The sequence below is a fragment of the Methanolapillus africanus genome, assembly GCF_032714475.1.
Lineage (GTDB): Archaea > Halobacteriota > Methanosarcinia > Methanosarcinales > Methanosarcinaceae > Methanolapillus > Methanolapillus africanus.
The window spans coordinates 1-85,944 of record NZ_JAWDKD010000009.1 but is presented as its reverse complement, the minus strand read 5'-3'; the positions used below and the strand labels follow the sequence as shown (position 1 = coordinate 85,944).

Annotated in this window: 70 protein-coding genes, 1 tRNA gene, 2 rRNA genes and 4 pseudogenes; 46 read left to right on the top strand and 31 right to left on the bottom strand. The window is 44.8% G+C overall.

All coding sequences use genetic code 11. The features are described from left to right. Window positions 1-135: ribosomal RNA gene (locus MsAg5_RS02835) — 23S ribosomal RNA — on the top strand; the annotation flags it as partial. Window positions 136-259: 124 nt separating this feature from the next. Further along, a 5S ribosomal RNA gene (rrf, locus tag MsAg5_RS02830) occupies window positions 260-381 on the top strand. Between the two features lie 403 nt (window positions 382-784). On the opposite strand, the gene MsAg5_RS02825 is transcribed toward rrf, so the two are convergent. Continuing rightward, window positions 785-1,717 (bottom strand): pantoate kinase, encoded by a 933-nt coding sequence (locus tag MsAg5_RS02825; protein WP_338099105.1) that lies wholly within the window; start codon window positions 1,715-1,717, stop codon window positions 785-787. A gap of 22 nt (window positions 1,718-1,739) precedes the next feature. Beyond that, window positions 1,740-3,332: a bifunctional phosphopantothenoylcysteine decarboxylase/phosphopantothenate--cysteine ligase CoaBC gene (coaBC, locus tag MsAg5_RS02820; RefSeq protein WP_338099104.1), complete on the bottom strand. Its 1,593-nt coding sequence runs from the start codon at window positions 3,330-3,332 to the stop codon at window positions 1,740-1,742. Between the two features lie 257 nt (window positions 3,333-3,589). Between coaBC and MsAg5_RS02815 the strand changes: the two are divergent. Beyond that, window positions 3,590-4,360, top strand: a pseudogene (locus MsAg5_RS02815) (23S rRNA (uridine(2552)-2'-O)-methyltransferase); the annotation flags it as partial. An 813-nt stretch (window positions 4,361-5,173) separates the two neighbouring features. Here the strand turns inward: MsAg5_RS02815 and MsAg5_RS02810 are convergent. From MsAg5_RS02810 to MsAg5_RS02785, 6 genes are all read right to left on the bottom strand, one after another. After that, window positions 5,174-6,856: an AMP-binding protein gene (locus MsAg5_RS02810; protein ID WP_338099102.1), complete on the bottom strand. Its 1,683-nt coding sequence runs from the start codon at window positions 6,854-6,856 to the stop codon at window positions 5,174-5,176. 50 nt (window positions 6,857-6,906) lie between these two features. Next, window positions 6,907-7,485, bottom strand: coding sequence for a helix-turn-helix domain-containing protein (locus MsAg5_RS02805; RefSeq protein WP_338099101.1), 579 nt, complete (start codon window positions 7,483-7,485; stop codon window positions 6,907-6,909). 76 nt (window positions 7,486-7,561) lie between these two features. Further along, complete coding sequence (locus MsAg5_RS02800; RefSeq protein WP_338099100.1) at window positions 7,562-8,818, bottom strand: adenosylhomocysteinase; 1,257 nt, start codon at window positions 8,816-8,818, stop codon at window positions 7,562-7,564. A 182-nt stretch (window positions 8,819-9,000) separates the two neighbouring features. Further along, on the bottom strand, window positions 9,001-9,774 hold the full coding sequence (locus tag MsAg5_RS02795) for a phospholipase D-like domain-containing protein (protein WP_338099099.1): 774 nt from the start codon (window positions 9,772-9,774) through the stop codon (window positions 9,001-9,003). 146 nt (window positions 9,775-9,920) lie between these two features. Beyond that, window positions 9,921-10,694, bottom strand: a complete 774-nt coding sequence (locus tag MsAg5_RS02790; RefSeq protein ID WP_338099098.1) for an SDR family NAD(P)-dependent oxidoreductase — start codon at window positions 10,692-10,694, stop codon at window positions 9,921-9,923. Window positions 10,695-11,078: 384 nt separating this feature from the next. After that, complete coding sequence (locus MsAg5_RS02785) at window positions 11,079-11,327, bottom strand: hypothetical protein (RefSeq protein ID WP_338099097.1); 249 nt, start codon at window positions 11,325-11,327, stop codon at window positions 11,079-11,081. A 325-nt stretch (window positions 11,328-11,652) separates the two neighbouring features. Here MsAg5_RS02785 and MsAg5_RS02780 point away from each other — a divergent pair, with 325 nt between their 5' ends. Next, window positions 11,653-12,123 (top strand): Panacea domain-containing protein, encoded by a 471-nt coding sequence (locus tag MsAg5_RS02780; RefSeq protein ID WP_338099096.1) that lies wholly within the window; start codon window positions 11,653-11,655, stop codon window positions 12,121-12,123. Window positions 12,124-12,379: 256 nt separating this feature from the next. Continuing rightward, a pseudogene (locus MsAg5_RS09385) lies at window positions 12,380-12,499 on the top strand (MAG6450 family protein); the annotation flags it as partial. A 91-nt stretch (window positions 12,500-12,590) separates the two neighbouring features. Here MsAg5_RS09385 and MsAg5_RS02775 read toward each other — a convergent pair. Further along, a tRNA-Met gene (locus tag MsAg5_RS02775) sits at window positions 12,591-12,711 on the bottom strand. Window positions 12,712-12,943: 232 nt separating this feature from the next. Between MsAg5_RS02775 and MsAg5_RS02770 the strand changes: the two genes are divergently transcribed. The 3 genes from MsAg5_RS02770 to MsAg5_RS02760 all read left to right on the top strand — a co-directional run bounded on the left by MsAg5_RS02770 (window position 12,944) and on the right by MsAg5_RS02760 (window position 14,739). Next, complete coding sequence (locus MsAg5_RS02770) at window positions 12,944-13,519, top strand: flavodoxin family protein (protein WP_338099095.1); 576 nt, start codon at window positions 12,944-12,946, stop codon at window positions 13,517-13,519. Between the two features lie 96 nt (window positions 13,520-13,615). After that, a complete protein-coding gene (locus MsAg5_RS02765) occupies window positions 13,616-14,203 on the top strand; it encodes a malonic semialdehyde reductase (protein WP_338099094.1) in 588 nt (195 codons plus the stop codon). Between the two features lie 293 nt (window positions 14,204-14,496). Then, entirely contained in the window at window positions 14,497-14,739 is a 243-nt protein-coding gene (locus tag MsAg5_RS02760) for a hypothetical protein (protein ID WP_338099093.1), read from the top strand. On the opposite strand, the gene pyrF is transcribed toward MsAg5_RS02760, so the two are convergent. From pyrF to MsAg5_RS02745, 3 genes are all read right to left on the bottom strand, one after another. Then, the gene (gene pyrF / locus MsAg5_RS02755; RefSeq protein WP_420846994.1) at window positions 14,736-15,392 is read right to left on the bottom strand and encodes an orotidine-5'-phosphate decarboxylase; all 657 of its coding nucleotides are present in this window, start codon (window positions 15,390-15,392) and stop codon (window positions 14,736-14,738) included. The two genes, MsAg5_RS02760 and pyrF, sit on opposite strands and share 4 nt — an antisense overlap. Before the next feature lie 16 nt (window positions 15,393-15,408). Further along, complete coding sequence (locus tag MsAg5_RS02750) at window positions 15,409-16,398, bottom strand: deoxyhypusine synthase (protein ID WP_338099091.1); 990 nt, start codon at window positions 16,396-16,398, stop codon at window positions 15,409-15,411. A gap of 118 nt (window positions 16,399-16,516) precedes the next feature. Beyond that, on the bottom strand, window positions 16,517-17,788 hold the full coding sequence (locus tag MsAg5_RS02745; RefSeq protein ID WP_338099090.1) for a GLUG motif-containing protein: 1,272 nt from the start codon (window positions 17,786-17,788) through the stop codon (window positions 16,517-16,519). A gap of 231 nt (window positions 17,789-18,019) precedes the next feature. Here MsAg5_RS02745 and MsAg5_RS02740 point away from each other — a divergent pair, with 231 nt between their 5' ends. Then, window positions 18,020-18,304, top strand: coding sequence for a DUF1016 N-terminal domain-containing protein (locus MsAg5_RS02740; protein WP_338099089.1), 285 nt, complete (start codon window positions 18,020-18,022; stop codon window positions 18,302-18,304). A gap of 78 nt (window positions 18,305-18,382) precedes the next feature. After that, window positions 18,383-19,207, top strand: a complete 825-nt coding sequence (locus MsAg5_RS02735; RefSeq protein WP_338099088.1) for a PDDEXK nuclease domain-containing protein — start codon at window positions 18,383-18,385, stop codon at window positions 19,205-19,207. A gap of 35 nt (window positions 19,208-19,242) precedes the next feature. On the opposite strand, the gene MsAg5_RS02730 is transcribed toward MsAg5_RS02735, so the two are convergent. Together MsAg5_RS02730 and MsAg5_RS02725 are read right to left on the bottom strand one after the other, a co-directional pair. After that, window positions 19,243-19,458 carry a hypothetical protein gene (locus MsAg5_RS02730; protein WP_338099087.1) on the bottom strand — a complete coding sequence of 72 codons (216 nt, stop codon included), beginning with the start codon at window positions 19,456-19,458 and terminating at the stop codon, window positions 19,243-19,245. 304 nt (window positions 19,459-19,762) lie between these two features. Next, window positions 19,763-20,098: a thioredoxin family protein gene (locus MsAg5_RS02725; protein WP_338099086.1), complete on the bottom strand. Its 336-nt coding sequence runs from the start codon at window positions 20,096-20,098 to the stop codon at window positions 19,763-19,765. A gap of 581 nt (window positions 20,099-20,679) precedes the next feature. Between MsAg5_RS02725 and acs the strand changes: the two genes are divergently transcribed. Continuing rightward, complete coding sequence (acs, locus tag MsAg5_RS02720) at window positions 20,680-22,758, top strand: acetate--CoA ligase alpha subunit (RefSeq protein WP_338099085.1); 2,079 nt, start codon at window positions 20,680-20,682, stop codon at window positions 22,756-22,758. A gap of 249 nt (window positions 22,759-23,007) precedes the next feature. On the opposite strand, the gene MsAg5_RS02715 is transcribed toward acs, so the two are convergent. The 4 genes from MsAg5_RS02715 to MsAg5_RS02700 form a co-directional block, all read right to left on the bottom strand. Beyond that, window positions 23,008-25,500, bottom strand: a complete 2,493-nt coding sequence (locus tag MsAg5_RS02715) for a GLUG motif-containing protein (RefSeq protein WP_338099084.1) — start codon at window positions 25,498-25,500, stop codon at window positions 23,008-23,010. 280 nt (window positions 25,501-25,780) lie between these two features. Further along, the gene (locus tag MsAg5_RS02710) at window positions 25,781-28,477 is read right to left on the bottom strand and encodes a beta strand repeat-containing protein (RefSeq protein WP_338099083.1); all 2,697 of its coding nucleotides are present in this window, start codon (window positions 28,475-28,477) and stop codon (window positions 25,781-25,783) included. 77 nt (window positions 28,478-28,554) lie between these two features. Then, on the bottom strand, window positions 28,555-31,335 hold the full coding sequence (locus MsAg5_RS02705) for a GLUG motif-containing protein (RefSeq protein WP_338099082.1): 2,781 nt from the start codon (window positions 31,333-31,335) through the stop codon (window positions 28,555-28,557). An 877-nt stretch (window positions 31,336-32,212) separates the two neighbouring features. Further along, window positions 32,213-32,344, bottom strand: coding sequence for a hypothetical protein (locus MsAg5_RS02700; RefSeq protein WP_338099081.1), 132 nt, complete (start codon window positions 32,342-32,344; stop codon window positions 32,213-32,215). A gap of 291 nt (window positions 32,345-32,635) precedes the next feature. Between MsAg5_RS02700 and oadA the strand changes: the two genes are divergently transcribed. The 5 genes from oadA (at window position 32,636) to MsAg5_RS02675 (ending at window position 38,061) form a co-directional block, all read left to right on the top strand. After that, window positions 32,636-34,396 (top strand): sodium-extruding oxaloacetate decarboxylase subunit alpha, encoded by a 1,761-nt coding sequence (gene oadA, locus MsAg5_RS02695; protein WP_338099080.1) that lies wholly within the window; start codon window positions 32,636-32,638, stop codon window positions 34,394-34,396. Window positions 34,397-34,408: 12 nt separating this feature from the next. Continuing rightward, entirely contained in the window at window positions 34,409-35,917 is a 1,509-nt protein-coding gene (locus tag MsAg5_RS02690; RefSeq protein WP_338099079.1) for an acetyl-CoA carboxylase biotin carboxylase subunit, read from the top strand. Between the two features lie 240 nt (window positions 35,918-36,157). Beyond that, a complete protein-coding gene (locus MsAg5_RS02685) occupies window positions 36,158-37,132 on the top strand; it encodes a biotin--[acetyl-CoA-carboxylase] ligase (protein WP_338099078.1) in 975 nt (324 codons plus the stop codon). A gap of 10 nt (window positions 37,133-37,142) precedes the next feature. Then, window positions 37,143-37,847 (top strand): hypothetical protein, encoded by a 705-nt coding sequence (locus tag MsAg5_RS02680; RefSeq protein ID WP_338099077.1) that lies wholly within the window; start codon window positions 37,143-37,145, stop codon window positions 37,845-37,847. Continuing rightward, window positions 37,837-38,061: a hypothetical protein gene (locus MsAg5_RS02675; RefSeq protein WP_338099076.1), complete on the top strand. Its 225-nt coding sequence runs from the start codon at window positions 37,837-37,839 to the stop codon at window positions 38,059-38,061. Before MsAg5_RS02680 ends, MsAg5_RS02675 begins: the two co-directional genes overlap by 11 nt. 512 nt (window positions 38,062-38,573) lie before the next feature. Here MsAg5_RS02675 and MsAg5_RS02670 read toward each other — a convergent pair. Continuing rightward, window positions 38,574-39,272 carry a helix-turn-helix domain-containing protein gene (locus MsAg5_RS02670; RefSeq protein ID WP_338099075.1) on the bottom strand — a complete coding sequence of 233 codons (699 nt, stop codon included), beginning with the start codon at window positions 39,270-39,272 and terminating at the stop codon, window positions 38,574-38,576. Between the two features lie 188 nt (window positions 39,273-39,460). Between MsAg5_RS02670 and MsAg5_RS02665 the strand changes: the two genes are divergently transcribed. Continuing rightward, window positions 39,461-41,323 carry a DUF2207 domain-containing protein gene (locus MsAg5_RS02665; RefSeq protein WP_338099074.1) on the top strand — a complete coding sequence of 621 codons (1,863 nt, stop codon included), beginning with the start codon at window positions 39,461-39,463 and terminating at the stop codon, window positions 41,321-41,323. A 166-nt stretch (window positions 41,324-41,489) separates the two neighbouring features. Next, on the top strand, window positions 41,490-42,056 hold the full coding sequence (locus MsAg5_RS02660) for a LemA family protein (RefSeq protein ID WP_338099073.1): 567 nt from the start codon (window positions 41,490-41,492) through the stop codon (window positions 42,054-42,056). A 110-nt stretch (window positions 42,057-42,166) separates the two neighbouring features. On the opposite strand, the gene MsAg5_RS02655 is transcribed toward MsAg5_RS02660, so the two are convergent. The 4 genes from MsAg5_RS02655 to rqcH form a co-directional block, all read right to left on the bottom strand. Next, the gene (locus tag MsAg5_RS02655) at window positions 42,167-42,493 is read right to left on the bottom strand and encodes a hypothetical protein (protein WP_338099072.1); all 327 of its coding nucleotides are present in this window, start codon (window positions 42,491-42,493) and stop codon (window positions 42,167-42,169) included. A gap of 158 nt (window positions 42,494-42,651) precedes the next feature. Beyond that, window positions 42,652-43,086 carry a hypothetical protein gene (locus MsAg5_RS02650; RefSeq protein ID WP_338099071.1) on the bottom strand — a complete coding sequence of 145 codons (435 nt, stop codon included), beginning with the start codon at window positions 43,084-43,086 and terminating at the stop codon, window positions 42,652-42,654. A gap of 420 nt (window positions 43,087-43,506) precedes the next feature. Next, the gene (locus MsAg5_RS02645; RefSeq protein ID WP_420846993.1) at window positions 43,507-44,565 is read right to left on the bottom strand and encodes an mRNA surveillance protein pelota; all 1,059 of its coding nucleotides are present in this window, start codon (window positions 44,563-44,565) and stop codon (window positions 43,507-43,509) included. A gap of 68 nt (window positions 44,566-44,633) precedes the next feature. Further along, a complete protein-coding gene (gene rqcH / locus MsAg5_RS02640) occupies window positions 44,634-46,823 on the bottom strand; it encodes a ribosome rescue protein RqcH (RefSeq protein ID WP_338099069.1) in 2,190 nt (729 codons plus the stop codon). A 160-nt stretch (window positions 46,824-46,983) separates the two neighbouring features. Between rqcH and MsAg5_RS02635 the strand changes: the two genes are divergently transcribed. The 5 genes and pseudogenes from MsAg5_RS02635 to MsAg5_RS02615 form a co-directional block, all read left to right on the top strand. Then, complete coding sequence (locus MsAg5_RS02635; protein WP_338099068.1) at window positions 46,984-48,210, top strand: DNA primase small subunit domain-containing protein; 1,227 nt, start codon at window positions 46,984-46,986, stop codon at window positions 48,208-48,210. Further along, a complete protein-coding gene (locus tag MsAg5_RS02630) occupies window positions 48,200-49,054 on the top strand; it encodes a DNA replication complex subunit Gins51 (RefSeq protein WP_338099067.1) in 855 nt (284 codons plus the stop codon). The genes MsAg5_RS02635 and MsAg5_RS02630 overlap by 11 nt, the downstream gene beginning before the upstream one ends. A gap of 231 nt (window positions 49,055-49,285) precedes the next feature. Continuing rightward, complete coding sequence (locus MsAg5_RS02625; RefSeq protein WP_338099066.1) at window positions 49,286-49,564, top strand: 50S ribosomal protein L44e; 279 nt, start codon at window positions 49,286-49,288, stop codon at window positions 49,562-49,564. A gap of 12 nt (window positions 49,565-49,576) precedes the next feature. Further along, window positions 49,577-49,762, top strand: a complete 186-nt coding sequence (locus MsAg5_RS02620; RefSeq protein ID WP_338098301.1) for a 30S ribosomal protein S27e — start codon at window positions 49,577-49,579, stop codon at window positions 49,760-49,762. 192 nt (window positions 49,763-49,954) lie between these two features. Next, window positions 49,955-50,077: pseudogene (locus MsAg5_RS02615) on the top strand (eS27 family ribosomal protein); the annotation flags it as partial. Window positions 50,078-50,553: 476 nt separating this feature from the next. Here the strand turns inward: MsAg5_RS02615 and MsAg5_RS02610 are convergent. The 3 genes from MsAg5_RS02610 to MsAg5_RS02600 form a co-directional block, all read right to left on the bottom strand. Beyond that, window positions 50,554-51,117 carry a phosphatase PAP2 family protein gene (locus MsAg5_RS02610; protein ID WP_338099065.1) on the bottom strand — a complete coding sequence of 188 codons (564 nt, stop codon included), beginning with the start codon at window positions 51,115-51,117 and terminating at the stop codon, window positions 50,554-50,556. 187 nt (window positions 51,118-51,304) lie between these two features. Continuing rightward, on the bottom strand, window positions 51,305-52,168 hold the full coding sequence (locus tag MsAg5_RS02605) for a pirin family protein (protein ID WP_338099064.1): 864 nt from the start codon (window positions 52,166-52,168) through the stop codon (window positions 51,305-51,307). Window positions 52,169-52,419: 251 nt separating this feature from the next. Continuing rightward, window positions 52,420-53,442, bottom strand: a complete 1,023-nt coding sequence (locus MsAg5_RS02600; RefSeq protein WP_338099063.1) for an RIO1 family regulatory kinase/ATPase domain-containing protein — start codon at window positions 53,440-53,442, stop codon at window positions 52,420-52,422. Window positions 53,443-53,648: 206 nt separating this feature from the next. On the opposite strand from MsAg5_RS02600, the gene MsAg5_RS02595 reads away from it, so the two are divergent. From MsAg5_RS02595 to MsAg5_RS02575, 5 genes are all read left to right on the top strand, one after another. Then, on the top strand, window positions 53,649-54,146 hold the full coding sequence (locus MsAg5_RS02595) for a Panacea domain-containing protein (protein ID WP_338099062.1): 498 nt from the start codon (window positions 53,649-53,651) through the stop codon (window positions 54,144-54,146). Further along, entirely contained in the window at window positions 54,109-54,534 is a 426-nt protein-coding gene (locus MsAg5_RS02590; protein ID WP_338099061.1) for a hypothetical protein, read from the top strand. Before MsAg5_RS02595 ends, MsAg5_RS02590 begins: the two co-directional genes overlap by 38 nt. 139 nt (window positions 54,535-54,673) lie before the next feature. Next, window positions 54,674-55,222 (top strand): ferredoxin domain-containing protein, encoded by a 549-nt coding sequence (locus MsAg5_RS02585; RefSeq protein ID WP_338099060.1) that lies wholly within the window; start codon window positions 54,674-54,676, stop codon window positions 55,220-55,222. Between the two features lie 822 nt (window positions 55,223-56,044). Further along, on the top strand, window positions 56,045-58,933 hold the full coding sequence (locus MsAg5_RS02580) for a DUF3458 domain-containing protein (RefSeq protein ID WP_338099059.1): 2,889 nt from the start codon (window positions 56,045-56,047) through the stop codon (window positions 58,931-58,933). Between the two features lie 252 nt (window positions 58,934-59,185). Then, complete coding sequence (locus MsAg5_RS02575; protein WP_338099058.1) at window positions 59,186-59,989, top strand: adenylate kinase family protein; 804 nt, start codon at window positions 59,186-59,188, stop codon at window positions 59,987-59,989. 216 nt (window positions 59,990-60,205) lie between these two features. On the opposite strand, the gene rbr is transcribed toward MsAg5_RS02575, so the two are convergent. After that, window positions 60,206-60,724 (bottom strand): rubrerythrin, encoded by a 519-nt coding sequence (gene rbr / locus MsAg5_RS02570; RefSeq protein WP_338099057.1) that lies wholly within the window; start codon window positions 60,722-60,724, stop codon window positions 60,206-60,208. A gap of 253 nt (window positions 60,725-60,977) precedes the next feature. Then, a complete protein-coding gene (locus MsAg5_RS02565) occupies window positions 60,978-61,409 on the bottom strand; it encodes a Fur family transcriptional regulator (protein ID WP_338099056.1) in 432 nt (143 codons plus the stop codon). A 672-nt stretch (window positions 61,410-62,081) separates the two neighbouring features. Between MsAg5_RS02565 and dph5 the strand changes: the two genes are divergently transcribed. The 6 genes from dph5 to MsAg5_RS02535 all read left to right on the top strand — a co-directional run bounded on the left by dph5 (window position 62,082) and on the right by MsAg5_RS02535 (window position 67,281). Beyond that, a complete protein-coding gene (gene dph5 / locus MsAg5_RS02560; RefSeq protein WP_338099055.1) occupies window positions 62,082-62,879 on the top strand; it encodes a diphthine synthase in 798 nt (265 codons plus the stop codon). 200 nt (window positions 62,880-63,079) lie between these two features. Beyond that, the gene (locus tag MsAg5_RS02555) at window positions 63,080-63,361 is read left to right on the top strand and encodes a DUF357 domain-containing protein (RefSeq protein ID WP_338099054.1); all 282 of its coding nucleotides are present in this window, start codon (window positions 63,080-63,082) and stop codon (window positions 63,359-63,361) included. A gap of 124 nt (window positions 63,362-63,485) precedes the next feature. Beyond that, window positions 63,486-63,824, top strand: coding sequence for a DUF555 domain-containing protein (locus tag MsAg5_RS02550; protein WP_338099053.1), 339 nt, complete (start codon window positions 63,486-63,488; stop codon window positions 63,822-63,824). Between the two features lie 143 nt (window positions 63,825-63,967). Next, complete coding sequence (locus tag MsAg5_RS02545; protein WP_338099052.1) at window positions 63,968-64,918, top strand: carbohydrate kinase family protein; 951 nt, start codon at window positions 63,968-63,970, stop codon at window positions 64,916-64,918. Between the two features lie 84 nt (window positions 64,919-65,002). Continuing rightward, entirely contained in the window at window positions 65,003-65,689 is a 687-nt protein-coding gene (locus MsAg5_RS02540) for a diphthine--ammonia ligase (protein WP_338099051.1), read from the top strand. Between the two features lie 377 nt (window positions 65,690-66,066). Further along, window positions 66,067-67,281 carry a radical SAM protein gene (locus tag MsAg5_RS02535; RefSeq protein ID WP_338099050.1) on the top strand — a complete coding sequence of 405 codons (1,215 nt, stop codon included), beginning with the start codon at window positions 66,067-66,069 and terminating at the stop codon, window positions 67,279-67,281. A 585-nt stretch (window positions 67,282-67,866) separates the two neighbouring features. Here the strand turns inward: MsAg5_RS02535 and MsAg5_RS02530 are convergent. Continuing rightward, window positions 67,867-68,286, bottom strand: a complete 420-nt coding sequence (locus MsAg5_RS02530) for a pyridoxamine 5'-phosphate oxidase family protein (protein WP_338099049.1) — start codon at window positions 68,284-68,286, stop codon at window positions 67,867-67,869. A gap of 231 nt (window positions 68,287-68,517) precedes the next feature. Here MsAg5_RS02530 and MsAg5_RS02525 point away from each other — a divergent pair, with 231 nt between their 5' ends. The 5 genes from MsAg5_RS02525 (at window position 68,518) to MsAg5_RS02505 (ending at window position 75,425) form a co-directional block, all read left to right on the top strand. Continuing rightward, window positions 68,518-69,477: an SAM-dependent methyltransferase gene (locus MsAg5_RS02525; protein WP_338099048.1), complete on the top strand. Its 960-nt coding sequence runs from the start codon at window positions 68,518-68,520 to the stop codon at window positions 69,475-69,477. Window positions 69,478-69,633: 156 nt separating this feature from the next. After that, window positions 69,634-72,333, top strand: coding sequence for a DEAD/DEAH box helicase (locus tag MsAg5_RS02520; RefSeq protein WP_338099047.1), 2,700 nt, complete (start codon window positions 69,634-69,636; stop codon window positions 72,331-72,333). Between the two features lie 177 nt (window positions 72,334-72,510). Then, window positions 72,511-73,794, top strand: a complete 1,284-nt coding sequence (gene hxlA, locus MsAg5_RS02515) for a 3-hexulose-6-phosphate synthase (RefSeq protein WP_338099046.1) — start codon at window positions 72,511-72,513, stop codon at window positions 73,792-73,794. Between the two features lie 82 nt (window positions 73,795-73,876). Then, window positions 73,877-75,031 (top strand): pyridoxal-phosphate-dependent aminotransferase family protein, encoded by a 1,155-nt coding sequence (locus MsAg5_RS02510; protein WP_338099045.1) that lies wholly within the window; start codon window positions 73,877-73,879, stop codon window positions 75,029-75,031. A 199-nt stretch (window positions 75,032-75,230) separates the two neighbouring features. After that, a complete protein-coding gene (locus MsAg5_RS02505) occupies window positions 75,231-75,425 on the top strand; it encodes a hypothetical protein (RefSeq protein WP_338099044.1) in 195 nt (64 codons plus the stop codon). Window positions 75,426-75,632: 207 nt separating this feature from the next. On the opposite strand, the gene MsAg5_RS02500 is transcribed toward MsAg5_RS02505, so the two are convergent. After that, entirely contained in the window at window positions 75,633-76,178 is a 546-nt protein-coding gene (locus MsAg5_RS02500) for a flavodoxin family protein (protein ID WP_338099043.1), read from the bottom strand. Window positions 76,179-76,314: 136 nt separating this feature from the next. Then, window positions 76,315-76,806 (bottom strand): Rrf2 family transcriptional regulator, encoded by a 492-nt coding sequence (locus tag MsAg5_RS02495; RefSeq protein ID WP_338099042.1) that lies wholly within the window; start codon window positions 76,804-76,806, stop codon window positions 76,315-76,317. 269 nt (window positions 76,807-77,075) lie between these two features. Here MsAg5_RS02495 and purD point away from each other — a divergent pair, with 269 nt between their 5' ends. The 7 genes and pseudogenes from purD to MsAg5_RS02460 all read left to right on the top strand — a co-directional run. After that, window positions 77,076-78,398, top strand: a complete 1,323-nt coding sequence (purD, locus tag MsAg5_RS02490) for a phosphoribosylamine--glycine ligase (RefSeq protein WP_338099041.1) — start codon at window positions 77,076-77,078, stop codon at window positions 78,396-78,398. A gap of 96 nt (window positions 78,399-78,494) precedes the next feature. Then, window positions 78,495-79,409 (top strand): ornithine carbamoyltransferase, encoded by a 915-nt coding sequence (argF, locus tag MsAg5_RS02485; RefSeq protein WP_338099106.1) that lies wholly within the window; start codon window positions 78,495-78,497, stop codon window positions 79,407-79,409. Window positions 79,410-80,098: 689 nt separating this feature from the next. Continuing rightward, a complete protein-coding gene (locus tag MsAg5_RS02480; protein WP_338099040.1) occupies window positions 80,099-80,551 on the top strand; it encodes a hypothetical protein in 453 nt (150 codons plus the stop codon). A gap of 462 nt (window positions 80,552-81,013) precedes the next feature. After that, a complete protein-coding gene (grpE, locus tag MsAg5_RS02475; protein ID WP_338099039.1) occupies window positions 81,014-81,670 on the top strand; it encodes a nucleotide exchange factor GrpE in 657 nt (218 codons plus the stop codon). A 535-nt stretch (window positions 81,671-82,205) separates the two neighbouring features. After that, window positions 82,206-84,044 (top strand): molecular chaperone DnaK, encoded by a 1,839-nt coding sequence (gene dnaK / locus MsAg5_RS02470; RefSeq protein WP_338099038.1) that lies wholly within the window; start codon window positions 82,206-82,208, stop codon window positions 84,042-84,044. A gap of 598 nt (window positions 84,045-84,642) precedes the next feature. Beyond that, the gene (gene dnaJ, locus MsAg5_RS02465) at window positions 84,643-85,797 is read left to right on the top strand and encodes a molecular chaperone DnaJ (protein ID WP_338099036.1); all 1,155 of its coding nucleotides are present in this window, start codon (window positions 84,643-84,645) and stop codon (window positions 85,795-85,797) included. A 68-nt stretch (window positions 85,798-85,865) separates the two neighbouring features. After that, window positions 85,866-85,944, top strand: a pseudogene (locus MsAg5_RS02460) (IS1595 family transposase); the annotation flags it as partial.

The window sequence follows — 85,944 nt, the reverse complement described above, 5'->3', positions numbered from 1 at the left end:
AAGCTCGAAATCAAACTCAAAAAGAGACATCAATAAGGACACTCATAAAAGATGAGGTCAATAGAAACGGGATGTAAGCATCAAGGCAACGAGGTGTTAAGTCCGCGTTCACTAATTGTCCGTTCCATCACAAACTTGTTTCTTCGGGCGATATCTGAAAATAACCAAAACAAACAAAAAAAAATCTCAATCCATACATGGCAAAACATTTAAATCACAAAATCCGTATTCATTCATTCTCCAACTTAAAGCAAAGGTCTTTGGCGGCCATAGCGGCGGGGAAACTCCTGTACCCATACCGAACACAGAAGATAAGCCCGCCGGCGTTCCTTACTGTACTGAAGTGTGCGAGCCTTCGGGAAATCTGGATCGCTGCCAAAGGCCTTTCTTTATATTATTTTAAACTTCCTCAAATTATTTATTAAATTACTTTAGCTACCTTTTTTGAACTAATTGTCATGCGATACCCGTGGGTCGGTTTTTAATTGCGTTTCCCATGCGAACCCATTCGGCAAACATCTCTTTTTGGGGGCGGCGGCGAGCGCGACGAAAGATAAGATGCCGATTTGATGCGTTTTTTTGAAATGGACAGTTGGTTTTGTTAAAACTATGGCTGTTCACACCGAAACGCAAATCAGACGCCTTTGGCGTCTGATTTTGCGGATATCGCAAACAGTAGTAGATTAGATTGACAGCTGATCAGATTAACAGATATTCAGAAAATAGAATCAGATGAAAGCAAAAGAAAAAACAGAGTCATAAAAAATAGTTTTGTAAACGGAGGTCAGATCAAAGTGGGTCCATGATTTCCGATTTTACATTCATACACGGTCCCATATTTCTGAAACGTTTTCAGAATATGTTCTTCTGCTTCTTTTTCCAATGTTTTGTCTTTGAAATCCTTTGTCATGGCAAAAACCGTATTTCCAAGCATGGCTTGAGCTGCCATTCCCATATTTTCATCAACCGCATCAATGGCTTTTCTGGCATGACTGCTCAGAAGACCGATTTGGTTTGTAAAATTAAACGATTCTTTCATGAATGATTCAATCGTTTTTGTTTTCCGGAAGTTTTCCATCGCCTTTTTTCCGGCGTCATTGATCGCTTTGATATGTTCCGGATTTGAAATCACGTCTTTCGTTGACAATTCGCCCATGACCAAACAAAAGACTTTCTTTTCCGGCGCCGGTATTTTGTAAAACTTTCCGAATTGAGCCCCGCCCGGCTTTTCCCGAAGAACAAGACCGCCCAGAGATTCGCCGGCAACGTCGCCAAGACCGCTTCCGGCTTTAACCTCAGCAACGTGTGCCATTTCCACCAAATCGTCTCTTGAAAGTCCTAAATTTAAGGATTCATTGATGGCGAAGGCTGCTCCAAGGGCGCCGGCAGCCGAGATTCCGAATCCGCTTCCCGGCGGGAAATCACTGACGCCGGATATTGAAAATTCAAAAGAACGGTTGTATTTCATTTCCGCTCTTTTTTTCATTTCGGAAACAACGGCTAAAGTTGTTTCTCCCGGCTCTTTTTTCCCGTTCAAAATGACTTCCGTTTTGTTCGCGGAAACATTGACTGTTGTCAAAAGACCTTTGTCAAGTGCAATGCCGCAGCCAATGGATCCTTTTTGGTGCGGGTCGTCATGGTTGCAAATTTGAAAAAAACCGGTGATGTGTCCGGGACAAAAGACCGTTTTTGGACTGAACTCTTTTCCTTTATTCATAATATTCATCATCAGTATCGTTTTATTTTTTAAAAACACGTCCTTTCATCTGAACCGGTTTCTTATAACGGCCGGATTTTTGGTTTTGGTTTTGATTTTGGTTTGGATTTTGACTTTGATTTGGATTCCCGGTTTGCTTCTCATCATCCGGTTTGTCTTCTTCATCCGTTTCGTTCTTTTTCTCATTCAACTTTTCGTCCAGCGTTGTCGAATTGACCAAATTTGCAATTGTTTTTGTTTTCTTGTCAACAAGTTGATTGATGCCGGTCGATTCATTTTGATTCTTTTGTCCTTCTCGGGCGGCGATAAAATTTAAGATTTCATCGGCAATCATTTCTTTTGAGCCCGAAATCGGAATCCATTTGACAATCAAATCTTTAAAGACCAAATAAACATCGTTGTCATCGGTCCCCATTCCTTTTTCCTTGACATTGTTCGCGACGACGACATCGGCGATACCATCGTTTATTTTTTGAGCGGCCGAGTCGATGAGTTCCTCAAAAGACATTGCCGTTTCCGCTTTAAAAGCAACGACCAAAAGATCCGGGTCTGCTTTTTTGGCTTCTTCAATCAGTTTTTTGGTCGGGTGAAGGGAAAGAGTCAGCTCGTCTTTTCCGGATTTTATTTTTTCATCCGTTTGGTTAATTGTATAATCTGCAATGGCTGCAGCACTGATCAGAATATTCTTTTGTCCGATTGTTCTTTTTTCTTTGATCTTTTCAACAATGGCTCTTGTCATTTCTTCGGCGCTTTCGGCATAAATCTCATTCAAGTGCGGCAGATCCAATCCGAGTTTGTTCCGGTGAATCAAAAAGACTTCCGCTCCCTTTTCGTAAGCCGACAGAGCCAGTGCGTTCCCGGTTTTTCCGGAGGCGCGGTTTGTTAAAATACGAATCGGGTCAATGCTTTCAGCCGTTGAGCCGGATGTAATAAACACATTTTTGCCGGCAAAGAACGCCGATGAATCGGATTCGCCGTTTTCTCCGAGCGCACGCTTGACGCGCCAAACGATTTCATCGTTGTTGGCGATTTTCGCAATGCCTTCTTCCATTCTCGGGCCAACGACTTCGATGCCCCAAGACTCTAAAGTTTTCAAGTTTTCCAACACTTTCGGGTGCCGGTACATGGATTCATGCATTGCGGGGACAATCATCACATTTTTGCCTTCACCGATGGCGGTTGTTGCAAAAGTGGTGACCGGCGTATCGTCGATGCCGGCGGCAATTTTAGAAACGGTGTTGGCGGTTGCGGGGGCGATTAACAAAAGATCGGCTCGGCCTTTCGCGCCGAAAAACTCGACGTGTTCCACTTTTCCGGTCAATTCCGTCATCACCGGATTTCCGGTGGCGTAATGAAGCGCATTCGGGTGAATGATTTGGCAGGCAGCGTCCGTTGTGACGGCAAAGACGTCGGCGCCGTACCGAATCAATTCCCGGGCCAGCGTCACGACCGAAACGGCGGCAATGCTCCCGGTGACGCCGATCACGATGGTTTTTCCGGAAAGCAATTTCCCTTTCGATTCCGAAATCCAGCGGGTCGGATGCACATTCGGATTCTGATCTGAATCCGGCAATTGATTTTGATTATCTTTGAAATTATTATGGGGATTGTTCATTTCCGTCACATTTTTTGTTCAATATTTGAATGATTTTTTGATAATGTTTTGATAATGTTTTGACAATGTTTGATAATATTTTGAAATTATTTGATTTTTTTCAATAAATAACATTAATCATAAATACATTTAACCCATTCAAACCGAAAATCAATCAGAATCATTGATCTAAATCAAAAATTATTGTCTAAAAGACTAAAACGTCAAATTATCTCAAATATATTCATCAAATTATTCAATCATCAAAGGAAATTTTTATGGCACGAGATCAAAGGGATTATTATTATCATCAAGCTCAAAAAGACGGTTACCGCTCTCGAGCTTCTTACAAGTTGAAACAAATCAACGAACGGATGAATGTCATCAAAAGAGGCGACACCATTGTCGATTTAGGCGCCGCCCCCGGCGGCTGGCTTCAAGTCGCGCGCGAATTGTCGGGCGGGCGCATTCTCGGTGTCGACCTCCAGCCGATCCGAGAAATCGAAGGCGTCACCACGATCAAAGGAGACATCACCGCCCAAGAAACAATTGACAGGATTTTGGAATTTTCCAAAGGCGGCGTTGACGTTGTTTTGTGTGACGCGGCGCCCAACCTTTCCGGAAACTGGGTTTTGGACCACGCCCGCGGGATTGAGCTCAACGACGCCGCGTTTGAGTGCGCTAAGAAAATTCTGAAGCCCAAAGGCACTTTCGTTGTTAAAGTCTTCCAAGGCGATTTGTTCAAAGACTTTTACGACCGCGTCAGCGCCGAATTCGTTTTCGTGAAATCTTACTCGCCGCAAGCGTCCCGTTCGACCAGTGCTGAAATTTACGTGATCGCCAAACGTTTCATCACCGCGCCGATTCGCAAAAACCATTTGTGCGCAGTTGAAATTACCGGCATGGGCGAGTCCGGCGACGGCGTTGCCTATTTGGACGACTTCGTTATTTTTGTCAGCGGTTCCCAAGTCGGCGACAAAGTTAAAATCAAAATCGAAGATGTCAAACCAAATTTTGCGTTTGCGACCATCATTGAAAAATTAGACGAATTGCCGGAAGACCCGTATTTGACGCCGAAATACGTTCCGAACATGACGCACAGCTTTGCCAAACCGGATCCGAACGCTCCCCAAAGGCAGAAAATCTTGCGTGTTCGCGACCGGAGTTTGGATATTGACAATTACGTTCCGCCGGAAGATGAAGAGGACAATGAGTTCAGCTGAACGTTTTTAAATTAAAAGTTTGGTTTTGTTTGTTATAAATGTCAAGCAAACCTTCCCGCAAAATCAGACGCTTTGCGTCTGTATTTTGCGGAATTCCATATGCAAGATACATTAATTTACAGCAGATTGTATTTATTGCTAGCGTATTTGCAGTTTGCACCTGCAGTTCACTGTTTTTAGATTTCAGATTGTACCTACTGTTTCTAACAATACAGGTCTTTCCTAATCTGTTTTTCACCTTCTGTTTCTGACAATACAGGTCTTTCCTAGTCCGTTTTTCACCTTCTGTTCCTAACAATACAGGTCTTTCCTAATCCGATTTTCACCTTCTGTTCCTAACAATACAGGTCTTTCCTAGTCCGTTTTTCACCTTCTGTTCCTAACAATACACATGTTTCCTAATCCGATTTGCTGCAACTGTTTCCAACTAAATTGCATCTGATGGCGGTATCCGTAAAATACAAACGCTGTCGCGTTTGATTTTACGGGGTGGTTTGCTTGATTTTTCAAAAACCGCCCCATCGTTTTCAAAAATGCAAAACAAAAAAGTGTCGCCGTAACGCGCGCGCATGCCGTTCGCCAAAAAAAGAAACAAAAATCGAAAAACAAGAAAAAATAAAGAAAAAAAGATTGAAGCGATTAAATCACTTCAATACCCTGTTTTTTACAAAGCTCAAGACTCAGTTCCCTCAATTTGTATTTCTGAATCTTGCCGCTTCCCGTCATCGGGAACGCTTCCAAGAAGAAAACGTACTTGGGAATCTTGTAACGCGCAATCTGGCCGCGGCAGAAGTCTCGGACGTCTTCCGTCGTCATTTTGGCGCCGTCTTGCAAAATAATGAATGCGCCGACTTCTTCGCCGTATTTTTCGGACGGGACGCCGGCCACCTGAACATCTTTGAGGCCGGGCATCTTGTACAGGAATTCTTCAATTTCGCGCGGATAAATGTTTTCGCCGCCGCGGATAATCATATCCTTAATGCGGCCGGTAATCTGGAAGTTGCCGTTTTCATCCATAATGCCGAGGTCGCCCGAGTGCAGGAAACCGTTTTCATCGATCGCCTCTTTGGTCGCTTCTTCATTCTTGTAATAACCTTTCATCACAAGGTAGCCGCGGCAGCACATTTCACCCTGAACGCCCGGCGGGCATTCGGTGTTGGTCTGCGGATCGAGAACTTTGACTTCCGTAAACTCAAACGGCCGGCCGACCGTTGTATAACGCACTTCCGCCGGATCGTCGATTCTGGTGTGGGTCATTCCCGGGGACGATTCGGTGAGGCCGTACACGCTCGTAATTTGCAAATACATTTTCTCACTCACCTGGCGCATCAGCTCGATCGGACAAAGGGAGCCGGCCATGATGCCGGTTCGGAGGCTCGTCAAATCGAACATGCTGAACATCGGGTGGTTGAGTTCGGCAATAAACATTGTCGGAACACCGTAAACGCCGGTGCAGCGCTCTTTGTGAATGGACGCGAGCGTGAGCAGCGGATCGAATTTTTCAATCATCACTTGCGTGCAGCCGTGCGTCAGACAATTCATGGTCGCCAGCACAACGCCGAAACAGTGGAAAAGCGGGACGCAGACGCACAACTTGTCGTCTTGCGTGAATTTCATGTGTTCGCCCGTCAGGTAGCCGTTGTTGGCGATGTTGTGGTGTGACAGCATAACGCCCTTGGGAAAACCGGTGGTTCCGGAGGTGTACTGCATGTTCACAACGTCGTGACAGTTGACTTCCGATTTGGCTTTTTCCAAAACCTCATCTTTAATGTTGCTGCCCAGCAAAAGAACTTCGGCCGTGTTGTACATGCCGCGGTGTTTTTCCTGGCCGATGTAAATCACATTTTTCATGTGCGGGAAACGCTCGCTCTTCAGGTGTCCGCGCTGGCAGGTTTTGAGTTCCGGCAGCATGTTGTACGTCATCTGAACGTAGTCGCCGTCAAACGTTCCGTCGATAATGCACAGCGTATGCATGTCGGAATTTTCGACAAGATACTCCAATTCGTGCTGTTTGTAGCTGGTATTCACCGTGACGCAAACCGCGCCGATTTTGGCGCAGGCGTACAAAAACGTGAGCCAGTCCGGCACGTTGGTCGCCCAAAGTCCCACATGATATCCTTTTTTGACGCCGATCGCCAAAAGGCCTTTGGACATGTTGTCGACGCGTTTGTTAAAATCCTTCCACGTAAATCTCAAATCCCGGTCGGAATACACAATGTATTCCTTGTCCGGCGTCGTTTCCGCCCAATATTCGAGCCATCCGCCGAGCGTCCGGTCGGAAAGCTGAAGATGTTGGCTGCTTTGTTCCGTTTGTTCTGTCAAATTCATTCCCCCGATGTGTCTGTTTGATGCTGACTTTGTTTCTTCCTTTATTACATCGGCGCATACACGACGGCCAAAATCTTCGCCCCGTTTTCGTCAGCGGCGCACACCAAGTGGTCGACAATGGAATCATAGTAAATGCTGTCGCCTTCTTCCATGATGTAGGTGGTTTGACCGTAGATGATTTTGAGAATTCCTTCCAACACATAAATGAATTCCTCGCCCTCGTGCGCGGAAACCATCAGCGTGGACTCGTCGGCCGGATTAATTTCCACAATGAACGGCTCCATCGTCCGTCCGGCTTTTTGCGGGGCGAGCGCAAAGAAATTGTTGTGGGATTTGGCATGCTTTTCCGTGCTGACGTCTGAGGTGTGAATCGTTTCGTTCGCTTTGTTTTTCCGAGTCAACGCCGGTCCCAAATCGTCCGAGTCGTCCAAAAAAGTGCCCAAGCGGACGCCGAGAACGCGCGCAATTTTAATGAGCGGCGCCAATGACGGAATGTTTGTGTTTTCTTCAATCGCTGCAATTTGCGTCAAATCCAAATTGCTCCGGTCGGCCAACTCTTCCCGCGTCATATTTTTAGATTCGCGAATCGATTTAATTTTCGTTCCGATATTTTTGTTCGTCATAATAACCCATTTACCCTTTTTATTTTGATAATAATTACGTGATAATTTATAATTTCATTATTTGTTTAACCATTTTTCAGGTTCCCGCTTCCCAGTCGTCGGTGTAACACCGCTGTTTATCGGTTAACCGGTCGATTTCAATATCCATCGACTTTAATTTTAATGAAGCAACCCATTCGTCGATTTCAGCCGGAACCTTGTGAACGCCGTGTTCAAGTTTATTCTGTGCAATATATTTGACGCCGAGCGCCTGGTTTGCAAAACTCATGTCCATGACTTCCGCCGGGTGGCCGTCGCCGGCCGCCAAATTGACCAAGCGTCCGTCCGCAAGCACATTGATTTTAATTTTTTGTCCGCCGGCCGCGCCGATTGTGTATTCTTTAATATTCTTCCGGACAATCTTTTCGCCCATGGACATTTTCTTTAATCCGTCCAAATCAATTTCCACATTGAAGTGGCCCGCGTTTGCTAAAATCGCACCCGACTTCATCTTGGGGAAATGTTCCGTTGAAATCACATCGCAGTTGCCCGTCGTCGTCACAAAAATGTCGCCGATTGCCGCTGCATTCGCCATCGGCATCACGCGGTAGCCGTCCATCCGGGCTTCGAGTGCCCGCACTGGATTGATTTCAGTCACCACGACTTCGGCGCCGAGTCCGGCCGCCCGCATGGCAATTCCGCGTCCGCACCAGCCGTAGCCGCCGACGACAACAGTTTTTCCGGCCACCAAGAGATTGGTTGTCCGCATGATGCCGTCCCAGGCGGATTGTCCGGTTCCGTACCGGTTGTCAAACATGAATTTGGTTTGTGCGTCGTTGACCGCCAAAACCGCCATTTCAAGCGCGCCTTCTTTTTGCATCGCCATCAAACGGTGGATTCCGGTTGTGGTTTCTTCGCAGCCGCCGATAATTTTCGGAAGCAGGTCGCGCCGTTCTTTGTGAAGTTTAAAAATAAGGTCGGCGCCGTCGTCAATGGTGATGTCCGGCTCAATATCGAGAACTTTGTCGATCGCTTCGTAATATTCCGCATTGGAGCAGTCGTATTTGGCGCAGCAGGAAATATTATCCTTACAATCCAGTGCAAGCGCCACGTCGTCTTGCGTACTGAGTGGGTTGCAGCCTGAAATCGCCACTTGCGCGCCGCCGATTGCCAACGTTTCAACCAAAACGGCCGTTTTGGCCTCGACGTGAAGCGCCATCGCAATCCGCCGTCCCTTGAGCGGCTTTTCCGCTGCAAATTCTTTGCGGATTTGTTCCAAAACCGGCATGTGGTTTTTGGCCCATTCGATTTTCAAGTTTCCGGATTCGATTTGTTCCTGTTTTGATGCGTCCATCTTTTTTCCTCAAACAATAAATTAAAATTTTCTGAAAAAGTTGATAAATTTATTTAAATGAATGGGTTTGAGATAGTATCCATAAAATATAAAATAGTCGGATGGATTTGAAAATCCGGTTGAGTTGGTATTAAAAAAGAGATAATTCATATTTTATATGATTTATCGCATTGAATCTAATTTCAAAAATTGTATCCATATCTTTGAGTTTTAAAACACTCATCACACAGCGGCCTGTTATACGTGGTATTTGCTTTTTCCCCGCAGATTAAACAATATTTTTCTGTGTAATTTGAATTTTTATATCTGCTCCATTCACGATAACAATTGCCGCAAAGAGAGTGACCATCCGTTTCACTAATTTTTTGACGGCAGCGAATGCAATAATATCTTGTATCCGGACTCAAAATTTTTGTAATAAAACTGAAAAATCCGCCTTCTGACTTTTCCGGAGGTGCAGCCTTCGCAGGCGCTTTCTTTTCGATTGTTACTTTTTTAGGGGTTGAATATTCATCCGGTTGGCTTAATGAATATATTTTTTGAATTTCCTGTCGAATTTGGTTGTACAACTCTTCATCTTCGCCTTTTTTGACTAAGATGCCAAGTTCGTAATTGTTTTCTTGAGAAAATTGGTAAAGATTCATTGAAGTCAGAATCGCTGCCGACTCGTTCATGTAACATTTTGCATGTAAATTTTTTGTTTTTCTTAACTTGACATTTGAATTTTTTAATAATTTCTTTTCTTCATTTAATCGTTCCAATTCTTTTTCTGCCGGATTATCATCTCTATAAATGATCGTCATTGATATGTTTTTAGAGCCGGCAAAAACAAAATGTCCTTGAAATGAAGGCGATATTTTAAGATAAGGGGTCACAAAAATAATTTCTTTTTCCGCACCATTCAACAGATTGCTGATTTCTGCCGAACAATTTTGAGTATCTAAAATTCTTGCCATGAATTCACCTAATTATGATATTCATATCAAGTTATTAAATATTTTACGATATGAATTATAATTTATGTTTGAAAATTATTAGAAAAAAGAAGCCGGAAAACAGATTTCTCTGTTTTCCTTTTTTGAAACATTTCAATTTTAAATCTTTAAATACAGGTTTGGCCGCCGTCCACCAAAGTGATGGTGCCGGTCGTGTACGTCGCTTCATTAGACGCCAAGTAAATCAAAGCTGGGTTAAGTTCTCCTTCGCGGCCGGGGCGTCCCATGGGGACCATTAATTTCAAGTATTCTTGGAATTCTTTGGTTTCAAAAGCGCTTTGCGTCAGTTCCGACGGGAAGAATCCGGGTCCGATCGCGTTGACGGTGATGCCGTGCTTCGCCCATTCGGAGGCAAGCGCGCGTGTGAAGTTCACGACGCCGCCCTTGGCAGCGTGGTAGGAAACGGTCGGCATGAAGTTGTTGCCGATCACGCCGTACATGGAGGCGATGTTGATGATTCGACCGTACTTCTTTTTGATCATTTCTTTGCCGAATTCGCGGGCAACGGTGAAAACGCCGGTTAAGTCGACGGCGATGTCTTTGTTCCACATGTCGTCCGTCATTTCTTCGGCCGGCGCGACGGCGCCGAGACCGGCGTTGTTGACCAAGATGTCGACTTTGCCGTATTCTTTGATGACGGCGGCGACTGCGTTTTGAACGTCGGCGGTGACGGTGACGTCGCAGACAACCGGGAAGCATTTGCGTCCGGTCTTCCGGATTTCTTCGGCAACGGCGTCTAATTTGTCTTTTCTCCGGGCCAAAATCGCAATATCGGCGCCTTGTTCGGCAAGCGCTTTCGCGAATTGAACGCCCAGTCCTGAAGACGCGCCGGTCACAACGGCCACGCGGTTGGTTAAATCAAACATGTCTTTATCCTCCATTGAATATTTATTGAATTTATTTCCTCAAAGATTATATGATAGTCGGCTGAATGCCGTCTGCAATTACTGTATTTTTAATTGCTCAACAAAAATTATTTTGGGGTTATTTAAACCTGATGGGATATAAAATAGAAAATAATGACAAATTCCTTCAAAAATCGAAGATTTGTAATGACAAATAAAGTGAATTGAATCAAAAAAGAGAATCATAAAAACATAAACGTGAAAAAACAAAAACATGAAAACACAAAATGAAAACACAAAAATATGAAAATATAAAAACGCAAAAATACAAAAACATAAAATATCGGTTCGAGTTATCAAAACGAAGGGAAAGGTCGTTCCCTTCGTTTTTGTTGTATAGATTTTATTTTGCAGTTTCAGTTATTTGATTTCAAAAGTCAGAACATATGTCCGTTCGTCTTTCATTTCTGTTTTTCCCGGCTCCTCTTTCATATTTTTTATGGCCAATTCGACTTTTTGTTCCATACAATGGATGAGTTTTTCGGTAAATTTGTCGCATTTCTTACCTTTGATGTAAAACCCGTCGGATCGTTCTTCAACGCCTTCGCCGAGCTCTTCGTTTTCGCTGTAATACATTTGATTGTTGGTGTATGTGACTTTGAATTTCATGGCTTTTCCCCTGCAGAAATATCTGCAATAAAAATTATATATTAAATTTTATATTAATTTTTCGGAGAATTTTAAATTGAAATCACAAACAAGCGAAATAATTTCTTAAAAATATTCAATATTTTAGTGATTTTTTATTTTTATTTTCAAATGATGTCGACGTAAACAGTTTGCAGATACTTGTTTGATTCATTTCAAAATATAAAATATGATTAAAATCAATGGATATCTATTCATTTCAAAGAAATATAAAAACTTATAAATAGATCGCTCATAATTCGGTAATTCAGTTGCTAAACACTGTTATTCATCAAAGGAGGTCAAAATGACAAATCACAATCCAATTCCGAATTATGACATTAAAGACGTTGCCAATTGGTTTTTGAACAAAGAGCCGATGACTCAAAAGAAGCTTCAGAAGCTCTGTTATTATGCCGTTGCCTGGAGCTATACGTTGAGAAAATGTCCGCTCTGTACCGACTGTGAATTTGAAGCATGGATTCACGGTCCGGTCAATCGTGTTCTTTACCGAGAATATCGTTCTTTCGGCTGGACGCCGATTCCGCAAGTTTCAATCAAACCTGATTTTGGTGATGCTGAGGATTTGCTTGAGACGGTTTGGAACACATACGGCGACCTTTCCGGGATTCAACTTGAAATTATGTCGCACAAGGAAAAACCTTGGTTAAACGCCAGAAAAGGATATGGGACTTATGACCGCTCTGTAAAAGCGATTTCTTCAGAAGATATGATTGATTTCTATTGGAAAATGTATGAAGAAGGACAAAATGACTAAGAAGATATTTCCAAAGACAAAAATTGAAACGGGAGACAAAACTGAAAAGTTATCTCCTTTAATTTCAACAGCCGACTTGATCCGGCTTGATTTTACGGATATTGGAAAATGTATTCCGTCCAAACATCATACATGTTTGTGTAAACTTGGTGTCAGTGACTTGCAGCTTATCGGAAATTTTATATCAAAAACGTGCTGTCCGGCCGAATCTTTCTTTTCCCATTAGAAACCGGTTGTCAGTGAAACGAAATATTCCGGACATAAAAATGAAACCCTGAAACATATTCGGCTCAATAAAAAATTCAGAATTCATGGATATCGAAACGAAAATGTATTTTATATTGTTGCTTTTGACAAAAATCATCTGGGATGCTGACTTGAAATCTCAATTAATTGAAAAAGTTAACGGTAAAATTATAAAAATGGATTTAACGAATCCTTAAATTTTCAAAAAAAAAAGAAAAACATGCCCGGAGCGTGACTCGAACACGCGACCTCCAGATGTCTCAGGAACCTATTTAGGTCCGATAAGACGCCATTTTATTTTCCCTATGAGTCTGGCGCCCCAACCGACTAGGCTATCCGGGCAATGAGAGGTTATAGAAAGTCAATTGTCCTATTAAAACGTATTGATTGAAAAAAGGGTTCATGAACTCTTGTGAGCATCTCATCTGATTCGTTCGATTCGTTTTTCCTTTTTTGAATATTATATAAAAATGTATAAATAATGTCATAACATGAGGGTAGATGTTATTTTTTATTTTCTTTTATTTTTAATTGAACCGCTTTGGCGGTTTTTATTTTTGAGGTGGAAAAAGACATGAAAATGATCGGATTTTGCGGCAGCCCGCGCCGGAAAGGGAATACGGAAATTTTAATGCAAACCATTTTGGACGAAGCGGAATCGAATGGATTCGACACCGAAATGGTTTATTTGGCGGACGCCGACATCGGATTTTGTAAAGCGTGCGACGCCTGCCATTTGCCGAGCGGCAAATGCATTATCGACGACGATATGGAATCTTTGGTTCAAAAGATGAAAGAATCGGACGTCTGGGTTCTCGGAACACCGGTTTACTGGTGGGGACCGACCGCGCAAATGAAAGTTTTCATCGACCGCTGGTACGGATTCTATTCGGAAGAATTGTTCAAGAACAAAAAAGCGATTCTCGTCGTTCCGATGGAAGATTCCGAAGAAAAAACAGCGTCGCATGTCGTCGGCATGTTTCAAGATTCCTGCGATTACGTCGGACTTGAACTGGCGGATATTATTGTCGCCAAAGGCGTTCGAAACAAAGGCGACGTCAAGGAAAAACCGGAATTGATGAAGCAGGCGAAAGATTCTGTTTCAAAAATCACGGCACAAGCGAAGACGACAATGAAAACTAAAAACTAAAAATTAATAGTTTAAATCAGAAGTCAAAAGTTTAAGTCAAAATCTAAAGTTTAAAGTTAAAATCAAAACCAATCAACAGTATGGAAGGTGAACCCAATGTCGGAAATTAATAAAGATTGTATGGACGTTATTTTCAACGAAGCCCGCACGCACAAATATTTCGAAAACAAACCGATTTCAGACGAACTCTTTGTTCAACTGTACGACATTTTAAAGCTGGCGCCGACGTTCGCCAACTGCCAAGCCGGACGATTTGTTTTTGTGAAAAGTCCGGAAGCCAAAGCCCGGTTGATTCCGTATTTGGATCCAAGCAATGTTTCAAAAGTTGAAGCGGCGTCCGCAACCGTTATTGTTGCCGGCGACGCCGAGTTTTACAAAAACATGCCCCGGCTTTTTCCGCACGGCGACTACATGTCATTTTTCGCAAGCAACGCTGCGTTTGCGGACCGAACAATGTATCAAAATTCAAGCTTCCAAGGCGCCTATCTCATTATTGCAGCCCGGGCGCTTGGTCTCGACTGCGGTCCCATGGGCGGTTTTGACAACGCCGGCGTCGACAAAGAATTTTTCCCGGACGGCAAATGGAAATCCAATTTCCTCTGCAATTTGGGAACCGGAATCCCGAGCAAATTGCATCCGAGAGACCCGCGGCTGAATTTTAACGAAGCCTGTAAAATTATCTGATTGGTTGCGAGTGCGGCGTTCGCGCGCGTTACAGCGACACATTTTCTTTCGGTTTTTTCAAAACTGAAGGACAATTTTTGAAGATACCAACCAAACCATCCCGAAAAATCAAACGCTTTGCGTTTGATTTTCTCGGAATCCGATGAGATGTATTTGATGCAACAGCTTGATACAAACTAAAAATTGGCAACTGCAGATGCAAACTGAATCTTAAAAACAGTCACCTGCAGATGCAATCCAATATCTGAAAATATGGAGTGCACCTGTTGCTAACTTCATTTCATTTTATTTTTATGGGAATCCGCCAAGTTCCGCCTCTTCACGCCTTCGGCGTTCAGAGTCAGAACTTGCGGGATAAATTTGGAACAGACGCAGTTGTTTCTGCACGGCCTTGTGCGCCGCCGCCCACGCGCGCGTTATCGTCATCACTTTTGACGAATCGAGAAAAAAACGCCCCTCGGTTCAATAAAAATAGAATTAAAAATAGAAATAAAAAAGAAAGAAATGAAATAGAAAAAAATGAAAATACAAATTAAATGTATTTTTCAATTTCCCGTTTCACTTTTTCAGCTTCTTCTCTCGGATTTTTGGAGCCGTAAATGCTGCGTCCGACAATGACCCAGTCGGCGCCGGCTTTAATTGTATCCGCCGCGCTGCCGCCTTGGGCGCCGACGCCCGGCGAAATGATTTTAAGTCCGCTTCCAATCACGCCGCGCAATTCTTTCACGCGCTCGGGACGCGTGGCCGGCGCGACAATTCCGAAGGCGCCTGATTTTTTCGCCATCGCCGCGATTTCTTTGGACACGCTGTCCGTAAAGAAATGATCGCCGCCGGGGTGGCTCATTTCCGCGACAACGAAAACCTTCTTTTGATATTCGTTGGCGGTTTTCACACATTCGGTCAGGCTGTCCGGTCCCGTAAATCCTTGAACGATGACGGCGTCGCAGCCGGCATCGAAAACATGTTCGCAAATGAGGCGGTCGGTGTTCGGAATGTCAGCCACTTTAAAATCGGCGATCACCGGCGCGATTCTTGACAGTTTTTCAGCGATGGAAAGGCCGGTTCCGAGAACCAACGGATACCCGATCTTGATCGCGTCAACGGCTTCCGCAACTTCTCTTGAAACCGTCAGCGCCGTTTTCTCGTCTGTGACGTCAAGCGCCAGAATGACGCCGTTTTTCCGGGCCAGAGATTTTGACATATTCTCACTCCACCGGGATTTGTTTTTTGGGCTGTTTCTGTTTTTCCAGGCGCGCGCGCGTGGCGGCCACCATCAGCGGCAGCGTGATCGTCGCATCCGAATAAACGGTCACCAAACGGGATTTGTCGCCGACTTTTCCCCAGGAAATCGCTTCTTCGAGCGTGGCGCCGGAAAGGCCGCCCGTTTGCGGTGTGTCCATCGTCAATTGAATCGCGTAGTCAAAATCGCGCGGCGTCACAAGCATGGATTGGAAAATGAAGTTTTTGGGAACTCCGCCGCCGATGAACACGGCGCCGGCTTTTTCGGCTTCCCAGCAAATGTCCATGAATGCGTGCATGTCCGCAATCGCGTCGATCACAAGCGGATTCGTTTCTTTGTAGAGCCAGGCTTGGAGGCCGATGACGGAATCTGGGAACGCCGGACAATAAATCGGTACGTTCATGTCGTAAGCGGCCCGAAGAATCGAATCCGGATTCTCGATATTTTTTCCGATATTTTTCATAAATTCGGCAATTGAAACCGGTTTGTCGGCCGGCAAATCGGCGATAACCTCTTGCAAAAAGCCTTCGAGTTCCTCAAAGTGCTGGTCCGGCAAAAACACGTCGTAGATGCGGTCGATGCGTTCTTCGTGGAGCTTCACGTCGTTGGAACCTTCGTCGCCTTTGTAATGCGGCATATAAAGGCCTTCCAGCGCGTCATGAACCATGTTGGCGCCGGTGGTGACGAGCACGTTGATGTGGCCGTCGCGAATCAAATCGGCGACAATTTTGCGCATGCCGGCCGGCACCATGGCGCCCGCAAGGCCGAAAAACTTGACTGTGCTTTTGTCGGACAGCATTTCCGTGTAAATGTCCACCGCTTCCGCAATCCGCCGGGCGCCGAAAGCGCAGCCGGACAGCGCCGTTACGAATTCATCCATATCCATGCCGGCTTTAATGTCGGCCGGAACCACCGGTTTTGTTAATTTGGGGCAGCCTTCCGTGACGTGTACCATATTATTATCCTCTGAATTTGATTTTTAAAAAAAGTGAAATCATAATTAAAATTGAAATAAATATTTTAAATTAAGGGACAGAAAAATAGACGACCTTTCTATTTACATTTATTGTCATTTAATTCGTTTGATTATAATATTTCGGGTCGCTTGGGTCAATAACGATGCCGATAAACTCCGAATCTATAATCTGAACATTTTCATTTTTACCGCTGCCGACAAGACCGCCGACACCTCCCGGCGTTGTATAGTTGGCTTGAATCCCTTCGCTTATCACCGTTCCGGTTGAAAAGCAAGACGAAATCGTTGTGATGCCGTCATATGCGTAAACAAATCCGACAATGCCGCCGATATTTGAATTTTCGCCGACGACGTCTCCATTTGACGAACAATTTGAAATCAAAGCCATTGAATCGTTGGTCGCTTCGATGCTTCCGGCAATGCCGCCAACCATTTTTTCACCGCGGGAAACGCCGACCGCCTGACAAGAAATAACGGATGAATTTCCGCAGTTGGTTGCGGAAAAACCGCCGACGATTCCGCCGATATCGTCCCGAAGGCCGGCGACGGGTTTTGTTGCCGTACAAGAAATAATCGCCATGGTCGCGTTATCGGATGAAAACTCGCCGATAATGCCGCCGACGTGGTTGTTTCCGTTCATCGTTCCTGTAAAAATACAATTTTGAATCGTTGTGTTTCCGCCGTCTTCCGCACCGGCCGCGCCGACGATACCGCCATTTGAGTCTTCGGAACAATTCACAAATCCGGAAACGTTACAGGAAATGACACTCATTGTGGAATTATCCTCCGAAAAGATGACGCCGGCAACGCTGCCGACATACCGGTGGCCATCTGCGGTCATATTCACCAACGTCACATTTGAAATGGAATTGTTTTTGCCGTCAACGGAGACCGCAAAACCGAACAAACCGACATATTGGTTATCCGGCAAATCAAGATGCATATTGGAAATGGTATGTCCGTTGCCGTCAAAGTTTCCGCGAAACGCCGCACTGACCTCAAAATTATTTGAAGCGCGTCGGTCACGATTGTATTCGTGTTTTCCGATCGGCTCGAAATTGCCGTTGACCGGGTCGCCGTCATTGTCAAATCCTTCGGCGTCAAGATCGATGTCCGCCATCAATTTGAAGCTCTTGTCAAGTCCGTATCGGATATTATGGAGTTGAGTTGCGTTGTAAATGAGATATGGGTCGTTTGGCGTTCCGTTGCCGCCGCCCCAAAGGGCGCGGGCGGTTTCATCATCAATGTTGACGGTCGTGTTGTTTTTCTCATCATCCAAATACGAAAATCCGTAAAGAATAACGCCGGCCGCAAAAACGACAACGATAAAAGCCGCAATGGTTTGAAATGTGGTCCACTCTCTTTTCATAAAAACGCCTCCGACTTTATTATTGACTTTAACGTTTTTATTATTTTCTTTTAAAATCCAATTGTCTTTTCCGTTCCATTTTGATTTGGTTCATTTCAATTTAATTAAAATCTATAATTATAAAATAATTTAAAAAGTTATAAGTACTTTCACCCGTTTGCATATTTTGATTGAATTTTTTTGATTTCATCTCTTTTATTTTCAATTTTAATCAACGTGGTGTGTTTCAAAATGAATCCGGAAGAAAACTTATATTCTCAAATTGCAGACCTGCTTTCAAGGGCAAGATTGGCGACGACGCATGCTGTTAATCAAACAATGGTTTACACGTATTATGAAATCGGTCGGACGATCTTGGAAGATGAATTGAATGGCGATCAAAGAGCAGAGTATGGAAAGCAAGTTTTGAAAAATTTATCCGCCCGGCTGGTAAAAGAATTCGGAAAAGGATTTTCGGTCGATAATTTGGAACGAATGAAAAAATTTTATTCATTATATTCCCCAAATTCATTATAGTCCTCTTTGAATTCATCCTCACAGATTTCCGCGACACTGTCGCGGAAATCTTCTTCTCGCAATCAGTCGACTTCTTCAGTGGACAAAATTGATTTGAAAATCCAACCTTCTGAAATTCATTCAGCCATTTCAAATAATTCAAACGATTCGCTGACTTCAAATCAGAGGGATGGGTCTGATTCGGATTGTCAGCTTTTGCCGGATTTTCGATTAAGTTGGTCTCATTATGTTAAATTGATGCGAATTAACAATCCCGAAGAACGCCGGTTTTATGAAATCGAGTGTCTCAACAACAATTGGTCGCTTCGGGAATTTGAGCGCCAATTCAACAGTTCCCTTTACGAACGGTTGGTTTTGAGCCGCGACAAGGCCAAGGTTTGGGAATTGTCTGAGAAAGGGCAGATTCTTGAAAATCCGAAAGACGTCATCAAGGATCCGATTGTTTTGGAATTTTTGGGTTTGCCGGAATTGGCAAGTTTTTCGGAAACAGAACTTGAACAGCAAATTATTAACAAACTGGAAAATTTCATGCTGGAACTCGGCAAGGGTTTTACCTTCGTTGGGCGGCAAGTCCGCATCACGTTTGATGAAAAACATTTTCACATTGATTTGGTTCTTTACAACCGCTTGCTCCGGTGTTTTGTTTTAATTGAGTTAAAGTTGGGGGAACTTTCTCCTCAGGATCTTGGACAGCTTCAGATGTATGTCAATTATTATGACCGATTTGTTAAATTGGACGATGAATGCAAAACCATCGGCATAATTTTGTGTAAACTCAAAAATGATACATTGGTTGAAATCACGTTGCCTGAAGAAAACACGCAAATTTTTGCAGAACAATATCAAATGGTGCTTCCCGGCAAGGAGGAATTAAGAAAACTGATTGAAGAGAAGGATATTTGAAATCATTCAAATATTTTCCAACAATACAGTCTTTTCTAAAAATTCCGTCGCTTCGCTAGGAATTTTTCAACGGCGGTGTGAGTCTTAATCTGCTGAGTTCGCTTTCGCGAACGGCTCCCTTCGGTCGCAGAAATACAGTCTTTTCCTGTTCCGTTTTGCATCAACTGTTTTCCGACAATACAGTCTTTTTCTGTTCCGTTTTGCATCAACTGTTTTCCGACAATACAGTCTTTTCCTGTTCCGTTTTGCATCAACTGTTTTCCGACAATACAGTCTTTTCTTGTTCCGTTTTGCAGCAACTATTCCCAACAAATTATTCTCGCTAGCGGTATCCGCTTAAACAGACGCCAAAGGCGTCTGTTTAAGCGGGATGGTTTGCTTGAATCAAAAATAGAAATTGAAGTCGAATTCACTTGAATCAAAAATAGAAATTGGACTCGAGTTCAATCGACTCGAAAATAAAACCGGAACCAACGGTTTCGGTTGGCTCAAAACAAAAAAGTATCGCTATAACGCGCGCGCCGGCGCCGCTCAAAAAAAGAAAACCGGAAAATTTTACAATTTTCCGTTCGCCAAATCGTCCACGACTTGTTTCAATTCGTCGGCGGACAAAGCTTGGTCGGCTTCGTTGAGCAATTTACCGTCCTTGAAGTATTTAAACGTCGGGGCGGCTTTGATGCCGTATTTTTTGGTGACGTCAATGTTTTCCATCGCCTCGATCCGGACAAAAACGACTTTGTCTTTGTATTTGTCCGCAAGCTCCTCAAAAACCGGCTTCATTCTTTGGCAGTGCGTGCAGCTCGTCATGTAAAACATGCTGATGACGGGCAGATCGGATGTGATGGATACGTCCCACGACTTTGTCGTCGCTTCAATAACATTGCTGGTCATTTTTTTCACCTTCTGAAATATATTCGGATAATTGGTTAAATTGAAGAATATTTTAAAGCATTTAAAGCAAACGTCATAATCCGTCCAACTATATTAATATATGTGAATTAATATAATTTTAAAAATAGGTTAACGGAAAAGCAGACGTTTGAAAATCCGTGTTTTCCTTTTTCAATTTCGGCGTGAGCCTCCTTTCCTTTTTGCGCCGGTTCGAATCGGTTAACAATTCATTTCTACAAACACGTTTATATAGAAAGGATCAATTCACATATACGATCATGACATTTTATTGAATTTTTCAACATCAATGTCAATGAATAAATCATTTAACCAAAAACGAATACGAAAAACGAAAATCAAAAAACGACCGGCAGCGATGCCATCTTCTTCAAATTAAAGTTTTTATTTTTAATCCAAATTTTTGAGCAAAAACCGGAATCAGAGATATTATTTAACCCGTATCGGGGCCCGCGGACGTATCCGCGTCTATGGCAGTGAAACGTCTGCAAATCCATGCATGACGCCGTACAAATGTACGGTTTTGCCTGCCGGATAGATCCAATAATAGGAGACTCATATCAATGCTCAATATGTTTAAACCGAAAACCGTTGCCGTTATCGGGGCATCGGACGCCGAAGGAAAAATCGGTCACGACGTTTTAAAAAACTTAGTCGGTCTTTTCCCCGGAAAAATTGTTCCAATCAACACGAACGCAGCCGAAGTGATGGGCCTGAAAGCCTATCCGACCGTGTCGGCCTGTCCCGACAAAGTGGATTTAGCGATTTTTTGTATCCCTGCGAAATTTGTTCTTGAAGCGATTGAAGACTGCGGCAAATCCGGCGTCAAAAGCGTCGTCGTCATTTCCGCCGGCTTCAAAGAAGTGAACCATGCCGGCGCTGAAATGGAAAAAGAAATCGCCGCCGCCTGCCGCAAATATAACATGGAGCTCGTCGGACCGAACTGTCTCGGCATCATCGACACCCACGCCGACTTAAACGGCTCGTTCGCCAAAATGATGGCCATCACCGGCGACATCGCCTTTATGTCCCAATCCGGCGCCATCATGACCGCCATGCTCGACTGGGCCGACGCCCGAAACGTCGGATTCTCCCGCGTCGTCAGTCTCGGCAACAAAGCCGGCGTCAACGAAAAAGACTGTTTGGAAGACTTCGCCGAAGACCCGAACACCAAAGTCATCGCCGCTTATCTTGAAGAAATCGTCGACGGCCCCGCCTTCATGGAAGCCGCCAAGATCGCCTGCAAGAAAAAACCCATCGTTCTCATCAAATCCGGAACCACGGACGCCGGTTCCGCCGCCGTTTCCTCCCACACGGGATCCATCGCCGGCGCCGACCAGGCCTACACCTCCGCGTTCAAACAATCCGGTATCATCCGCGCCGCTGCTCTTGACGAAATGATGAACTACAGCCTCGCGCTGTCCGCCTGTCCGCTTCCGAAAGGACGCAACATCGCGATCATCACCAATGCCGGCGGACCCGGAATTATGGCAACGGACGCCGTCATCAACAACAACATGAAGATGACCAAATTAACCGACGCCAACTACCAAAAATTGAAAGACGCTTTGCCGGAAGCCGCCAGCGCCAAAAACCCGATCGATGTCCTCGGCGACGCCAAACCGAACCGCTATGCGCTTGCGCTTGACACCGCTCTTGAAGACGACAACGTCGACGGCATTATTTTCCTCGTGACGCCGCAGTCCGTGACGGAAGTCGCCAACACCGCGCAGCTCGTCATCGACCGGTTCAAAGCCGCCAAAAAGCCGATTCTTTGTGTTTTCTTCGGCGGAACCCTCATGGAGCCCGGCGAGAAAATGCTTCAAGCGGCCGGCATTCCGAACTACACCTATCCGGAAGCTGCAATCGAAACCATGCGCGCGCTGTGCGACTACGCCGACATCCTGGCCACCGACTTCAAGAAGCCGGAATCCTTCAAAGTCGACAAAGAAAAAGTCAAGGCGCTCATGAAGAAGCAAACAGACAACGGCGACTTCGTTTTGGGTCTTGAATCCATCGACATCTTGGAAGCCTACGGCCTGCCGCTCGTCGGCAACGAAGAAGCCGCCACCGTCGACGACGCGATTAAAGCCGCCGAAAAGATGGGCTACCCCGTTGTGATGAAAATCGTTTCCCCGGACATCACCCACAAATCCGATGCCGGCGGAATCCGCCTGAACCTCAAGAACAAAGACGAAATCAAAGACGCGTACGCCAAAATGATGGTCGATGTGAAAAAGCACGTCCCCCACGCCAAAATCGAAGGCGTCCAGATTCAGCAGATGCTCATCGGCGGCAACGAAATCATCATCGGTATGATTCGCGATCCGACGTTCGGCCCCTTGGTCATGTTCGGTCTCGGCGGCATTTACGTCGAAATCTTAAAAGACGTGTCCTTCGGCGTGGCGCCGCTCAACCGCGACGAAGCCGAAAAATTGATCCGCTCGATCAAAACGTTCAAGATTTTCGAAGGCGCCCGCGGCGCACAGCCGGTCGACATCAACATTTTGATTGACGCGGTTCTCCGTGTTTCTCAGCTTGTGACCGACTTCCCGGAAATCAAAGAATTCGAAATCAACCCGATGAAAGTCATGGACGACGGCAAGACCGCTTACGCGATTGACATGAGAATGATGCTTTAAGCAGAAATCGATTGAATTTAAAAAGAGAAGGAAAGACTTTGTCTTTCCTTTGTTTTTCTTTTTTTTTGATTTATTTTTGCGTTTTGTTTTTGATTCATTTTTGCGTTTTTATTAGGGGTTGTTTTTTGCCGTTTTTTTTGATTTTTTGGTTTTTCTAAAAGAGGGTGGATTTTGACGCGCGCGGCGGCCGCCTTTAATTTTTTGAGGCGACTTTCGGCGTTTCGTCAAAACTCCGGGGTTGTTTTTGTTTTACGCTGTTGCCCAAGCCGGCGGATGGATGGGCTGTTGGTTTGCGGCCGGCCACGTTAAGACCGGCAGCGGATATCCGCCGTCTCCGATTTTCCAAATGATTTTGGAAGAATCAGCGTCATTGAATTTCCAGCCAAGTGTGTTTTCATAGAATGCGGCGTCTTTGGCTTGTGTTTTGGTCATATTGAAACCGCCGGTTCCGGTTCCGTCGTCTGCAGTTGCTGTATTTGAGATGGTGTTGACGGTCAAAGTCATATTTTCGTAGGCGTAGTTGCCGGAAATATGATTCTCTCCATAATTGCCTCCGGTATCATGCGATTCAAGACCGTAAATCCGTCCGAGGTTTTGGTGGACATTGTTGTTCAGGAGTTTTATGTCGCCGTTTAACGCCGTACAATTCTTGAGCGTCACATTGTCGTGAACCAGTCCGGCTAAACCGCCGGTTCCGACCGTACTGCCGGCCGATGAACCACCGTTTGGAGCCGTCAACCCTGTTACGTTTCCGCTCGCATAACAATTTTCAACCGTCGCGTTCGTTATGCTGCCGGCAAATCCGCCGAACCTGGCCCGGTGTTCGACGACTTTTCCGCCGGTCACGTCTCCGGTGGCGTAACAATTTGTGATTTCGGAACGTGCGGATCCATCTCCTCCCAAATTTCCGACAAAGCCGCCCAGCCATTCCGTTCCGGTTACATTTCCGGCTGTATATGAATTGCTGACGGAGGTGTTATGTATTGATCCGGCGAGGCCGCCCAGCTGATCGCCGCCGCTGACATTGACGTTTGCAAATGAGTTCTCAACGATCGCATTGCTGATTGTCCCGCCAACGCCGCCGATATGGCTTGCTCCCCGGCTGCCGGTTCCTGTAATGTTGCCAATTGCTTTCGAATTTATTATCTTTTGAGGATAGTGATATCCGGAAGTGGCACCGACAATGCCGCCCATATATGATACATTTATTCCGGTGATGTTTCCGGTATATGTGCAATTGTCAATCGTAAATCCATCTCCCGGTCCGTTGTTTGGTCCGATATGGCCGGCGATGCCGCCGACATAGACGCCGTAATTCGTTGTCGGCACATAGTCTGTGATAATATCTCCTGTCACTGTTGAATCTTTAATGAAGCATCCGGAATAGCTGGCCAAATTCAGTCCGACCAGTCCGCCCGTGAAATTCCCGCCGCCGAACACATTTGCGGTGGACGTTGAATTTGAAATGTTGCATCCTTTTCCGTTCAGCGTATCGCCGTCCATTCTGCCGGTCAGGCCGCCGACTTGATTGCCGGTTCCAGTCACGGTTCCTTTAAATGATGAATTTGCCAGGCTGGAATTATTGAGTCCGCCGGTCATGCCGCCGACGCCGCCGACGCCGCGAACGGTTCCGTTGACGTGAAGATTTTCCATTCGAGCGTTTTGAGCGTTTCCGGCAAAAAGACCGGCGTAGGAAGACGTGGCGTTCACGGTCATATTTTCAATGACGATGTTTTTAATTTCCGGTTTGCTGTTCGGGTTCGGTCCGCCGATAATGCCGAATAAACCGGAATAACTGCCGGCGGTTTCCACTTTAAAGTGGCTCAGCGTTTTATTGCTGCCGTCCAAATATCCGCAAAAGGCATTGTCGTTTCCGCCGATCGGAATCCATTGTTTTCCGTTTGTCTGCGCCCGGTTGTATTCGGAATTGTTGTTCCAGTCGGCCGGCAGCGCGATGTCTTGCGTAACGGCGAAGATTTTTCCATTGGCGCCGTCGCCTTGGGCTTGCGTATAATATCGCAGGGCATCCAGCTGAACAATATTTTGAATTTCAAAAGGCGTTGTCGCCGTTATGTTATTATTACTGTCTCTGTCGATTTGACCGGTTCCGGATTGGAACGGGTAGCACGAACCGGTTGAGACGCCGGTGCCGTCGTTGATGGCAAAAGAGTATTCGTAGGTGTTCAAATCGCCGACGCGGCTGAGCGGATTGCCGGCCGCGGGAATAGAAATCAGATACGTTCCGGTTGTTCCGTATGTGGCGTCCACATGGGCGGAAGAAAGAGAAATGGTTCCGGAATCGGAAGCGTCGTTGACGTTTTTGTAAGACGCGGACAAATTTGTGATTTGAAGGCCCGGGTCGTTTGCGGTCAGAATGAGTCGAAGTGTTTTGGCGTTGTCTTGATTGTAGTCGAAGAGTTCCGTGGTTGCGATAATCGGTACGTCCGATATTGGTGCAGGTGCCGGGGGCGGATTGTCTTTGCTGTTGTCGTTCCCGCCGCCGTCGGTTGGCGTCACCGGAATCACAGGAAGATTGTTTTTCGGGACAACCGTTGGCTGTTGCTCAAATCCAAATTCCGCCGCGGCCGGGTCTTCTTCGCAATCGCAAATCGCCGTTTTTCCGGCGTTCGAATCTTGAATATAAACCAGGGACGAGGAGATGAACAACAAAAGCAGCAAAGCAACCGTTATTGAAACGTGTTTCTTTTTTGGATGATATGTCGTCTTTTCTTTCGAATCCATAGGATTCACCTTTTTTAAAAACAACCGCAATCGGTTGAATTATTTATATAAAAATAATAATTTGCGTTTTATTTTATACGTATTGTATACAACAAGGCGCAAACAATGAAAAAAAGACATATTATAAAAATCTAATGCAATTGATACCTATTATTCTAATAATCATGAGGTATCGGCGAAGATATTTGTTTTTTAAATAATAAGAAAAAAGGAAAGATTTTCAAAAATGAAAATCTTTCGTGTTTAAGAGACCGCTTAAGGAATGTTTTTATGAATGTTTTTATGCTATTGCCCAAGCTGGCGGGTTTGCCGGCACGGTAGTTTGCCAAGTTAAAACCGGAAGCGGATATCCGCTTCTGATCTCCCAGACAGTCGTTCCGTCGTTCCAATCAAGTGTTCCTTCGTAGAACGTCAGGGTTTTTGCATCGGAAGCGGATGGTAAATCGGCTCCGTCTTTTCTATCTAATGTTTTGTAGTTAAAACCGCTACTGGCCGTCGTCGTCATAGCGCCGTAGGCATAATTGTTTATTAAAGTAATATCATTATTCGGCTGGTACAAAGTTTTTGAACAATAGATTCTTCCGGCGTCGATACCGTTCACTTCTCCGTTCAACGCCACACTGTTTTGAATGACCGATGCAGACGTTTCGCCGACAAGGCCGCCGACAGTATGTGTTCCGGTGATGTTTCCGGTTGCATAACTGTTATTCAAATAGGATGGAATATATCCGGTAATGAGGTTCAAATCTATCGGGTCGTCCTTTATGATGCTGGGGGCAAGGTTTCCGACAAGACCGCCGACTTGAGTGCCGCCGGCCACATTTCCAGTGGCATAGCAATTGTCAATTTGGATCATGGACGTCACGCCGGCAAGTCCGCCGACTCGAGCTTTGTTTCCGACAATATTTCCGGTGGCGTATGAATTGACAATTCCGCCGGCTGCGGATGTTCCGACAAGTCCGCCATAGTCTGAAACATCCCCGACCGTTTTTCCATTGATATTGATAGATGAAGAGGAATTGACAATCCATGTGTTGTTTCTCATCGTTCCGACCAAACCGCCGGCACTGACCAAGTCTGAAATATCTGTCCCGATATCTTCCGAAGTGATGTTTCCACAGGACGTCGAGTTAATCACGTTCCAATCTTCAAAGACGGTATGTCCGATAATTCCGCCGATTCCGCTTCCTTTTAATACGTTGATTTCGACGTTCGCACTCGAATTGATGATTGTTCCATTTTTATTTACACTATATCCGACAATTCCGCCGATGCCTTGATAGACGTTTGTTTTATTACTCGTGCCGTTAATCGTGCCGACATAATGACAATCCTCAATCAAAGTGTTGTTTTTATTTATCTTCCCGACAATTCCGCCGGATCCATCTTGGCCGGATGCGGCGCCGACGGAAATATTTCCGGTTGCATTCGATGACTTAATTTTGAATGTTTCGCCGGTTGTGGCGAGTCCGACGATGCCGCCGATGACTTGCCGGGCATTTATATCCCCTGTATGTTCTGAATTTTCAATAAAAATATTAGCACCTTGCCAATATCCGACAATTCCACCGACATAGTCGTATCCGGTAATATTTCCGGTGTGAACCGAGTTGTTGATATTAACCATATTTGTTAAACCAATAATACCGCCGGCGGTACTGTCGCTGCTTCCGGCTTTTCCGGCATTAATTTCTGAAACGGATACAGAATTGTTTATTAACGAATTGGTCCCCGCACCAATCAATCCGCCGGTATTATCTTGTGTTGAGCGGACGGGTCCGTTGACGCTTGAATTGTTAACGGTGACATTATTGATTTGTCCGATTAACCCGCCGACACGTGTTCCTCCCTCAATTGTCGAATATGAAGAAGAGACGTTCAAAACCGTTGTGTTGTTGGCGTATCCGGCCAACGAGCCGGTAACGGATGGTTTTGTCGCAGCGGACGTTTGAACCGTCATTTTTTCGATTTTGATGTTCTTTATTTCGGATTTTTGAGCGACGCCTGTTCCGCCGATTGATCCGAACAAACCGGCACTATATGCGGAGGACCGGATGGTGAAGTTAGAGAATGTTTTGTTGTTTCCGTTCAAATTTCCTTGGAACCGATCAACGTCTCCGCCGGCTGTGATCGGTGACGCCGTTTTATTTCCGCCGATCGACACCCAGCCGTTTCCGTCTGTTTTGGCGCGACCATATGTTGCATAATCCGCATGAGAGGCATTGTTCCAATCTTCCGGGAAGTTGATGTCTTTTGTGACTTCAAAGTATTTCCCTGAGCCATTTGTCTCTGTATAATATCGAAGTGCGTCAAATTGAACGATGTTTTGAATTTCAAAAGCATTCGCTGCGTCAGCACCGGTTCCTGATTGGAATGGATAATTGACGCTTTTTGAAATACCGGCGTCGGTGTTGACTGTAAAATAATATTCATAAGTTTCCGGATTGCCGACCGCACTCAATGGATTTCCGGCCCCTGCTGCCGGAATTGAAACCAAATACGTTCCCGGGACGCTGTAATTACTATCCATATTGGTGATTATGTCAATGGCAATCGTTCCGTTATCCGTTTCATCATTCACATTTTCATAGTTGACGGACAAATCTGAAATTGATAAGCTTGGACTGTTCATTTTCAAAACGACGCGAAGCGTGTTGGCGCCATCTTGGTTGTAGTCAAAGAGTTCGACGCCTGCAATCGTCGTCACTGCCGGTATATTTCCGCCGCCGCCACTGCCGTTTCCGCCCGGCGTCACATGAATGGCGTCCGGGGGAGACGATTTGACAGGTTCGGTTGGTTCATAACCGGTGGCGATGGGCGACGGATTGGCGCACTTACAGTCAAGCATGGCATTGACGTCCGCATTGTTTTGAATGTAATAAAACGTGAAAACGGCCAACAATAGTAATAAAATGATAATTGCGACCGGAATGTATTTTTTTTGCCGATATTTTGAATTTTTGTCGTTTGAATCCATAAAGTCATCTCTCCCAAGGAAAAAATAAGAAAAAAGAAAAGATTTTCAAAATGAAAATCTTTCATTAAGGAATGCTCTCAAGCCGTCGCCCAAGCCGGCGGGTTTGCCGGGACGGTAGTTTGCCAGGTTAAAACCGGAAGCGGATATCCGCTTCTGATCTCCCAGACAGTCGTTCCGTCGTTCCAGTTTAATGTTGCCGGATCTGTGTAGAAAGTTAGAGATTTGGCTTGAGCGGCTGTTACATTCAAACCGTTTGTTCCGGTATTTTCAGAAACAGTGCCCGATGTGCTGAATCTGGATACAGCGACGGTCATGTTTTCATAAGCATAATTATTGCTGATGGAATTGTTTTCAGCACCGGTCGCAATTGAGCCGTAAACACGCCCGATTCGATCATATCCTGAAATATTTGTATTCAAAGCAATGCAATTTTCAATCGTCACATTGGATCCGATTCTTCCGAAAAGACCGCCGTTGTCCGTATCGGTTGTTATTACGTCTCCGGTTGCGTAACTGTTGCTGATGTATGCCGGGTGAATTTTCTCGATGATTAAAGGATTTAATTGATTTCGATCTTCATTTCTTGTCACGTTTCCGATCAGCCCACCAACTTCTCCTCTTCCCTTTACAGTTCCTGTGGAATATGAATCTTCAATAACAATGCCCAAAGTACTTCCAACAAGGCCACCAACACGCATTCCATTACTTGTTACATTTCCGGCAGCATACGAATTTATAATTTTGCTGTCATTGGTTGAAGATCCGACCAGACCGCCATAACTTCTTCCGCTCAGGCTTGTATCGTTTGCCCCGTTAATGTTCATCATTGAAGACGAATTAATAATTGTTGAATTGTTTCTAAAATCTCCAACAAGTCCGCCGGCATTTATCATATTTGCCGTGTTGGGACCAATGTTCACAGCAGTGATATTCCCAATTGCGGTTGTATTCTCAATCGTCCACGTGGTATGCGTTTCTCCGGCAATTCCGCCGACATTTTCCGCGTAATTCACAGTAATATTGGTCTCTGCTTTTGAATCGATTACTGTGACGTTTGATGAAAAACCAAATCCAACAAGACCGCCTATGTCTTTCTGTTTCGTTGTCGTACCGACACAACTTATATTCCCGACATAAGACGAATTTTTGATTGTTGAGTTGTAGGTATTAAACAGGCCGACAAGTCCGCCAACACCTTCATCTTGTGACCGCAAAAAGGATATTGTAATATCTCCGGTTACCGTTGAATCCTCAATGAGAAGGTTTTCCCCGCCATTGGCAATCCCGACAAGCCCGCCTGTCATGTTCCGGCCGGAAATATCTCCTGTATGTGATGAATTTATGATCTTTGACCCTGTGCTGCTGAAAGGATATCCGTAATAGATTATTCCCACTAAACCGCCTGTATGGCCGTATCCGGAAATTGTTCCTGTTGAAGTTGAGTCTTTAATATTTGTACCCGCCATGTTTGAAATAAGTCCGGCCGTTTGATTTGTGTTTGTCCCTCCACTCTTCCCTCCGGTGACATCCGTTACGGAATGAGAATTATTAATTGAACAATCATAGGCTGATCCAATAAGTCCACCTGCACTGATTTCATACGTTGCCACCGTTCCCGTAACTCTTGAATCATCGACCGTTGAGTTAACGATATATCCGGCAAGTCCTCCCGCAACGGATTTACCTTCAACTTCCATCGTGACGTTGATATTTTTAATTGTCGAATTGTTCGCATATCCGGTCAATGAACCAACAGAGACCGGTTTTGTTGTACCTGCGTTCTTTATGGTCATTGACGTTATTTTCAAATCTTTAATTTCGGCTTTCCTGTAAAATTCCCAAACGTCAGTGGTATTATTTCTCTTGTAAATTCCACCAATTGAGCCAAATAAACCGGCTGCCGGTTTTTCAGTTTGGATTATAAAATTCGAAAATGTTTTATTTTTGAAATCGACATTTCCTCTAAAGGCGTCTGTGTCATAAAATGGAGTGTATGGGGATGGTGCTGCCGTTTTATTTCCTCCGATCGGAACCCATCCGGTTCCATCGGATAACGCACGATCGCCCGCTGAATTGTTATTCCATTCCGACGGAAAATCAATATCTTTTGTCACAGCGTAGTATCTTCCACCGGAGTCGTTTCCTGTATGGTATCTCAACGCATCAAATTGAACGATATTTTGAATTTCAAACGGAGATGATACTACTCCTGTACCTGATTGGAATGGGTAGTAAGAACTTTTTGAAATGCCTGCATCGGTATTAATTTCAAAGTGATATTCATAGGTTTTTAAGTAACCAACTTTATCGCTTGTGTCGTTATAATGAACAGTTCCAACTTCATCTAACGGGTTGCCGGAAACGGCCGGTATTGAAACCAAATATTTTCCGGTATTGACACCCATTGCTGTAAATTGAGAAGGAGACGTCGTGTCAATCGCAATGCTTCCGTTATCTGCCGGATCGTTCGCATTTTCATATTCCACTGATAAATCCGTAATTTGCATGCTCGGATTATCCATTTTTAAGACAACACGGAGCGATTTTGCGTTGTCTTGGTTATAATCATAAAGCTCAACGCTTGCGATTGTGGGGATTCCCGGTGTCGGCGGATTTGTTCCGTTTCCGCCCGGCGTCACATGAATGGCGTCCGGGGAAGACGATTTGACAGGTTCGGTTGGTTCATAACCGGTGGCGATGGGCGACGGATTGGCGCACTTACAGTCAAGCATGGCGTTGACTTCCGCATTGTTTTGGACGTAATAATATGTGAAAACGGCCAGCAATAATAATAAAATGATAATTGCGACCGGGATGTATTTCTTTTGTTTGTATTTTGTTTCTTCTTTTGAATCCATATCATCAACTCATTCCAAAAATAATGTTTTTGAAATCGGATACTTCTTTTTAAAAATATTTTTTTTGCAATATGTTATATTTATGCTATATTTTCATCGCATTATTATATCAGAATGGATTTTGTGTATAAATATGTTATGTGTAATATATCTCATATTTTTAAAATATAATATATAGTCGTCGTTTTTAAAATAAGCATATTTTACACATATTTCATATTTTTCGAATTAATATCTATTAGCTTGAATTTGCTGTGCTCAATCATCAAAAATAATACAAGATCTCATGAGTCATGATCAAAAAATCCGAAATTCGAAAAAATAAAAAAGGAAAGTGAATGAAAAAATAGAGAATAAAATAGAGAATAAAATAGAGAATAAAATAGAAGAAAACATAGAAGAAAAATAGAAAACAAAATAAAAAACAAAGTAAATAAATAAAAAACAGAAGAAATGAAAAAACAGAAAAAGGAAACGGAAAAAGAAGAAAATAAAAAATAAAAAATAAGAAAAGCAAAAAAATGAAATTTAAGTCAAAAAACAATAAAACAGCATGAACGTTTATCTTTTAACGCACATGCATGTCAAATCTTGCTGTCCGAACATATAATAGTAATAAATAGTGAAGAAAATCAAGATCAAAATTAAAATAACCAATATCCATAACACATATTTTTTAGAATTGTTTTGCACCGGTACATTTCCTTTATCATCCGTCATTGTTACTCGTCCTTTGATTGTTTCCGTCATTTTTTAAAAATAATCAATATATTTCTATTAAAACATTATCATATATTTTCATTAAAATATAGTTTTCTAATACCGTTTTTCTGATAAATCTTATTATCCTCTCAATTTATGGTCTGTGAATTCATTTTCAAAAATCTTCCGCCGGTTTCTTTCCTCCTTCTATTGTTAACCCAACTGAAAATCTATTTATAGTTGACATTCTTTTGTTTGTTTCAATTTTCATGGTGTCTTTTCCTTTTTTTTGAGATTTATCCTTCAAGAGTATCCCCTACAAAAATACGGAAATTGTCGGAATACGGGTGAAGTGACGGCAGATAAATCGGCATCAAAAATTCGGATCAAAGATTGGAGGAACTTTCAAAATTTCAAAATATCAGGGAAAAACTGATAAACCATATCCAATTTATTATTTTAATTCGTTTAAAACGCGGTATTTCAGCCCGTCGTTATTTTGGCGGCATTCGCGCCGCTCTCTTTCATTTATTATCTTTCGTGATTCTGATCGCAACTATTATACTCATCACACTTTATCAAATACAGGAGGCAAATTATGGCCGTAAAAATTACAGAAACAGTTCTTCGGGACGCTCACCAATCGCTGATCGCAACCCGGATGAGAACACGCGACATGTTAGACGTCGTTGAAATGCTTGACAAGGTCGGTTATTATTCCCTTGAAATGTGGGGCGGCGCGACTTTTGATACGTGCATTCGTTATCTGAATGAAGACCCGTGGGAACGCCTTCGGGAAATCAAATCCCGCATGGAAAAAACACCGGCGCAAATGCTCCTGCGCGGACAAAACCTCGTCGGTTACCGCCACTATGCGGACGACGTCGTCGAACGCTTCGTCGGCAAAGCCTACGAAAACGGGATCGATATCTTCCGTATTTTTGACGCCGTGAACGATTTCAGAAACATCCAGTCTTCCGTCAAAGCCGCCAAAAAGGCCGGCGGACACGTTCAGGGAACGGTTTGTTACACCATCAGCCCGGTCCACACCACGGAAACCTTCATCAAGATGGCGAAAACGCTTGAGGAAATGGGTTCTGATTCCATTTGCATCAAAGACATGGCGGGACTGTTGTCACCGGCCGCAGCGTCCGCGATTGTTTCCGGCATGAAGCAAGAAGTGTCCATTCCGATTTGTTTACACTCCCACTGCACCTCCGGCATGGCGCCGATTACCTATTATGCGGCGATTGAGGCGGGCGTCGACATCATTGACACCGCGATTTCCCCGTTCGGATGGGGAAGCTCCCAGCCGCCGACGGAAGCGATGGTCGCGTCGCTTCAGGGCACAAAATACGACACCGGAATCCCGCTCGAATCTTTCAAAGAAATTACCCGCTTCTTCAAAAACGTCAAGGACAAATACAGCACCATCTGCGACCCGATTTCGGAAACCATCGACACCAACGTTCTTCTTTACCAAATTCCGGGCGGCATGCTCTCCAACTTGGTTTCCCAACTCAAGGAACAAAACGCGCTGGACAAATACGACGCCGTGCTTGCGGAAATGCCGCGCGTCCGGGCCGAACTCGGTTACCCGCCGCTCGTGACCCCGACCAGCCAAATCGTCGGTACGCAAGCCGTTTTAAACGTCATCATGGGCGAGCGCTACAAAGTGATTCCCAAAGAAGTCAAAGATTATGTGCGCGGCTTCTACGGCAAAACTCCGGCGCCGATTTCCGAAGAAATGATTTCCCGCGTGATTGAAGGCGAACGCCCGATTACGGTCCGGCCGGCCGATTTGCTCAAGCCGGAATATGAGAAGATGAAAAAGGAAGCCGAAGCGCAAGGCATTGCCAAGTCCGAAGAAGACATTTTGACTTATATCTTGTATCCGGCCATCGCCCCGAAATTCCTCAAAGGCGAGGCCATCGAAGAAGAATTGGCCTGCCCCTGTTCCAAAGAAGCTGTCGTCGCTGATTATTCCGGTATTCCGAATGAATTCCGCGTCGAAGTGGACGGCACCGTTTATGAAATTAAAGTCGAGCCGATCGGATTCGAAAAATCCGGCGCCGCTTCGTCAAACGGTAATGGAAACGGCAACGGTTCAAAACCGGCCGCCGACAAGAGTTCCAAAGCCGGCCATCCGGGTGCTGTTTGCAGTTCCATGCAGGGCATGATTTTATCCATCAAAACAAAAGTGGGTGAAAAAGTGTCAGAGGGCGACCCGATTTGTGTGATCGAAGCCATGAAAATGGAAAACGCCGTCAGCTCGCCCAAAGGCGGAACGGTGAAGGAAATCATCATTGCGGAAGGCGACACGGTGGCGAACGGCGATGTGTTGATGATTATCGAATAACGGGTGAAATCAATGTTTCAAAAAATATTGGTGGCTAACCGCGGCGAAATCGCCATTCGTGTGATGCGCGCGTGCCGAGAGCTTGATATTAAGTCGGGCGCCATTTATTCGGAAGCCGACAACAAGGCGCTTTTTGCGCTGTATGCCGACGAAGCCAGCCCGGTCGGACCGGCGCCGGCGAGTCAGAGTTATTTGAACGCTGAAAAAATCCTTCAAATCGCCAAACAAACCGGCTGCGACGCGATTCACCCCGGTTACGGTTTCTTGTCCGAAAACGCTAAATTCGCCAAGCGCTGCGAGGAAGAAGGCATCGTTTTCATCGGTCCGTCTTCCAAAGTGATTGAAAAACTCGGCAGCAAAATCGAATCCAGAAAGATTGCCAAGAAAGCCGGCATTCCGACCGTTCCCGGGACGGAAGACGCGGTGACCGACGTTGCCGAAGCGATTGCAATCGCCAAAGAAATCGGTTATCCGGTGCTTATCAAAGCCTCCGCCGGCGGCGGCGGTATCGGTATGCGCGTCGTCAACAACGAAGGCGAATTCAAAGACGCGCTTGAAACCACGATGAAATTGGCCGGATCGGCTTTCGGCGACTCGTCCGTTTTTATTGAAAAATACATTTTAAATCCGCGCCATATTGAAATTCAAATTTTGGCCGACAAATACGGCCACATCGTTTACTTGGGCGACCGCGAGTGTTCCATTCAGCGCCGCCACCAAAAACTCATTGAGGAAGCGCCGTCGCCGATCATGACGCCGGAACTCCGCAAACGCATGGGTGAGGCCGCCGTCGCCGCCGCCAAAGCGGCCGGTTATGAAAATGCCGGTACGGTGGAATTCATTTACTCCAACGGCAGCTTCTATTTCCTGGAAGTCAACACCCGTCTTCAAGTGGAACACGGCATCACGGAACTCGTGACCGGCGTCGACTTGGTGAAGCAGCAAATTCTCATTGCGCAAGGCAAGCCTTTGGATTTCACTCAGGAAGACGTTCAAATTCGCGGTCATGCGATTGAATGCCGTCTCAATGCCGAAGATCCGCTCAATGATTTTGCGCCGTCTCCCGGAAAAATCAGGCGCTACCGGTCTTCCGGCGGTCCCGGCATCCGTGTGGATAGTGGTGTTCACGTCGGATATACGATTTCTCCCTATTACGATTCCATGATTTCGAAGTTGTGCGCTTACGGACAAACCCGCGAGGAAGCGATTGCCCGGATGAAACGCGCGCTTTATGAATACGTGGTGACAGGCGTCACGACCAACATTCCGTTCCACAAAGCGGTCATGGAAAACCCGGAATTCGTCAAAGGCAACCTGTCGACCAAATTCATCGACAACAACAATATCATTGAAGCCATTCGCGATATTATGATTCGCGACTCGGCCAAAGGCGCGACGCTGGCGTCGGCGCTGGACAACGATGAAGTGGTCATCGCGGCGATTTCGGCGGCGGTCAGCACTTACATTTCCAACATTGCCGAATTGGATTCCGGCATGAAAAAATCCAAGAAAAGAAAATAAAGAAGATCGGAATAAATGAAAAAATAATAAAATGAAAAATTTCATAGAAAGATAAATCTGTGAAATTTAATTTATTTCATTTATTCCATTTTCATTTTTATTATTTTTTAAATTTATTTGATAAACAATTATATAAATGTATAAACCGATTTATTTTTAATATTCAATTTTATTTTAAAGTTATTCGTTTATATTTTTAATTTGATTTTATTCGTCAATCATTATCAGCAAGGGATTTGGATGAAAAGCAAAAGGACGGAAATCATTAACGCGTTTAAAGCGGCTGATGGAAAGACCATTTCCGGTGAGGAACTCGGCGATCAGCTCGGTATTTCAAGAACGATGGTGTGCAAATACATCAAAGGGCTTCGGGAAGACGGTTATGAGATTCAGTCGTCTCCCAAAAAAGGATACACGCTCAAATCAGTCCCTAAGTTGCTTTACCCGGAAGAAATTTTATCGGGTCTGAACACCACGCTTTTCGGGAAAAATATTCATTATTTTGATGAAGCCGGCTCGTCCAACGATATCGCCAAAAAATTGGCGCCGACCGCTGAAGAAGGAACGATCGTCGTCGTTGAGCAACAGACCGGCGGCCGCGGCCGGCTCGGCCGGAAATGGGCGTCTCCGAAGGGCGGCATTTGGTTTTCCATCATCTTAAAACCGAAAGTCGCGCTCAGCGCCGCTTCCCGTCTGACGCTGACGGTCGGTCTCAGCGTCACGAATACGCTGATCAGTTACGGCATCGACGCCAAAATCAAATGGCCCAACGATGTTCTCATCAACGGCAAGAAAGTTTCCGGCATTTTAACGGAAGTGGAAGCCGAAATTGACACGATTGAGTTCGTCGTCATCGGCGTCGGCATCAACGCCAACATGAGCCTTAAAGACATTCCGGAAGACCTTCGGGAAAATTCGACCACCATTCGGGACGAAACCGGAAAGAGTATCGACCGCGTGGATTTCCTGCAAAGGCTGCTGCATGAAATGGAGCAGCAATACATCCGGTTCAACACGCAGCCGTTTAGCGAAATCTTAAACGACATCATTGTGTTGTCGGACACCATTGGCAAAGACGTTAAAGTCACGATGCCCAACCGCATTGTCGAGGGGCGCGTGGTCGGGATTTCCAAATCCGGCGCGCTTTTGCTGAAGAAAGAAGACGGCGACGTTGAGGAAATCATTGCCGGACGGTGTATTTATACGAAAAAATAATTTGAGCTTTATGTCTTCTCACGCCAAAATTGATCAAAACAGAAACAGCCGAGGATTATCTCTTTTTTCCATCTCGGCTGTTCTTCTTTTTCTGTCCTTTTTGCTGCTTTTAACGCCGGTTTCAGCCGACGCCGTGGGCGAAGAAAACGTGAGCATTCGCGATAATGTCGGCGAATATACGCATCGTGATTTGATCAAGTCTGAAAATTATTTCTTGCTGCGTGAAGGCGAAATTGAAAAGTTCGACGAGGGATATGAACTCCATTTGGCCGGTTCCGGGTCGGGCGACAAGATTCTGGTTGAATTGCACAACACCGCCGATTCCGATCCGAAATACATCACCAGTGTTGTGATGAATGACGGTGATTACCTCTACTGTTCCCGGCTTTTGAACGGGGAATACTATTTGGTTTTGTCGTTTCAGCTGGACAAATCTTATGTCAACAGTTCCGGCATTGTTTCCGGTTTTTCGTCCTTCAATCAATATGAGGATCCGTATGTCGGTAATAGTTCCAAAAACGATTGGTACGTCAAAGTGACCGATTCGCCGGAACCTGTTTTACCGGACGGCCCGAAACCGGGCGGCAATCAAACCGTCAATAGCAGTGGTTTTCGTGTTTCCGAGATTTCCAGCATGATGCTTCTCATTTTGGCCAGCGCGGCGACGGCTGTTATTATTGCGGCTCTGTTGATTAAAAAAGTGTATGATAAATGATTTTTCTTTTTTTGCGGCGGGCAGCGCCGCGCGCAAAAATTCCGTCGCTTCGCTAGGAATTTTTCAAGGGCAGTGGGAGTCTGAATCCATTGAGTTCGCTTCGCGAACGCTCCCTTCGGTGCATTTTTCCGGCAGGCAGCTGCGCGCGCGTTATGGCGTTGGTTTTTGGCGGTGCGATGCGAAAAAATATGGGTTCATTTTTGATTTTTATTGAAATCAGCTCTCATTTTTTATTTTCAGTTTATTTGAATCTGTTTCTGTTTTTTTCATGCAAACCATCCCGCTTAAACAGACGCCTTTGGCGTCTGTTTAAGCGGATATCGCAGGATCGGGAGGTGCAATCAGCAGCAACATGTACAAAACTGAGGGAAGTTTCATGTGTATTGTTGGAACCTGTTGCTGAAAACCGGACCAAGAAACAAGTGTATTGTTTGAAACAGTCGATGCAATCTGAATCCTTAAAACAGTCAACTGTAGGTGCAAACTGAAATTTAAAAACAGAAACTGTAGGTGCAAGCTGAAATTTAAAAATAGAAACTGTAGGTGCAAACTGAAATCTAAAAACAGAAACTGTAGATGTAATCTGAAATTTAAAAATAGAAACTGTAGGTGCAAACTGAAATCTAAAAACAGAGACCGTTGGTGCAAATTAATTTAAAAAATATGTCAGCAGCAAGTCAAATTCATAACTGCTGACCAATCTGCTTTTTGTTTTTATTTTTGTTTTTATTTTTTCACGGAAACGACCAGCTTCTTTTTCGTGACCGGTTCCAATCTTTTCCATGAAACGACGGCGTCTTCTTCCAACACGAATTCTTCCGCCCGTTTGTCAATCAGTTTGCCGTTCACTTCATACAAGAAATAGCCTTCTTCGCCGTCGGCCGCAACGATAAAATTTCGTCCGCCGATATTTTTCACTTCGACGATGGCGACGCTTTTAAACGCTTCCATCAACGTTGTTCCTTTTTCCACTTCCAGTTTTTTGACCGGCGCGAACGCGTCAAACGCTGTATTGAAACTGTTTTTCTTCAAGCTGAGGACGTGTGTTTTTCCGAAAATTTTGCGTTCGATGAGCCCGGCGTCTTCCAAAATCTTGATGTGTTTCGCCGCGACGGGAACGGAAATGTTGAGTTCGCGGGCGATGGATGAAATGTGGCGGCTGTCTTCCGAAATCAATTGAATCATACGCTGGCGCATGTCGCTGGAAATCGCGGAAAAGATTTGCGTGCTTTCCGAAATCCGGTCTTCGTCAAAGTGGTCCAAAAATTCGTCGTCGAATTCCGCCGGAATTTCTTTTTGAGCGACCGGCTCCTTTTTTTCGATGGGTTTTCGGCCGCCTTTATTGACTTCTTTTGTTTCTTTCGGCGCTGCCGATTTATTTTTTGTTTTTTCTGATTTTTCAGTTGGTTTTGCGGTTTTTGTCATATTTTGATATATTGTTCCTTTTGTTCATAAGAATTGTTATTGGATTGACTAACAAATGAATTATTTTATTCAATTTTGTTTCACTCATTTCTCATTTCATTCATTTTTTAAATCAAATAAAAAAAGATTTATTAAGCATTACACGTCATTTTATTCATCTTTCGAATTCATCATTTGATTGTGATATTATGAATCTTCAAAAGCACAACAATTCCACATCTTCTTTATCTTCGGCGCCGCTGCGTCTCGTCGCGGTTGCTTTGCTGATCGGGCTTTGCCTGATGCTGTTGATGTCGGGGGCGGCGGCGAAGTCGTACACGGTCGACCATGCCGATGTCAACATCGTCGTCAACGAATCGGGCGTCGTTCATGTCAACGAACGCATTTATTACACCTTTGATAGTTGGGACGAGGATTACAATGAAGTCTACCGGTTGGTGTATACCAACTCCGATATCCGGATTAAAAACGCGACCGGCTACATTGAAGGCTATCCCAATTCTTCTTTCCGGGTCGATCAAGTGTCCGGCGGACAAGAATTGATTGTCAGGCTCCCAAAACCGAATCCTTCCAACGTCGTTTTTGTGATTTCTTATGATTACTACGGCGGCATCAACGTTTACAATGACGTCACCGAATTCAATTACATGCTTTGGGGCGACAATTGGGAAAAACAATTGCCGAGCTTAAACGCGACCGTGACGTTTAAAAACACGACCATGTCCCCGATTCCCGGTTACAGCGGACAGACAAATTGGACGCATCCGTCATTCTATACGGATACGGTGAGCGGGAATCAAGTTTCCGGTTCCGATTACCGATATACGATTTCAGCAACGAACATTCCGTCCTATACTTGGTATGATTTCCGCGTCATTTATCCGAGGATGGAAAACCCGAGCGGAGATTTTGTGACGATTCAAAGGTATGACGGATTGGACGATATCCTCAAAGAAGAAAGCCAATATGAGCGGAAGAGCACTTATGCTTATTTCCTCATTTTTATCCAGTTCTTGGTCATTTTGGGCGGCATTGCCGTTCCTGTTCTGATCTATTTGAAATACGGACGGGAGTTGCAAACAGATTATCATGCGCTTTATGAGCGGGAATTGCCGACCAATACGAAACCGGCTGTGGTGAACGCAATTGTTTCCGGCCACGGAAAACCGACGATGGACGCATTTGTTTCCACGATCATGTATTTGATTGACAACGATTATTTCTCCATTCATGAAACCATGCGCAAGGACTGGAAGAAGTCGGACGTCAAGGAAATCATGCTGAAAGTGGAAAAGAACGCGGACGGTAATTTGAATGACTTTGAGCGGGACGTTTATACCTTCTTGAGCGACCGCATGGAAGGCGGTGAAATCGAATGGACAAAACTTCAAAAGAAGCTCGGGGCAAATGATTCGTTCTATAATTTCTTGAACCGCTGGAACGCCAAAATCACAAAGATGGCTCAATTTGATTCCTATTTCGACGCCACCGGCAACAAAATGATCGGTATGGCCGGCGTCGCTTTGCTGTTTTGTTCCATCGCAATGTATTTCATCAGCCAAATCATCGCGCCGTCAAACCTTTATCCGCAAACCGGCATCACAACGACGTTGTGTTTCGTGAGTGGTCTGATCGGCCTTTTCTTGATCATTTATCCGGCTATTTGGAAGCGGTCCATGGGCCGCTGGACCAAAGACGGGCGCGTCTTCTATTTGAAATGGAAGAATTTCGAGAAATATCTGACCGATTACTCGCTGATTCAACAATATCCGCCGGCGTCGGTCATCATTTGGGACCATTACATGGTTTATGCGATGGCGCTCGGCGTTGCTGATCAAGCTTTGAAGAACATGCATTTGTCGGTTCCGACAGCAGCCATGTCCAACAGCCGGGTCGGTATGATTTATTATTATCCGATCTTCTACACCGGCATGGGTCGGGCTTATTCGTCGTCGACGCCGAATCAAGGCGGCAGCGGCGGCGGTGGGGGCGGCTTTGGCGGCGGCGGAATCGGCGGCGGCTTTGGTGGTGGCGGCGGTGGCGCCCGCTGATCCGCCTCTCCCTCCAATCTTTTATTTTTTAAAAGAAAGCGAAGTCTTATCAATTCAAAATCATATTTTAAAGACAAAACACATCCAATGTGTCAAAAAATAATAATTACAAAATTTAAAATTACAAATTTAAATTTATAAAAAAATTCAATCGGAGTGATACAATATGTCGACCGGACTCATTATCGGAATCATCATTTTGCTGCTCATCATCGTTGTTGTTGCGGCGTTTGTGATGATGTACAACAACCTTGTCAAGGCGCGCAACTTTGTGGAAAACGCCTGGGCGCAAATTGATGTTCAACTCAAAAGACGCTCGGATTTGATTCCGAACCTCGTTGAAACCGTGAAAGGCTATGCCGGACACGAGAAACAGCTTCTTGAAAACGTGACGGCTGCCCGTTCCGCTGTGATGAAGGCCACAACACCCCACGAAAAGGCGGAAGCGTCCAACATGCTCTCAAGTACATTAAAAAGCCTGTTCGCCGTTGCTGAAAATTATCCGCAGCTCAAAGCGAATGAAAACTTCCGCGACCTTCAAAACCAATTGACGGAAACCGAAAACAAGATTGCTTACACCCGACAGTTCTACAACGACACGGTGACCAAGTACAACAACACCATTCAAACGATTCCGACCAACATCGTCGCCAAACTCGGCGGCTTTACCAAGAAAGAACTCTTTGAAGCGGCGGAAGAAGAAAAAGTTGTGCCAAAAGTTTCTTTTTCATAAGAATTTGGCACAATGCGAATTCAATTTTAATATTTATTTAAAAATAATCTTAAAAAACGTCACGCTTCAACAGACGCTTTGCGTCTGTTGAAGCGGATTTCTTTTCTATTTTATACTTTTTTGAATTTGATTCCGTAAGGAATACGTGCGCATTCGGTTGTTTTTGTCGGGTTTGTTTTCTTTTTTGAGATCATTTTTTCTTCTTCCAGTTGGTGGATGTAATCAACGATGTCTTCCGTGTCTAATTCAAAGAAAATGCCTTTGACCGGCAAATCTTCATCTTTGATTTCATTCCGGAAAAGCTGTGTTGAAATGTCATTTTCCGGCTCATCCCCTTCTTTTATTTTATATCCGATTTGAGCGCCTCTAAATGCTTCATACATCGTGATCTCATTTTTGAGCATTTTTAACAACATGTCAATTGTTGTCGGAACCATCAAATGTTCAAACGGTTGTTGAAATGAGTACGTACAAACGCACAAATACAATTGATTTTCCTCGTCTTTGCAGACAAACAAGAGTGGCGGAATATCTATTTGGAGCAGCACTCTCTCCAAGCAAAACTTTTTTTCTTGGACGATGAAATAAACCTTTTTCACAATATCACCTCAAAATCCGGTGACGGATCGCATCCGTCAAACAACCACCAATCGACATGGGCTGTTTTTTTGTTGACGGTGCATGGTCCATTTGAATCTTTGACATATCCTTTGATAATTTTAAGGGGAGAATTTGGCACACCCTGATTGGTTTTCATTTTTTTCTTTAATTCTTCAATATCTGTAAATAAAGAACATCCGTAATATGAAATATCATTTTCGTCAATGTGTCTCCCTTTACATCCGAGTTCGGCATAAGAATAAAAATCTTGGCGTTGAATCGGTTTTTCTTCATTTTCTCTTTTTATGGCTCTGAAAGCTGCAAATTTTTCATACTTCTCGTTAACGTTTCTGAATTTAACTTTCTTTTCCAAAAGCGCTTTCTTTAATTGAGGTGGAAATTTCAAATAAAATGCTTCATTTATCATCATACAACATCTCCTGCATTTGTTGTATTCTGAAATTTCCTTCATCTTTATAACAATTTTTAATATTCCCGAATCTGATATTATTTTCTTTTATATTTTCAATTCCATGGAATTGTAAATTGTTCTCTCTACTTTGTTTTTGTATTTTATTAGATTGTATCGACTGTTTCCAACAATACAGTTGTTTTCCTAATCCGTTTTGTACCAACCGTTTTCAACAATACACATGTTTCCTGATCCGTTTTCCACCCACAGTTCCTAAAAATACAGATGATTACATCTCTCCAATCAGATTTCCAAAAAGAGCGATCCGCCAAGTTCAGACATCCGCACGCCTCCGGCGTGCGAATGTCTGAACTTGCGGTCACGGACCGGGATTTCCAACAGCAGCCGATTTTCAGTCCGGTTCCGCTGTTGCTGCTATTACTGTCCCAACTTGTATCTCAAAATCGCAGCAACGCCCCCGAAAGAGGCCAGTTTTCTTCCCGGTTCAAACTCAGTACTGAGAATGATCACTTTTCCTTGTGAGCGTTCCACTTCCTGCATCATATTTTCAATCGGTGAAACACTTTTTCCGTCAGCGGTTTCCCGCTCTTCCCTCAATTTTTCATCGGCGACGAGAAGCGTTTCAACGGCACCGTAATCGATCGCGTTTTGAACGTCTGCCGGTCCGTAAGTTGCTTTTCCGTCGATGGACACTTCTTTTAAGAACGCGTCCATGTAATTGGTTTCCCGGGCCAGTCTTGACTCGTGCATGATTTTGTCGATGGATCCCTTCTTGAGAACTTCCAGGAATCCGGAAACGCCGATCATGGTACTGTCTTCCGTCACGGCTTTGGACGCCAATTCCGGATAGGTTTTTTTGAAGTAAATCAAAAAATCGTCTTTGGTAAAACCGGGGCCGCACAAAACGATGGCAGCACCGTCTTTGTAGACGAAATTCAGTTGGTCGGCAATTTCCTTGAAAAAAACATCTCTCAGGCCGCTTTCTCGTTTTCCCGACGACTGGCGGATGTGCGAATACGGCTCAACGCCGTAATGGCGAACAAGACCGATGTCGGCGTCGCCTTCCTCAATTCCCGCAATGATGACGGACGGCCGTTTGCCGGCTTCCTCGGCTTCTTCAATCCGCTGCAGTTGGTCGTTTTTCCATTGCTCTTTGATAATCGACAGGCTCGTCCCTTCTTCAATGTTGAGCGTGTGGTGCATGCCCATGTCCATTCCGGATACGATCACGCCGTGAATGCGCAGGCGGTTGGCGAATTTATGGAATTCCGTGCTTTCGACGCGAACGCCCAAGCGGACCGTGACTTTTTCCAGCTTTTCCGGCCGGATCTTGTCGTCGGCGCCTTCCGGCTTTCTTTTGGTGAGCGCGAAAACCACGTCGTTCGGATCGATGATGTATTTGAGGTGCCACAAATCTTCCAGCGTGTCCGCCATCAGCGCAATTTCGCCGCTGCGGCCTTTCAACTCCTTTTTCATCACTTTCGTCGGCATCCCTCCTTTTCATCATTATTTCAAATTTTATGATTTATTTTCATTCCCTTCGATTACTCTTCTTCACCGGCGTCATCCGCCGATTTCTTCCCATCCGGTCCGCTGCGAATATCAGACTCTCCGGGCGGCATCATCATCGCAATCTGGTCGGGAGATGCGATTTGTTTTAAGAATTTTTGGTCTTTGATTTCATTCATGTAAAGCCGGTAAATCTTTTTGGACAAATCGTTTTGATTAAATTTGCCGGGAGCGATTTCAATCACATGCTTTCCCCGCGCCTTGACGGCCGAAATCGGACCGCCGATCACACGCGTTTCGTCGGCAAGTTCAATGCCGACCGCCAGTTCCAAAACAACGTTGTTGAAATATTGGCGCTCGCCGCGGATCACGAACGATCCTTTGGTGATGTATTCGCCGCTTTCCGGTGTTTTGGTGACTTGTTCGCCTTTGACCATATAACAGTCGCCGGAAGAGCCGCCCGCTTTCCAAATACTGGAATGGGAAACGGCAAAAGTGGCCGCTTCTTCAATGGTGCTTCTCGGCACTTCTTTGCCTTCCGTTTTAATCACAGTCAGCGGCGCGCCCGGATATTGAGTGTGGAAAACCCAATCCCGCTTTTCCATGTATTTTTTGAAAATTTCCTCGTTCGTGTCCGAATCGCGGCCGCCGACAACCAAAAATCCGTCGGACGAATAGAACCATTTGAAACGGTCGAACCAATGCTTTTTTCGTTTGAGAACGTATTGTGACGCAGATTTTTTGTCTTTGTCCTTTTCTTTCTTCTCAATCGCAGATTTCGTATCCAAAATGGCTTTTTCGGCGCCCTCTTTCTTTTTCATGAATTTCTTTGCGGCGTCGTAATAGACATTCGCATTCTGTGGAATTGTCTTTTTGATATCGATGGTCGCTTTGCAATCTTTCAAATCCACCGTCACGGACGAATCGGCCGGCTGAATGGAAATGATCGAGTCGATGAACTCGTTTTTCTGTTCCTTTTTCGCGGCGTTGATAATTTTGATAATTTCATCCCATGAATATCCTTTTTCCCGCGACGATGCGAAAACGGCAATCAGGGATTCGACGAATTGATAATTAGCGTAAATGGATTCCGCGATTTTCGTATTTTTCTCGATCTCGCGATTGAATTTTTCAATCGTGTCGGTTTGCTGCTTTAACCGGCGTTCGAAAATGCCCAATTTCTTTTCGTGTTTGACTTCTTCTTTTTTGACGACAATCGCTTCCAGAGCTGTTTTGCCGAATGCTTCGTCCAATGCTTCCGAAAATGACGGAAACTCGATCTTCTTTTGATCTTTGTATTGGACCAAATCAAAAGCGACGACGTCGGCAATTTCAAAGCCGTCCGGCAATTTAAATTCCGGTTTTTTCTCTTTATTTTCAGCATCTTTTTCGGCATCTGTTTTTGTATCCGCCGATTGAGCCGGTTCCGTTGGATTTTGCTGCGGCGCCGGCGCAGCGACCGAAGTTCCGGCACCGGTTTTATTCTTCGATTCTTTCAAAATCAAAGCCGGTTTGAAGTTTCCGGTTTTGACCGGTTTCAACATTTCGGAAATCGCCGCATAAATCTGTTCGATTTCAGCGTCCGTTAAATCTTTAGCCGGTTTGGATTTGTCCACAGGGCAGCGTTTAAACACCTCTTCCGAGTAGAGTCCGCCCAAGTTGAAATTATTGGCCAGCGTCCGAATCGCATCTTTGTCGGAATTTTGGCAGACCGACTTGATTTCATCGACGCTTGTTTTGAGCGGATTGAATTGTTCGGCCGGCAACTCGTATGTTTCTCCGGAACGGATTCTGCGGTCTTTGAAGGTGACGGGTTTAAACGGTAAGATAATTTTTTCATTCTTGTCGAGCAGGATAATATTGCCGCGTGAAAACAATTCGGCCACAAGGATGGTTTCTTCGCCGCCGCGAACGACGCCGATTTTAATAATCCGGTCAAATTGGTGCTGTTCGATAAATGTGATTCTTCCGCCCATGATATGCTTTCGAAGAAGCATCGGGAATCCTTGAGGAATTTTCGGCGATTCTTTCAGATATTTGCTGAGATGCAGACGCACGCCGCTTTCTATGATTAAATCTTCCCGCCCTTTCCTTTTGTGGACGTAAAGATTGATCCGGATCTCGTTTTCTCCGGTCTGGTAAATTTTATCAATTTTGGCGTCGATGAGGGTTTTTTCGCCCGCGGAAAGCTCGGCGACAATCGCGGAAACATCGGCACTGGTCATTTCTTGTTTCATTGCAGGTAATAATAACAAAATATCTATAAATATTAGAGACATTAGAGTGTCATCAAAAATTATTCTTTTGAATTTATTTCATTTTTAAGCTTTTAATTTTTATCAAATATTTATCTTCAATCGAATCGATGAAAACGGAGGTGCGGATTTGGACGAATTAACGAAACGGTATCTGAAAGTCAAATTTCAGTCTCATTACAAATCGCTTGATTTGAAGCTCCCGCCATCGTTTACAAACCGCGAATGGGGTTTTATTTCATTCGACCCGATGCCGGAAGTTGTGATGAAGCGCCACAAAGCGTTTTGCTCTTTTAACGAAGTGTCGGAATATTTGATCGGCATGGCGCCGGCGCACGTTTACTATTCTGTCGCATATTATGAGACGCCGGGAGCGGCCCGAATGGATTTAAAAGGCTGGAAAGGCGCCGATTTGATTTTCGATTTGGACGCCGACCACCTGCCGGGCGCCAAACGGACATATTCCGATATGCTCGACCACGTCAAGAACGAATCCATCAAGTTATCCGAATTTTTGGTCGGCGACTTCGGCTTTTCGGAAGACAACATCGAGCTGGTTTTTTCGGGCGGCCGCGGTTACCACTTCCACGTTTACGACGACAAAATCGCCAAGCTCGACAGCGCCGAACGCCGCGAAATCGTCAATTACATCAGCGGCCGGGACTTGGATTTCAAATATTTCTTTAAAGAAGTGGCGATGGCCGGCGACGCCGGGGCCGGATCGGGTGCCACGGATTTTAAGGGAAAACCGAAAAAACTGCCGACCAAATGGATGCTGGAAGGCTATGAAACCGGTTGGGGCAAACGGATTGCCGAACACGTGACGGATTATTTGAAAACGGAAGTCCGAAAAGACAAAAAGGAAATGTTTAAAGACTTAAAGGAGAATAAAATTGCCGGCGATGCGACGCTGAAGAATTTGGCGGCCGTGGCGTCCAACGATGAGCTTTTGGACGAAATCACGCAAAAAGGCCGTTTGGATTTTCCGGTGAAAGATTTTAAAACGATTATCGAATATATTATTCAGCAAACGATTGCCGAGTTCGGTGTGGACGCCGGCGCGAGCGTCGACGAACCTGTGACGGGCGACATTAAACGTTTGATCCGTTTCCCGGGATCGCTGCACGGCAGTTCCGGGTTTGAGGTGCAGACGATTCCGCTGTCGCGCCTGCCGGATTACGATCCGCTGTCGGATTCGATCGCTTTTGGCGACAAACCGACGAAAGTGCGGATTTTGCGTCCGTTTTCGTTTGAGCTCAAAGGAAATGAGTTTTCGGTCGACGTTGGTCCGGCCGAGCTGCCGGAATACGCCGCAATCTACTTGATGTGCCGCGGAGTTGCAAATTATGGATCTTGATAAGACGATTGAGGAAATTAAACAGACCGCCCGGCGTGAAAAAGGGCGGGATTTAAAACCGATACCGGCGGATTTCTATGAAACCGCGGCCGCCGCCGTCAAGGAATTGGAATCGGAGATGATGAAAAACGGCCGTCCCCGGTCCGTTGAATACAAAATGCTGGAAGATGAACTGTCCAGTATGGTTTTTGATATTGAAACCGTTTTTATGAAACGCGTCGGCAAAATTGTCGAACGGGCGACGTCAACCGCTTTTACAAACTCCAAGTCCGGTCTTTTGAAAAAGGATTATGACAAATTGCTGGCGGAAGAACGTGTTCTTTACGAAGAAGTTCTGTCGGCCATCGGCAAGTCTCGAGATAAGCAGATTGCAGCGATTGTGGACGACCACGACGGCAGCGGTGCGGTTTCTCATGCGGGCGGCGCCGGCAGCAGCGCAACACCGGCGGACAAGCCGAAAGATGTTGACAAAAAAGCACAAGTTCCGTCTGAAAAGCAAAAGGAGCCTGAAAAGGCGGCATCCGGTTCGGGCAGCATCGCCAATATGATGAATTCGCCGTCTTCTTCGTCCTCTTCGCCATCATCGGCATCGTCTTCCCCTTCATCGCCAACATCCTCATCACCGTCGGCGAAATCCGAATCTTCCGCAAACGTTATAAACGAGAAATACGTTTCTGTGCGAATATTGAAGGATTTACCAGAATTCATGGGCGAGGACAAACGCACTTATCAATTGCATGCGAATGATGTGGTTTCATTACCGCATTCGAATGCTCAATTGTTGATCAAGCGCGGCGTCGCTCTCAGTATTCCCGGCAGTTCCGAAGGCAGTCCGGAGTCTTAATCATTTGATTTTGATCCATCTTGAATCGATTCATCATTGATTCTTTTGATTGCGGATGTGCGTCTCAGAGGTATGTTTTCCAATCGGCTTTGTGTTCGGTTGGACATCATGAAAATCATCCTTGGAATTCACCATTTCATTGATTGTATCTCTTCCGGCAACGGATCCTTTAAATATTGCGTCTTTGGGACTTACCCCGAAGATTGTTTGGAATCTCAGGTGTGAAAAAACATGAAAATGCCGAAGAAAATTAAGACTTACTGCCCGTTTTGCAAAAAGCACTCGGAGCACTCCCTTGAACGTGTCAAGAAAGGAAAAGCTTCTTCCTTGACCATGATCGTCCGCCAGAAAAAGAGACAGACCGGTATCGGTAACGCGGGTAAATTCTCGAAAGTCCCCGGAGGCGACAAGCCGACCAAGAAGGTTGCATTGAAATACAGATGCACTGTCTGTAAGAAAGCGCACCAGAGACCGGGCTTCAGAGCCAAGAAATTCGAATTTGTGGAGTAAGGAGTGACAAATATGGATTATACAAACCGCCCGAAAAGCAGATTCTTGCGCGTGAAATGCAACGACTGCGAAAATGAACAGATCATCTTCGGAAGCGCCAGCAGAAAGGTTGTCTGCAATGTTTGCGGCCGCACCCTTTCGGAATGCACCGGCGGAAAATCTGTTATCACAACACACATCCTTGAAGTGTTGGAATAATTTTTTCGCAACAAAATTAATATTTTAAAATTGAGTTCAAGCAATTTTTTGCTTGAACTTTTTTTTTGGATTTTTTCGTTTTGTACTGTTCTCACAAATAGATTAGCGACGCAGTCGCAATTCGCGAAGCGAATTTTGGCACCAGATGTTACACCGCCTTTAAAAATTCCGAAGCGAAGCGTAGGAATTTTTGAACAGATCATCTTCGGAAGCGCCAGCAGAAAGGTTGTCTGCAATGTTTGCGGCCGCACCCTTTCGGAATGCACCGGCGGAAAATCTGTTATTACAACACACATTCTTGAAGTGTTGGAATAATTTTTTCGCAACAAAATTAATATTTTAAAATCAAGTTCAGGCAATTTTTTGCTTGAACTTTTTTTTTGGATTTTCTGTTTTTTTCAGTCTTTTGTTTCAGTTTTTTCTTTCAGTTTCAGAGTTCTGTTTTCTTTTTTGGCGAGCGGCATGCGCGCGCGTTATGGCATTCGTTTTTAGTGAAGCGATTTTAATAACGAAGGGTCATTTTTTTAATATCGTGCAAACCATCCCGCAAAATCAAACGCGATAGCGTTTGTATTTTGCGGATTTCACTAACTGTAAGATACAAGTTAGAAATAGAATCAGTAGATGTAATCTGATCTAAAAATAGAAACAATAGGTGCAATTAGAACAGTCAACTGTAGGTACAAACTGCAACTATCAGCTATAACTGTAAATTTACTGTATCTTCCTGCTGTATTCCGAGAAAATCAAACGCATGCGTTTGATTTTTCGGGTGGGTTTGCTTGACATCTTCAAAAATCGGTCTCTTTTTCTTTTTGCTTTTCTTTCCAAAAATGCTCAAAAATCAAAATAAACACAATCGAAAAGACAATTCCAATGACGGCTCCCGCAAAAATATCCGACGGATAATGAACCAACAAATAAACGCGGGCTGTGGCCACAACGATGGCTGCTGCGATTCCCGGAATAAGCAGTTTTCTAAAATACCAAGCCAGCACCATCATGGTTGAAAAAGCTGAAACGGAATGCCCGGATGGGAAAGACGTGTACGGCGATGAATTGACCAGCATTTCTACTTCGGGAATGCCGAGCCAAATGTACGGACGCGGACGGTCAACCATGTGTTTTAATATGAAAACAATCGCGTTGGTGAAAATCAAGGCGCCGATGATGACGTATGAGATTTTCCGGGTTTCCGGACGTATAAAAAAGTAAACGGAAAGAATGATTGCCGCCAGCCGGATCGTTCCGGTGTACGACAACAAAACTGTGACAATATCCAAAATTTGGGTGCCGCCCCAACTGTAAATCCAAAAAATAATGGATTGATCGATGAATTGAATAATGTCAAACATTTTATGGCCTTCGTTTTTATTTCTTTTTTAATCGAAGGAACTGATTTTATTTATTATTTGTTTTGTTGTTTTTATTTTGTTTATTTAATCCATTTTGTTTTTATTTTTGTTTTTATCTTTGTTTATTTTATTGATTCTGTTTTTATTTTTGTCGTTTTGGTTTTATTGTTTTTTTGGCGGTGGTATTTTATTTATGTTTGACAAAAGTGCCCCGGTCAAGCTCATAAAATGCAAATTCCAGCTCTTCTCTGGTGTTCATGACAATCGGTCCGCCCCACGCAATCGATTCTTTGAGCGGCTTTCCTTCAAACAGCAAAAATCGAACGCCGTCGGTTCTGGCGGTCGTCTCAAATGTTTCGCCGCCGTCAAACAAAACAGCCGACTTTTCAAAGATGGAAACCGGGTTTTGATATTGGTCTTTGAAATTGGCGCTGCCGCTGAGGATGTAAATGAAAAGCGTGTTTTCCGGATTTGTTTCCAGAGTCCAAGCCGTGTTTGGTTTTATGGTGACGTCCAAATAATTGATTTTGACGTAATCGGCTTGCATCGCCCCGGCCGTTCCTTTGTATTCTCCGGCTAAAACGCGAATCTCTGTTCCGCTTCCGTTTCCATCTTCTTTTATGACGGGGACCATTTCTTTGGTGATGTCGCGGTATTTCGGGTCCGTCATTTTGTCTTTGGCCGGCAAATTCACCCAAAGCTGGCAGCCAAGCATCCTTTCAGCGGGTTTGGGCATTTCCTGGTGGATGATGCCGCTTCCGGCGGTCATCCATTGGCAATCGCCGCCGTTGATAACGCCTTTATTTTTGAGGCTGTCTTCGTGCTCGATTTTGCCGGAAATCAAATAGGTGACCGTCTCAATGCCGCGGTGCGGATGATGCGGAAATCCTTTGATGTAATCTTTCGGGTCGGACGAATCGAAAGCGTCCAACATGAGAAACGGATCAAAATCTTTGACGTCGTTGTGCCCGACAACGCGAACCAGTTTGACGCCGGCGCCGTCAACGGCATTCATTCCCTGTATGATCTTTTTGACTTTTCGAACGGACATATTTTCACCAAAAATATAGATTCATCGAATATTATATAAACTGATTTATTAATTTGATAATTGGGTGAAAATAAAAATGCGACTCTCCTCTTTGAGCGGTTTTTCAAAAATGAGCGCCGTAACGCGCGCGTATGCCGCGTCAAAAAAGTAAGAAATAAAAAAGTAAAAACAGAAAAATAAAATACAAAAAAACAAAAAAGTAAAAACAGAAAATAAAGAAAAATGGGAAAAAAATGAATTTAATTTTCTTCTTAATTCTCGTCCCCAAAGCCGGTTTCGCAGTCTTCCAATTCATCGACGGCAAATTCTCTTTCCCGTTCCATTTCCTCATTCAATCGTGCTTCTTCGTCCGGGAATTCTTTTCTCAATTGATCCATATCAACGTTGGCTCCCGTTTTAATTTCCGCGATGACGTCATCGATGTCGCGGTGAATCTTGTATTTTTTGGAAAAATGATTGAGAACATTTTCGACGTCGCGGCGGAGCAATTCTTCCGCGTGCGGATGCGCAAGCGTGACGTATTGCGGCCAGTCGATGATTTGAATCCCGTCTTCGGAGACGAAAATATTGTATTCGCTCAGGTCGTTGTGAATGATTCCTTTGCCGTAAGTCAATTTGACTTGCCGGAGAATTTCATCCAAATACCAATCCGGGTCGAGGAGCTTTGTTTTGAAAAGATCGCTGCCTTGTGCGACTTCCATCACGATGGTGTGCCGGTTTTGGTCGACCGGTCTCGGAATGGAAACGTCGGGCCACAGTTTTTGCATGATATCAAATTCACGGGCGGCAGCCAGTCTTGCGGCATAAATCCAGGAAAAATGTTCTTTACCGGCCAAATGCTCGCGCGTCCGCTTTACTTGCTTAAAACTGGTCCGGCCTTCACGGTGCAGTTTTAAAATAAAAATTTCAGGATCAGCAATCGCCATTTCCGGCTCTTTTTGAACTTCCATCACAACCGATTCTTTCCCGACGCCGATTTCAACGCCGATGGCGGAAAATGTTTTTCGGGCGACATAGGTGTGCAGCGCCAGCGCGTCGTAGGCTTCAAAATAAAGTTTGTAGCCTTCATACGGATCAAGTGTTCCGATCACCATTTTTTTCCGGCGGAGCCATTCCAGCCGGTAATTGAGTTTGTCCAGTGGCATGCAGGCGAACCGTTGGATTTCGGAAACCGGAACCCATTCGTAATCGCGCATTCCCAACTCGATGCCGGCGAAAATTCGGAAGTCCTTTTTGTTGAGTTCTTTGAAAATTTTAAGGGTATCGTCAATCATTGGAATGAGAAATGGACGGGAGATATATAGTTGTTTTTGCACCTGAAATTGCGGAATACATATTAAATAAAATTCTTTCAAAAATAAAATGGAAAGTTTTATAAACTCTCAGAATATTTTTGTTTTGCCTCCCCGAATCAGTTCAATCGATATGTAATAAATTAAAATAAAACTCAAAAAAATAAAACTAAAAATGAGGTCAATTCATGAAATCGGCGATTGATATCGGAAAATGGTTTGTGTCTCAAAAGCTGGACACCCCGCAAAATACGTTAGATGGGAACATCAAACTCCAAAAACTGCTGTTCTTTGCCCAATTGATTCATTTAAAAAGAAACAACACATTGTTGTTTGAGGAATGTTTCTTGGCATTTACAAATGGGCCTGTTGTTGAAAGTGTTCGCTTGTCTTATAAAGAAAATTATGACTTATTCGGAACCGAATGTGTTTATGATGACACGGAGTTGGAATCGCTCATTTTAACGAATGAAATTTTCGGAGATTCCGAGGCAATCGAATTAGTTGAAATTTCTCATCATTCTCCGGCCTGGCGGAAATATTATGAAAAATCAATTCAAGGAAATTATCATGACAAATGTTTGTCTCTGATCCCGTATTCCGATTTCCAAAAAGAAATGGAAATGATTGACAACGTTTTGTTTGCTCATGAATACCAAAAAGAAGGTGTCAAAAGTGATTTCTGAGCGGCAGGGATTATTGTTTGTACCGCCGAAATATATCGACGGCAGAACCGGTACGAAAAAGCGTCCGATGTTGGTTGTTAAAGTCAATTCGGCGGAAAATGAAATTTCTTTGGTCAACATTACATCCGCAGAGGGGAAAGCAAAATGCTTCTTCCGGGAAGATCATATCCGTATTCGTCAATATGAGCCGCCTTTTATCAAACCGTCTTACGCGAAAACGAGTAGTTTATACGTTCTTGAATATTTTCAAAAATTAGATTCATTGATTCTTTACAACGGCGCTCCTCTCAACGATATGGATTTTAAGAACATCCTTGAACAAATCAAAGATACAAACGTGGTCAAATTTACAGAATCGGAATTGAGAGCATTTAATGAATTCAATTGATTTTTGTTGTCTGTTTTCTTTCCACTTTTTATTTTTTTATTTTTTGTGCTTTTTAATTAACATTCTCTTTCTGTGACTTTTAATTTCTTTTTCTCAATATATCTAATAAATTAAATATAAAAACCACCTTCTTTCTTTTATGATGGTGGACAGCGAAAAGGATGCGCTTCTTCAGATGGCTCAAGAAATTTTGGTCGCCGCAAGAACCGCTCCGAAAGGAAAAGGCATTGATAACCTTGTCACATACATTTTGGACAACGATGAAAAAGAAACGTTAGCAACCGAAATGGAAAAACTTTCTGAAAAGCTCGGCATGTTTTTCATTCGCGACGCCGGCAACATTCGGAATTCGGACGTCGTGGTCATGATCGGTTTGAAAGACTCAAAAACGCCGGGTTTGAATTGCGGCGCCTGCGGCTTTGGATCATGCGCCGGGCTCACGAAAGCGCCGAAAAACACGGAGCCGGTTCCACCGTTTCCGGGACCGGTTTGCGCGATCAAATCCGTCGATCTCGGCGTTGCGATCGGGTCCGCTGTTTCCAAAGCCAAAGACATGTGCATCGACAACCGGATTATGTATTCGGCGGGAGCTGCCGCTTGTTCCACAAAAATGATTGATGCCGACTTTGCTTTTGCGATTCCGCTCAGCGTTTCCGGAAAAAGCATTTATTTTGACCGGAAACAATAACGTCAGCGTTTTTAAATTTAAAGTATGGTTTCGTTTGTTCCAACTTCCCAAAAAAACAAACCCGCAAAATCAGACGCTTTGCGTCTGTATTTTGCGGAATTCGATCTATAAGATGCAGTGATTTACAGTTTATATTGCCGCAAAGGTTTGTATATTTACAGATTGCACTTACTGTTCATTGTTTTCAGATTTCAGTTTGCATCTGCAGTAACTGTTTTTAAATTTCAGATTGCACCTACGGGTGACTGTTTTTAGATTTCAGTTTGCACCTACAGGTGACTGTTTTAAAGTTGCATTTTGCATCTTCTGTTTCTAACAATACAGGTCTTTCTTAATCCGATCTGTACCGACTGTTTCTAACAATACAGGTCTTTCCTAATCCGATTTGTATCTACTGTTTCTAACAATACAGATGTTTCTTGATCCAATTTGCATCTTATTGTTCACAGCTAAATTTGTATCTGTTCGCGGTATCCGTAAAATACAGATGCTTCGCATCTGATTTTACGGGCTGGTTTGCTTGAGAGTTGGAACAATAAAAATCAAACTTTTAGCGACCAAAGGAGCCGTTCGCGAAGCGAACTCAATAGATTCAGACTCCCGCCGCCCTTGAAAAATTCCTAGCGAAGCGACGGAATTTTTGCGTCAGAATTTACGGGCTGGTTTGCTTGACATCTTCAAAAAATACCCTTCGGTTTTTGAAAAAACGTCTGGAATAAAGCCAACGACATAACGCGCGCGCATGCCGCCCGCCAAAAAAAGAAATCTTTGTGTTCGATTTTCTAAAAAACATTAATTACCTTGAATTCATTTTCATAGTCTATGAAAGAAAGACTTTACCGTTATTATCCCGAAGATTTCGGAAAATTAGATGTCCGCGTCATTCACATGGACCTCGACTTTGACGTTTATGACGACCGCACCGTCGTTTCCTCAAAAATGTTTTTAAAAACGATCGATCCCGTCTCTCAACTCTCACTCAATTGCCGCGACCTGGAAATCTTATCCGTCAGCTGTCCGGAAAATTCCATGACATATAACTACCGGCAAAAAGACGCGATGCTGGACATTATTTTTGATGCCCAGGTTCCCCGGCACACCGAACTGACGATTGAAACCAAAACCATCTGCCGGCCGACCAAAAACATTCTTGAAGGCCTTTATTATGACGAAACGCCTGCCGGCGCGCCGCCGCAGCAAATCACTCAGTGCCAGCAATGGGGCTTTCAGCGCATCGTTCCCTGCTTTGACGACATGACCGCCAAGTGCACCTACCGGACCACAATTCGCGCCGATTCGCGCTACACCAACATGATTACAAACGGCGACATCGCCGTTCCCCGGCAAACCGTTCAAACGCCGGCGGGTCCCCGCGATGAAATCGTTTACGAAAACATGAAAACGCCGATGGCACCTTACCTCTTTTTCCTCGGCGTCGGCACCTACGACACCCACCACCGGGAATTTGAATATCCCGACGAGTCCTGCATCGATTTGGAACTTTTGGTGCCGCCCGGCGCCGATAAAAATGCAGCGGCCCAATCTCTGGACGTCCTGCATGATTCCGTCATGTGGATTTACCTGTTTACCGGTCCCGAAAGCCAAAAAGACCTGGAAGAGAAGCGGCAAATCTTTGAGCTGACCAAACTGCGCGACCAGCTCAAACACAACCTCAATTCCGCAAACGTGCTGCCCGACAACGTCAACAAAACCATGAACAACCTCATCGCCGTCCGGGACAAAATCGCGGCGCTGTCTAAGGATTTGACGTTCGGTTACAAATACACCGGCACCGTTTACCGTGAAATCGGCATGCAAAATTCCGACTTCGGCGGCATGGAAAACGTCGGCAACACCACGATTACCACCAACCGCATCATGCCGTCTAAAAACATGACCGACGGCGCTTTTGAATACATGGCCGACGTCAAGGCGCATGAATATTACCACAACATCAACGGTTCGGAAGTGACCGGCAACAGTCCGTTTGAAATTTGGCTCAACGAAGCCGTGACGGTTCACATCGAAAACGCATTCCATGCTTATTTCTTCGGCGACGATTACACCCGCCTTCAAACGATTCTCGACCTTTACGCGCCGGTCTCCGGCACATTCGCGCTCGACTCGGGCGCAGCCTCCATGCCGATTCTGCCGGACGGATTCAACGATCCGAACGATTTGATCACCTCCGTGACCTACGTCAAAGCGCCCGAATTTGTCCGGATGGTCGAAACTCTCATCGGAAAAGACGTTTTTGCCAGAGGGCTTGACGCCTACCATAAAAAATTCAGCCACAAAAACGCACGCACGTTTGACTGGATTCACGAAATGGAATTCGTTTCCGGCACCGACCTCTCCAAAATGGCCAACGTCTGGCTGCACCAAACCGGCTATCCGACTTTATTCGTCACCAAAACGTACGACGCCAAAACGAAAACGTTTAAAATGACGCTCAAACAAGCGCTGCCGTTTTCCAAACGCCCGTGGATCTTCCCGTTCTCCTATGCGCTTTCCGACCGGAAAGGAAAAATCATTCATGAAGAGACTTACTTTGTCCAAAACGAAGAGGAAGAAATCGTTCTTTCTGTGGAAGATCCGGCATTCGTTTCCTTAAACCGCGGCGGCTCCTTCTACGGCAAAATCGTGACGCAGGCCGACGCCAAGGAATTGATGATTCAGGTCCGAAAAGACAAAGACATCGTCAGCCGGTTTTTGGCGTTTTACACGCTCACCGACCGCGAAAAAGAACGCCTTCTCAAAAATCCGGACGCATCTCCGTCATCCGAATACGCCGACCTTTACCACGAACTCCTGTGCGACCACGCGCTTTTGGATAAAACCGGCAGTCTCTTCTTGACAATTTTCGAGTCGACCGACAACGAAGAATTTGCGCACCAATACGACAAACTCTTTGCCGTCCGCCGCAAAATCCAAAAAGAAATCGCCAAGCGCCATGAGATTTCTCTTAAAATCATTTACGAAGAATATTTCGACCAGCCGGATCCCGACGACGAAAAATTGTATTCCGTCCGCGGGTCGCTGCGCCTCAAAAGCACTCAAATTAAACGCCGGCAAGTCAAAAACAATGCGCTCCGGTTGTTGGCGACGCTGGACACGCCCGAAATTCACGGCCACATCAAGCGGCAGTTTTTGACCGCCACCAATGCGACCGACCGTTTGGCGGCGTTTTCAGCTTGGCTCAACAGCTCGGCGCCGGAAAAGAAAGATCTCACCTTCATTTACATGGAAGAATGCAAAAAAGACTTGGTGGCCTGGGAAACATTTTTGGCGACCGTGGCCGGCACCGACGCGCCGGATTGTCTGGACATGATTCGTTTGATTGAAAAAGATCCGACGTTCCGGATTGAGCAGGCCAACGATCAGCGCGCTCTTTACGGCACATTTGCACGCAACCGTAAATATTCACTTCAAACGGAAGAAGGCTTGGAATTCCTCAAAGAAACCATCATCCGGCTGGCCGCCATCAACGAATACAGCACGGTCGGTCTTTTGAATGCATTCTCTGCCATCGATAAAATGGAAACGAAATATCATGTGCCGCTGGTGGCGGCTTTGGATGAAATTGCCGAAGTGATCGACCCGGAAAAATCGCCCAGCGTCTTTAACCGGATTAAAAAACTGCTCATCGGCGCGCCGAATGCTGTTCGCGCCTATGAAATTCACACCAACAAAGCGCGGTCGTTTAACTGATTGCAGCTGCAATACACCGTTTTGAAGGACCGTCAAAATAAACGATCATGAATGTCAACCGGGCAATTATAAGGTATTGTCCGGATTATATTTTAAAATTATTATAATAATTTGGATGAAAAACTACATATAATATTTTTGTGTAACACGTAAAACTTTTATCTTATCAATAAAAATCAATTTCAATCATCATTGACAGGCAATTGACGGTATGTGTTTTCACGTCCCGCCATTGCTTTATTGAGGCTCATCATGTGTATTCATTCTTTTCCGCCATTTCTGACCGTTGCGCTGACCGGGACGCCCGGTACGGGAAAAACGCAAGTGTCAAAACTCCTTGAAAAGGACGGTTATTCGGTCCTTCACTTAACGGAGTTCATCGCCGAATGCAATATTTCGGTTGAAAGAGATGTTGAGCGGGATTGCAATATTGTGGATATGGACGCTTTGGAAGAGGCTGTTCTTTCGTTCCAGAATAAAATTCGGGGCGGCTTTGAGAGAAAAATCAAAGAACACAATTTTTCCGACGAAGCGTTTCTTCAATTCACCCGGGATCCGAAAAATCTGCCGATGCTGATTATCGAAAGCCACATGGCGCACTGCTTATGTGATTTAGCGGTCGTTTTACGGTCTCATCCGACCGTTCTCAAAGAACGTCTCGACGCCCGCGGCTATTCCGAAAGGAAAGTTCATGAAAACGTCATGTCAGAAGCGATCGACGTCGTTTTATGCGACTGCTACGATTACTGCCGCCGTGTTTATGAAATTGACAACTCTTCTCTGAAATTAAGCGAAACAGCCGACTGCGTCAAAGAAATCGTTCACGCGCTTTACGAAGATGAATTTTTGAAATTCAGATCTTATCTGTCCAAAAACGGCGAAAATATACCCGATTTGACCGGCGGCGGCACAGAACCACCTTCCGGCTTAACTGTGGTCGAAGAAGAAGGCGTTGTGATTTATGAAAGCGATTACGACGACGCGATGGATGAAACCCATCCCGTTTTAATTAAATATGTTCCCGGGAAAAACGATTGGAGCAATCTGGTCGACTGATTTTATTTTCAATTTTATTTGATTTTATTCTTCTTTCCGTTTTCTGTTCTTTCTGTTTTTTTGCAGGCGGCGCCGACGCGCGCGTTATGGCATTCTTTTTTTAAAGATTGCTCAAAAGTCATCCCTATTTTTTCAAATTCGAGCATGTCTGCTTCCGTCCGGTTTGAAGTCAATAAAAGAGAAAAGAAAACAGGAAATTTCCTGTTTTGATTTGAATTAGAAAATATCGCTCGGTTCAAAGTAATTGGCTTCGTGTCCGCAGGACGGGCAGTTTGCCGGCGGTTGTTTGCCGACATGGACATAGCCGCACTTCAAACATTTCCAGGTGATCGGCTCGTCGCGGCTGTAAAGGGTGCCGGCGTTCAAGCGGTCCAAAAGGAGCTGGTAGCGGTCTCTGTGGTGCGCTTCGACTTTTCCGATTTGGCGGAAGAGCCGGGCCACGTCTTTGAATCCTTCGGCGTCGGCGGTTTCTGCAAATTCCGGGTACATGGAGCAGGTTTCGTATTGTTCGCCGTCAATCGCCGCTTGTAAGTTTTCTTTGGTGTTTCCGATGCCGTTTAATTTTTTGAATTCGTCTTTGGCATGCTGCATTTCGTTTAATGCAGTTTCTTCAAAGATTTTGGCCACATAGTGGTAGCCTTCTTCCCGCGCAACCTTGGCATAATAGTCATATTTGTTTCGGGCTTGGCTTTCGCCGGCAAATGCTGCTTTTAAATTTTCTTCTGTCTTGGACATAGTTTATATCCCTCTCTATGTTTTTAACGATAATTTGCCGAGCACTATCCGTTTGTGCGAAAAGTGTTCTGATCAATCGCGCCGCGCACGGCACGACATTAATATGAATGGATGGCGCCTTTCTTCAACTTAAGAAACGTCGAGTTTAAAGTCAATCGTCGTTGACTTTGAGAAATGAAACTGGGGATGGACCGTTGGCCGCTATGCATGGATCAGTTTTGTTTCTTAAGTTGATGGATTGGGATGTGCCTGTTTAGTTGGCTTCGTCAACGCCGGCTGCGGAACACACCATATCATCCATTGAGATTTTTGGGGTGCAGTGGGTGCATCGGCCTTGGAAGATTAAGTTGGCGGATTCAATTTCGAAATTCGGGACAACCACGTTGTCAGTAATGTAATTAGAGATGTCCATATCGAATATATCGAACACGGTTTTGCACATCCGGCAATAGGCGTGGTGGTGGAAACTGGTGTCAGCGTCGTAGTGCGCTTCGTTTCCGACTTCGAATTTTAAAATTTCACTGTTGTCTGCCATCATATTCAAATTACGGTAGACGGTGGATAAACTGATGGTCGGGATTTCCTTGGAAACTTCCGCGTAAACAGTTTCGGCCGTCGGATGTGATTTCGTACTGCTGAGGTACTCCAATATTTTCATCTTTTGGACTGTGTTTCTTTTGATCATGATAAAACCTTGAAAAACCAAAAATTAAGTTATGTTTTTATGTCGTTTTTATGAAATTCGTTTTTGTTTTTTTGTTTTTCGAAATTTTACTTTTTTAAAAGTTATTTTTAATTTATTTTTAAAAATTTTATTTTTTCAAAAAACTGTTCATGAATGCCGTTTTTATATAGTGGATGCTGTATGTGGTTTTAATTTTTTTTTGCTTATATATCGCTATATATGCTGTTTTATTGAACACATGGCAGTTTGCACTTTTCAAGTGCAAATTATTACTACAAATTTTATGCTAGTAATAACAACTCTTATTAAGAGTTCCTCCTATTTAATCTTAGTCATTTTAATTTTTTTAAGTAATTATTTTTAATTGGAAATAATTCCTATTTATCGTTAATTGTCTATATTGACATCGACTGCCCTTTGTTTTAATTCAAGTTATTCTTTACATTATTCAAAAAATAACTTATTTGTTTACGATTTTTAAAAAGTTTTGCTATTTCTATAATTATATTTCTAAAAAAATATTTAAAAAATTCAAATATATTATTTTTTTATTTGTTATTTAACTCATTGTCCATATGCGTTAAATCATAGCTTTATCGGTCATTTTCCGGTATTTGACCGGTTTCTTGCCGTTCGGGAATTTTTAAATATATTCTGGCCGCATGGAGTGTTATGTTGACATTCATTGGTTTGGGTCTTTTTGATGAAAATGATATTTCTTTAAAAGGATTAGACGCCGTTTCGGCGGCGGATTTGGTTTACGCCGAATTTTACACGTCCCGCTTGATGGGGACGACGATTGAAAAATTAGAAGCGCTTTACAAAAAGCCGGTTCATATTCTTTTGCGGGAAGACGTCGAACAAAATCCGGATTGGATGATGGCTGCCAAGGACAAAAATGTTGTTTTTTTGACCGGCGGCGACACAATGGCGTCGACGACGCACGTGGATCTGCGCATTCGGGCGCACGATTTGGGCATTGAAACCAAGCTCATTCACGGCGCGTCCATCATTTCGGCGGTTTACGGCCTTTCCGGCCTTCAAAATTACCGTTTCGGAAAATCGGTCAGCATTCCTTTTCCGTACATAAGCGCCCGCGGAAACCGTGTGGTAACGGAAACGCCGTACGACACAATTCAAAAGAATAAAGAAAACGGTCTTCACACGCTTGTTTTTTTAGACATCAATCCGGATCACGGCTACATGAAAGTTTCCGAAGCGCTGAAACTGCTCATGGAAGTTGAACACAAACGCAACGAGGGCGTTATGGAAAACCAAATCGCCGTCGGAATCGCAAGAGCCGGATCGGACGACGTGTGTGTGAAAGCGGATTTTGCCGGCAATTGCGGCAATTTTGATCTCGGCGGTCCGCTCCAAATTTTAGTGATTCCGGGAGAACTGCACTTTTTGGAAGCGGAGGCGCTTGTGAAATTGGCCGGCGCGCCGGATTGTATTTTGAAAGAAGAATGAAGAAGAAAGAAACTGAGAAATGTAAGAGGAATATTGGAATCGGTTCATTTTATTGTTCATTTTATTGTTCTTATTATTTTAAAAATTGAATCATAGTGATAAAATATTGAAGACAGTATGGGTTTGGAATAAGAAACAAATTTAAAGAAGCAACTTCTATTCTAAGAAAATCCGAAATCGGAACGGAAAAAAGGGATATTATGCCGGCAGATCTTCATGAAAAAACAATTCGATACGAGCGTTTGTTGGCCGCCGCTTTGTTAAAAGCGGTTCCGTCGCCGATTGAATCGTCCCACATGATGAGCGTCGCCCGGGACTTTAAAACGATGGCCGATTCGTATCACAAGGACGGTCTGCATTTTATGGACCAAAACGATTACGTCAATGCGTTGGCTTCTTTCAGTTACGGCCACGCTTGGCTGGACGCCGGCGCCAAACTGGGCGTTTTTGACGTGGACGACGATGTCCTTTTCACAATTTAATATTTTATACTTATTTACTTTGATTATCATCTACTTTAATTGTCATTAATTGTTTACAACTCGTTAAATTATCAACAATTTCAAAAACAACATACATTTCAAATGAAAAAAGGAGTTTTGAGTTATGCCGAATTATAATGTTTTTCTTGAGGGAGCCTGGTTGGTTAAAGACGTCGCCACCGGCGAAGACGCGATCGGAATTGCGCTTGCCGAAGCCGGAAAACGTTTAAACCCGAAATTGGATTACGTCGACGTTGAAGTCGGCACCATGAGCTGCGCCGCCTGCGGCGAGGATTTCATGAGCGCTTACCTGGTTGCGGATACCGCGATCGTCGGTTTGCTTTTCCAAATGAAGGTTTATGAAGCCGAAACGGAAGAGCATGCGTCTAGAATCGCCAAATCCGTCATTGGAAAAGCGCTTCGCGACGTTCCGCTCAAAGTGATTGAAGTCGACGAATTCTGATTTGATTTGTCCGATTGATCCTTTCAATTGATCCTTTCATTTCAATCTTCAATCCTTAATTTTTATTTTTAATTTTATTTTATTCATTCACTTTCATTTTTTCATTTTGATTGATTTATATTGATTTTATTTTAGGTGTTCTTATGGTGAAAACAATCTCCGTAACCGGCCACACATCGCTTGATTATTTGCTTTGGGTGAACAGAATCGTGGATAAGAACCAGTCGTCTCCGATTAACCGGTGTGAAACCCATTTCGGCGGCGGCGCGGCGAATGTGTCGGCGGTGATGGCGAAACTCGGTGGTTCCGTCCAACTGGTCTCTCCGGTCGGCGATGATTTCACGTCGTCCGGCTATGAAGCGCACCTGTCGGATTTGGGCGTCGATTTGTCCCTTCTTTGGCGGATGAAAGACGAACACCTCTCAAAAGCGTTCATTCTCACAGACGGGATGTCCAATCAATCCACTTATTTTTATTGGGGCGCCGCCGGAAAACTTCGGGAAATGACGCCGCCGAAAGTCGATTTTGTTCACATGGCCACAGCGGATTGTTTCTTCAACGCCAAGATGTCGGAGATTGCGGATTTTGTTTCATTCGATCCCGGACAGGATTTGGTCACTTATCAAAAAGAGCCGCTGAGGGCGATTTTAAAGAACACGAATCTTCTTTTCACCAACCGTCACGAAATCCAAATGGTGTCGGACATTTCCGGTTATTCGTTTGAAGAACTCAAAACCATGATCGACGTCATTGTGGTGACGTATGACAAAGAGGGCAGCGTTCTTTATTCCGGCAAAAACGTTGTTTGCGTCGGCAACGATATTCAAGTCGGCAGCTGCACGGAAATCATTGAAACCAATATTCCCTGCGTCCTCGCAAAATCGGTTGACCCGACCGGCGCCGGCGACGCTTACAAGGCCGGCTTTTTGGTCGCGTTTACAAAAGGATATCCGTTAGGCGTTTGCTGCAAAATCGGCGCGGTCGCCGCGTCTTATGTCGTGGAAGAAATCGGCTGCCAAACCAATCTGCCGGACTGGAAAATGATGGCCGAACGATATGCTTTACACTTTCCGGCTTCGGATTTGGAATTATAATCTATATAATACAATCTGATTTCTTTATTTTTGTTTTTATTTTGTTTTTATTTTGTTTTTTATTTTTAATTTCGAGGGATTTTCATGAGAATTGGGGCATTGGTGTCGGGCGGTAAGGATTCCGTTTTTGCGATCCAAAAGATGATTGAAGCCGGCCACGATATCGTTTGCATGGTGTGCCTGGTTCCTGAAAATCCGGAATCGTATATGTTTCATTCGATTAATACGAAATTGGTTGCCGACATTTCGGCCGCTTCCGGCATTCCGCTTTTATATCAAAAAACCGGCGGCGTCAAAGAAGAAGAATTGGACGACATGAAAAACGCGCTGTCGGCATTGAAATCGGAATATAATATCTCGGGCGTTTGCACGGGTGCGATTGAATCGGTTTACCAGAAAAGCCGGGTGGAAAATATTTGCAAAACGCTGGAACTGGAAGCGTTTTCGCCGCTTTGGCACGCGAATCCAAAGTCCTTGTTATCGGAAATGATTGATTCGGGCATGGAAATTATTTTTGTCACAGCAGCAGCGGACGGCCTCACTGAAAGCTGGCTGGGCAGACGTCTTGACCGTGCAGCGCTTTCGGATTTGGAGCGCCTCAACCAAAAAAATTATGTGCATATCGCCGGCGAGGGCGGCGAATTTGAAACCGCCGTTTTGGACGCGCCGTTTTTCAAGAAGAAGATTGTCCCCATAAAAACCAATTCCCGTTGGCTGCAAAACCGGGGCTATTTGGATATCTTGGAAACGCAATTGATTGACAAGAATTAAACAATTTGTTAATTTTATCAATATTTATTGTCTATTTATCATCTCAAGCAAACCACCCCGCTTAAACAGACGCCTTTGGCGTCTGTTTAAGCGGATACCACTTACAATAAGATGCAATTGGAAAACAGTCACCCGTAGGTGCAAGTTGTAACTTTAAAATAGTGAACTGTAGGTGCAAACCGTAATTTTAAAACAGTCAACTGCAGGTTCAAACTGAAACTGTAAAATAGTTAACAGTAGGTGCAAACTGTAACTATAAAATAGAAAACAGTAGGTGTAAACTGAAATCTAAAAATAGTCACCTGCAGGTGGCAACCGGCAATCTGAAAATAGAACTCAGAAAACGCAAACCGTCACTGTCAATATTGGAGAAAATTATGTCAAACCCGTCGGACGACTCGAAAAACGGAATCAAAAAAGCCATGCATTTTGAATTCCTTTCGGACAACAAAGTCAAATGCAATCTTTGCGCGCGCCGCTGTTTCATTTTGCCCGGCAAATTCGGTTTTTGCCGCGTCCGGCAAAACGTTGGCGGGGTTTTGTACACGCTCAATTACGGCATCGTTTCCTCCAAGGCGATTGATCCGATCGAGAAAAAGCCGGTCTTTCACTTTTTGCCGGGAACCGCGACGTATTCGATGGGCACGCTCGGCTGCAATTTCAAGTGCCGGCACTGCCAAAACTGGCGGATTTCTCAAATTTTGTTTGACGACGACGTCCTTTCAATGGGCGGCTCTGATTTCGATTTTACGCCCAGTGTTCTCAATTCCGGATATATGTCTAATTCCGGCTCCGATTCCGGGTCAAGTTCAGTTTTTGATTCCGATTTGGATTCCGACACAAGTCTTTTCTGTTTCGATCCGGAAATGTACGACGAAAAAGTCACGCCGGAAGAAGTTATTTACCGGGCTCTGTTTTTGGACACGAAAAGCATTTCTTTCACCTACAACGAGCCGACGATTTGGTATGAATTCATTTACGACACCGCCGTTTTGGCCAAAGAAAACGGTCTTTATGTGATAATGGTTACAAACGGCTACATGACGCCTGATGCGCTTGAAAAGCTGGCGCCGTATATTGATGTTTACCGCGTCGACATCAAAGCGTTCTCCGAAAAGTTTTATTCGGAAATCACGCGCGCAAAGTTAGAACCCGTTTTGGAATCGACAAAAAAAGCCAAGGAGCTCGGACTTTTCGTTGAAACCGTCACCCTTTTGATTCCGGGATTGAACGACGACAAAAAAGAACTCGCTCAAATGGCCGATTGGATTTTGAAAAATCTTGGTCCGGAAACACCGGTTCACCTTAATGCGTTTCATCCGGATTTCCAATTGACCGGCGTTTCAGCGACGCCGATTTCGACCATGGAATCCGCACGCAATATTTTCATAGACGCGGGCATCGACTACGTTTATATCGGAAACATGGAGTCCAAATACAAACATACCTATTGTCCGGAATGCAGCACGCTGCTGATTAACCGCAGTTTTTCGCTGGCTGATTTTGTTAATTTGGAGAAAGACGGTGACCGGTTTGTTTGTTCCAATTGCGGCAAGGAAATTTATTTGTTTGATCCGTTTGATGAGTTTTGAACTTGATTTTGATTTTTCGAGCGGGTCGGGCGCGCGCGTTATCGCAACAAATTTTTAAAAAACGTCAATAAAGTGAGTTGTCGTCTCTTTTTCAAATCAAACAAATCATCCTGCAAACATTTGTTTCAAATCGAGCAAACCATCCCGCAAAATCAGACGCTTTGCGTCTGTATTTTGCGGAATCCGATCCGTCAGATGCATTCCAATTTAAAAATACTGAGTTACACCTACAGTTGACTGTTTTATAGTTGCAGTTTGCATCTACGGTTGCTAACAATACAGTTTTTTCTTGTTCCGGTTTTCAGCAGCAGGTTCCAACAATACACATGAAACTTCCCTCTGCATTACATATGTTGCTACTGCATCCAATTCTGTTCATCGTATTCCGATTAAATCAGACGCGAATCGCGTCTGATTTAATCGGGAGGGTTTGCATGGCATTTTCAAAAAACATCCACTGATTTCTAAAAACGCAAAATGAAAAAGTGCCGCCATAACGCGCGCGCCTGCCGCCCGCCAAAAAAACAAACAGAACAGAAACAAAACAGAAACAAAAAAAGGAAAATAAAAAATAAAAGACTGCAATTAAGCAATCTTTTGTCCGGCTTCTTTTCCGGAGGTGCAGTTGAACACTTCGGTGATTTTAATCCGGACGATTTGTTTCATCGGGAGACCCGGTTTCATGGTGGCGACGCGTCCGGTCATTTCCGAGTACACGTTTCCTTTGTCGGTGATTTCCACGACTTCGCCTTTCATTTGGAAGCAGCCGGTTGTTTCCGGACTCCAGACATAAATGGCGACGTGCGGGTTTTCTTTCATGTTGGCAATCGTCTTGAGGAAGAAGTTGTTCATCACGTGAATGTAGTCGTCTTTCTCGTCTTTGTCGTTGATTTCAGCGATGCCGATCGGGATGACGTTCGGGATGCCGCTCTTGGATGCGGTTGCCAAGGGAAGAACACGGACTTTTTTGATGTTTTCTTTCATTTCGGGTGTTAATTTGACCATAATTTGCCTCCGTTATGTTAAGAATCGATATGCAATAAAACAAAATAAAATGAAACGATGGATGACCGTTTTCTAAAATATATTCGTTCAGTGTTAATAAAGATTCCTTTTCCCACACAGTATTCTCTCATATTTGTCTTCCATCTCATTATTGTCTCTCGTTTGCCTTCCGTTTGTCTCCCGTTTGTCACATCATTGTCTATTTATAGAATCGGTATGGTTTTTGAACTTATGAGACTTGACAGTTATTTAGTAGAAATGGGTTTTTTCAAATCCCGCGGACGCGCCAAGAGCGCCGTCGAAGGCGGCAAGGTCACCGTCAACGGAAATGTGTGCGTCAAAGCGTCCAAAAACATCACCACGGAAGATAAAATTGACGTGGAAGAAGGGCTCGATATGCCTAAAGGCTATTTTAAATTGAAAGCCATCCAAGAACTGACAACCATTTTAAGTCCCGGCGACTACGTTTTGGATTTGGGATCCAGTGCCGGCGGCTTTATGCTTTGCGCGCTGGAATTCATCGGCCCGTCCGGTCACATTCAAGGGATTGAGTTTTCCAAGGATTTCAGAACCGAGCTCGGCAAAATCGCTTTCGAGCACAAAAACGCGGAAATCATGTTCGCCGACGTTTTTACCGTCTCGGTTGACAAAATCGCCACCGATAAGAATTCCAAAGACAAAAAATTCGACGTGCTGCTCTCCGATATGACGCTGGAGCCCAAAGATTCGCTTTTGGCGCTGTCCCGCATGTGCGTGCTTCTCAAAGACGGCGGCTGGCTTCTTCAAGTGATTAAAATCCCCAAAAACAGGTTCAAGAAATCCATTGTAAAGAAAATTGAGTCTTTTGGATTTACCGTGTCGGACGTTTTGGAACCGCAAACGCAAGAGGTTTATATCGTCGCCCAAAAAACCGGCAATCCGGTCATTGGAGGGGGTGCGGATGGCGATTTCGAAGACAATGACTCTGATTCTGAATTCGATTCCAAAAATGACGTTGAAAGCATCGCCGGGGAGTCGGAAAATATTGAATCCGAATTTGATGACGACGATGGAGATTACGAATACGACGACGAAGTCGATACGAGCACGGATTTCGTAGACATCACCGATATGGATTTTGGAGAAGATGACGACGATGATGATTTTGAAGATGGCGACGGTGATAGTGAATCGGAAGCAGATCAAAAATAATTCTTTTGATTCTGTTTTCTATTCATTTTCTCCATTTTCATATCCTCCATTTTCATTTCTTTTTATTTTATAAATCCTGAATAGTTTCATCCCGCTTGGAAAGTCTTTAAATGAAATCAAACCGTCCAATCCAAACAAAATGCTGAGGAGAATCAGATGACTGAAAAAGGCAAGAAAAAGGCAGACACAGATGGTGCAAATGCTGCCGACGACCCAACAAAGGAAGAGGAGCTTTATCTTCCGGTTAGTGAGCTTGCCGTTTCCGAAAAGATCAGAAATTTTTACTTGGATTCCGGCATCCAATCTCTTTATCCGCCTCAATCACAAGCGGTTTTGGCCGGTCTTTTGGACAACAAAAATGTGATGATTTCTATTCCGACGGCGTCCGGAAAAACGCTGCTTGCGGAACTGGCGATGCTCAAAAGCATCGAAAACGGCGGTAAGGCACTTTACACTGTTCCGCTGCGCGCGCTCGCCTCTGAAAAATTCCGGCGTTTTTCAAGCTTTTCAAAAATGGATGTCAGCGCCGGTATTTCGACCGGCGATTTGGACTCGGCGGATGAATATTTAGGATCTAACGACATCATTGTCGCCACATCCGAAAAAGTGGACTCGCTCATCCGAAACGAAACCCGATGGCTGCAACATATTTCCGTCGTGATTTTAGACGAAGTGCATCTGATCGATTCGCCGGACCGCGGCCCCACGCTTGAAATTATTATCACAAAACTGCGCCGCATCAATCCGGAAATGCAGATCATCGCCCTGTCGGCCACCATTCAAAACTCCGGTGAAGTCGCCGAGTGGCTGAACGCCTCCCACGTCGTGAGCAGCTGGCGCCCGACAAAGCTTTACGAAGGCGTTTATTTTGACGGCGTCTACAAAGCGAAAGTTCAAAAGCCGTCTTTAAATGCTAAAAATAATCTGAAATCTTCTAAATATTCAAAAAATTCAAAAACGTCTAAAACCGAAAAAAAATCAGTTGATGCTGACAAAGGCGAAACTGAAATCAAAATTGATCTTCCGGAAGATCCCGATAGCTGTATTGAAAAGGAAATCAAGCAAATCTATATCGGTAAACTTCCCGAAGCGGCTGTTTCGCTGGTCGCGGACGTCATTTCGGACAGCGGCCAATGTTTGGTTTTTGAAAGCAGCCGGAAAAATGCCGTCGGTTTCGCTAAAAAAGCGGCGCCGGTCGTTTCCTCTTTGCTCAAGCCGTCCGAAAAAGATGAATTGGCGGAAATCGCCGCTGGAATCACGGAAGGCAGCGACACGGATATTGCCGTTGTTTTGGCCAACTGCATTCTGCACGGAACGGCTTTTCACCATGCCGGGCTCACGGCCGAGCAGCGGGAAACGGTGGAAACGTCCTTTTTGGCCGGCAAAATCAAAATGATTTCCTCCACACCGACGTTAGCGGCCGGCCTGAACCTGCCGGCCCGGCGGGTTATTATCCGCAGCTGGCGGCGTTATGATTCCGACAGCGGCATGCAGCCGATTCCGGTGATGGAATACAAACAAATGGCCGGGCGCGCCGGCCGTCCGCATTTGGATCCTTACGGAGAATCCGTCCTCATCGCGTCCAAAGAAGACGATGTGGACATGCTGACGGAACGTTTCATCGAAGCGCCGCCCGAAAACATTGAGTCCAAACTCGGCGCGGAAAATATGGTTCGAACGCACGTTCTGTCAACGATTGCCAACGGATTCGCCGATACGCGGGAAAAGCTGCTGGAATTTTTCAAAGGAACGTTTTTTGCGCATCAGCGGGGACTGATGAGTACGATTGCGCTCAGCACCTTGATTGACAAATGTCTTGACTTTTTGATTGAAAACGAGATGAGTCAAGAGAAACGAAAGAATGCCGACGCCGTGTCGGAAGCGCTTGATTCGGGTCCGGCCTCGTCTCCGTTCCAAACTGCCGACAAAATAAGCAAATCTTATACGAATTTTAACGGCCGATCGGATGCCGTTTTGATACCGACGACGCTGGGGTCATTGGTTTCAAAACTGTATATTGACCCGCTGTCGGCGACAACGCTTTTGGATGGCGTTCTCAAATCCAAAGAAGGCGGCGGCGATCCGGCCGTGATCGGCTTTTTGCATCTGATTTGTCAAACGCCGGATATGAAATTGCTTTACATGCGATCGAGCGATTATGAATGGGTTCAGGAATTTATTGCCGACAACATTGAACATTTCATTTCGGTTCCCGAAACCACAAAGCCGGCCGAATACGAATGGTTTATGGGCGAAGTCAAGACTGCCGTTTTGCTTTACCGCTGGATTTCGGAAACGCCGGAAAACGATATTTCCAAAGAGTTTGACGTCGGCGAAGGCGACATCCGGAATTTTTCGGAAACTGCCGGCTGGATGGCCAACGCGGCTTCCCGCCTCTGTCAATTGTGTGGATTTAAATCGGAAGCAGCCGCATTGTCTGATTTGGAACTTCGGCTTCAATACGGCGCGTCGGTGGACTTGTTGTCGCTTTTGAAAATCCGTGGTATCGGCCGCGTCCGCGCCCGGAAACTTTACAACGCCGGATTTAAGTCAAAAGACATGCTCAAAAAATCCGATTATGTCACGGTGGCCGGGTTGGTCGGACCAAAAATTGCGGAGCAAATTTACAAGGAAACCGGAATGGCGATTGATCCGGAAGATTTGAAAAATCAGAAGAAGCGAAAGGAACGGCTGAAATCGCCTCAAAGCGTCGGTTTATCTGCTAAAATTATTGATGTCGACGCCGGCGAAACCGTTTCCGCTCCGGCGGGGGTAAATTCGGAGACAAACGGCGATCCGGCAGCGTCCAAACCCAAAAAAACTCAGCGCCGGTTTGATGAATTTTTCAATGATTGAAACGATTTTTATAAAAAGTTTTATCATCTGCTTTTATTTTATTTTGTATTTAATTCATATTTAATTTATATTTAATTTGAATTCATTAATTGAATTTAATTTGTATTTTATGACATAATTCTTTGAGAATAACCCTTTTCGGTTATTTTTTTCAAAATCAAACTCAGAAGGAATATCATGGTACTTATCCAAGTGGCTTTGGATCTCGTCGAATTGGACCGCGCGCTTTTGATCGCTCAAGAAGCCGTTCTCGGCGGCGCAGATTGGATTGAAGCCGGCACGCCGTTAATTAAAAGCGAAGGCATGAACGCCGTTCGAAAACTTCGGGAAGCGTTTCCCGGAAAAACGATCCTGGCAGACATGAAGACGATGGACGCCGGTGCGGTTGAAGTGGAGATGGCGGCCAAATCCGGCGCCGACGTTGTCGCGATTTTGGGGCGGGCGGACGACGCCGTTATTTCGGAATCTTTGGAATCGGCCAGAAAATACGGCGTCCGGTTGATGGTCGATTTGATTTCGGTCGACGATCCTGTTGCCCGTTCTCAGGAACTGGTGGCGTTAGGTGTTGATTTGATTAACGTTCACGTCGGCATCGACCAACAAATGACCGGAAAATCGCCGCTGGAAACGCTGGCTCAAATCTCAAAGGAAATTGACGCGGAAATTGCGGTGGCGGGCGGTCTGAAGCCGGAAACGGCGCGAAACGCCGCTGCCATGGGCGCCGGTATTGTGATTGTCGGGTCTTATATCATTCATTCCGATAACGTCACGCAATCGGCCAAAGAGATTCGCCAAGCCGTAGACAATGCCGGTTCTGTTCCGGATTCCGGTAAAAAATCGCAGGAAGATGAAATTTTCGAGATCTTTTGGCGCGTGTCGTCGTCCAACATTTCCGACGCCATGCACCGGAAGGGCGCGATGTGCGGCATTTCCACTTTGTTTCCCGGAAGAAAAATCGTCGGGCGCGCGGTGACGGTTCGGACGCTGGGCGGGGACTGGGCCAAACCGGTGGAAGCGATTGATTTGTGCGGCAAAACCGATGTTTTGGTCATTTTCAACAGCGACCGGAATATTGCTATGTGGGGCGGGTTGGCGACGAAAACGGCGGTCAATCGCGGCATCGCGGGGCTTGTCGTCGACGGCGCGGTTCGGGATATGCACGAAATCAAAACCTTCGACCTTCCGGTTTTCGCCGCGAACGTGGTTCCGAATGCCGGCGATCCGAAAGGGTTGGGCGAGATCAATTGCGAAATCACCTGCGGCGGTCAAATTGTCAATCCGCGGGATTTCATTGTCGCGGACGACAGCGGCGTTGTGGTCATTCCGAAGGAGCGGGCTTACGAAATTGCGCGCCGGTCGGAAGAAGTTTGGAAAAAGGAAAAGCGGATTTCGGATGAAATCGATAAAGGAAAGTCGATGTCTTCCGTTTTGGAACTTTTGAAGTGGGAAAAACAAAAGTAACGACCCGTCCATCTTCGAAATCATAACTACTTAATCATAAATTATAAAATAATTACTCAAATAAAATTCGGGGGACACTCATATGTTAAAAAAACAGCTTCCGCTTTTGATGACGCCCGGACCGACGCAGGTTCGGGAAAACGTTCGGCTGGCTTGTTCGGCGGAAATGACCAATCCGGATTTGGATCCGGATTTTTTTGATTTTTACAAAGACACCTGCGACCGCTTGTCCCGGTTCTTGCACACTCAAAATCAGGTCTTGATTTTGAGCGGCGAGGGCATGCTGGGTCTTGATGGCGTTTGCGTGTCGCTGGCGGAACCCGGCGACCGCGTCCTGATCATTGAAAACGGCATTTTCGGGGAAGGATTCGTCGATTTAGTGAACCTTTACGGCGCTGAGCCTGTTTTTTTCCACGGCGCGCGCGACCGGGAAATTGACGCCGCCGCTTTAGCCGCCTTTTTGGAAAATGATTCCGATTTTAAATTCGCGACCATCGTCCACTGCGATACGCCGTCCGGCGTCTTAAACGACTTAAAGGCGCTTTGCCCGCTTCTGAAATCGTACGGCATTTTAACGGTGGTCGACGCGGTTTCGTCCATGGTCGGCGAAGACATTTTCGTTGACGACTGGACGGTGGACATTTGTATCGGCGCGTCTCAAAAAGGATTTTCGGCGCCGCCGGGACTCACATTTTTGAGCGTCAGTCCGGACGCCTGGTCGGCAATGGAAAAAAGAAAGACGCCGATCGCATCCTTTTACGGGAATTTGTTGATTTGGAAAAACTATTATGCGGACTTTTGGTTCCCGTATTCACCACCATCCAACAGCATTTATGCGATTTCGGTGGCGTTGTCCAACGTTGAAGCGGAACCCGGAATTGTTAAACGGCATGCCGATTTGGCGCAGGCGACGCGGGTTGCTGCTCAAAAAGCCGGCTTGTCCCTTCACCTGAAAAGCGGTTACTGCAACACGGTGACGGCCATTAATGCGCCGGCCGGCATTGACGGCGATGAATTGGTACAGCAAATTCTGGACGACGACAACATACTCATCGGCGGCTGCTTCGGCTATTTGAAAGGAAAAGTATTTCGGATCGGTCACATGGGTGAAAACGCCAAAGCGGAAAACGTCGCCAAGGCGTTGGCGGCTGTTCAAAAAGCTTTGAAAAAGAACGGCGTTGAATTAAAAACAGATTTAGAAGCTTCTTTTTGGGAAGAATATGAGAAATTGAAATAATTTCTCTTTTTCTTCTGTCTTTTATCTTTATTTTCGTTTTCTTTTTTGGCGGGCAGCACGCGCGCGTTATCGCGACACATTTTCTTTTTGCGTTTTTTAAAACCCAAGGGGTTGCTTTTTGGAAACGTCCGTAAATCTTCACGCTTAAACAGACGCAAAGCGTCTGTTTAAGCGGATGTTGCCGGACGGAAAGATACTGTTGGAAAACAGAGCCGGAAAACTGAGCAAAGCAACATGTGTATTTTCAGTAACTGTAGGTGCATATTGGAGCAAGGATGCAACTGTATTGTTGGAAATGGCAGGTGCATATTGGAGCAAGGATACAACTGTATTGTTGGAAACGGTAGGTGCAAATCGTAACTTTAAAACAGTCACCCGTTGGTGCAAATTCTAACTATAAAATAGTCACCCGTTGGTGCAAATCGTAATTTTGAAACAGTCACCTGTCAGTGCAATTTGAACTGAAAATTGAAATGACGGCTGCAATTTAAAAATAGAATATAATGCCGGGTATTCAATTCAGCCGGATAAAACTGTATCCGGCTGAATCAACCTCAGAGTTTTGGATATGAAAAAAGTATAAAATCATTCACGTTTGGAATTACAATGTATCGAACATTTTTCTTTCCAACGCAACGGCGCTTTCCACTTCGGCCGGATTGGCTTTCACGTCGCCGACGGAAACGAATTTGCCGACGTTTTGGAATCCGAGCATGCCGGCCACTTGATCGTATTTGGCCAAATTCGACTCAAAGGCGGCGCGGTTGGGCGTGTTTTGAGAGTAAATGAACGCGACTTTTTTGCCGGCGGGGATTCTGCTTTTGAATTGAGCGTCGACGCAGGAGTAAAGGCGGTCAATGAAAAGTTTTTCCTGAGCGGTAATGTCATAGAAATAAACCGGACTTCCGATGATGATGCCGTCAGCGGATTTGATTTCGGCAATGACGCTTGCGAAATCGTCTTTTTGAACGCATTCCTCGTGGGTTTTGCAGTAGTTGCAGCCTTTGCAGGGTTTGATGTCGAGTTTCGCCAAGTCCAAGTGTTTTGTTTCGGCGCCTTTTGACGCGGCGTCTTCTAACATTTTTGTGACAAGCGTGTTGGTGTTGCCGGCCGCGCGCGGGCTGGCTGTGAGTCCGATCATTTTCATTTGTTCCACCTCATGAAATACAATATCGTATTCAATTTAATCAATTAATTCTAACAGAACAGTTAAAACGTTCATTAAAAAGTTAAAACCACGGTTGTAACAATTATTGTTACAACATAACATAATGATTTTTCTTTTATTTAACTTTTTGGCTCAAATCATCGATCAAAGATTGAACGGTGGCTTCTTTGAGTGAGTTTTCCATCGTTTTTTGAATTCCTTGAAGTTGTTCGTCAATCACGGTGTGAATGTAACAACACCCGCTTGCGTCTTCGCAATTTTCCGGCATTTGACATCCGGGATTGCATTTCGGGCAAGCCAGCGGACAATTTTCATCCGGCTGACGGTGAACATTAAAAAGAGAACTGTCGTCGACGGCCTCAACGGCTTGGTAAACGTCAAAAAGTGTGATTTCGTTTGGCGGTTTGGCCAGCGTCGCGCCGCCTTCTCCGCTTTTGACATCGACGATGCCGGCTTTTTTGAGCTGGCCGAGCGTTTTTCGGATCACGGCGGGATTGACGTTCACACAAGATGAGATAAATTCCGACGTCATTTTTTGCCGGCTTTCGAGAAGAGCGACGCACAAAAGCGTATGAATCGCAATACTGAAGCGGCTGGCAATTTGCATGTTTTTCTCCCGGCTGTTATTTGAAAAATAATTGTTCAATTTCCATTGATTTTTAATAACATCAACGGTGGATTTCTATTTATCATTTATCTCTTCGGTAATCTTAAATAGATAAAACGGATTTATTCCATCCTCAATCTATTTTGTATCAATATTGAACTCCGTCGGAACAATTTTATAAATTCTCAGTTTTTTAAAATGTTATCCATTAAGATGAGATTATTTAATTTTTCCAAACGGACTTTTTTCATAATCATGGGGAATTATCGATGAAAATTTTATTGGTCGGCGGCGGCGGTCGTGAACATGCGATCGCGGCGGCCGTTAAAAGAAGCCCGCAAAAACCGCTTTTATATTCGGTCATGTCGAAGAAAAATCCGGGTATTTTTGCGCTGGCGGAAGAAACGTTGATTGCGGATGAAAAGGATGCGGCGAAAATTGCCGAATTCGCGAAAAGCAAAGGCATCGACATGGCGTTCGTCGGCCCGGAAGCCCCGCTTTCGGCCGGTGTTTCGGACGCGCTTTGGAACGCCGGCGTTCCGACCGTCGGTCCCAAAAAGAGCTGCGCCAAAATCGAAACCGACAAAGCGTGGGCCCGTAAATTCATTGAAAAATGGGGCATCGACGGCAACCCGAAATACGCCGTCTTTTCCGAATACGAACCGGCTGCGGCATTTATTGACGAACTCGGCGACGTCGCCGTGAAACCCGCCGGCTTAACGGGCGGAAAAGGCGTTAAAGTGATGGGCGACCAGCTTCCCGACACGAATGCGGCGAAAGAATACACGAAAGAAGTTTTAAAATCCGACAGCGTTGTCATTGAAGAACGTTTTATCGGCGAAGAATTTACGCTTCAGGCGTTTGTCGACGGCAAGCATTTGGCTTTCTGTCCGACGGCGCAGGACCACAAACGGGCGTATGAAGGCGACATCGGACCGAACACGGGCGGCATGGGCGCGTACACCAACGCCGGCAAATTGCTTCCGTTTTTGACGCCGGAAGAATATGACGCGGCCAAGAAAATTATGCAGGACACCGTCAACTGTTTCTCCAAAGAAACCGGCGAAGAATTCAAAGGAATCCTTTACGGTCAGTTTATTTTGACCAAAAACGGTCCGAAATTGATTGAATACAACGCCCGCTTCGGCGACCCGGAAGCCATGAACGTGCTCTCGATTTTGGAATCGGACATGGTGGAAATTATGAAGGCGGTCGTTTCGGGAACGCTCGACAAGATTCAGGTGCGTTTTTCGGACAAAGCGACGGTGTGCAAATACGCGGTTCCCGAAGGCTATCCGGACAAACCGATGGCGGATATGGAATTGAAAATCGATGGCGGCACCGAAAAGAAAGGCGAGTATATCATTTATTATTCCAGCGTTTATGAAAAAGACGGCAAAATTTTCACCACCGGCTCCCGCGCCATCGGCGTCGTCGGTTTTGGAAAGACGATTTCCGACGCTGAAAAGATTGCTCAGGATCTTTTGGACACCAATATTCACGGCAAGATGTTTTTCAGAAGAGATATCGGTACCCCGGAATTGGTGCAGAAAAGAATTGACCACATGGATGAGATTCGGTCGCAGAAGTAAAATGACGATCATCGATTCAGTAAACGGATTCAGTAAATCAATTCATTAATTTAATTATTTTATGAACAACACTCACTTATCATTTACAGGAGGCTTATTATGAAAGATTTGATTTCAATGGCGGATTTGTCTTTGGAAGATATTCGCGAGATTTTGGATCTGGCGGCTGAAATTAAGGAAAAGAGAAGCCAGGGAAAGATTATTGACCATCTCCGGAACAAAAGTTTGGGCATGATTTTTGAAAAATCGTCAACTCGGACGCGTGTTTCTTTTGAGGTCGGCATGAACGATTTGGGCGGCCACGCGATTTATTTAAATTCAAACGACATTCAAATCGGCCGCGGCGAGTCTGTTGAAGACACGGCGCGCGTTCTTTCCCGCTACCTTCACGGCATCATCGCGCGCGTTTATTCGCACGACACCTTGGTCAAACTCGGCGCCAACGCCTCCATTCCGGTCATCAACGCACTGTCGGACGAGGAGCACCCGTGCCAGGTTTTGGCGGATTTGCTGACCATTAAGGAATACAAAAACAAGATTTCCGATATGAAATTCGTTTGGGTCGGCGACGGCAACAACGTTTGTAATTCTCTGATGCTTGCCTGCGCGATCGTCGGCATGGAAATCGTTGTCGCCTGTCCGAAAGGATACGAGCCCGACGAGCGGTATGTGATCAAAACCAAGGAACTCGGCGGCGTTTTAACGATTACGGACAATCCGTTGGAAGCGGCCAAAAACGCGGACGTTTTGTACACCGACGTTTGGGTGTCCATGGGCGACGAAGCTGAAGAAGAAAAGCGTCTCCGGGACTTTGCCGGCTTCCAAATCAATGAAGAATTGATTGCCGTTTCAAAGCCGGACGTTATTGTGATGCACTGCCTGCCGGCGCACCGCGGTCTTGAAATTTCCGCCGGCGCGCTCGAAGGTCCGCACTCGGTCGTTTTCGACCAAGCGGAAAACCGGCTGCACGCCCAAAAGGCTGTTTTGCTGAAATTGATGGCAGGGGAATAATTCTTCTGCCTTTTATTTTTTATTTTTCTATTTTTGGCGGGCGGCAGGCGCGCGCGTTATGGCGTCCATTTTTGTTTTGCATTTTTGAAAAATGTGTGGGCGGGTTTTGTTTCGCTTATTTCAATTGAGTGGTTATTTTTTCATATTATTTTCATTTTGTTCAGACTTGTTTTTTATTCTCTCAAGCAAACCATCCCGCTTAAACAGACGCAAAGCGTCTGTTTAAGCGGATACTGTGAACGATTGGAATTGGGATAGCTGAAAGTAGATGCATATTGGAACAAGTGGTTATGTGTATTGTTGGAAAACAAATGGTGCAAATCGGATCAGGAATTATGTGTATTGTTGGAAACAGTAGATGTAATCTGAAATCTAAAAATAGTGAACTGTAGGTGCAATCTGCAATCTAAAAACAGTCACCCGTAGGTGCAATCTGAAATTTGAAAATATCCCACAATTAATTTCCTATTTATTTCCGTTTGTTCTTAAAATTCCGAATCTGCTGTGTCCTTTATATCCGTGAACTACTTATATATGGAGAATATAGTTACTTGTCAGGATATTTATATATGTAAACTCCGTATACGTTTTGCTTTGCCACAAGCAATTTGAGTTTATATTAAATATGATGTTTTTCATTTTCACGCACATTCATTTCGTTTATTTCATTTCCAATTTCCGATTCAAAGGTGGTGTTTCTCATCGCAGCCAAGAGATATTCTAATCGTTCCAATCAAAGAAGTTCCTTTCATGTCCCCTCCTTCAAAAACAATTACGTGAAGACTTTCGCTCTCTCTTTGGTGATGGCCTTTTTCATGGTCTTTACCTTGTATGGTTTATACGGCATGCTGGCCGTTCGCGACATTCCGATTCCGTATGCTGTCGCTTTGCTGATTTTCGCCGTTCTTTTCGTGATCGGTTACGAATTTTTCGATTCCCGGCTCGCCAACAAAAAATCGGCTCTTGCCGTCGGATTTGTCTTTTCGCTTTTCCTGACAATCGTTTTAATCGCGCTCATCAACTTTGGTTTAATGGCTTACCACGGCGACGTCACCGGCATCGGCTGGGAGAAATTCATTATTGCCTTCGCCGTTTGTTTAATCATTTCGGTTTTGCTGCTGAAATATGCGGAAAATTATTGATCTTGAATGCTTTGACGGTGTCAAAGCATTTTTCACTTTTTTGTTTTTCCTGAATTTTATCTGCTTTGATACTTTTTGATTTTTCGATTTATTTGCCTTTATTTTCTTTTTTTATCTTTGTTTTTCCTTTTTTATCTTTTATTTTCACTTTTCTTATCCTTTGTTTCACTTTTTTATTTCACTTTCTATTTTTTACTTCTTTCTCTTCATTTCTTTTCTGAGTTAACCGATAAATTTATTTAATATATTTTTATTTATGAATTTATATTTAAATTTGTGATTATTAGTCATAATCTTCGATTTTATCCGAACAATATCATTAAAAATCAGATACTAACCTAAAGTTAATATTTTATCCGATTGTTTTATTTTTTGAAAAAATTAAAAATAATAGAAATATTTAAATACTAAAACTACGTTTTGAGTTCTGTTTAACTCTAAGGATTAAGAGGCTGTAAAAACATGGTACACAAAAAAGAAGATGAAACGTGTTATTCTGATGCGCCGCCGGAAGAAGAATTTGAGGCGGAAGCGGATGACGACCTTGACATGTGCGGCGAATGCGGCGGCACGGGACAGGTCCCCCATCCCGCAAAAGGCCGCAAGTCCAAAAAGGACAAAAAGAGCGGACAGAGTGACGCGGAATCTTTGTTGGCGGAAGAAAACGCCGCTTTAAAACAACGCGTGGATGATTTAACCAACAAATATCTTATGATGGCTGCCGATTTTGAAAACTATCGGAAGCGCAGCGCAAAGCAAATGGAAGAATCCCGGAAGTTTGCGTTAGAACCGATCGTCAAAGAACTGATTGAAGTGGCCGACAACTTTGAACGCGCTGTCCTGTCCACCGAAAAGAACGGCAAAACCCATGACGAATCATTGCTTGAAGGTTTAAAAAACACGCACCGGCAATTCATGTCCGTTTTAGAGTCTTACGGCGTTGCCCGAATTCCGGCCGAACCCGGAACCGAATTTGATCCGCATCTGCATGATTCCGTGATCCAAGTCGACACAAACGACTATCCCGACGGAACAATTGTCAATGTCTTCACGCCCGGATACACCCTTCACGGGAAAGTCATCCGTCCGTCTGTGGTCTCAGTCGCAAACAACGTTTAAATGATACATATTATACCGGCAAACGGCTGCATAATGCAACTGTTTCCGGTCTCTAATCGATCATGCAACAACATAACAAACAACAACCGAATGAAAATGATTGATCTTCAACCCAATCCACTCCAAAACCCGAATCTGTTGATTCAACAAACAAAACAAACAACAAAACAAACAACCCATAAAACCCCCAAAACAACAAAAACAACAACATTAGCCAAAACCCAAACCAAAACCCAAACAATACAAACCCTTCAAAAACCCCTTCAATCTCCAAAAATTGAACCTCAAATTAAACCCCGAAAACCGCCGAAATTCCAACCCCAATTGCTGAAATCAGAATCGATCTTAGCAATTGAAAACGGGATGCCCGTTAATACGTGATTTTCGGGTTTAATTGATGTTTCAATTTCAAATTCAGTTTCAAATTCATTTTATTAATTATTCAATAATTCAATATTCATTAAAAAAACGACTTATTCATTCAAAAATAAATTTCAAAATACAAAAATTAAAACCAAATACAGGTGAAATAAATATGGCAAAAATCTTAGGTATTGACCTCGGTACAACCAACTCTTGTATGGCAATTATGGAAGGCGGCGAACCGACCGTTCTCCCGAACGCAGAAGGCGGCAGAACCACTCCGTCCGTCGTCGGCTTTTCTAAGAAAGGCGAACGGCTCGTCGGACAAATCGCTAAAAGACAAGCAGTTTCCAACTCCCAAAATACCGTCCAATCCATTAAAAGACATATGGGCGACGCGAATTACCGTGTGACTCTCGGCGGCAAACCGTACACCCCGCAAGAGATCTCCTCCATGATTCTCCAAAAATTGAAAAACGACGCTGAAGCTTACCTCGGTGAAACAATCACCCAAGCGGTCATCACCGTTCCGGCTTACTTCAACGACGCGCAGCGGCAAGCCACCAAAGACGCCGGCACCATCGCCGGTCTTGAGGTTCTCCGTATCATCAACGAACCGACGGCAGCCGCATTGGCTTACGGCCTTGACAAAGAAGAAGGTTCCAAAGACCAGAAAATCTTCGTTTACGACTTGGGCGGCGGCACGTTCGACGTGTCGATTCTCGAACTCGGCGACGGCGTTTTCGAAGTTTTGGCCACCAACGGCGACACCCGTCTCGGCGGCGACGACTTTGACAACAGAATCGTCGACCACCTCGTGGCTGAATTCAAAAAATCCCACGGCACCGACTTGTCCAAAGACTTGGCGGCTCTCCAGCGCTTGAAAGATGCGGCCGAAAAAGCCAAAATCGAACTTTCCGGCGTCACCAGCACCAACATCAACTTACCGTTCATCGCGCTCGGACCCGACGGCGACCAACTCCACTTGGACGTGGACATCACCCGCGCCCAATTCGAGAAAATGACTGCCGACTTGCTTGACAAGACGCTCGTTTCCATGAAACAAGCCTTGAGCGACTCCAAATTAGCCATGGACAAAATCGACAAAGTCATTCTTGTCGGCGGTTCGACCAGAATGCCGGCCGTCGTTGACTTGGTCGAAAAATTCACCGGCAAAAAACCGTACAAGAACATCAACCCCGATGAAGCCGTTGCGGTCGGCGCCGCCATTCAGGCCGGCGTTTTGTCCGGCGAAATCAAAGACGTCTTGCTCCTTGACGTGATTCCGCTCACCCTCGGTATCGAAACCCTCGGCGGCGTGTCTACTCCGCTCATCGAGAGAAACACCACCATCCCGACCAAGAAGAGTCAAATCTTCTCAACCGCCGGCGACAACCAAACATCCGTTGAAATCCACGTCCTCCAAGGCGAGCGCAGTGTGGCTTCCGGCAACAAAACGCTCGGAAGATTCATTTTGGACGGCATTCCGCCGGCACCCCGCGGCATCCCCCAAGTTGAAGTGACGTTTGACATCGACGCCAACGGTATCCTCCATGTCGGCGCCAAAGATCTCGGCACCGGAAAGAAACAGTCCATCACCATCCAAAAACCGGGCGGACTCTCCGATGACGAAATCGACCGCATGGTCAAAGACGCCGAGCTTCACGCCGATGAAGACAAGCGGAAGAGAGAAGAAATCGAGACCCGCAACAACGCCGAATCTTTGATCAACGCCGCTGAAAAAGCCGTGACCCAAGCTTCCGATGTTGTTGAAGTGACCGACGACCAAAAGAAAGCCGTCGAAACCGCTGTGGCCGCTCTCAGATCCGCTCTTGAAGGCAGCGACGTCGACATGATCAAAAGCAAAACCGAAGAACTTGAAAACGCTGTTTACCCGATTTCCGAAGCAATCTACAGAAAAGCTTCCGAGGCCCAACAACAACAGCAACAACAAGGCGCCGGTCAAGCAGATGGCAACGTCGTGGACGCCGAATACGAAGACAAACAGTAACGGCATACTATATTGATGCGAACGGATTTCAAAGATTTTAAATCAAAATTTAAAATTTAAATCAAATTTAAAATCCAACGTCAAATCCGTTCACTCATACCTTCCATCATTTGAAAACCAAACAACCCCAAAACAAACAAGCAGACAACCCAAAACAAACAACAAACACACCCATAAAAAACACCCTTAAAAACGAAACACACAAAACTAAACCACAAAAAACGGAAAAACGAACCACCCCACATAAAAAAACAGTACCTGCATACACGGGACAAATTCAAAAAAAGGAGCATTCATGACGGCTCGGCTTTAAGGCCGCTTCAGCTGAATATGTCTGTTCCTTTTTTTTATTAAAAATGTTTTTATCGGATGTCTTATATTTCTCATTATTTCAGGTTCAGATAACATTTCATTTCAGATTACATTACATTTCAGATTATATTTCAGATTCAGATTACATCAGATTACATTTCAGATTTAGATCACATTTCCGTTTCAGATTCGGACCACAGCTCCGGTTCAAATTCAGACCCCATTCTGTTTCGGATAACATCCTTCTGATCATTTCTATCATTCATCATTTCACATTCTGATTATTATGACAACGAAAAAAGACTATTATGAAATCCTCGGCGTTTCCAAAGATGCGTCCGACGATGAAATTAAAAAGAAATACCGAAAACTGGCGATGGAATTCCACCCGGACCGGAACGATTCTCCCGAAGCGGAGGAAAAATTCAAGGAGATTTCGGAAGCTTACGCCGTTTTGTCAGACACCGACAAGCGCGCCACGTATGATAAATTCGGTCATGCCGGATTCGACAGCCGTTATTCTCAGGAAGACATTTTCAGAGGCGCCGACTTCAGCGATTTCGGCGACATTTTCGGCGACATTTTCGGAAACATCTTCGGTTCCGGATTCGGCGGCGCCAAACGCCGCGGTCCGCAGCGGGGAAGCGATTTACCATATGAGGTTCGTTTGTCATTTGCTGAAGCTTATCAGGGGAAAACAATCTCGATCGACGTTCAAAAAATGGCGACCTGCGACACGTGTTCCGGCTCCGGCGCCAAACCGGGCACCAGCCCGAAAACCTGTCCGGAATGCCGCGGCTCAGGTATTGTGGCCAAAACCATGCGCACGCCGTTTGGAAACATGATGACGCAATCGGCTTGTCCGACTTGCGGCGGCACGGGACAAAAAATCGAATCCCCTTGTCCGAAATGCGCCGGCAAAGGCAAAGTCAAAACGACCAAAAAGATTTCCATCACGATTCCGCCGGGTGCCGACAACGGAATGCGTATCCGCTATCCGGGCGAAGGCAATGCCGGAGACGCCGGTGCGCCGGCCGGCGACTTGTATGTGTCGGTTCGCGTGGATCCGGACCCGTATTTCAAACGTGAAGGCGACGATGTTTACACCAACGTCAACATCGATTTCGTTCAAGCGTCCTTGGGTGCTGAAATTACCGTTCGGACGATGGGCGGCGACGTCACCATGACCGTTCCGGAAGGAACGCAAACCGGAAGCACTTTCCGTTTGAAAGGCAAAGGTTTCCCGCACGTCAACAGTAAGACGACAGGCGACCAATTCGTGACCGTCAACTTGGAAATCCCGAAAAAACTGACCAAAGAACAAAGAGACCTTTTGGAACAGTACGCCAAAGTGTCGGGACTCCCGTCCGTCGGCGTGAAAGGCAAAGGTAAAAAAGACAAAGGCTTTTTCGGAAAAGTCAAAGACGCTTTGGACCAGTAATTGCTTTCAAAAATTAAAAATGGGTCACGATAAGAACAACCAAATAAAATGGTGTTCAAATCATGATCATGCAGATGAAAAACAAATACATTTACCGTTCTAAAATTTCTGAATCCAAATTTCGGCAAATTGTGAAGCTTTTTGCCT

Coding starts and splice junctions, on each gene's coding strand:
- MsAg5_RS02825 (WP_338099105.1), bottom strand. CDS start 1,717: ATGAATAAAGGAAAAGAGTTCAGTCCAAAAACGGTCTTTTGTCCCGGA.
- coaBC (WP_338099104.1), bottom strand. CDS start 3,332: ATGAACAATCCCCATAATAATTTCAAAGATAATCAAAATCAATTGCCG.
- MsAg5_RS02805 (WP_338099101.1), bottom strand. CDS start 7,485: ATGACGAACAAAAATATCGGAACGAAAATTAAATCGATTCGCGAATCT.
- MsAg5_RS02800 (WP_338099100.1), bottom strand. CDS start 8,818: ATGGACGCATCAAAACAGGAACAAATCGAATCCGGAAACTTGAAAATC.
- MsAg5_RS02795 (WP_338099099.1), bottom strand. CDS start 9,774: ATGGCAAGAATTTTAGATACTCAAAATTGTTCGGCAGAAATCAGCAAT.
- MsAg5_RS02790 (WP_338099098.1), bottom strand. CDS start 10,694: ATGGAGGATAAAGACATGTTTGATTTAACCAACCGCGTGGCCGTTGTG.
- MsAg5_RS02785 (WP_338099097.1), bottom strand. CDS start 11,327: ATGAAATTCAAAGTCACATACACCAACAATCAAATGTATTACAGCGAA.
- MsAg5_RS02780 (WP_338099096.1), top strand. CDS start 11,653: ATGACAAATCACAATCCAATTCCGAATTATGACATTAAAGACGTTGCC.
- MsAg5_RS02770 (WP_338099095.1), top strand. CDS start 12,944: ATGAAAATGATCGGATTTTGCGGCAGCCCGCGCCGGAAAGGGAATACG.
- MsAg5_RS02765 (WP_338099094.1), top strand. CDS start 13,616: ATGTCGGAAATTAATAAAGATTGTATGGACGTTATTTTCAACGAAGCC.
- MsAg5_RS02760 (WP_338099093.1), top strand. CDS start 14,497: ATGGGAATCCGCCAAGTTCCGCCTCTTCACGCCTTCGGCGTTCAGAGT.
- MsAg5_RS02750 (WP_338099091.1), bottom strand. CDS start 16,398: ATGGTACACGTCACGGAAGGCTGCCCCAAATTAACAAAACCGGTGGTT.
- MsAg5_RS02745 (WP_338099090.1), bottom strand. CDS start 17,788: ATGAAAAGAGAGTGGACCACATTTCAAACCATTGCGGCTTTTATCGTT.
- MsAg5_RS02740 (WP_338099089.1), top strand. CDS start 18,020: ATGAATCCGGAAGAAAACTTATATTCTCAAATTGCAGACCTGCTTTCA.
- MsAg5_RS02730 (WP_338099087.1), bottom strand. CDS start 19,458: ATGCAAAACGGAACAGGAAAAGACTGTATTGTCGGAAAACAGTTGATG.
- MsAg5_RS02725 (WP_338099086.1), bottom strand. CDS start 20,098: ATGACCAGCAATGTTATTGAAGCGACGACAAAGTCGTGGGACGTATCC.
- acs (WP_338099085.1), top strand. CDS start 20,680: ATGCTCAATATGTTTAAACCGAAAACCGTTGCCGTTATCGGGGCATCG.
- MsAg5_RS02715 (WP_338099084.1), bottom strand. CDS start 25,500: ATGGATTCGAAAGAAAAGACGACATATCATCCAAAAAAGAAACACGTT.
- MsAg5_RS02710 (WP_338099083.1), bottom strand. CDS start 28,477: ATGGATTCAAACGACAAAAATTCAAAATATCGGCAAAAAAAATACATT.
- MsAg5_RS02705 (WP_338099082.1), bottom strand. CDS start 31,335: ATGGATTCAAAAGAAGAAACAAAATACAAACAAAAGAAATACATCCCG.
- oadA (WP_338099080.1), top strand. CDS start 32,636: ATGGCCGTAAAAATTACAGAAACAGTTCTTCGGGACGCTCACCAATCG.
- MsAg5_RS02690 (WP_338099079.1), top strand. CDS start 34,409: ATGTTTCAAAAAATATTGGTGGCTAACCGCGGCGAAATCGCCATTCGT.
- MsAg5_RS02685 (WP_338099078.1), top strand. CDS start 36,158: ATGAAAAGCAAAAGGACGGAAATCATTAACGCGTTTAAAGCGGCTGAT.
- MsAg5_RS02680 (WP_338099077.1), top strand. CDS start 37,143: ATGTCTTCTCACGCCAAAATTGATCAAAACAGAAACAGCCGAGGATTA.
- MsAg5_RS02675 (WP_338099076.1), top strand. CDS start 37,837: ATGATAAATGATTTTTCTTTTTTTGCGGCGGGCAGCGCCGCGCGCAAA.
- MsAg5_RS02670 (WP_338099075.1), bottom strand. CDS start 39,272: ATGACAAAAACCGCAAAACCAACTGAAAAATCAGAAAAAACAAAAAAT.
- MsAg5_RS02665 (WP_338099074.1), top strand. CDS start 39,461: ATGAATCTTCAAAAGCACAACAATTCCACATCTTCTTTATCTTCGGCG.
- MsAg5_RS02660 (WP_338099073.1), top strand. CDS start 41,490: ATGTCGACCGGACTCATTATCGGAATCATCATTTTGCTGCTCATCATC.
- MsAg5_RS02655 (WP_338099072.1), bottom strand. CDS start 42,493: ATGGTTCCGACAACAATTGACATGTTGTTAAAAATGCTCAAAAATGAG.
- MsAg5_RS02650 (WP_338099071.1), bottom strand. CDS start 43,086: ATGATGATAAATGAAGCATTTTATTTGAAATTTCCACCTCAATTAAAG.
- MsAg5_RS02645 (WP_420846993.1), bottom strand. CDS start 44,565: ATGAAAAAGGAGTTGAAAGGCCGCAGCGGCGAAATTGCGCTGATGGCG.
- rqcH (WP_338099069.1), bottom strand. CDS start 46,823: ATGACCAGTGCCGATGTTTCCGCGATTGTCGCCGAGCTTTCCGCGGGC.
- MsAg5_RS02630 (WP_338099067.1), top strand. CDS start 48,200: ATGGATCTTGATAAGACGATTGAGGAAATTAAACAGACCGCCCGGCGT.
- MsAg5_RS02625 (WP_338099066.1), top strand. CDS start 49,286: ATGAAAATGCCGAAGAAAATTAAGACTTACTGCCCGTTTTGCAAAAAG.
- MsAg5_RS02620 (WP_338098301.1), top strand. CDS start 49,577: ATGGATTATACAAACCGCCCGAAAAGCAGATTCTTGCGCGTGAAATGC.
- MsAg5_RS02610 (WP_338099065.1), bottom strand. CDS start 51,117: ATGTTTGACATTATTCAATTCATCGATCAATCCATTATTTTTTGGATT.
- MsAg5_RS02605 (WP_338099064.1), bottom strand. CDS start 52,168: ATGTCCGTTCGAAAAGTCAAAAAGATCATACAGGGAATGAATGCCGTT.
- MsAg5_RS02600 (WP_338099063.1), bottom strand. CDS start 53,442: ATGATTGACGATACCCTTAAAATTTTCAAAGAACTCAACAAAAAGGAC.
- MsAg5_RS02595 (WP_338099062.1), top strand. CDS start 53,649: ATGAAATCGGCGATTGATATCGGAAAATGGTTTGTGTCTCAAAAGCTG.
- MsAg5_RS02590 (WP_338099061.1), top strand. CDS start 54,109: ATGAATACCAAAAAGAAGGTGTCAAAAGTGATTTCTGAGCGGCAGGGA.
- MsAg5_RS02585 (WP_338099060.1), top strand. CDS start 54,674: ATGATGGTGGACAGCGAAAAGGATGCGCTTCTTCAGATGGCTCAAGAA.
- MsAg5_RS02580 (WP_338099059.1), top strand. CDS start 56,045: ATGAAAGAAAGACTTTACCGTTATTATCCCGAAGATTTCGGAAAATTA.
- MsAg5_RS02575 (WP_338099058.1), top strand. CDS start 59,186: ATGTGTATTCATTCTTTTCCGCCATTTCTGACCGTTGCGCTGACCGGG.
- rbr (WP_338099057.1), bottom strand. CDS start 60,724: ATGTCCAAGACAGAAGAAAATTTAAAAGCAGCATTTGCCGGCGAAAGC.
- MsAg5_RS02565 (WP_338099056.1), bottom strand. CDS start 61,409: ATGATCAAAAGAAACACAGTCCAAAAGATGAAAATATTGGAGTACCTC.
- dph5 (WP_338099055.1), top strand. CDS start 62,082: ATGTTGACATTCATTGGTTTGGGTCTTTTTGATGAAAATGATATTTCT.
- MsAg5_RS02555 (WP_338099054.1), top strand. CDS start 63,080: ATGCCGGCAGATCTTCATGAAAAAACAATTCGATACGAGCGTTTGTTG.
- MsAg5_RS02550 (WP_338099053.1), top strand. CDS start 63,486: ATGCCGAATTATAATGTTTTTCTTGAGGGAGCCTGGTTGGTTAAAGAC.
- MsAg5_RS02545 (WP_338099052.1), top strand. CDS start 63,968: ATGGTGAAAACAATCTCCGTAACCGGCCACACATCGCTTGATTATTTG.
- MsAg5_RS02540 (WP_338099051.1), top strand. CDS start 65,003: ATGAGAATTGGGGCATTGGTGTCGGGCGGTAAGGATTCCGTTTTTGCG.
- MsAg5_RS02535 (WP_338099050.1), top strand. CDS start 66,067: ATGTCAAACCCGTCGGACGACTCGAAAAACGGAATCAAAAAAGCCATG.
- MsAg5_RS02530 (WP_338099049.1), bottom strand. CDS start 68,286: ATGGTCAAATTAACACCCGAAATGAAAGAAAACATCAAAAAAGTCCGT.
- MsAg5_RS02525 (WP_338099048.1), top strand. CDS start 68,518: ATGAGACTTGACAGTTATTTAGTAGAAATGGGTTTTTTCAAATCCCGC.
- MsAg5_RS02520 (WP_338099047.1), top strand. CDS start 69,634: ATGACTGAAAAAGGCAAGAAAAAGGCAGACACAGATGGTGCAAATGCT.
- hxlA (WP_338099046.1), top strand. CDS start 72,511: ATGGTACTTATCCAAGTGGCTTTGGATCTCGTCGAATTGGACCGCGCG.
- MsAg5_RS02510 (WP_338099045.1), top strand. CDS start 73,877: ATGTTAAAAAAACAGCTTCCGCTTTTGATGACGCCCGGACCGACGCAG.
- MsAg5_RS02500 (WP_338099043.1), bottom strand. CDS start 76,178: ATGAAAATGATCGGACTCACAGCCAGCCCGCGCGCGGCCGGCAACACC.
- MsAg5_RS02495 (WP_338099042.1), bottom strand. CDS start 76,806: ATGCAAATTGCCAGCCGCTTCAGTATTGCGATTCATACGCTTTTGTGC.
- purD (WP_338099041.1), top strand. CDS start 77,076: ATGAAAATTTTATTGGTCGGCGGCGGCGGTCGTGAACATGCGATCGCG.
- grpE (WP_338099039.1), top strand. CDS start 81,014: ATGGTACACAAAAAAGAAGATGAAACGTGTTATTCTGATGCGCCGCCG.
- dnaK (WP_338099038.1), top strand. CDS start 82,206: ATGGCAAAAATCTTAGGTATTGACCTCGGTACAACCAACTCTTGTATG.
- dnaJ (WP_338099036.1), top strand. CDS start 84,643: ATGACAACGAAAAAAGACTATTATGAAATCCTCGGCGTTTCCAAAGAT.